General features: G+C 47.7%; 81 protein-coding genes and 1 pseudogene. 77 read left to right on the forward strand and 5 right to left on the reverse strand.

Annotated features, from left to right (window positions below; all coding sequences use genetic code 11):
* Together FKP33_RS27455 and FKP33_RS14010 are read right to left on the reverse strand one after the other, a co-directional pair.
* A pseudogene (locus FKP33_RS27455) lies at positions 1-181 on the reverse strand (hypothetical protein); the annotation flags it as partial.
* Positions 182-224: 43 nt separating this feature from the next.
* A complete protein-coding gene (locus tag FKP33_RS14010) occupies positions 225-2,120 on the reverse strand; it encodes a XylR N-terminal domain-containing protein (protein ID WP_141335502.1) in 1,896 nt (631 codons plus the stop codon).
* A gap of 378 nt (positions 2,121-2,498) precedes the next feature.
* Here FKP33_RS14010 and FKP33_RS14015 point away from each other — a divergent pair, with 378 nt between their 5' ends.
* From FKP33_RS14015 to FKP33_RS27195, 45 genes are all read left to right on the forward strand, one after another.
* Entirely contained in the window at positions 2,499-3,770 is a 1,272-nt protein-coding gene (locus FKP33_RS14015) for an MFS transporter (protein ID WP_141335503.1), read from the forward strand.
* Positions 3,771-3,819: 49 nt separating this feature from the next.
* Entirely contained in the window at positions 3,820-4,887 is a 1,068-nt protein-coding gene (locus FKP33_RS14020) for a 2,3-butanediol dehydrogenase (RefSeq protein ID WP_141335504.1), read from the forward strand.
* Positions 4,888-4,923: 36 nt separating this feature from the next.
* A complete protein-coding gene (locus FKP33_RS14025; protein WP_127610637.1) occupies positions 4,924-5,667 on the forward strand; it encodes a glucose 1-dehydrogenase in 744 nt (247 codons plus the stop codon).
* Positions 5,668-5,760: 93 nt separating this feature from the next.
* The gene (locus FKP33_RS14030; protein ID WP_127610639.1) at positions 5,761-6,387 is read left to right on the forward strand and encodes a hypothetical protein; all 627 of its coding nucleotides are present in this window, start codon (positions 5,761-5,763) and stop codon (positions 6,385-6,387) included.
* Between the two features lie 91 nt (positions 6,388-6,478).
* Positions 6,479-7,018 carry a 2,4'-dihydroxyacetophenone dioxygenase family protein gene (locus tag FKP33_RS14035; RefSeq protein ID WP_218029667.1) on the forward strand — a complete coding sequence of 180 codons (540 nt, stop codon included), beginning with the start codon at positions 6,479-6,481 and terminating at the stop codon, positions 7,016-7,018.
* Positions 7,019-7,173: 155 nt separating this feature from the next.
* The gene (locus tag FKP33_RS14040; RefSeq protein ID WP_181410145.1) at positions 7,174-9,318 is read left to right on the forward strand and encodes a tannase/feruloyl esterase family alpha/beta hydrolase; all 2,145 of its coding nucleotides are present in this window, start codon (positions 7,174-7,176) and stop codon (positions 9,316-9,318) included.
* Positions 9,319-9,493: 175 nt separating this feature from the next.
* Positions 9,494-10,453: a catechol 2,3-dioxygenase gene (locus FKP33_RS14045; RefSeq protein WP_127610835.1), complete on the forward strand. Its 960-nt coding sequence runs from the start codon at positions 9,494-9,496 to the stop codon at positions 10,451-10,453.
* Positions 10,454-10,551: 98 nt separating this feature from the next.
* Positions 10,552-11,799: an ABC transporter substrate-binding protein gene (locus tag FKP33_RS14050; protein ID WP_181410146.1), complete on the forward strand. Its 1,248-nt coding sequence runs from the start codon at positions 10,552-10,554 to the stop codon at positions 11,797-11,799.
* A gap of 35 nt (positions 11,800-11,834) precedes the next feature.
* A complete protein-coding gene (locus FKP33_RS14055) occupies positions 11,835-13,199 on the forward strand; it encodes an aromatic ring-hydroxylating oxygenase subunit alpha (RefSeq protein ID WP_155615113.1) in 1,365 nt (454 codons plus the stop codon).
* A gap of 21 nt (positions 13,200-13,220) precedes the next feature.
* Positions 13,221-13,721, forward strand: a complete 501-nt coding sequence (locus tag FKP33_RS14060) for a 3-phenylpropionate/cinnamic acid dioxygenase subunit beta (protein ID WP_141335507.1) — start codon at positions 13,221-13,223, stop codon at positions 13,719-13,721.
* Between the two features lie 86 nt (positions 13,722-13,807).
* Positions 13,808-14,677 carry a branched-chain amino acid ABC transporter permease gene (locus FKP33_RS14065; RefSeq protein WP_236595957.1) on the forward strand — a complete coding sequence of 290 codons (870 nt, stop codon included), beginning with the start codon at positions 13,808-13,810 and terminating at the stop codon, positions 14,675-14,677.
* Positions 14,674-15,657, forward strand: coding sequence for a branched-chain amino acid ABC transporter permease (locus FKP33_RS14070; RefSeq protein WP_244933053.1), 984 nt, complete (start codon positions 14,674-14,676; stop codon positions 15,655-15,657). Before FKP33_RS14065 ends, FKP33_RS14070 begins: the two co-directional genes overlap by 4 nt.
* Positions 15,617-16,378 carry an ABC transporter ATP-binding protein gene (locus tag FKP33_RS14075; protein WP_127610772.1) on the forward strand — a complete coding sequence of 254 codons (762 nt, stop codon included), beginning with the start codon at positions 15,617-15,619 and terminating at the stop codon, positions 16,376-16,378. Before FKP33_RS14070 ends, FKP33_RS14075 begins: the two co-directional genes overlap by 41 nt.
* Entirely contained in the window at positions 16,365-17,069 is a 705-nt protein-coding gene (locus FKP33_RS14080; RefSeq protein WP_127610770.1) for an ABC transporter ATP-binding protein, read from the forward strand. Before FKP33_RS14075 ends, FKP33_RS14080 begins: the two co-directional genes overlap by 14 nt.
* A gap of 40 nt (positions 17,070-17,109) precedes the next feature.
* Positions 17,110-18,000, forward strand: coding sequence for a DUF6282 family protein (locus tag FKP33_RS14085; protein ID WP_127610583.1), 891 nt, complete (start codon positions 17,110-17,112; stop codon positions 17,998-18,000).
* Positions 18,001-18,085: 85 nt separating this feature from the next.
* Positions 18,086-19,516, forward strand: coding sequence for an NAD-dependent malic enzyme (locus FKP33_RS14090; protein WP_141335508.1), 1,431 nt, complete (start codon positions 18,086-18,088; stop codon positions 19,514-19,516).
* Between the two features lie 330 nt (positions 19,517-19,846).
* Positions 19,847-21,730 carry a XylR N-terminal domain-containing protein gene (locus tag FKP33_RS14095; protein WP_181410147.1) on the forward strand — a complete coding sequence of 628 codons (1,884 nt, stop codon included), beginning with the start codon at positions 19,847-19,849 and terminating at the stop codon, positions 21,728-21,730.
* A gap of 114 nt (positions 21,731-21,844) precedes the next feature.
* Positions 21,845-23,176: an aromatic ring-hydroxylating oxygenase subunit alpha gene (locus tag FKP33_RS14100; RefSeq protein ID WP_141335510.1), complete on the forward strand. Its 1,332-nt coding sequence runs from the start codon at positions 21,845-21,847 to the stop codon at positions 23,174-23,176.
* A 37-nt stretch (positions 23,177-23,213) separates the two neighbouring features.
* Positions 23,214-23,750 (forward strand): aromatic-ring-hydroxylating dioxygenase subunit beta, encoded by a 537-nt coding sequence (locus FKP33_RS14105; RefSeq protein ID WP_230876217.1) that lies wholly within the window; start codon positions 23,214-23,216, stop codon positions 23,748-23,750.
* A 131-nt stretch (positions 23,751-23,881) separates the two neighbouring features.
* Entirely contained in the window at positions 23,882-24,556 is a 675-nt protein-coding gene (locus tag FKP33_RS14110; RefSeq protein WP_127610576.1) for an alpha/beta hydrolase, read from the forward strand.
* Between the two features lie 13 nt (positions 24,557-24,569).
* Positions 24,570-25,394 carry an alpha/beta fold hydrolase gene (locus FKP33_RS14115; protein WP_141335511.1) on the forward strand — a complete coding sequence of 275 codons (825 nt, stop codon included), beginning with the start codon at positions 24,570-24,572 and terminating at the stop codon, positions 25,392-25,394.
* 43 nt (positions 25,395-25,437) lie between these two features.
* A complete protein-coding gene (locus FKP33_RS14120) occupies positions 25,438-26,421 on the forward strand; it encodes a catechol 2,3-dioxygenase (protein WP_127610578.1) in 984 nt (327 codons plus the stop codon).
* A 291-nt stretch (positions 26,422-26,712) separates the two neighbouring features.
* On the forward strand, positions 26,713-28,191 hold the full coding sequence (locus FKP33_RS14125) for an aldehyde dehydrogenase family protein (RefSeq protein WP_127610581.1): 1,479 nt from the start codon (positions 26,713-26,715) through the stop codon (positions 28,189-28,191).
* A gap of 304 nt (positions 28,192-28,495) precedes the next feature.
* The gene (locus FKP33_RS14130) at positions 28,496-29,455 is read left to right on the forward strand and encodes a catechol 2,3-dioxygenase (protein WP_127610835.1); all 960 of its coding nucleotides are present in this window, start codon (positions 28,496-28,498) and stop codon (positions 29,453-29,455) included.
* Positions 29,456-29,495: 40 nt separating this feature from the next.
* Positions 29,496-30,227 (forward strand): PIG-L deacetylase family protein, encoded by a 732-nt coding sequence (locus FKP33_RS14135; RefSeq protein ID WP_174817587.1) that lies wholly within the window; start codon positions 29,496-29,498, stop codon positions 30,225-30,227.
* The gene (locus tag FKP33_RS14140; RefSeq protein WP_141335550.1) at positions 30,227-30,925 is read left to right on the forward strand and encodes a 4-carboxy-4-hydroxy-2-oxoadipate aldolase/oxaloacetate decarboxylase; all 699 of its coding nucleotides are present in this window, start codon (positions 30,227-30,229) and stop codon (positions 30,923-30,925) included. Before FKP33_RS14135 ends, FKP33_RS14140 begins: the two co-directional genes overlap by 1 nt.
* A 426-nt stretch (positions 30,926-31,351) precedes the next feature.
* The gene (locus tag FKP33_RS14145) at positions 31,352-31,993 is read left to right on the forward strand and encodes a GntR family transcriptional regulator (RefSeq protein WP_127608333.1); all 642 of its coding nucleotides are present in this window, start codon (positions 31,352-31,354) and stop codon (positions 31,991-31,993) included.
* 276 nt (positions 31,994-32,269) lie between these two features.
* On the forward strand, positions 32,270-33,169 hold the full coding sequence (locus FKP33_RS14150) for an NAD(P)-dependent oxidoreductase (RefSeq protein ID WP_141335512.1): 900 nt from the start codon (positions 32,270-32,272) through the stop codon (positions 33,167-33,169).
* Between the two features lie 211 nt (positions 33,170-33,380).
* Positions 33,381-33,944 carry an alkyl hydroperoxide reductase subunit C gene (gene ahpC / locus FKP33_RS14155; RefSeq protein ID WP_054799352.1) on the forward strand — a complete coding sequence of 188 codons (564 nt, stop codon included), beginning with the start codon at positions 33,381-33,383 and terminating at the stop codon, positions 33,942-33,944.
* A gap of 12 nt (positions 33,945-33,956) precedes the next feature.
* Positions 33,957-35,486: an alkyl hydroperoxide reductase subunit F gene (gene ahpF, locus FKP33_RS14160; protein ID WP_141335513.1), complete on the forward strand. Its 1,530-nt coding sequence runs from the start codon at positions 33,957-33,959 to the stop codon at positions 35,484-35,486.
* 252 nt (positions 35,487-35,738) lie between these two features.
* Entirely contained in the window at positions 35,739-37,013 is a 1,275-nt protein-coding gene (locus tag FKP33_RS14165; RefSeq protein ID WP_141335514.1) for a hypothetical protein, read from the forward strand.
* A gap of 63 nt (positions 37,014-37,076) precedes the next feature.
* On the forward strand, positions 37,077-37,814 hold the full coding sequence (locus FKP33_RS14170; protein WP_127608337.1) for an ABC transporter ATP-binding protein: 738 nt from the start codon (positions 37,077-37,079) through the stop codon (positions 37,812-37,814).
* Positions 37,801-38,553, forward strand: a complete 753-nt coding sequence (locus tag FKP33_RS14175; RefSeq protein ID WP_127608338.1) for an ABC transporter permease — start codon at positions 37,801-37,803, stop codon at positions 38,551-38,553. The genes FKP33_RS14170 and FKP33_RS14175 overlap by 14 nt, the downstream gene beginning before the upstream one ends.
* Positions 38,554-38,566: 13 nt before the next feature.
* Positions 38,567-40,000, forward strand: coding sequence for a sensor histidine kinase (locus FKP33_RS14180; RefSeq protein WP_141335515.1), 1,434 nt, complete (start codon positions 38,567-38,569; stop codon positions 39,998-40,000).
* Between the two features lie 17 nt (positions 40,001-40,017).
* Positions 40,018-40,713 carry a response regulator transcription factor gene (locus tag FKP33_RS14185; protein WP_054798517.1) on the forward strand — a complete coding sequence of 232 codons (696 nt, stop codon included), beginning with the start codon at positions 40,018-40,020 and terminating at the stop codon, positions 40,711-40,713.
* A 154-nt stretch (positions 40,714-40,867) separates the two neighbouring features.
* A complete protein-coding gene (locus FKP33_RS14190) occupies positions 40,868-41,896 on the forward strand; it encodes a LacI family DNA-binding transcriptional regulator (protein WP_141335516.1) in 1,029 nt (342 codons plus the stop codon).
* 401 nt (positions 41,897-42,297) lie between these two features.
* Entirely contained in the window at positions 42,298-43,614 is a 1,317-nt protein-coding gene (locus FKP33_RS14195) for an ABC transporter substrate-binding protein (protein ID WP_141335517.1), read from the forward strand.
* A 71-nt stretch (positions 43,615-43,685) separates the two neighbouring features.
* Positions 43,686-44,552, forward strand: coding sequence for a carbohydrate ABC transporter permease (locus FKP33_RS14200; protein ID WP_181410148.1), 867 nt, complete (start codon positions 43,686-43,688; stop codon positions 44,550-44,552).
* 13 nt (positions 44,553-44,565) lie between these two features.
* Positions 44,566-45,390 (forward strand): carbohydrate ABC transporter permease, encoded by an 825-nt coding sequence (locus FKP33_RS14205; protein ID WP_141335519.1) that lies wholly within the window; start codon positions 44,566-44,568, stop codon positions 45,388-45,390.
* Between the two features lie 42 nt (positions 45,391-45,432).
* Positions 45,433-46,521: a Gfo/Idh/MocA family protein gene (locus FKP33_RS14210; RefSeq protein ID WP_141335520.1), complete on the forward strand. Its 1,089-nt coding sequence runs from the start codon at positions 45,433-45,435 to the stop codon at positions 46,519-46,521.
* A 56-nt stretch (positions 46,522-46,577) separates the two neighbouring features.
* Positions 46,578-47,738, forward strand: a complete 1,161-nt coding sequence (locus FKP33_RS14215; RefSeq protein ID WP_141335521.1) for a Gfo/Idh/MocA family protein — start codon at positions 46,578-46,580, stop codon at positions 47,736-47,738.
* Between the two features lie 60 nt (positions 47,739-47,798).
* Positions 47,799-48,563, forward strand: coding sequence for a sugar phosphate isomerase/epimerase family protein (locus tag FKP33_RS14220; RefSeq protein ID WP_141335522.1), 765 nt, complete (start codon positions 47,799-47,801; stop codon positions 48,561-48,563).
* 244 nt (positions 48,564-48,807) lie between these two features.
* The gene (locus FKP33_RS27460; protein ID WP_141335523.1) at positions 48,808-49,203 is read left to right on the forward strand and encodes a hypothetical protein; all 396 of its coding nucleotides are present in this window, start codon (positions 48,808-48,810) and stop codon (positions 49,201-49,203) included.
* Positions 49,200-49,886 carry a Rho GTPase-activating protein gene (locus FKP33_RS14230; RefSeq protein WP_181410149.1) on the forward strand — a complete coding sequence of 229 codons (687 nt, stop codon included), beginning with the start codon at positions 49,200-49,202 and terminating at the stop codon, positions 49,884-49,886. The genes FKP33_RS27460 and FKP33_RS14230 overlap by 4 nt, the downstream gene beginning before the upstream one ends.
* Positions 49,887-50,096: 210 nt before the next feature.
* The gene (locus FKP33_RS27195) at positions 50,097-50,234 is read left to right on the forward strand and encodes a hypothetical protein (protein ID WP_155615124.1); all 138 of its coding nucleotides are present in this window, start codon (positions 50,097-50,099) and stop codon (positions 50,232-50,234) included.
* Between the two features lie 16 nt (positions 50,235-50,250).
* Here the strand turns inward: FKP33_RS27195 and FKP33_RS14235 are convergent, their stop codons facing one another.
* Positions 50,251-50,445: a hypothetical protein gene (locus FKP33_RS14235; RefSeq protein WP_054796608.1), complete on the reverse strand. Its 195-nt coding sequence runs from the start codon at positions 50,443-50,445 to the stop codon at positions 50,251-50,253.
* Positions 50,446-50,781: 336 nt separating this feature from the next.
* Here FKP33_RS14235 and FKP33_RS14240 point away from each other — a divergent pair, with 336 nt between their 5' ends.
* The 3 genes from FKP33_RS14240 to FKP33_RS14250 all read left to right on the forward strand — a co-directional run bounded on the left by FKP33_RS14240 (position 50,782) and on the right by FKP33_RS14250 (position 54,599).
* Positions 50,782-52,434 carry a flavin-containing monooxygenase gene (locus FKP33_RS14240; RefSeq protein WP_141335525.1) on the forward strand — a complete coding sequence of 551 codons (1,653 nt, stop codon included), beginning with the start codon at positions 50,782-50,784 and terminating at the stop codon, positions 52,432-52,434.
* Between the two features lie 38 nt (positions 52,435-52,472).
* Complete coding sequence (locus tag FKP33_RS14245; RefSeq protein WP_141335526.1) at positions 52,473-53,405, forward strand: alpha/beta hydrolase; 933 nt, start codon at positions 52,473-52,475, stop codon at positions 53,403-53,405.
* A 102-nt stretch (positions 53,406-53,507) separates the two neighbouring features.
* Positions 53,508-54,599 carry an NAD(P)-dependent alcohol dehydrogenase gene (locus FKP33_RS14250; RefSeq protein WP_127608386.1) on the forward strand — a complete coding sequence of 364 codons (1,092 nt, stop codon included), beginning with the start codon at positions 53,508-53,510 and terminating at the stop codon, positions 54,597-54,599.
* An 89-nt stretch (positions 54,600-54,688) separates the two neighbouring features.
* On the opposite strand, the gene FKP33_RS14255 is transcribed toward FKP33_RS14250, so the two are convergent.
* Positions 54,689-55,381: a helix-turn-helix transcriptional regulator gene (locus FKP33_RS14255; protein WP_164751850.1), complete on the reverse strand. Its 693-nt coding sequence runs from the start codon at positions 55,379-55,381 to the stop codon at positions 54,689-54,691.
* Between the two features lie 124 nt (positions 55,382-55,505).
* Between FKP33_RS14255 and FKP33_RS14260 the strand changes: the two genes are divergently transcribed.
* The 7 genes from FKP33_RS14260 to FKP33_RS14290 all read left to right on the forward strand — a co-directional run bounded on the left by FKP33_RS14260 (position 55,506) and on the right by FKP33_RS14290 (position 62,726).
* Positions 55,506-56,282, forward strand: coding sequence for a hypothetical protein (locus FKP33_RS14260; RefSeq protein ID WP_141335527.1), 777 nt, complete (start codon positions 55,506-55,508; stop codon positions 56,280-56,282).
* Positions 56,279-56,920 carry an S-layer homology domain-containing protein gene (locus FKP33_RS14265; RefSeq protein ID WP_054796611.1) on the forward strand — a complete coding sequence of 214 codons (642 nt, stop codon included), beginning with the start codon at positions 56,279-56,281 and terminating at the stop codon, positions 56,918-56,920. The genes FKP33_RS14260 and FKP33_RS14265 overlap by 4 nt, the downstream gene beginning before the upstream one ends.
* Positions 56,921-57,092: 172 nt before the next feature.
* The gene (locus FKP33_RS14270) at positions 57,093-57,770 is read left to right on the forward strand and encodes a response regulator transcription factor (protein ID WP_141335528.1); all 678 of its coding nucleotides are present in this window, start codon (positions 57,093-57,095) and stop codon (positions 57,768-57,770) included.
* Complete coding sequence (locus tag FKP33_RS14275) at positions 57,767-59,188, forward strand: sensor histidine kinase (protein WP_141335529.1); 1,422 nt, start codon at positions 57,767-57,769, stop codon at positions 59,186-59,188. Before FKP33_RS14270 ends, FKP33_RS14275 begins: the two co-directional genes overlap by 4 nt.
* Positions 59,189-59,311: 123 nt before the next feature.
* Entirely contained in the window at positions 59,312-60,415 is a 1,104-nt protein-coding gene (locus FKP33_RS14280; protein ID WP_141335530.1) for a Fe(3+) ABC transporter substrate-binding protein, read from the forward strand.
* Between the two features lie 2 nt (positions 60,416-60,417).
* On the forward strand, positions 60,418-62,070 hold the full coding sequence (locus FKP33_RS14285; protein ID WP_141335531.1) for an ABC transporter permease: 1,653 nt from the start codon (positions 60,418-60,420) through the stop codon (positions 62,068-62,070).
* Complete coding sequence (locus tag FKP33_RS14290) at positions 62,067-62,726, forward strand: ABC transporter ATP-binding protein (protein ID WP_141335532.1); 660 nt, start codon at positions 62,067-62,069, stop codon at positions 62,724-62,726. Before FKP33_RS14285 ends, FKP33_RS14290 begins: the two co-directional genes overlap by 4 nt.
* Before the next feature lie 124 nt (positions 62,727-62,850).
* Here the strand turns inward: FKP33_RS14290 and FKP33_RS14295 are convergent, their stop codons facing one another.
* Positions 62,851-63,456, reverse strand: coding sequence for a TetR/AcrR family transcriptional regulator (locus FKP33_RS14295; RefSeq protein WP_141335533.1), 606 nt, complete (start codon positions 63,454-63,456; stop codon positions 62,851-62,853).
* Positions 63,457-63,639: 183 nt separating this feature from the next.
* Between FKP33_RS14295 and cyoE the strand changes: the two genes are divergently transcribed.
* From cyoE to FKP33_RS14400, 22 genes are all read left to right on the forward strand, one after another.
* On the forward strand, positions 63,640-64,557 hold the full coding sequence (gene cyoE / locus FKP33_RS14300; protein WP_141335534.1) for a heme o synthase: 918 nt from the start codon (positions 63,640-63,642) through the stop codon (positions 64,555-64,557).
* A 112-nt stretch (positions 64,558-64,669) separates the two neighbouring features.
* Positions 64,670-65,203 carry an RDD family protein gene (locus tag FKP33_RS14305; protein WP_141335535.1) on the forward strand — a complete coding sequence of 178 codons (534 nt, stop codon included), beginning with the start codon at positions 64,670-64,672 and terminating at the stop codon, positions 65,201-65,203.
* Positions 65,204-65,438: 235 nt separating this feature from the next.
* Positions 65,439-67,241, forward strand: a complete 1,803-nt coding sequence (locus FKP33_RS14310; protein WP_141335536.1) for a cache domain-containing sensor histidine kinase — start codon at positions 65,439-65,441, stop codon at positions 67,239-67,241.
* A 2-nt stretch (positions 67,242-67,243) separates the two neighbouring features.
* Positions 67,244-68,596 carry an ABC transporter substrate-binding protein gene (locus FKP33_RS14315; protein ID WP_141335537.1) on the forward strand — a complete coding sequence of 451 codons (1,353 nt, stop codon included), beginning with the start codon at positions 67,244-67,246 and terminating at the stop codon, positions 68,594-68,596.
* The gene (locus tag FKP33_RS14320) at positions 68,593-69,372 is read left to right on the forward strand and encodes a response regulator transcription factor (RefSeq protein ID WP_127608356.1); all 780 of its coding nucleotides are present in this window, start codon (positions 68,593-68,595) and stop codon (positions 69,370-69,372) included. Before FKP33_RS14315 ends, FKP33_RS14320 begins: the two co-directional genes overlap by 4 nt.
* 136 nt (positions 69,373-69,508) lie before the next feature.
* Positions 69,509-70,852 carry an ABC transporter substrate-binding protein gene (locus FKP33_RS14325; RefSeq protein WP_141335538.1) on the forward strand — a complete coding sequence of 448 codons (1,344 nt, stop codon included), beginning with the start codon at positions 69,509-69,511 and terminating at the stop codon, positions 70,850-70,852.
* Between the two features lie 64 nt (positions 70,853-70,916).
* Positions 70,917-71,900 carry a carbohydrate ABC transporter permease gene (locus FKP33_RS14330; protein ID WP_127608358.1) on the forward strand — a complete coding sequence of 328 codons (984 nt, stop codon included), beginning with the start codon at positions 70,917-70,919 and terminating at the stop codon, positions 71,898-71,900.
* A gap of 1 nt (position 71,901) precedes the next feature.
* Positions 71,902-72,723, forward strand: a complete 822-nt coding sequence (locus FKP33_RS14335) for a carbohydrate ABC transporter permease (protein WP_141335539.1) — start codon at positions 71,902-71,904, stop codon at positions 72,721-72,723.
* 387 nt (positions 72,724-73,110) lie between these two features.
* Positions 73,111-75,921 (forward strand): glycoside hydrolase family 3 N-terminal domain-containing protein, encoded by a 2,811-nt coding sequence (locus FKP33_RS14340; RefSeq protein ID WP_181410150.1) that lies wholly within the window; start codon positions 73,111-73,113, stop codon positions 75,919-75,921.
* Between the two features lie 293 nt (positions 75,922-76,214).
* The gene (locus FKP33_RS14345) at positions 76,215-77,234 is read left to right on the forward strand and encodes an S-layer homology domain-containing protein (protein WP_141335541.1); all 1,020 of its coding nucleotides are present in this window, start codon (positions 76,215-76,217) and stop codon (positions 77,232-77,234) included.
* A gap of 52 nt (positions 77,235-77,286) precedes the next feature.
* Entirely contained in the window at positions 77,287-79,320 is a 2,034-nt protein-coding gene (locus tag FKP33_RS14350; protein ID WP_141335542.1) for a cohesin domain-containing protein, read from the forward strand.
* Positions 79,321-79,466: 146 nt separating this feature from the next.
* Positions 79,467-85,364, forward strand: a complete 5,898-nt coding sequence (locus FKP33_RS14355; protein ID WP_141335543.1) for a GH92 family glycosyl hydrolase — start codon at positions 79,467-79,469, stop codon at positions 85,362-85,364.
* Between the two features lie 81 nt (positions 85,365-85,445).
* Complete coding sequence (locus FKP33_RS14360; protein ID WP_141335544.1) at positions 85,446-88,526, forward strand: GH92 family glycosyl hydrolase; 3,081 nt, start codon at positions 85,446-85,448, stop codon at positions 88,524-88,526.
* A 102-nt stretch (positions 88,527-88,628) separates the two neighbouring features.
* Positions 88,629-92,264: an immunoglobulin-like domain-containing protein gene (locus tag FKP33_RS14365; RefSeq protein ID WP_141335545.1), complete on the forward strand. Its 3,636-nt coding sequence runs from the start codon at positions 88,629-88,631 to the stop codon at positions 92,262-92,264.
* A 314-nt stretch (positions 92,265-92,578) separates the two neighbouring features.
* A complete protein-coding gene (locus tag FKP33_RS27200) occupies positions 92,579-92,755 on the forward strand; it encodes a hypothetical protein (protein ID WP_155615143.1) in 177 nt (58 codons plus the stop codon).
* Entirely contained in the window at positions 92,752-92,976 is a 225-nt protein-coding gene (locus FKP33_RS14370; protein WP_127608365.1) for a hypothetical protein, read from the forward strand. The genes FKP33_RS27200 and FKP33_RS14370 overlap by 4 nt, the downstream gene beginning before the upstream one ends.
* 140 nt (positions 92,977-93,116) lie before the next feature.
* Positions 93,117-94,646 carry an argininosuccinate lyase gene (argH, locus tag FKP33_RS14375; protein WP_373423894.1) on the forward strand — a complete coding sequence of 510 codons (1,530 nt, stop codon included), beginning with the start codon at positions 93,117-93,119 and terminating at the stop codon, positions 94,644-94,646.
* Positions 94,647-94,648: 2 nt separating this feature from the next.
* Complete coding sequence (locus FKP33_RS14380; protein WP_141335547.1) at positions 94,649-95,557, forward strand: amidohydrolase family protein; 909 nt, start codon at positions 94,649-94,651, stop codon at positions 95,555-95,557.
* A gap of 54 nt (positions 95,558-95,611) precedes the next feature.
* Positions 95,612-96,997: a sugar ABC transporter substrate-binding protein gene (locus FKP33_RS14385; RefSeq protein WP_258313447.1), complete on the forward strand. Its 1,386-nt coding sequence runs from the start codon at positions 95,612-95,614 to the stop codon at positions 96,995-96,997.
* 23 nt (positions 96,998-97,020) lie between these two features.
* Positions 97,021-97,950: a carbohydrate ABC transporter permease gene (locus FKP33_RS14390; protein WP_141335548.1), complete on the forward strand. Its 930-nt coding sequence runs from the start codon at positions 97,021-97,023 to the stop codon at positions 97,948-97,950.
* Between the two features lie 15 nt (positions 97,951-97,965).
* Complete coding sequence (locus tag FKP33_RS14395) at positions 97,966-98,826, forward strand: carbohydrate ABC transporter permease (RefSeq protein WP_141335549.1); 861 nt, start codon at positions 97,966-97,968, stop codon at positions 98,824-98,826.
* 252 nt (positions 98,827-99,078) lie between these two features.
* Positions 99,079-99,756 (forward strand): HAD family hydrolase, encoded by a 678-nt coding sequence (locus FKP33_RS14400; protein ID WP_164751853.1) that lies wholly within the window; start codon positions 99,079-99,081, stop codon positions 99,754-99,756.
* Positions 99,757-99,825 lie beyond the last annotated feature (69 nt).

A 99,825-nucleotide genomic window follows, 5' to 3' on the forward strand; every position in this document is an offset into this window, starting at 1 on the left:
GGATGCGTTCTAGATTGTAGACAACCTTAAATTGCCCCTCCAGTGTCATCTTGATGGAACGGGCCCCTTTTTTGCGTCTTTTGAAATGGAAGGCTTTTAGGATTATTTCTTTTACCTGTTCATCTTTCTGAACCCTCATTTCTGTTAAAGAAGTCCAGGAGGAGATGCCTGCTGGCTCCAAACCATGCCTTTTCTCTATATCGAAGATGCTGACGGAACTACCGTCAGTAAATATCGATGTCATCCAAAAAGATAAGAATTTGCAAGGCGAGATGCGCTTCATAGAAATCTTTGGAACTCGTCAGGTCCAGATGACTTATTTCTTGAATCCTTTTTAGTCTATACCTTGTTGCGCCAATAGAAATATGCAGATCCTGCGATGTGTTTTGGATGTTGCCCTGGTTCTCTAAATAATAAAACAACGTTTTTAACAATTCGTTGTTATTTTTTTCGTCATATAGCCTAATGCCTTGAAGTAAAAGTTCGGCAAATTTTTTTAATTGATCCATATTTTCGGGGTTAATAATTTTGGAAAAGGTGCTGAGATCCTCAGAAGAAACAATGCTTGAATGTTTCTTCCGAACCGTCAGCAATTGGACGGCTTTTTGCGCTTCTTCGTATCCCCTGCGGTAATCTTCTATTTTTTTACAAATCGAACTAATTCCAAACGTTATTATCATATCTTTATATTTACTTTCGAGCGTTTTTAATAGCAATTGAGCCAACGGTTTTACTCCGATGCCTGTCTTCTCAAGTAACTCCAGCGGGATTATAGCGATAATATGATCGGATTTACTTGTCAACAGGCATTGCGTATGTGAGCCTAAGCTTTTTATTTGAGTATGAAGAGTGTCGATGATCTGAACTTGTAAATCTTTAGCCGGGTCCGCGTTCGGATCAAGGGAAGCGAAATGAACGATAAAGAGATAATGCGGCAGCTCTAAATTATATCCCATTAATTTTGATCTGTAGGTTAATTCATCTGCATTGCAATTCTTCTTTAAAAGCTCAATGAACAACTCGTTTTTTAAACGATGCTCCACTTCAATTCTAGTGATGGTATGCAGCAATTGGATGGAACAAAATTTCGAAGCTGCTTCCAAAGCAGAAAACTCCGTTTCATCAAACTCTCCGGAATCTTTAATTAAGGAAATATAACCAAACAGGCCATTTTTGGTATGAATGGGGCATATTAGACGTTCATGCGTCCAACCGCTTCCTTCTGCGAACGTATAATGGACCGGCTGCTTGATATCTTTTAATAGATTGGAAAAAAGAATATGATTTTTAAATTTAATAATATCCAGCATGCTGTATTTAAATAAGCCAAATGATTCTATGAGTCTGAAATCTTTATCTTCCAGGGTGACGCCAAGATTAAGGGTTTCGCCTAAAAATTTTATGATGGAGGACAGCTCCTGCCCTTGAATTAAAATTTCGGATAATTTTTCATTAAATTTCAGCAATTTTTTATAAGCATCCCGTTGTTTTTCTATTTTAAGAAAGGGGCTGTTTATTTCTATCATTTCCTGACTATCCTGATCCAGTTGATCAAGCAAATCCTTCTCATCCCATTCCTTTGCAGGCTTGGCGATCATAAGGCAATGTTCGTCGCCCTTCCCAACGCATTTTATCTCTTTAACGATAATATCCCTGCCATAATGTTCAGACGCATACCCCCCAATAAACCCGGTTAATGTATGACAAACAGGTTCATTATGTACGCCAAAATGCTTCAAATGCTGTTCGGCCTCGTAAGAGTAATGCCAGTACCCCTCGGCAAAATATTCCCCCGTAGTGTGATTGTATATAATCTTAGCATTTTGAGAAAAAAAAGCTCCCGTAATTTTAGACATTTGCGGGCCTGCATGGAACCATTCAAACGGTGATTCAAGAGAAAAAAGCGCTTTCAAATTTTTGGCGAACTCTACACCGTAATTTCTGCCGTACCGCAACAAAATCTTTTTGGCTTGATCCATGCCTACCGACCTGATCAGATCCCGACGCAGTAGGCCGATTGCATCCGTTCCAACCAAAATCATCCGCTGATCTTTAAGGTGAATTTTTCCGGTAGCCGCATCGAACGTAATATACGAATGTAAGTCAGATTTATTGAACATGAATGATCATCACTCCTAAGTAACAATAAACTAATTGTACAAATAATATAGCATCATTTTATACAAAAATGTTAAACAAAATTGATAAATTCATCAGTTGATTTTGAATTTTATGAATATTGAGTTTTTTTAGGTTCCTGATAAAATCAATTACAACGATGAGGTAATAAATGGAATTGAAATTGAGCGAAGTGTACATGTTGCGTAATTTTGTATCCGTTTACATTTACGAACAAGACAAACCAAAGCCAATCGCTAATCAAGGGAATAAAAAAACCAAGTTGATGCTTAGACTAAAATAAGGAGGTGAGGACAGCCCCGCTATCATGAGAGCTTTTCCATCCGATTTGCTATTACCTATTTGAGAGGGTGAAGCGCATGGCAAACAGGAAGTTTTGGGTTTATGAAAATAAGCTACTACTTATTCTATCATTGGGCTGGGGATTTTTATTTTTCGATCGACTGGCAGTTAATTTTTTGATGCCGTTTATTATTAAGGATGTTCCAATGAGCAATACCCAAATCAGTTTGATCGTTGCAGGATTTTCTTTAACTTGGGCACTCGGAGGCTATTTTGGAGGCTATTTCGCGGATCGTTTAGGAAAGAGAAAAGTTTTTTTAGCCATTTCGGTTTTGTTTTTTTCTCTTTGTTCGTTTATGACAGGCGTGGTAACAGGTTTCCTCTTCTTGCTCTTTATACGCATGCTCATGGGATTGGTTGAAGGGCCGTTCTTTCCTACAGGTGCATCCATTCTAGCTGTGGAATCATCAGAATCACGGCGTGGCTTCAATCTGGGATTTCTACAAAACTTTTCATCTAATTTCCTGGGTGGAGTTTTAGGACCGATCGTTCTTGTAGCGGTTGCCATAGCCATCGGTTGGAGAAACACGTTCTTACTCACATTAATTCCCGGTCTGATTGTAGCCTTCTTGATATGGAGATATGTCCGGGAACCGAAAACTTCTAATGAATCCGAATCGATTTCAACTGATGGTAATAAAAAAGACGAAAACGTCCGTGTGCGGGATCTGTTTAAATACAGAAATATCGTATTATGCATCATTATCGGTATTTTCTTCATCCCTTGGTATACGCTGGTTTTTACTTTTGCTCCTCTTTATCTGGTTCAAGCTAAAGGAGTTTCGCCCGATATCATGAGTTATGTCATGTCAGCAGTCGGTATAAGCGCGGCCGTATGGGGATTTGTTGTACCGGCGCTGTCTGATCGCTGGGGAAGAAAGCCGGCAATGATTACATTCTCCTTCATTTCCATGTTAGGTCCCTTATCGATCCTGTTTTTCAACGGACCATTCTGGATGTTGATGATACTTGTTATTATCGGATGCGCAGGGCCGGGACCCATGGCTCTCTTCATGTCGATCATTCCGGCTGAAACCATTCCCCGCAAATATATTGGAGCCGCCGTAGGCTTGACAATGGGCGTCGGTGAATTGATAGGCGGCGTTGGAATCGTAACATTAAGCGGTGTCGCTGCCGACCATTACGGGATCATGGTTCCACTGTTGATGTCAGCGGCATTTGCCCTTATCAGTGCTTTGGTCTCGTTGTTTTTAATCGAAACGTCACCGATTAAGGTTAAGGCGAAAAGAGAAGCAGAGCTGCGATCTTCTACGGTATCAAACATTTGACCCGGCTCATCTATACATTGATGATCTGCCTGCGGAGGAGAGGATAAGGTTGAGAGCTGCAATCTGGTACGGATTAGAAGATGTCCGGGTCGTTGAGGTGGAAGAACCCGTCACCGGGGAAGGAATGGTTAAAATAGAGGTCGAGTGGTGCGGTATTTGTGGCAGCGATCTTCATGAATACGTATCGGGACCTATGACAATCCCCGTTTCGGAGCCTCATCCATTGACAGGGCAGGTAGCTCCGGTGATTCTGGGTCATGAGTTTGCCGGCAGAGTGGTTGAAATAGGAGATCGCGTGACAAATGTAACGATGGGTGACCGTGTAACGGTGGAACCGATTTTAACTTGTGGTACTTGTATTCATTGCCAAAGCGGTCGTTATAACCTGTGTCCCAAACGCGGATTTCATGGACTTACGTCAAATGGGGGAGGATTTTCGGAATATACAACGGTTCAGGCTCACTTGGTACATAAACTGCCCGATACCATCTCATTTGAAGAAGGTGCGGTCATTGAACCGGCAGCGGTGGCTGTTTATGCCGTTCGTTCAAGCGGATTAAAGGTGGGGGATGCATGTGCCGTATTTGGAGCCGGCCCCATTGGGCTGCTTCTGATCCAGGCTGCCAAAGCCGCGGGTGCCAGTAAAATTATTGCCGTGGAAGTATCCGAGAGCCGTTTGGCTAAAGCTCAAGAATTGGGTGCCACCGATTTCATTAACCCTCTAAAAGAGAAAACGGTGGAGGCTATTCATAAAATCACCGGCACCAAGGGTGTGGACGTTAGTTATGAAGCTGCAGGCGTAGAAACCTCTTTTTTGGAAGCGCTTGACAGCGTTAAGCCGGATGGGGAAATGGTGATCGTAAGTTTATGGGAAAAGGCGGTAACATTTAATCCTAATCTACTTGTGTTAAACGAACGGAGGATCCGATCTTCCTGTGCTTATCGGCATGTTTTCCCGGAGGTGATTTCGTTAATAGCTAACGGAAAAATAAATGCAAAGGGATTGATTTCCAAAAAAATTTCATTAGATCAAATTGTAGAAGAAGGTTTTACGACCCTTTTGACCGATAAATCTCATTCAAAGATTCTGGTTACGCCTAAAAAGATAAATCTTTAATTAAATGGAGCTTACACTGAAATGAGGGAATAAAGAATGAGATTGCTGGAAAAGGTTGCCTTGATTACAGGTGCAGCATCGGGTATCGGGAAGGAGACAGCCCTATTATTTGCTAAAGAAGGGGCAAAGGTTGTATTAACGGATATTCATCAAGAGAATGGCTTAAAAGCGGTTGAATGGATCCATTCAGCCGGCGGTCACGCTACTTTTATAAAGCATGATGTTTCCATGGAGGATGAGTGGAAGTCTGTCATCCAAACGGTCCTGCAAACCTATGAACGGCTTGATGTCGTCGTAAACTCCGCCGGGATTGGAAAATTTGCTGCGATCGAAGATACAACATTTGAACTATGGCATCAAATTCTGAGCGTCAATCTCGACGGCCCTTTTTTAGGTACCAAATATGGTATAGAAGCGATGAAACGGACGGGCGGAGGATCCATCATTAACGTTTCATCCATCGTTTCAATCGTTGGTGACCCTGGACTAGTGGCTTATAGCGCAAGCAAGGGAGGCGTAGATTTATTATCTAAATCTGCAGCTCTGTATTGCGCGAAGTCAGGCACAGGAATCAGAGTAAATACGGTTCATCCGGCATATATTCAAACACCGATGATGTCCAATATTGAAGATGTGGACTACGTCAAGTCGTTACTTCCAATGGGTCATTTTGGTGAGCCAATCGATGTCGCAAATGGAATTCTATACTTGGCATCGGATGAATCCAAGTTTACAACAGGCAGTCAATTAGTGATTGATGGCGGGTATTGCGCCCAATAGAAATTTATTGGATTCGGCAGCTTGTACGATATTCATCATACATTTCAACCAGAACATACGGCTGTAAAACAAAAATAATGGGAGGAATCTTGAATGAACAGATTTGAATATCAAATACGTCACTGTATGGATGCGGTGGAGGAGCTGTTGACAAAGACGGAAAATCCACTGCACAGAGCCATTCTTAATAATTACCGAAGACACGTACATCTTGAGGCATCCGGTCAATTTGAAAAGATTGTCGCGGACGATATGATGGCAGACCATCCTGTTTATCGAGTGACATGGGGTGATAATCCTGTTGTTATCGAAGAGAAGGAAGGGGTGATTGACTTTTACAACAGCGTAAAAGAAGCCGTACTCTGGAATTCAGACGATCGAATTGCTGTTGCTGACTGGGGGATTGCAGATGAGCTGACCTTTCATCAGATAACCAAGGGAAAAGACCTGGCCAATATGGGCTTTCAGGTCGATGATTTGGAAGCTTATTACCATTTAAGCAGCCGACAAGTGTTCTTATGGCCCTATGATGAGCAAGGAAGGCTGAAGGGTGAGCATCTATATGAAGACAAAACCAGCGTACAAATAGAAAAAGTGGATCCAGAGGAATTAATTACTCCACAACAAGTAAAAGAAATTCATTTAGAGATCCTTGACCAATTAGAGAAAGAAAAGGGCGAAAATTACTGGGTATATCATGAAGGGACAGTTGTCAAATGAAGAAGCCTATTTTTTCAGAGGTGCCTGGATTACATCATGCTGCTGCTGATTCACAATAGGATTATAACGAAAACCAAGGAGGAAAATAAATATGTCTGAAACGGCCGATAAGAAGATGACGGCGCCGCCGTCCGCTTACAAGATTGTCGATATCCCCGAGCCCTATGCCGATGTGATCAAGCGCCATGGCGTCGAGGGTAAGTTCGTAGAGGGGGAGGAGAGCCCATGGGTGCCGTTCGGCGATAACGCTGCAATTCGCCATCTAGCCTTCGATGTCCGCAACAACATCTACAGCAACATTCTTTGGATCAAGTCACCGGGCGTGATCGGCACGCACAGGCACAGGGGGACGGTGGTCATGCTCTGCCTGGAAGGCAGCGTCCGCTATCTCGAATATGACTGGGTAGCGGGTCCCGGAGACTTCATCTACGAAACACCGGGAGAGACGCATACGCTCGTGACTGACCACCCGGATGGTGTCAAGCTGTTCGGCTGGCTTCAAGGACCGATCGAGTTTTACGACGAGAATGCCAATTTCCTCGAGACACTCGATGTCTGGTGGTACATCAACCACTATGAAAGCTACTGCCGGGAGCACAACATCCCGATCAACAAGCAGCTGTATCTCTGATTCGTTTACAAGAAAGCCGGATTCCTGCACGCCAAGAGGTTCCGGCTTTCCTTGTTAAGTATTCAACGGCCTTAACCTTTCACCAGACATGAAAGCAGTTGCAGTAACTGTGCTGAAGATGGATGATTTATATAGTATGGAGAGGAGCTTTTAGTTTGAAAACAAAGAAACGATGTACCTTGCTTTTAACCATGGCACTCCTGGTCTCGTCCGTATCTCCTATGTTTTCCTCTGTCGGTTTTGCCGAGGCACCTGCAGGAGACGACCCAGCATCGACGGTTAAGCTTGAGAGTGATGGCGCTCCTGTCCAAAGGGGAGAAGCGGCAAAGTTGGCGGTACGGTTATATGAACGCATAAGCGGAAAAACAATCCATCCGAATCACAACCCTTTTACCGATACGGATGACGTTGAAATTAATAAGGCTCACTCTGCGGGGATTGTTATGGGGATCGAAGACGGAAAATTCGGGCCCGACGCAGTCGTCAGCAAGCAGGAACTTTCAACGATGCTGTATCGGGTTATGGAGAACGCGATTGATGGATTCAATGGTGACCAAGCGAATCAAGGAATATTCGCGGATAAAGAAGAAATTGCCGGCTGGGCGGAGCTTCCGGTCCGCTATCTACATACACTGGGAGTAATAAAAGCGGATTCTTCGGAAAAAGTTAATCCTCATGCCAAGCTGGATCTTCAAGAGGCAAATGATCTGGCTGAGCGTATATACGGGTTCACGGTTGCGCGGAATGCCTGTTCAAAACTGGATGGAAGGATACTCCCGGCATCCGACATTCGTTTGCCGACAAGCGGGGCCACGATTCAATCGGCCTCTCTGGTGCTGGAAAATGAAGAGAGCAATGTGAACGGCGAGTTTTGCAAGGTGCTCGGCGCCATTCACCCGGTGGATCAGAACGCGCCGGATATCCTTTTTGAAATCAACCTGCCGACCCAATGGAACCACAAAACCTTGCAGCTGGGCGGAGGCGGTTTCAACGGCACGCTGATTACAGGTTTGGGCGGTACTCCCGGTCAAATGTCGAGCGTTCCGATGCCTCTAAAGCAGGGTTATGTCACATTCGGAAGTGATTCCGGACATCAGAGCACGGTTGCTTTCGATGCTTCCTTCGGCCTTAATAAGGAAGCTTTGAATAATTTCGCCGGCGATCAGCTGAAAAAGACTTATGATGTGGCTATAACTTTAGTCAAAAACCACTACGGAAAAGCTCCGGAGCAAAAATACTTTGCGGGAAGTTCGGAAGGCGGCCGGGAAGCATTGACGGTTGTCCAGAGGTGGCCGGGTGATTATGATGGTGTCATTGCCTTCTATCCAGTTGTTCATTTGATGCTGTTGCATCTCACGGACAACCAATATGCACAAGCCCTTTATGCAAATGATGGCGCCGGATGGTTGAATCCGGAAAAGTATAAGCTTCTGAACGATGCTGTATATCAGGCCTGCGACGGTCTGGACGGTGTGGTGGACGGTATCATCGGTGATGTGAAAACATGCAGCGAAACGTTTACCATAAAAACGGTGGAAAATACCCTGCGTTGTCCGGACGGCGCCGATACCGGGAATGACTGTCTGTCGGATGCCCAGATTCATACCGTAAGGGTAATGAGTTCGCCAATGCCTTATGATTTCACCTTTAATAACGGTGTTGATTCATTCCCTCAATCCACAATTCTGCTGGGCGGTGATAAATCTGCATTCCATTTGGGTACAAGACCGGTACCGGCAAAGCCGCCTATGTGGACTCCTGTCGGAGGGGATGCTTTTCACGCAGCTTCCGGTGATACGAATGTCAGATACCTTGTCACACAAGATCCGTCTTTTGATTCGTTGACATTTGATCCGAATACATATAAAGAGCGGATTATGGAGTTATCCGAGCTTCTAAACTCTAACAGCACGAAGATCGAAAGCTTCAAAGAGCAGGGCGGTAAGATTATTCTTGTAGGGGCCCTTGCCGATGGAGGTGTCAGTCCTTTCAATACGATCAACTATTACGAAGGGCTTGAGAAGGAATTCGGAAAAACCAGCCTGGATCCATTTGTTCGTTTCTACGCAATTCCCGGTTACGGTCACGGCACCGGTCCGTTCACTGCAACAATGGATACGCTAGGTGCTTTGGATAAGTGGGTCGTAACAAATGAAGCTCCCGATCAATTGGTTGCGACAGATGCCAATAAGAACACGGTAGGACGCACAAGGCCCGCATGCCGTTATCCTGAATGGCCGAAATACAACGGATCCGGAGACGTAAATGCAGCGGAAAGCTATACGTGCACAAAGCCTTAAATGGTTAAGGAAGTAGATGAAGAGGCGGGTATGATGTCAATACTCGTCTTTTTTTCCTGTTATTGACCGGTTACTTTAAACATTCATGTTGACACATGATGAAAAACAAACTAAACTAAACTTGCATACATAATTGTAAAACAATCTTGCATTCATTTTTGGGAGGAGAAATCTGATGGATACTTTTAACGAACAGGTCAGAGATATTGCGCATCTGGGGCATGTTGAACTGCTGACGCCGAAGCCGAATGAAAGCGTTGCCTTTTTCACGAATATTCTGGGTATGCAGGAAGTGGCACGTGAGGGGCAATCTGTATTTCTTCGCGGATTCGGGAATTATGAGTCTTATTGTATGAAATTGACCGAGTCCAAGGAACCGGGGATCGGACATACCGCGATACGCACGACATCGCCGCAAGCGCTGGAACGGCGTGCGGCAGCCATCGACAAAAGCGGTTATGGCATCGGTTGGAGTGAAGGCGACTTCGGTCATGGGAAGTCCTACCAATTTCGCGATCCCGACGGGCATGCTATGGAGCTTTACTTTGAAACGGAAAAGTATAAAGCGCCTGAACATTTACGCCCCATCCTGAAGAACCAGCCGCAAAAATATACCGGCAACGGGGTAGGCGTCCGCCAGCTGGATCACATCAATTATCTGGCACAGAAAGTCGAGCCGACGAGCAAGTTCCTGCAGGATCATTTGGGTATGAAAGTAAGCGAGCAGATTGTGCTCGACAGCGGGGAGCATGCCGGTTCATGGCTGTATTCGGGGCAGAAATCTTATGAGCTGGTTTACACGGTTGATTCCACGAACAGCCGGGGAAGACTCCACCATCTTGCCTTTCTCGTTGATACGCGGGAAGAAATCTTACGGGCCGCAGACATTTATATCGACAATGACATCTATATCGAAGGCGGACCCGCAAAGCATGCGATTCAGCAAACCTTCTTCCTGTACTGCTATGAGCCGGGCGGAAACCGAATTGAGGTCTGTACTGGAGGCTATTTCATTTATGCGCCGGATGCGGAGACCATCACCTGGAGCCAGGCAGAACGCGCCAGAGGGCAGGCTTGGCTGACGCCTACGATCTCCACATTCCATACATACGGCACACCGGTAGTGGACAAATAGTACGGACCCAACCATGTATTATGTGTCTCCAATTTTATAATCTGATAAAGACCTGTACATGCAACCGAATTCATGTTGTTTTGGGGGAGGATTTTAAGATGAAAAAGAGACTGACGGCAATGATGACAGTTATGTTGGCTATACTCCTCACAGCCTGCAGCGGCGGTTCCGCTGCGACGACGCAAAATTCAGAAAGCCCCTCTTCACCAGGAGCCTCAACCGCGGCCGCGGATGAAAGCAAAGACCCTATTATCGTGGGTGCACTCCTCAGTCAATCAGGCCCTCAAGCACAACCCGGAGAAAGTGCCAAAAAAGGAATCGAGCTTTATTTCTCGCAGCATAATTACATGATCGGAGACCGCAAGGTCGAAATCAAGTACGAGGATGATGAAGGGAATCCTCAGACGGGGTTACGGAAGTACCGCCAGCTTATTAACAGCAGCAAGGCGGATGTCGTGCTCGGTCCCCTTCTAAGCAATGTTGTGTATGCGCTTACAGACGAGGTGCAAAAGGTCAAGAAACCCATGATTATCGTCACCGCCGCCGCCAATGATATTTCCTGGTCCAAGAAAAGCGACTATATGATCCGTACCTCCCTCTCTAACTGGCAAAGCGGAACGCCCGGCGGCAAGTACTTTGCCGACAAAGTCGGCAAAACGGCATACATCGTAGCGTCCGACTATCCTGCAGGACACGAAGTGGCTGCCGGGTTTAAAGAGGCGTTTATCCAGGCCGGCGGCAAAGTCATCGAGGAAGCCTACCCTCCGCTCGGGGCAAACGATTATGCGACAAATCTGAATCAAATCAAGCAGGCTAAACCGGAATTGGTATTTGCATTCTTGCCTGGGGCAGACGGAATCCGATTCATTAAGCAATATAAAGAGTTTGGCCTGAAGGGGAACATCCCGCTGACTTCTTCCGGCGAATTCGGAGACGTCCTCATCACGGAACCGACCGGTGCCGATTCAGAAGGAATTTATAGCACCTTCCACTATTACCCTGCACTCGAGAATGAGACGAACAAAAAGTTTGTCGAAGAATTTAAAGCGAAGTATGGCAAAATACCGGATTTCTACTCCGTATATGGATATGATGCCGCTCAGGCCTTCGCGGAAGCGGTGAAGAAGACAGGCGGAAGCGTAAAAAGCGACGATCTTTTGAAAGCGCTTAAAGGAATTACGATCAATAGCCCGCGCGGCAGCATTACCATCGATCCCCAAACGAATAATCCGATTCAAACGTTTTATGCCGGCAGAAATGTAATGAAAGACGGCAGAATCGTCTTCGAACCATTGGCGAATCTTGGAGAAATGGTTATGCCGGAAAAGGATCCCGCGGCAAAGTAATTTCTAATTAATTCACATGAGGAGGCAGGAGAATTATGAGTACTGTTTTGGACGAAGACAGATTGCGGAAGATAAAAGAAAAAATCTCGCAGGGGATGATGCCGCAGTGGATTTTGAACGACCCCGCTATATTCGACGAGGAGATCGAGAAAGTATTCGCTCATGCGTGGCAGCTTCTCGGCCATGAGAGCGAGCTGAAGGAACCGGGAAGCTATATCACCAGATGGCTGGTTCATGATCCGATCTTGGTTGTCCGGACGAAAAAAGGAGAAATCAAAGCATTTCTTAATTCCTGTCCGCACAGAGGCATGCAGCTGTGTACAGCCGATTTCGGCAAAAAGAACACGTTTCAATGCCCGTATCACGGCTGGAGCTTTAATAATGATGGCAAGCTGATCGGCGTCGTCGCAGGGGATAAGGTTTACGGCGAAGGCATGGACAAAGAGCAATGGGGTCTTAAGCCGGTGCCGCAGGTCGCCACCTACAACGGTTTGATATTCGGCTGTCTGGATGCAAATACCATGCCGCTGGAAGAGTACCTCGGAGGAATGAAATGGTATTTTGATATTCTTCTGAACCGCAGCGATGGCGGCATGGAGGTCAGAGGCGTTCCGCAGCGCTGGATTCTTAACGCCAACTGGAAGCTGACATCGGAAAACTTCGGAGGGGATCCGTACCATGTGGCGACCGTACACCGCTCGACGGTGGAACTTGGCATCAGCCCGCAGGATCCGCTGTTCTCGGGCTATGGTTATCAAGTGGTGCTCGACCATGGACACAACGTTAACATCAATACCGGCGTTCCGGGTTTAGACATACCGCCGTATCAGGGAATGCCCGAAGAGATGTGGCCGATGTTCCAAAAGAACCTGACGGCCGAGCAGCATGATATTTTATCGAAATGTACCGTTATCGTAGGCAACTGTTTCCCTAACTTGTCCTTCCTGAGTCCGCTTCACGGAAGCGAAGGTCATCTGCACAATTACTTGAACATGCGTGTGTGGCGTCCGATCTCAGCCGACAAAATCGAAGTGTGGTCCTGGTTTATGATCGACAAGGCGGCGCCGGAAGCATACAAGCAAGCCTCGTACAAAGGCTACATCGCATCCTTCGGCCCGTCGGGCACGTTGGAGCAGGACGATGCCGAAATTTGGGCGCGCGTGACGCAGGCGAGCAAAGGCATACTTGCCCGTGACAAGGATTTGAGCTACAACAATGTGCTGAACTATATGATGGGCGAGGGAAAAGTAGAGCCGCTGGACCATTGGGACGGACCGGGCGTAGCTTATCCGACTTGTTACGTCGACTATGCGTCAAGGAACATGCATGAATTCTGGCTGTCTCTGCTCACCGGTGACGTCAATCTGCGGCAGTCCGCGGTGCATTCGGAAATAAAATAATTGAGGAAAGGAGCCATCATTATGAACTATGAACTTCACTATGAGATCACGAATTTCCTTCAGCGCGAAGCGTACATATTGGACAGCTTGCAATTCCAGGAATGGCTGGGCCTGCTGACGGAAGACATTATTTACCGCATGCCGCTAAGGGTCACCCGCGAGAAAAAAGACGGCTCCAACATTGTGGATGAGATGACTTACTTTGAAGAAACGAAGAAATCGCTCATCACACGGGTAAGCCGTATGGCAACGACCTCGGCATGGGCCTGGGATCCGGTACCGCGTACGCGGCATTTCATCAACAATATTCTGATTGAGCGGGAACCGCGCAAAGATGAGCTTGAGGTCAGAAGCGCATTTCTGTTTATGCGGAGTAGAGCGAAGGACGAAGTCTCCGACCAGGTTTATGGAGAACGGCTGGACATACTCAGACGAGTGGATGGACAGTGGAAAATAGCTGCGCGAACGATTTACCCGGATCAAACGGTACTGACGTCCATTAATCTTAGCTCATTCTTTTAAGAATAGACCGAAACCTCCGAAACAGAAGTCGGTTTTGTTGCACTTATTAATCACTCCATGTTCACTTTCGGTAGGGAGGAAATGTCTTGAATGCATCCATTCTGTTTTCACATATTTTAACCGGTTTGGCTTACGGGATGCTGCTGTTTATGATTGCGGCGGGGTTATCAATCATTATGGGGTTTATGAATGTTGTTAACCTTGCCCATGGTTCCTTTTTCATGATCGCAGCCTATGTCGCATTTGCGTTAATGAAGCAGGGGATGGGCTTTTGGGTCGCGCTTATGGTGACGATTATCCTCGTCGGTCTATTCGGATGGTTTATGGAAAAGGTTTTCCTGGCCCGCGTGTACGGGAAGGAATTGGACCAGGTACTGCTCACCTTCGGTTTGACATTTATTTTTTCCGATCTGGTGAAGTGGGCATGGGGCACGAGCCCGCAAAGTATCCCGGTTCCCGGGGAACTTAGCCAATCGATTCATTTGGGAGAAACCGTATTTCCCGTCTTTCGTCTGTTTGTAATTATGGTCGGTGTGCTGGTTGCCGTGCTTCTCTGGTACTTCGAAAGCCGCACGCGTGTCGGGTCGGTCATCAGAGCCGGGGTAGACGATCGCCAGATGGTATCGGCGCTCGGAATAAATGTAGGCTTGGCCTTTTCCGGCGTTTTCGCTTTCGGTGCTCTGCTTGCCGGCTTCAGCGGCGTTCTTGGCGGTGCGGTAACGGGAATCTATCTGGGAATGGATGCGGAAGTCCTCATTTCTTCCTTGGTTGTCGTCGTTATCGGCGGACTCGGAACATGGAAAGGCGCCTTTGCAGGAGCGATCCTGGTCGGGATGATCGATACGTTAGGAAAAGTCTGGTTCCCCTCGGTTTCCATGGCCTTGGTGTTTATCTTAATGGTTATCGTGCTGCTGGTTCGTCCGACCGGGTTGTTCGGAAGAGGGGTGCAGCTGTGAGGAAACATGCCTACTTCTTTTTAGCCATGATTATTATGGTTCTCGTGCTGCCGTTGATATTAAGCAGCTTCGGCACGAATCTCGCAACGGAAATTTTCTTTATGGCTGTGTTCGCGCTCAGTCTGGGACTTATTATGGGATATACCGGACTCGTTTCACTAGGTCACGCGGCCTTCTTCGGAACCGGGGCGTATACGGTGGCGCTGCTCGGCGAGCATATCGGCAATACTTATGTGCTGCTGCTCGCTGCGCTTGTCTTCTCCGGATTGTTGGCGCTTATTTCCGGCGCATTGTTCATCCGTACGACGGGCGGCTACTTTCTGATGATTACGCTTGCCTTCGGCCAGATGCTGTTCGCTTTCGCGTTTAAAATGAAATCATGGACCGGCGGTGCAGACGGCATGCAGATAAGCGTGTCTCCCGATTTCGGTTTCGGTCCGATCACGAGCACGCATGGCTTGTATTATTTGGCCGGGGTTGGCTTTTTACTTTGCTATCTTCTTCTGCTGCTCTTTGTGAATTCGCCGATCGGGAAAATCGTCAAAGGCATCATGGAAAACGAAACACGCATGAAAGCTCTCGGCTATCAAACCCGCAATTACAAATTAATCGCTTATTCGCTTTCCGGTACGCTCGCCGGTTTCGGAGGCGCGCTCTACGCCTTTATTAATTCATTCGTCAGCCCTGACCTCATGTTTTGGATTTTTTCCGGGCAGGCGCTCATTATGGTCATCGTCGGCGGAGCGGGAACGCTGCTGGGGCCTGTAGTCGGCGTCGTCTTCTTTATCATTTTGCAAAACTACGTCAGCTCTTACACCGAACGCTGGCAGCTTATAATGGGGATTATTTTTGTGGCATTTGTGCTTTACGGGCGCGGGGGCATCGTGCAGCTTGTTTCTTCTCTCTGGGAGAAAAGGCCGGGAAAGGGGGAAGACGCAAATGTCGCTGTTGAAAACGCAAAAAATAAGCAAATCGTTTAAGGCGCTGCAGGTGCTAAAAGACGTTTCTCTCGAAGTGCAGGAGAATGAACGCCACGTTATTATCGGTCCGAACGGTGCCGGAAAAACGACCCTGTTTAACTGTTTAACCGGATTCCTGCCGATCAGCAGCGGGAAAATATTTCTCCAGAATCAAGATATAAGTACGATGGAAACCCATAAACGGGTCGGTCTCGGGATGTCGAGAACGTACCAGAAAAACAATCTGTTCTGGAACCTTACGGTAAAAGAAAATGTTTATCTTGCCATTACATCCAACAAGCCTTATAAATACCGTTTTTTTAAACCGCTTGACAGCTATGCGGATATCCGGGCCGAGGCCGACGAACTGATTGAACAATGGAACCTTCTGGAGCGAAAAGACAGAATAGTAAGTGAATTGTCATACGGTGAACAGCGGGTGCTGGAAGTGATGCTGGCTGTTGCGCTGAAACCGAAAGTTTTGCTGCTGGATGAACCGACGTCAGGCATGTCACCTGCGGAAACAGCGCATACGACCAAGTTGATTCAGCAGCTGCCGCGCTCGATGACCATGGTGATTATCGAACATGATATGGACGTCGTCTTTTCCATCGCGGACCGCATTACGGTGCTGCATCACGGGGAGCTGCTATTAAGCGGAAGCCCGGACGAGATTCGCAATAACAGCCAAGTGCAAGATGTGTATTTCGGCGGGGGGGCTTTATCGCATGCTGACGATTGAAGGCGTACATACCTATTACGGCAACAGCCATGTGCTTCAAGGCGTAACATTCAACGTTCCGGCGGGCAAAAGTGTAGCGCTTCTGGGCCGAAACGGAGTGGGAAAGACAACGACCATCCATTCCATTTCGGGACTTACGCCGGCGAAAAGAGGGGAGATCCGGTTTCTTGGCAAGACCATCACGGGCAAAACGCCCCATGAAATCGCACGGACAGGCATCGGATTGGTGCCCCAAGGCAGACGTGTATTTCCTTCCCTGACCATCCGTGAAAACCTGACGATGGCGGCGCGTTCGCAAACGCAGGACGCTCTGCCGGATTGGGATTTGGACAAAGTGTATACGTTATTCCCCGTTCTCAAAGAGCGGGAAAAAAACATGGGCAACCAGCTGTCCGGCGGCCAGCAGCAGATGCTTGCGATCGGCAGGGCGCTAATGACCAATCCCCAGCTTATTTTGATGGATGAGCCTTCGGAGGGACTGGCTCCATCCGTGGTTTCACAGGTAGGCGATATCATTCACGGTTTAAAAAAGTCCGGGCTTTCCATTCTTCTTGTCGAGCAAAATTTCCATTTGGCCTGCGGGGTTGCCGACGAGGTGCTGATTATGAGCAAGGGGCAAATTGTTTGGTCGGGCTCGCCAAAAGAGCTTCTCGATAACAATGAAATCCAGCATCAATATCTTGGCATATAGAAAAGATAGTCACAATAACATAAAAAGGGAGAGAAATACCATGGATGCAGAGCAATTGTTAGCAGGAGCTTATGACCTCCACATTCACACAGGACCTGATGTAATCGGCAGGAAGCTGGATGATTTTGAAATGGCGGAGCGTATGCAAAAGGCCGGCATGAAGGGATTCGGCATTAAGTCGCACTATTTCTGCACGGCGGAAAGAGCCGCTTTGACCAAGAAACTGTACCCCGATGTCAATGTCGTCGGCGCCATTTGTCTGAACAATACGGTCGGGGGCCTGAACCCGATGGCCGTAGAAATCGCCGCACGGGATGGCGCGAAAATCGTCTGGATGCCGACATTTGACTCCTTGAATGAGCAGGAGCATTTCAAAACCGCGAAGCACGACAAGCTTCCGTTTTGGGCGAAGATGAAGATGGAACTTGAAGAACAAGGGAAAACGATGCCGAATATCTCGCTGTTGGATGAGTCCGGTACGCTTAAGCGTCAGGTGCTGGACATTATGGACATTGCGGCTCATCACAGCCTTGTGCTTGCAACAGGCCATATCAGCGTTAAAGAAATCTATGCCTTAGTTGAAGAATCGGCCAAACGGAAAATGAAAAAAACGGTTATCACCCATCCGAATTTTCCTTCATCCGATCTTTCCAAGGAGCAGATCAAAGAACTGGCGGATAAAGGGGCGATTATGGAGTTTTGCTTTACGACTCCATACACCGATAAAGTGACTTGGGAATCGGTATATGAACAAATTCGCTACGTAGGCCCTGAAAATTGCATTCTGTCCACCGATTTGGGCCAACCGCAATATGTTTATCCGGACGAAGGGATGAAGATGTTTATTTCGAATCTTCTGCAGAACGGTTTCAGCGCGGAAGAAGTCAGGATCATGACGAACGAGAATCCCACTTTCCTTGCGGAAATTTAAACCGATAGATCAACTAAGATCATTTCGGTAATGAAGATGGTCCGCAATGTGTTTATGAAGGGATTTGCGGGAAGGGGACCAGAATATGAGTACAGGCAGCAATCAGGAATTAGGAGGAAAAAGTATTATCATTCGTCTTGATATCGACACGGAGAAGATGAACTTCGGTATGGTGACCAACGCTATATCGCTTACGGGCGGAGATATTATCGCCATCGATACCATTCATATCGGGCCTAACTCGACCACCCGTGACATTACAATCAACGTGAAGGACGCGGAGGATAACCGTAAAATTACCGAAGCCATCGAAAGATTGCAAGGGGTAAGATTGGTGCATGTTTCGGATCGCACCTTTCTGATGCACCTGGGCGGAAAAATCGGCATCCATCCGAAGGTAAAGATTCAGAACCGCGACGATCTTTCCCGCGTCTATACGCCGGATGTTGCGCGAGTATGCATGGCCATTCATGAAGACGAACAAAAAGCGTTCTCGCTGACAATCAGAAGAAATACGGTAGCCGTTGTATCGGATGGAACCGCCGTTTTGGGGCTGGGGGACATCGGACCGAAAGCGGCAATGCCGGTGATGGAAGGCAAAGCGATGCTGTTTAAGCAGTTTGCGGATGTTGACGCATACCCAATCTGTCTGGATACGAAGGATACGGAGGACATCATCAAAATCATTAAAGCGATCTCGCCATCTTTCGGGGGAATTAATCTGGAGGATATTTCTTCGCCACGCTGCTTTGAAATAGAGGAACGCCTTCGCCGGGAACTCGATATTCCCGTCTTCCATGATGATCAGCATGGAACGGCAGTCGTCATGTATGCAGGACTGATTAACGCGCTGAAAATTGCCGGCAAGTCCATCCGTGACATTAAAGTGGTTGTCTGCGGCGTCGGGGCGGCCGGAATCGCCTGCACGAAAATTTTGCTGGCTGCTGGAGTGAAAGATATCATCGGTTTGGACAGAAACGGAATTCTGGTGAAAGGAAACGAATATTCCAATCCGATGAAACGGTGGTTTGCCGAGAATACCAATACGGCTGGTGTTTCGGGCACGCTTCAGGATGCCATGCGGGGAGCCGATGTGTTCATCGGACTTTCTTCAAGCGGTTTGTTGAAACGGGAGGATGTGCTTACTATGGCCTCCAAACCGATCGTGTTTGCGATGGCTAATCCGACACCCGAAATCCTTCCGGAAGAAGTCGATGATATTGTCGCCGTTATGGCGACCGGGAGGTCTGACTACCCGAATCAAATTAACAATGTACTCTGTTTTCCCGGGATTTTCCGTGGGGCGCTGGACTGCAGGGCGACTGAAATCAATGAAGAAATGAAACTTGCTGCTGCTGAGGCTATTGCTTCCGTCATAACAGAGGATAAATTGGATAGGTTATATATTATTCCAAGTGTTTTCGATCAAAAAGTGGTAGATTTGATACGACAACGAGTGATAGAGGCTGCGATTCGAACGAAGGTGGCCCGCCGCATTCCGAAAGAGTATCGATAAAATTGAATATTTGTTGGTTACACTCCCCCAAGTTCGATAGTGCTTTAGAGCGCTGTCAACTATGAATGGGGGATTTTTTTGGTTTTCGGGTTTAATAAAACCGGCCACAATCAAACTTGACTTACCATGAAAAGACGATTTTAATGCAAATAACCGTTATACAGAACGGGCATGGTAAAAATGGACGGAATTATCTGAAAAGTATATCTTTTTTTGCTATTGCGGCAAGAAATATCGGAGCGTACACTTAAATCAAGGTTACGAATCAGTCGCACAAATGTAATGAACTCCCGTATTTTCTTATGGCTTTCGAAAGGGGATAAGGACCTCATGCAGAGCAAGAGTTATTTGATGTCGCATGGTCGAGGAGTAAAGGCGAGCCGATTGTTATTTGAAAATATTATTGACATTGATCGTAGAACCGGAATTTTGACTTTGGATTCGAAACGAATGCTGTTGATCTCAGCTGAAGCCATGGGAATATTGCGCCGGGACTTAGTCAGTACGTTGGGGATGGAGCGTGCAAAAGGCTTCTTAATGCGCTATGGATGGGCGTATGGCTACAACGATGGCGATGCAGTCGGTAAAATGTTTCGGTGGGATTCTTTAAAAGAATATATTCTTTCAGGACCGGTGCTTGCTACGATGGAAGGCATTGTAACGGTGGAGATTGAAGCCTTGGATATTATTGAAGGAGAGTTCTATTCACACGGTTATTGGAAGCATTCATACGAAGCGGAAGAGCATATTCGCCATTTCGGCCGGAGCGATGAAGCGGTATGCTACTCGATTGTCGGATATGCCAGCGGTTTTCTGACTAAGGTTTTGGGTAAAAGTGTTTTGGTAAAGGAAAGCCGCTGTAAGGCTAAAGGGGACGATTGCTGCTATTTTATTGCCAAAACGGTTGACGAAAACGATCCCGACTACCAGGAAGATCTCCGTTATTATCAGGCGGAATCCCTTGCTTCCGAGCTGGACGCCTACAATAAAGAGATACAGGAGCTAAACCGTATCATGGTTCACTCCGAGGAAATCAGCAATAAACTGACGGATTTCATGCTGGAAGGGAAGAATTTGTACCATCTTATCGATTTCTTATCGAAAGCCATAAACCGGAGTATTGTTATCGAAAAAGTAAAGAGAAACGGAATAAACGAAGCTGTCTGGAAAGCGGAAACTGATCTTCAGTTATATGAAAGGTGGAAGGAAGCAGGTTCCAGCACAGGCCAATTTACAGAATCGTTTACATGCGATTCATTCGATCTTCAGGCGAATCATAGTTTGCTTGGAACCATGGTTGTCGTGGGAGCGAATGAATTAACCAAGCAGGAAAGAATGGTTATACGCAGGGTTGTAAGCGTTATCACCACGCACTTATACCATCAGCGATCAATTAACAAGTGGAATTGGAAAATGAAAGCCGATTTATTTGAAGAGATATTACGGGGAAATTATGATGAGCAGGAGTTGAGAAGGAGGATTTCGGATTCAGGCATAGATTTCAGCTCGGCCGTAAAAGTAGTTTGCATAAAGCTGAAGTCCGCGGATGAGCTGGAACATGTCATGAGCTATATCAATTTGAAATTTCCCCTTCTGGAGGCTTTCATAAGTAAAGACAGGATCGTGCTCATCGTATCCAGGGAATGGGAAAATTCCGTTCGGCGCAGCGAAAATCCGGAGATGGAAGAGCATAATTTTGAGACGCGTTTAAAAAATATGCTGCAGAGAAAATTTTCACAAACCAACATTTACGTAGGTTCCGGTCGGGTCGCTAATTCCATCGTAAGTCTCGGAAAAAGTTATCAGGACGCCTATTTGATTACCGACTTTGTGCAGGTATCGTTTCTTCAAGAAAATGCCGTGGCCAGTTTTGAGCAGTTAGAACATATCATGCTGTTTATTAAAAGTTTAGATCACGATGAATTTATCAGCTTCTGCCATAATGTGTTAGGCAAATTAATAGACAATGATCTCGTTTACCAAAGCGACTTGCTTTTATCTTTAAAGGCGTATCTGGATAACAGCGGCAATTTGGCTAATACCGCACGTGAGCTCCATTTATCCATCACCGGGCTGCGTTATCGGATTCGCCGAATTGAAGAGCTTTGCGGAATCAATTTGAACGACGGAATGAGCCGTCTCAAGTACCACTTGGCCGTGCAAATTTACTTTACGCTGCGATTAATCAATAAAAATCCTTTCACTAAAAGTTAAAGATAGGTTCGGCATTAAAGGGGGTGATTGCCAAACCTTATTGAAGGCGCTTAAAGTCTCTTGGTTCATGTTGTTGGACATGTTTCTCATTAAATCAATGAGGAGGCAGACAAGGTGAAGAACAGCACAGTTGAAAATAAAACGCTGAATTTAATTCAAGAAAAGCTATCCGCCGGCCGATTACCCCAATGGGTTAAGTATGATCCGGAAATTTTTGAGTTGGAAATTGAAAAGATATTTTCGAAGACATGGTGTTTTCTGGCTCATGAATCGGAATTAAAAGAGCACGGAAGTTACGTGACAAGGTATATCGGCAATGATCCGATCTTGGTTACCCGAACCAGGACAGGGGAAATCAAGGCCTTTCTCAACTCCTGCACCCATCGCGGCGCTAAGCTTTGTACGGCTGATTACGGGAACAGCAAAAACCTGACCTGTCCCTACCATGGGTGGACATTTAATCCGGATGGAGAACTGATCGGCGTTACGGCCGGCAACAGAATTTACGGGGAGGAGATGGTGAAGGATGAGTGGGCGCTTCGGCCGGTTCCGAAGCTTGATAGGTATGCGGGACTCATCTTCGGCAACCTCGATTCCAATGCCTCTTCTCTGGATGAATATCTGGGCGAATTAAAATGGTATCTGGACATTTTGGTCAGCCGTACCGATGGAGGCATGGAGGTGTTAGGCGCACCCCAGAGATGGGTGGTGAATACGAACTGGAAAGTCACGGCGGAGAATTTCTGTGCTGATTCCTATCATGCGCTTACTTCCCATCGCTCGACGGTAGAAATGGGGATTAGTCCGGATTTCGTGTCGCAAGCCGGATTTGGCTATCAGCTTTCATTAAACAACGGACACGGGCTCAATTTGGTTCTTACGCCGCCAGAGGTAGAGGGACCTAAATATCAAGGGCTTCCGGAAGAGCTATGGCCGATGTTTGAACGTAATTTGAATCCGGATCAGCTGCAGTTCCTGGAAAACCTGCAAGTGCACGTCGGGAATTGCTTCCCGAATCTATCCTGGGTCAGCATCCCGCAAAGTACCGGCGGCGATTCGATCACCACCTTTTTAAATATGAGGGTGTGGCGGCCTATCGGTCCCGACAGCATCGAAATTTGCTCTTGGGTGATGATTGATAAAGAAGCAAATGAGGAATACAAAAAAGAGGCGAGCAGAGCTTATATCATCTCTTTTGGCCCCGGAGGTACGCTGGAGGAAGATGACACCGAGATATGGACCCGGATTACGGAAAGCAGCAAAGCGGTGATGGCACGTAATAAGGATTTAAGTTACGATAATGTGCTCAATTATTTGATGGGGATTGATCGCGTCATGCCGATTGAAAACTTCCCGGGTCCGGGAAAAGCTTATCCGACGTGGCTTCTGGATACAGCGATCCGGAATTTTTGGGAGCAGTGGCTGAAGATGCTGCAAGAAAATTGAGCGAGCATGTATTCATTTATAGAGGGAGGTACCGACGATGAATGCCCAGATTCCAAGTGAGACTGCCGGGTTATTCTTGAGCAGCGATACGCAAAATGAAATCACCCGTTTCCTGTATCATGAAGCATTTTTGCTGGATCGCAGACTATATAAGGAATGGTTGGCTCTACTCACGGATGATATCGTGTACCGTATGCCGCAGCGTTCTACGCGGGAACGAAAAGACGGCTCCAATATGACCGACGATACGGCTTTTTATGAAGAGGATATGAAATCATTAAGGCTTCGTATCGAAAGGCTCGGGACCAAATCGGCTTGGGTAGAGGATCCTCCTACGCGTAACCGGCATTTTATTTCGAATATATTCATACAAGCCGGTTCCGAAGACACAGAGGTCCATGTGCGCAGTAATTTTCTGTTACTGCGAAGCAGAAGCGACAGCACGGTGAACTATGAGATGTTTGGCGAAAGATTTGACACGCTGCGCAAAGTCAATCAAGAATGGAAAGTTTGTGCGCGCACGATTTATCCGGATCAGGCGGTTCTGGGCGTCTTGAATTTAACTTTTGTGTAATACCGGTATGCCACGTGAAGAGAACTGCTTTTTATGCGGATATCCAAGCGGGTTGAGACGATTCGAAACAAATGATTATGAAAACGTTTTCATATTCACGGTGAAGGAAGTAAACAAGGGGAGGAGAGTTCATGCAAAGTCCGTTTGCCTATAGCATTCATATACCACCGGCAATCGCCCCCGATCAGCGTTATCCTGTCATTTTCGCTTTGCACGGCATCGGGTACAGCGAACAAGACATCCTTTCTGTTGTGGCCGATTTAGAAGAAGAATTTATTCTGATTGCTGTGCGCGGGCATCTTTCTTATAACCAGGGCTATGCCTATTATACGCTCAAAGAATATGGAAAACCGGACAGGGATACATTCGATGAAAGCCTGGAAATGCTTCAAGTATTCATGGAGTATGCCACAAACAAATATCCCGTCTCTGCTGATAACCGATATTTGTTGGGCTTTAGTCAGGGAGCCATTCTCAGCATGTCACTAGCCTTATTATTAGGTAACTCGATAAAAGGGATTGTGGCGATGAATGGATATATTCCGGCGTTTGTAAAAGATGAGTTTGAAGTAAAATCCATCGATCGGCTGTCCATCTTTCTGTCGGACGGGGAATTTGACGACATTTTCCCGGTGAGCATAGGTAAAGAAAATTACGTATATTTAAACAGCCGTGCAAAGTCGGTCTGCTACAAGACTTATCCGGCGGGACATGAAATATGTGAAGAAAATGGGCGGGATATCGTGGCATGGTTGCGAAATGATTCGGCATATTTACAGCAGCGGTCAAAATCAATATACGGATAGGGAGATAACGCACATGGCAGAGACCGGTTTAACCGAAAAAATCGGTAATTATGATGTCCACTACCACGAAGCCGGGCACGGCGAGCCGCTTCTTTTCATTCACGGATCAGGACCGGGTGTATCCGCATGGGCAAATTGGCGGCAGGTGTTTCCCGTTTTATCGGATAAATACCGTCTGTATGCACCTGACCTTCTCGGCTTCGGCGAGTCGGAAAAACCGAAATTGATGCCATACGGTGTTGGTGTTTGGGTTCAGCAGCTTATAGCATTTATCGAAACAAAAGAGATCGGGCCATTATCGATCATTGGCAATTCGCTTGGTGGTGCAATCGCCCTGCATTTGGCGGTGCAGAGACCTGATTTGGTCAAAAAGCTCGTGTTAATGGGAAGCGCGGGCATTCATTTCCCGTTAACCGAAGGGCTTGATCAGGTCTGGGGCTATGTACCAAGTTTCGATAACATGAAAAAGCTTGTTGAGTTATTTGCCTTCGATCCTCATTTTTCCAATAATGAAGATCTCGTTCAAATGCGCTACCAGGCGACATTAAACAAAGAGAATCAAGCGGCTTTCGCCTCGATGTTTCCGGCTCCGCGGCAGCGTCATGTGGACGCACTTGCCTTAAGCGAGCAGCAATTGAGGAGTATCGACATTCCTGTGCTGCTGCTCCACGGGCGTGAAGACCGGATAATCCCGATCCGGGAAACAAGCTGGAAGTTGTTTCATCTGCTGCCGAAGGCAGAGCTTCATACGTTTTCGAATTGCGGACATTGGACTCAAATCGAAAAGAAAGAGCAGTTCTGCGACGTTGTTCACTATTTTTTAGCAAGCAAATCCTAGATGTTACCCATGTTTTTCATACCATATTCAGGAGGTTATACCCATGGAAAAAGAACCGATTTTTGATGTGGCGCAGCTGGCGCACGTAGAAATTTTCACACCGAAGCCGGATGAAACGCTGTGGTTTTTTAAAGACCTGCTGGGGATGCAGGAGTCCGGCCGACAAGGTCAGTCGGTTTATTTGAGAGCGTATGAAGATTTCTATCATCATACGTTGAAGGTCACCGAGGCGAAGGAACCGGGACTGGGCCATGTCGCTTGGCGGACGACTTCCCCGCAGGCCTTGGATCGGCGTGTAAAAGCGATTAAGGATACGGGACTTGGCACCGGGTGGTTTGAAGGGGAAAACGGCCACGGCGCGGCTTACCAGTTCCGGACGCCGGACGGCCACCGCATGGAGCTGCTTTGGGAAGTGGACTATTATCAGGCGCCGGAGGATCAGCGTACGCCTTTGCTGAACCGTCCGCAGAAGCGTCCGACGACCGGTGTCCCGGTCCGCCGGCTGGACCACGTCAATTTGATGGCAAGCGATTTGAAGCCGAATGTCGATTTCATGATGAACAACCTCGGGTTCAATCTGCGCGAGCATATCAGGCTGAAGAACGGAAACGATGCCGCCGCATGGATGAGCGTCAGCCCGCTTGTGCATGAAATTGCGATGATGGGCGATCCGCTCGGCGGAAAGGCGCGCATGCATCATATTTGCTACTGGTACGGATACCCGCAGCACCTTTCCGACATTTCCGATATTTTGGTGGAGAACAACATTCGAATCGATGCGGGGCCCGGCAAGCATGGCGTGAGCCAAGCGTACTTCCTGTATGTTTTCGAGCCCGGGGGCAACCGCGTAGAGCTGTTCGGGGACGCCGGATATCTTATTTTTGACCCGGCCTGGAAGCCAATCATGTGGCAGGAAGAGGATTTGGAGAAGGGGATTATCTGGTACGGCTCTCAACTTCCTCAAGAATTTTTTATGTACGGTACGCCTATCATCGATACTATTCAAACAACTGCCAAGACAGGCTGAGGCCATTTATTGATGAGTGTGGATTTATAGGAATACTTCATCATTGTTAGCGGAATTCGTAGGATGAATAAAAAGTCAAAAAGCGGCTCTCAACGTTGATCATAAGTTGAGAGCTGCTTTGCGCTGCTGCAGGTTCTGCTTTACGCCCTTCTCCCCTGGTTCAATAATTTTGTTCTCATAAAAATTAAACAAAATTGTTTGACAATATTTCGCATTTTCGGTAAGATATTGAATATACATCTTGAAAGCGCTATCAATTTATCATTCCATAAGGAAAGAGGGTAACTTGCTATGGCAAATGAGCCTGTTGTTGTTCATGCCCTAATCAATGGCCGGCAGCTAGTAACGGAAAAGCGGTATGGACGCGAGAATCCGGCAAATCCGAGTGAGATCGTCGGCTACGGCCCGGTCAACACACGGGAAGACGCCGTGCTTGCGATAGATGCTGCGGCAGCGGCATTCCCGGCCTGGGCAGCGACGCCTATTGATGAGCGTATCCAGCGGATGCAGCGAGCGATCGAGAAACTGAAAGCTGCCGCACCCGAATTAACGGAGCTGCTCTCCCGTGAGCATGGTAAGCCGCTTTATGATGCGCAGGGCGAGATTGTAGTTTCAACGATGTGGATGGAGTATGCATGCAGCCGTGTTAAGGATGTCATTCAAGATGAAGTACAAGAGCATGATCACGGCAGGACGATTATTTCCCATGATCCGATGGGGGTGGTGACGGCGATTTTTCCCTGGAATTACCCGATCTCGCTTTCTACCATCAAAATTGCTCCGGCCGTACTTACCGGCAACACCATGGTGCTAAAGCCGAGTCCATATGCTCCGCTTGCGGTGAGCAAGGCCATTGAATTAATCGCGGCCGAATTCCCGCCTGGCGTAATCAACATGGTTCATGGCGAGGCGGATGTAGGCGTCGAACTAACTTCCAATCCTAAGATCGCTAAAATCGCCTTCACGGGAGGCACGAATACAGCGAAGCACATCATGAAATCGGCTGCGGATACGATTAAGCATTTGACATTGGAACTGGGAGGCAACGATGCCGCCATCTTCCTTCCTGAATTCGATGTGAACGATGAAAGGGCAATGCGCCGTCTCGTTATCTCTAATTTTCTCAACGGCGGCCAGATTTGCATGATTGCGAAACGCGTGTATGTTCATCGTTCGATTTACGACAAATTTGTTGAGAAGTATATCGAAGCCGCTAATAAATGGATTCGGGTAGGAAGTCCCTTTAATCCGGAGGTTACAATCGGTCCTGTGAACAACGCTGCTCAGCTGAAGTATGTAAAAGAGCTGATCGAGGATGCGAAGAGCCGTGGCGCCAAAGTCATCCCACTAGGACGGGTGCTGGAGCCGGAGTTGTTTGAACAGGGCTATTTCATGCAGCCCACATTGGTGCTGGATGTGGATGATAACGCTCCGATTGTGGCGGAAGAACAGTTCGGACCGGCGGTGCCCATTATGCCGTACGATGATGAAGAACAGGTTATCTCGCTCGTGAATAACAGTATTTATGGTTTAACCAGCTCCGTTTGGGGAGAGGAAGAGCACGCGGTACGCGTGGCGCGCCGTATTGAAGCCGGTACTACCATGATTAACACGGCGGCCATCATGGGGCTTGATGTACGTTTCCCGTTCGGCGGCGTGAAACAATCCGGGGTAGGCCGGGAATATGGAATCGATGGGCTTCTCGCTTATGTGGAAAAGCATGTCATCAACGTACCGACATTTCTCGATCTGCCGTATATTCCGGAGTGAACGCGGCTGCGCAAATATTTCCGTGGGACTACCGAACAACCAATGGTATGAAAATTACATAGCCGGTTTGCGTGCATGAAATCGCTAACTTGGCACCCATAGGAAATATAGAACAGTCTAAAACGGTTCATCGTTTTAGACTGTTTTGCATGTACTGAGGATAGAGCGGATTAATTTAATTTCCCTGTGCTGTGAAGGTTACTTTAAACATTCATGTTGACACATGATGAAAAACAAACTAAACTAAACTTGCACACATAATTGTAAAACAATCTTGCATTCATTTTTTGGGAGGAGAAATCTAATGGATACTTTTAACGAACAGGTCAGAGATATTGCGCATCTGGGGCATGTTGAACTGCTGACGCCGAAGCCGAATGAAAGCGTTGCCTTTTTCACGAATATTCTGGGTATGCAGGAAGTGGCACGTGAGGGGCAATCTGTATTTCTTCGCGGATTCGGGAATTATGAGTCTTATTGTATGAAATTGACCGAGTCCAAGGAACCGGGGATCGGACATACCGCGATACGCACGACATCGCCGCAAGCGCTGGAACGGCGTGCGGCAGCCATCGACAAAAGCGGTTATGGCATCGGTTGGAGTGAAGGCGACTTCGGTCATGGGAAGTCCTACCAATTTCGCGATCCCGACGGGCATGCTATGGAGCTTTACTTTGAAACGGAAAAGTATAAAGCGCCTGAACATTTACGCCCCATCCTGAAGAACCAGCCGCAAAAATATACCGGCAACGGGGTAGGCGTCCGCCAGCTGGATCACATCAATTATCTGGCACAGAAAGTCGAGCCGACGAGCAAGTTCCTGCAGGATCATTTGGGTATGAAAGTAAGCGAGCAGATTGTGCTCGACAGCGGGGAGCATGCCGGTTCATGGCTGTATTCGGGGCAGAAATCTTATGAGCTGGTTTACACGGTTGATTCCACGAACAGCCGGGGAAGACTCCACCATCTTGCCTTTCTCGTCGATACGCGGGAAGAAATCTTACGGGCCGCAGACATTTATATCGACAATGACATCTATATCGAAGGCGGACCCGCAAAGCATGCGATTCAGCAAACCTTCTTCCTGTACTGCTATGAGCCGGGCGGAAACCGAATTGAGGTCTGTACCGGAGGCTATTTCATTTATGCGCCGGATGCGGAGACCATCACCTGGAGCCAGGCAGAACGCGCCAGAGGGCAGGCTTGGCTGACGCCTACGATCTCCACATTCCATACATACGGCACACCGGTAGTGGACAAATAGTACGGACCCAACCATGTAATCAGCCAAGGAGGGATAGACTATGATTGACAGCAATACGAATTTATTAGTTGTAAGCGCTCACGCCGCCGACTTTGTATGGCGGGGAGGCGGCACCATTGCGAAGTACGTCAAGCATGGCGCCCATGTATCCCTCGTCATTTTGAGTTATGGGATCCGGGGGGAATCCAACGATCTTTGGAACATCGAAGGGCAAACCTATGACAATGTGAAGAAAATACGCAGAAGCGAGATTGAGGAAGCCGCACAGGCTTTGGGAATAACCGATATGGAGTACTGGGACTATCAGGATTACCATATGCAATTGGGCGAAGAGCGGATGGAGCGGCTCGTACGCAAGATTAGGGAAGTGAGGCCGCACGACATTCTGACGCACGGATTCAAAGACGCCTTCAATCCGGATCATGAAACGGTGGGTAAATTCGTTTTTGATGCGAGCGTATTGTCAACCTCAAACGGCGTTAGAATCGACGGAACGGCAACGGCTAAACAATCACGTATATTCGGCTTCGAGCCGCATCAATCGGAAATTAGTGACTTTAAACCTGAACTTATCCTTGATATTACGGAAACCTATGAACAAAAATTAGCTGCGATGGAAGCTTTTAAAGCGCAAAAACATTTGCATGATTACTATGATGCAAAAGCCAGGCTGAGAGGCAACCATGCACGCCGGGTATCGGGAAACAACCAGTATAAATATGCCGAGGCTTTCAGCCGGTTCTTTCCTTATGTGGGAGGAGAATTTGTGTGATGAACAAGTACGTCGTCAAAAATATCAAGCGGCCGGATGAGCAAATTATAGCAGAATATTCGAAGCTGGATGTTTCTACCGTTCACGAAGCTCAGGGGAAGACAGGCCTTTTGAGCCGGGAGATCAAGTCGATATCAAGCGGGGCCGCAATTTGCGGCCCGGCGGTAACGGCTGTTTGCTATGCTGGGGACAACTTGATGATTCACGCCGCCATTGAAGTGTGCAGGCCCGGCGATATTCTTGTCATCAGCACCATTGGTGAAAATGCCATCGGAATGATCGGTGAGCTGATCGTCATGGCGTTAATGAAACGCGGCGTAAAAGGCGTCATCACAGAATCCGGAATTCGCGATGCGGCTCAAATCAGGGAGCTCGGGTTTCCGATCTGGACGAAAGCGATTCACTCACAGGGCGCGGTGAAAACCCGGGGCGGATGGGTAAATGCTCCGGCGGTATGTGGCGGCGCCGCGGTGAATCCGGGGGATCTTATGATGGCGGATGATGACGGTATCGTGGTTGTGAAGCGTGATGACATACGATCTACGCTGGAAGCGTCTAAACAGAGAATGCGGAAAGAGGAAGGCACGAAAGAAAAAATTGCAAGAGGAGAGCTTAGCCTCGATTTTTATCAGCTGCGGGAAGTTTTGCAGCGGGAGAATGTCCATTATTATGAGGACGAAGATCAAGTGAAGGCATAAGCGCATACAGCACCGGAATTGTAACGGGAATCGGTCTTCATTCGAATGTGAATAAGATGATAAGGGTGAATAAAACAATGTCGACTTATGTGTTGATTCATGGTGCTTGGCATGGAATCGCCATGTAAAAAAGTTTTCACAATAGACACCGATCATTCTCCATTTTATTCGGCACCTGAGGAGCTGGCCTCCATTCTGCTGTCCGTCCAAGAATAGTTAGCCGCAGAGAAGGAAGTGGTTGTGGAAATAGTTCGAAATATAAAGGATTTTCGACTGTTTCCACAAATCATTGAAAGGTATTTATTCTTTTTTTATGCATGAAAGGAACTACATTTGTTGACTTTTTTCAACAAAACCAGTATATTTTTTGTAAATCAAAATTGTAGTACGATTTTGATTTAATACTTTTGTATCGTGGGGTTAATTATGAGCGCACAAATGGAAACCGCATATGTATATATAAAAGAAAGAATTTTAAACAATACCTATAAACCTTCTCAAAAGCTGACTGAAATTCAACTTGCTGATGAAATAGGCGTGAGCAGAAATACAATAAAAAAAGCGTTGTTAAAACTCGAACAGGAAAATTTGGTGGAGATGGAGGAAAATAAAGGGGCAACCATTAAATCCTTCACATTGGAGGAAATTTTAAATTATCTGGAAATTAGAGAAGCTTTGGAAGTTCTCACTATAAAATCGGCCATCCATCAGATGAGCGATGCGGATATCAAGGAACTGGGTCAAATTTTGAAGGATATGGAAATACAAGTTCAAAACGGCAACTTTACTCAATACTCGGCCCTGAATAAACAGTTTCACAATATTATTTATAAGTCCTCAAAAAACATACAGTCAGTAGAACTGATTAATCTGATCAAAACTCAATTGTCAAGAGTGGATATTCGTTCCGTTTTGGTCCCAGGAAGAAATCAACAGTCGCTCGAAGAGCATACAAGAATATTTCAAGCACTAAAAAATCGCGATGAGAAAGAAGCGGAAGAAGCGATGAGGGCACATATCTCGAATGTACGTCGTACCATACGGGACAATCATTTGATTTTATTGTGAAAGGCCCTCCCTATTTTCGGTATTAATCCATTCCGCGGGAATGTGAATAAGGAACTTCTTTCAGAAAACAAATAAGACGTGAAAATGAAATTTGGTCTGGGTAGGCGAAACTTTCAGTCACGTCTGTTTTTGTTTGTTTTTTTACGCTCTGACGGTAAGCCGTTGGTTACGGGTGAAAATGGAAGCGCTAATTTAGTAGATTTTGAACGGGAAAAAAACATGGGCAATCAACTGATAACGACCGTCTATATACTAAACAACGAGGTGTAATGAATCATGGGTGTGCCGAGAATTGGCTTTATCGGTTTCGGAGAAGCGGCGTTTCATATCAGCAGCGGACTATGGTCGGAAGGAATTGAACAAATAGTTGCCTTTGATGCGATGTTGGAGGATTTAGCCTACGGTCCGCTCATCAAAGAACGCGCACAAGCTGCGCATGTATCGTTAGTTTCATCGCTGCAGCAGCTTATAGAAAGCAGTGATGTCATCCTTTGTGCAACGAGTGCGAAATATGCGGTAAAAATTGCTGAAGATGCCGTTAAATTTGTGAAGGATAACCAACTGTATGCGGATTTGAATTCGGCATCACCGACGGTTAAAAAGGAGATAGCCACGATAATAGGTGCTTCGGGCGCACTACTTGTGGATGCGGCAGTAATGGAAGCGGTGCCGCCCTATCGGCACAAAGTTCCGATTTCCGTGAGCGGCAACGGAGCTTCGCGGTTTGCGGATCTGATGGGCGCATACGGAATGAACATAACTGTCATTAATGACAAGGCGGGAAGTTCTTCCGCAATGAAGATGGTCCGTAGTGTGTTTATGAAGGGGTTTACGGCATTGTTGCTCGAAACACTTTCGGCGGCCCATAAATCCGGTGTTGAGCGGGAAATTATCCAATCCATCGGGGGGACTTTGAGTGATCGCTCCATAGTGGAGTTGGCTAACCTGCTCATAACTCGTACTGCCGTTCATGCGGAACGGAGAGTAGCGGAAATGGAGGAGGTCACGAACACTTTAAGGGAGCTGAATCTTGATTTTGCTATTTCCGCAGCGACCAAAATCAAGCTCCAGCATCTGGTGGATCTGGACTTAAAGCTGTACTTTAATGGGAATGCGCCTGAGCGGTATGAGCAGGTTCTTGAAGCGATAAATGAAATCTCACAAGTATCGAATTAATGGCGACGTCTGTATACGCTTAAAGAATTTACGAGAATCATGTGAGAGTTAGGGGGACGATTATATCGTATTTCTGATTCATCCATCATCTTCATGAAGGTTTCATTTTATTTTCATGGTTCCTTCATGAACATAATGGCTGACAGTGATATTATCTCTATAGCACTAAATACAACTAAAGATTTGATGTACATTTAGGAGGAAAAGGATTATGTCTCTAATTGGAACCGAAGTAAAACCGTTTAAAGCATCAGCGTATCAAAATGGTAAGTTTATCGAAGTTACAGAAGCCGATCTAAAAGGGAAGTGGAGTGTAGTTTGCTTTTATCCTGCAGACTTTACATTCGTTTGCCCAACCGAGCTGGAGGATCTTCAAAACCAATACGAGACCCTAAAGGGACTCGGGGTTGAAGTGTATTCCGTTTCAACCGATACCCATTTTACACATAAGGCATGGCACGACAGCTCAGAAACGATTGGTAAAATTACCTACGTTATGATCGGAGATCCTTCACATACGATTTCCCGCAACTTCGATGTGCTGATCGAGTCAGAGGGTCTGGCTGATCGCGGGACTTTTATCATCGATCCGGACGGTATCATCCAAACCGTTGAAATCAACGCTGGCGGCATCGGTCGCGATGCAAGCATTCTTGTTAGCAAGGTCAAGGCAGCACAGTATGTTCGAAACAACCCGGGCGAAGTTTGCCCAGCTAAATGGCAGGAAGGTGCTGAAACACTTAAGCCAAGCCTTGAACTCGTAGGAAAGATTTAAGGGGCTCAAAATATGATACTAGACGCGGATATCAAGGCACAATTAAACCAATACCTTCAGCTCATGGAAGGCGACGTGCTAATCAAAGTTAGCGCAGAGTCCGATGCGGTATCTACTAACATGCTGGCCTTAGTGGATGAAATATCCAACATGTCGTCCAGAATTACGGTAGAAAAAACAAAATTACCGAGAACGCCGAGCTTTAGTGTGAATCGTGTGGGCGAAGATACTGGGGTAACTTTTGCCGGTATTCCTCTGGGACACGAATTTACTTCATTGGTGTTAGCTCTGCTGCAGGTTAGTGGACGAGCTCCGAAGGTTGAACAGAACGTAATTGACCAGATTAAAAACATCAGCGGTGAATATCATTTTGAATCTTATATCAGCCTGAGCTGCCACAACTGTCCCGATGTTGTTCAGGCACTGAACTTGATGAGCATCCTCAATCCAGGCATTACGCATACCATGATTGACGGGGCGGCGTTTAAAGCGGAGGCAGAAAGCAAGAACATCATGGCCGTGCCATCTGTTTACCTCAATGGTGAATTCTTCGGTAGTGGTCGTATGACACTTGAGGAAATTCTTGCCAAGATGGGGAATGCTCCGGATGCTTCAGATTTTGATAACAAGGATCCATACGATGTGCTTGTTGTCGGGGGCGGCCCAGCTGGTGCAAGTGCAGCGATCTATGCGGCACGTAAAGGCATTCGCACAGGCATTGTTGCGGAACGCTTCGGCGGTCAGGTCATGGATACCGTAGGTATAGAGAACTTTATTAGCGTTAAATACACCGAAGGTCCTAAGCTCGCAGCGAGTCTTGAAGAGCATGTGAAAGAGTACGGCATTGATGTAATGAAATTACAGCGCGCCAAGCGTTTGGAAAAAAGGGACTTCATCGAAGTTGAACTCGAAAACGGTGCTGTTCTAAAGAGCAAGACCGTCATCCTTTCAACAGGTGCCCGTTGGCGCAATGTTGGCGTACCCGGCGAAGCGGAGTTCAAGAACAAAGGTGTAGCCTATTGCCCTCATTGTGATGGTCCTTTGTTTACAGGAAAACGCGTAGCGGTTATTGGCGGCGGTAACTCCGGTATTGAGGCGGCCATTGATCTTGCAGGCATTGTGGGCCATGTCACCGTTCTTGAGTTTATGCCGGAGCTGAAAGCTGATGCTGTATTACAAGATCGTCTTTACAGTCTGCCTAACGTAACGGTTCTAAAGAACGTTCAAACCAAAGAAATTACCGGTACTGACAAGGTAAACGGTATCTCCTACATTGAGCGCGATACAGGAGCGGTTCAGCATATTGAATTGGAGGGCGTGTTTGTTCAGATCGGTCTTGTACCCAATACCGATTGGTTAGGCGATACGGTCGAACGCAATCGCATCGGGGAGATCGTTGTAAATAGCCATGGCGCTACGAACGTACCTGGAGTGTTTGCAGCAGGTGACTGTACAAACAGTCCGTATAAGCAGATTATTATTTCTATGGGATCGGGTGCTAATGCAGCCTTAGGCGCATTCGATTATCTAATCCGTAATTAACCAGATTATTATATTACGTTAATATTATCCCCTTTAAGTAGACAGTAAAAGGAATGACATTTACTGTTGATCTTGGAGGGGATATTTATTATGGCTAGAATACGACAAAGTTATGCAAGCACAGCCCTCGTTATTTTTGCACCGGCTTGAGTTTATAATTTGTTAATAGTTTATTTAGATAGATTCAATAAGCCCTGATTATAATGAAAGGGAAGGAAACGTTTCCCCAATATGAAATAAAGGAGATCCGAAATGAAACTCAGTAAAAAATCGATTAGCGTCCTCTCATTTACGATCGGAGCGTGTGTCTTTGTATCCACAGCCTTTGCCGATATGGCGCTTGGCTCAGGCTATGACCGGTTAAAGAATTCCGTAAAAAATACCTCCGCGCAGATGGAGAAGGGATTGAACAACTACACGGTCGAGGCGCTGTTCACGCTGAAGGATAACGATCAAACCTTCCTTCAGGCCTCCACCTTCAATAAAATTGATAATGAAAAGCAGGCATCTGAAAATTCTACTAAGACTCAATATTCAAATGGCGAAACGACAACCAATTACTCGTATTCCGATCAAAAGCTTTCGATTTGGAAAAGCGGAACGGACGACAAATATTATGTGACGGAATACCCCGACGATATAGACAGGGGGAGCGGGAACAGATTTGATAGCCCTTTTAACGAGAAGGGGGCGCCAGAGGTCGAGAAGATCGTTGACGCATTGGTTGGCAATCTGAAAGACTATGTGCAGGTTGAAGAAAGGCCTGAGGGCGGACGAGTTTACTCGGGAAGCTTGTCTGAGGCGCAAGTGCCTGCCGTAGTAAATGCTGTCTCTTCCTTCGGTATAAAGCAGATGATTAGCGACCAAAGACGCATGGATAGAAATTCGAAGCTGCCGGAAATTGATAGTGATATTTTTGTTAAAAAGGTATCGGGCACAGCCGTTGAAAACAAAGCGGGATTATTGGAAAATTTGACGGGTGATGTGATTCTCTCCGGGAAAGATAAAAGCGGAGTACAGCATGATTTATCGCTGAATGTGGTTCTCAAGCTTTCCGACATTGGAAATACGAAGATTACAAAGCCTGACCTGACAGGCGCAAACGTCGAGAAGGTAAGCCAGTCCGGCGGCTTTAGCAGTAAGTATGCGGGGAAATATAAAAATAACATCATTATCGAGAAAGACGGGAAATTCGTGAAAATCGGTGAGAGAATCCTTGAAATCACGAGCGTGGAAAATAATAAAGTGACCGGCAAGTATTACGAAACCGTGAAGCCCGGATTCGAAGCCGAATATCCTGACAAGTATAACTTTACTTTTGAATATAATCCGAGCAATTCAAAGCCTATGTCTTTCTTTACTTATACAAATGCTAAAGGCGAGCAAGAAAACGGGCAGCTTCATCCGAGCGGCTCCGGAAAAATTTATCTCGACCTGAACATCGAGATCTTGGACAATAACTCGTATAGATCCAACACCAGTCACCAACATTTCGATGGGGAATTTAGCCGCGTATTTGAAGAGTAATCGAAAGGCTGTCCCTAAAGTGAACCTTCACTTTAGGGACAGCCATGTCATATTTATTGGGGGATGTTATCATTGACGAATAAAGCTATTGAAATCACCGGTTTAACCAAAGTATATAAAAACGGCCGGGGAATCAGCGATTTGAATTTGGAAGTCGATCAAGGCGATATATTCGGTTTTTTGGGGCCAAATGGCGCAGGAAAGACGACCGCTATGAAAATGATGACGGGACTCCTGAAACCGGACCGCGGCGATGTGAAGATTTTTGGCGCCAGCATTTTAGAGGACTATGTTAATGCTATGAAGCATGTGGGCTGTATTATCGAGACAGCGGAGTCGTATCCTTATTTAACGGCAAACGAAAACCTGAAGCTGTTTGCCAGGTTTTATCCGCAGGTTGACCAGCAAAGAATTGACGAATGTCTTGAAATCACCGGCATGTTAAAATATAAACATGAAAAATCAAGAAAGTTCTCGCTTGGTATGAAACAAAGGCTTGGGGTAGCGGCAGCGATCCTGTCGAAGCCAAAGCTGTTAATATTGGACGAGCCATTGAACGGACTTGATGTCGAGGGTATGCTGGATATGCGGAAGATGATTAAACGGCTTGCCAAGGAAGAAGGCACGACGTTCTTTATTTCCAGTCACCTGATTCATGATGTGGAGCTTACCTGCACCAGAATCGGAGTGGTTTACGGCGGAAAGCTTGTCAATGTGGATTATACCCAAAATATCCTATCCAATTATTCTTCGCTTGAAAATTATTTTGTTAGTGAGGTGGACCGGAATGGCAGGGTTTAAGGCTGCATTTATCAATGAAATCGTCAAGCTGTTGAAAAAGAAAAAAATGATAGCGGCCGCCATTTTGTCCATTCTTGCCGTTGTGATTGGACAAATTGCCGTAACGGCGATTAAGCATGGCCTTGGATTAAGAGTTGTAGGCAGCAACGAATTTCCTTTAGTGGTTCTATCGATGTTTACTTACACGATCCTGCCTCTATTTGCAACCTTTGTAGCCATCGATATGTTTAACGGCGAATTTTCGTCAAATACAATGAAAATAACGCTCACAAGGCCTGTTTCCAGATTCGGCGTATTTAGCGCGAAGGTTTTAAATTTAGCCTTGTTCATTATTGCAAACCTGCTGTTTGTCATGATTCTTTCTTTACTGGCCGGGCTCATATTTAATCCTTCGTCCGCCAGCCTGATCGGTATCGTAAGGGTCGTTTTGTCATATGCCGCAACGTTTTTTCCTGTTTTTGTGTTTGCCCTTCTCGTTGTATTGCTATCCAATATACTTCGGGGAGGACTGGCGGTTTTTTTTCTCTCGATTATTGTTTTTATCGGGTTTAACTTTTTAGGCATCGTTTTTTCCAATTATTCGAGTTTTTTTATCACATCCATGTTTGACTGGTACACGCTCTGGATTTCGGAAACGGTCAATGGTTTTAAAATTTTCCGCCAGATCTTAATCATGTCGGGCTGTGGTATAATGTTATTTACAGCGGGTTATTATTTGTTTGACCGCAAGGATATATAGAAAGGTAATTCCAATGCAATTAACCAAACGCTTTTTTACGATGAATGCGCTCGCTGTGCTGGTTTCCATTGCATTAACCGTTTTGGCTGTCATTATATTTGTTGCCGCTTATACGAAAGTGGTTGGCCCGGAAGCGGATATCAACGATTTGAAAAGGATCTTTGAAGTCAGGTCGGGGATCGGTGAGATCAAGAGGGCAGCGCAGACACTCGAGTTCGAACAGCTGCTTGATAAACCCTATCAGCAGGAGCTGTCCGATCGGGTTAAGGCTTTGGGGGCTAATGCCGTTATTTTGAAAAACAGAGAAGTATTATATTCCACAAAAAAGTTTAATGAAATCGATATTGAAAAAAGCTTGATGCTATCCGACAATGCGCCTAATCTTGATACTTTAGAGCTGGATGGCAGAACCTTTATGTTTGCCAGAGCGGACTATAGCCTTCATTCGGGAGATGAGGGCGTTTTGCTGCTGCTTGCGCCGATCAAGCTGAAAACGGGCTTTTACCTGTTTCTTGGCATTTTTACGGTCAGCTTTTTTATCCTTTCTTTTTTGATCATGAACTTTTGGGTTTCCTACCGGTTCTCCCGCGGCATCATTACACCTATTTCCAGGCTGAGGGATGCCGCTGTTAAAATTAGTGAAGGCGATTTAAGCTGCGGGATTGCGGAGGAAGGCGAAGGAGAGGTCAGGGAACTGTGCAGGACGCTGGAGTTCATGAGGATTAAGCTGAAGGAGTCTATTTATCTGCAGCAGAAATACGATGAAAACAGAAAGTTTCTGGTATCCAGCATCTCTCACGACTTAAAGACCCCTGTTACTTCCATTAAAGGATATATCGAAGGCATTATCGACGGGGTAGCCAAAACACCGGAAAAAATGGAGGAATACCTGGAAACGGCACGATCAAAGGCGATTCTGGTGAACGCCATGATTGATGATCTTCTGTTGTACTCCAAGCTGGATTTGAACCAAATCCCTTATCATTTTGAAAAAACGAATCTGGAGCCATACTTCGAGGATTGCGTTTCTGACCATCACTATGAATATGAAAAGGCGAATATAAAACTGGCGCTTATCAGTGAATTGAAGGAGACCGTCTATGTCTTAATCGATAGAGAAAGGTTAAAACGGGTCATTCAAAACATTCTTGACAACGCCAAGAAGTACATGGAAAAGGCTGACGGACAGGTTCATATTATATTAAGGGAAACCCGGACATCCGCTATAATAGAAATCAGGGACAATGGAAAAGGAATACCCGAGAACGACCTTCCCCATATTTTTGAAAGATTTTATCGTGCGGATCCGTCAAGAAAGAGTGCGGACGGCAGCGGCCTTGGGCTGGCTATTGCTCAACAAATTGTGGAAGGTCACGAAGGAAAAATTTGGGTCAGAAGTTCAGTAGGGGAAGGAACCCGCATGATGATATCTCTGAAAAAGTTTTAGCATTTTTGGAGGTTAGGATGAAAAGGATACTGATTATTGAGGACGATCAAAGTATAGCAAATCTGCAAAAGGATTATCTTGAGCTGAGCGGCTTTTCAGTTAAGATCGTGAATAGCGGAACGGACGGTTTGAAAGTCCTTGAGGAGGAAGCGTTTGACCTTATTATTCTGGACATTATGCTGCCGGGGATGGACGGATTTGAGGTTTTGAAAACGATCCGCGAGAAGGAGGACATTCCCGTGCTTCTTGTATCGGCCAGGGCGGAGGAAATTTATAAAATTAACGGTTTCGGTCTCGGCGCGGATGACTATATTACAAAGCCTTTCAGCTCCGGTGAACTGGTGGCCCGGGTTAACGCTCATCTGAACAAGTTTGAGAGGATGAAAGAACGGTTTGGTAAGGTTGATGAGGTCAGCAAGATCCAGGTCAGGGGACTAGAGGTCCAAAAAGATTCCAGAAGGGTTTTTGTGAACGGGAAAGAGGTAACGATGGCTCATAAGGAATTTGACCTGCTTCTGTTTCTCTTGCAAAATGCCAATCGGGTATTCGGCAAGGAAGAGCTTTTTGAACGGATTTGGGGGATGGATGCGCTTGGTGATGCGTCTACGGTTACGGTACACATCGCCCGGATCAGGGAGAAAATCGAGGAGAACCCGTCCAAGCCTCAATATATAGGTACGGTCTGGGGATCCGGGTACAGGTTTATGGTTTGACAACGAATCTAAAGAGAGCCTGTCAGGTACGGTTTTCGCCTTGACAGGCGGCAGTGATTCTGAAATGTGAAAGAATAATAATGTGTATCTATTGACTTTTAATATTCGTTGTGTAAATATTGATGTAAACGTTTATATCCAGGGAGTAAAATAGATGAATACGATCAAGGATGTCGCAAAAGAGGCCAATGTGTCAATCGCAACAGTATCCCGAGTGATAAATGGAAAAGATAAAGTAAAGAAAGAAACAAGAGAGAAAATTCAAAGAGCTATTGAAAAGTTAAATTATGTGCCTGATCAGGCAGCAAGAACAATGAAAATTAATCGGACAAGAACAATTGGTATGGTAGTTCCATTACTTTCAAACGAATACTGGGCCAAACTAGCGGAAATCATTCAAAGAGCGCTTATAAAAAAAGGATATACACTGATTATTAGTACAACAAATTACGAAAGAGAATCAGATAATCCGTGCTTGACTACTTTGTTAGAGCGTAAAGTAGACGGATTAATAATCGGAACTTTATTTAAAGGTGAAGAAGCAGAAAAAGAAAAGTATATACAGATGTTTATTGATCAAAGGATTCCTTTGGTCTCTTTTTCCCATATTAATAATAATATCACCTCCATATCAGGGGATAATCTAAGAAGTTCAATGGAAGCAGTTGAATATTTAATCCGTTTGGGACATCAGAAAATCGCATTTATTGGATCCATATCCACCGGAATGGACAGAGAATTAGGATATAGAAATGCATTGATGCTTAATGATATTGCCGTAGATGAAACCTTAATCTTAAGCGATAAACACGAGCATGTTTATTTCTTCAGTCAATACGGATATCAATGCGCCAAAGAACTCGTCTTAAGCAATAAAGAGTTTGATGCCATATTTTGTTCGAACGATTTAATCGCCATCGGGGCCATCAAGGCTTTAGAGGAAATGGGATTAGACGTACCGTCAGATAAGGTTGTGGTCGGCTTCGATGATATCGATATGGCTGGTTTATATCGACCTGCTCTGACTACTGTGAAGCAGCCTATCGAGGAGATGGCTAATGCCGCCATCGATGTTTTAATAGAGCAGATTGAAAATCCAGTGGAGAATTACGTGCAAAAGAAGATTATATTTCCCATGCAACTCATGATCCGGGAGAGTTGCGGAGGCCAAAAAAAAACTTGACAGTTTATATCCTAAGCGTTTATTCTTTGAATATAAACGTTTACACTAATTTGCTCGTTATTAACGGTTGGAATGAGGCCAAGTCATAAGGCCGGTTATTAATGAGATCATAAATACGTTAAACAAATGGGAAAATAACTTGTTCAGGTTCGACGAAAAGTGCTTAAAGTATTTTACGTAAGAATTGGTAGCGGTTTCATTATTAACATATTGTTGTAAGCGTTGCCTTACCGTTTGGTGATATACAGAAGTACAAGGAAATATGACGCGCCTTTTTATCTAAACGTTTACATTTAGTTAGCGATACTCCGGTTGGAGGTGAGTGAATGAAGTAGAGGAGCAAGGTTGTATGATACTATAAAGCCAAAAAAGTTCTTAAATTAAATTAGGGGTGATTTGGAATGATAAAGAAAACTATAGGTATTCTATTAGCAGCTTCTCTCAGTGTATCTCTTGTAGCTTGTGCTGGTGGTAATGATCATAAAGCAGGCACTGAGACTTCCAAAGCTGGAGATAATACCAAACCTGTAGAGATTGCTTTTTGGGACATGGCCTGGTGGGGACCTGCTTCCTATATGGAAACGGGAAAGAAACTGGTAGAAAAGTTCAACAGTGAACACCCTAATATTAAAGTTACATATCAATCCGTACCTGCGGCTAACTGGTATCAAACATTCGCAAATGCGATTGCTTCAGGCTCTGGTCCAGACATTAGTACAGGTGCAGGCTATCAAGCTTTTCAGTTTACAGAAGCGGGTGAAATTTTACCAGTCGATGATGTTATAGAAGATTTGAAGAAGTCAGGGAAGCTTGATGATTTTAATCCGGGCAGTGTGGAAGCTCTTAAATACAAAGATCACTACGTTGCTGTTCCGTGGCAGATTGATGTACGCGTCCCGTGGTATCGTAAAGACCTTTTCGAAAAAGCTGGAATCACCTCGCAGCCCAAAACTTGGGATGAGCTAAGAGTTGCTTTAAAGAAGCTCTCTAATAATGGGAACTACGGCCTCGTTGTACCAGGTGGAGACGCAATGGGTATCCATGCCATGTTGACTCTAATTCAAAACAATGGCGGCGGATTATTTACTTCTGATAAAAAAGTAGACTTCATGAATGAGCGTAATATCGAAGCACTGCAATATTTGTCCGACTTACTTAAGGACGGCTCCATTAATCCGGCAATGGCGGGGATGAATAGAGAGGATGCTTTGAAAGAATTCGGTACGGGTCGAGGCGCCGTGTATTTCAACACCCCGGGTCTGCCTGGTAGTCTTCCGGATATTAAAGACCAGTTAGCGGTTCTGGAGCCTATTGCAGGGCCCCATGGTGAGAAGAATACCGTTGGTTGGGTTAACAATATGATGATCTACAAGCAAAGCAAGCATCCGGATGAAGCAAAGGTATTCCTGAAATGGTGGCTTGATAACAATAAAACATTGTGGACTGAAGGAAAAGCTTCCGGGTTCCCGGCAAGAAAATCGTTTACACAGGACCCATATTGGCAAAATGATCCAAACCTGAAGTTGATTACTGAAAAGTACTTACCTCTTGTGAAAACAACCGGAAATAAGTATCCTAGCGGGTTCCCAGAACTTAACACCATTGAGGGCGATGGCTCAATGACACAATTGCTGCAAAAAATACTAACTGGAAGACCGGTGAAGGAATCCGTGCAAGATGCGGATAAGAAAATCAAGGAAATTATGAAAGAGAAATAGTTATCAATTAGGTAGCACTGGGAGAATGTTTGCAAATGTTCTCCCAGCTGCTTCAAGGAAGCAGGTGTACTATGAACAACGAGCAAGGAGTTAAATGGCTTCAAATCCGTTTCTTGTTCCCGGCTATTTTGTTTATTGCGCTAGTCAACATATACCCTTTTATCATTGGGATACTGTATAGCTTTAAAGACGGTACGCTCATTAAACCAGGTGCATTCGTAGGCTTTGCAAATTATTTAAAAGTGCTCAATATGGAAGAGCTTTGGAATGCTTTTACATTTAGCTTCTGGTTTACGATCTTCTCCGTGTTCGGTAGTTATATTGTAGGGCTCTTTTTGGCTTTGCTTTTAAATATGGATATTCCCGGAAAAGGGATTTTCAGAGTGGCGTTGTTAGTGCCTTGGGTACTCTCATCTGTCGTATCGATGGTCGGTTGGCGCTGGATGATCGGTAGTCAAACGGGTATCGTAAATACGTTTATCCAATCGCTAGGGTTTGATCCCATTTTATTTCTAAGTAATGAAAACTGGGCTGTTTTTTCAGTCATCATGGTCAAAATTTGGAGAAGCTATCCTTTTATGATGATTTCTCTTTTGGCAGCACTTCAGACAATCAATAACGACTTGTATGAAGCGGCAAGTATTGATGGAGCAGGAAAATGGCGTTCATTTATAAGCATTACGCTGCCGCAATTAAAGACCGTTACTTTTGTATGCTGGATTTTAATGAGCATCTGGAGCTTTAATGACTTCGATGTATTGTGGCTGCTGACGGCCGGAGGCCCTATTGACGCTACACAAAACTTGATCATTATGAGTTACAAATACGCATTTGTAAAAGACTCACTTGGAATTGCTTCCGTTTTAGCTATCTTCAGCTTAGTTGTGTTAATGGCCCTCGCTTTCATCTTATTAAGAGTTCAAAAGAAGGGCGAATAGAGGGGGAATCGATATGGCCAGTAATTTCATTCGTAGTATAGTTTTTTTATTCCTTTTGGTAGCTGCGCTTATTGCAAATCTCCCCATCCTTACCATGTTTTTTAATTCATTTAAATCAAATACGGAAATCATGACTTCGCAAAAATTGCTACCAGAAAAGTGGATTATAGATAATTATATTTTCGTCAATGAAAAGTCCGCTTTTTGGCAGCAGTTCAGCAATAGCGTCATTGTGACACTCGTATCGCTGGTCTTGACCATTATTATCGGTGCGTTAGCAGGATATGCGATTTCAAGGTTCCGTACCTTAATTTCCGGTTCCTTCTCTGTTCTGCTTTTGTTACTTCAAATGTTTCCGATCATTTTGGTTTTGCTGCCGCTCTTTATGACATTTCGTTCTTTGGGGCTAATTAATACACTTACTTCCGTCATTCTTATTCAGACTGCTGCGCATTTGCCATTTGCTGTTTTGATGTTTAAAGGATTTTTTGACACGATTCCAAAAGAAATTGAAGAAGCGGCTTGGATTGATGGTTGTAATCGTTGGAGTACATTCTCCAAAATTATTCTTCCTATTTCGGGCGCTGGTATTGCTGCAGTATCTATATTTTCAATCCTCTTCTCATGGAACGATTACTTAATCGCAAGTGTGTTTATCAAGAAAGAAGCTTTGATGACAGTACCTATTGGTTTGCATTTGTTTATGCAGCAAAATTCCACCGAGTGGGGTAACTTGACTGCTGCGGCATCTTTATCGACATTTCCAGTCCTCATCTTCCTGTTCTTTGTTCAAAAGTATATGGCTCATGGTTCCGCAGCGGGCTCCGTAAAAGGATAATTAGGCTAAGCAAAATTCATACAATTAAAAGGAGAACGAACGATGGAACATAAAATTTTGAATGTGGGTATTATTGGTCTTGGCGAAGTGGCACAAGTGATTCATCTTCCCGTCTTAGAGTCGCTTCCTAAGCAGTTCCGCATCGCTGCATTATGTGATATTTCTCCCAAGCTTGTATCGTATTTGGGCGAGAAGTATCGAATTAATCAACTGTATACAGACGCTTCAGAACTAGTAAAGCAACCCGATCTGGATGTTGTCTTTGTGTTAAATAGTGACGAATATCATGCGGAATGTGCCATTGCGGCAGCAAATAATAAAAAGCATGTATTGATCGAAAAGCCGATGTGCCTGACCGAGGCGGAAGCGGATGCCATTATAGAGGCGAAGAAAAGAAATAATGTAAAGATTATGGTTGGTTATATGAGGCGTTATGCGGCCTCATTCGTTGAAGCGGTGAAAGAGATCGGAGGTTTTGATAAAATCCAATATGCGAGAGTCAGGGATATTATCGGTCCTAACAGTTATTTTGTAAAGCAGACAAGTCATGTGGTTTCGTTTGATGATATTCCTAATGATTTAAAAACGGACAAACAAACGAGAGCAGAGAAATTGGTGCGAGAAGCAACGGGTTTAGATGTAAATTCTCCTTATTTCCGTATTTATCGGCTTCTATGCGGGTTATCCAGCCATGATCTTTCTGCGATGAGGGAAATTATCGGCATGCCGAAGGGTGTTGTCGGAGCTAAAATGACAAATAATGGAAGTCTTTTTTTGAGTGCCATTTTAGACTACGATCAGTTCGCAGTCACGTTTGAAACCGGCATTGATCAGCAGGGGCGATTCGATGCGCATATCGAAGTGTTCTCGAATAACAAATCTGTAAAAATTCAGTACGATACACCGTATATTCGACATCTCCCTTCTACACTACATATTAGTGAAACGGTTGGAGAGAAGAACATTGAATCGGTCATTCGGCCTACCTTAACAGACCCTTATACCTTAGAGCTCAAAAACCTTTACGATGTGATTACGCAAGACTTAGAAGTGAAGACTACGCCCGAGGATTACAAAAATGATTTGCTTATTTTCAAAATGATTATCGATGCTCTAAAGCAAAACGGATAAATTAAAGAGAAATTCTAAACGTTTAGACAAGTGTTTAGGTTCGTGGAGGGAAGCGAATGGAAAAAATAAAGGCGGGTATTATTGGTAACGGTTTTATCGGACCCACTCATATTGAAGCGATTCGACGATTAGGTTTTGTCGAAGTTGTAGCACTAGCGGAATCCGACAAGGCATCCGCCGAGAAGAAAGCAGCCGCTTTATGTATCCCGAAAGCGTACGGCGATTATAAGGAATTGCTTCAGGACCCGGAAGTTCAAGTGGTTCATAACTGCACGCCGAATCATCTGCATTTTAAGATTAACAAGGATATTATTTTATCAGGAAAGCATGTGCTATCCGAGAAGCCGTTGGCAGTGTCTAGTGAAGAGTCAGCGGAATTACTGAAGCTAGCTAAAGAACGCGGAGTTGTACATGGGGTCAACTTTAACTATAGACAATTCCCTATTTTGAGGCAACTGGCATCTATGATCCGGCGCGAGGAAATGGGTAAAATAAATCTTATTCACGGCAGCTATTTGCAGGATTGGCTTCTTTATGAAACTGACTTTAACTGGCGTTTGGCTCCAGAGATTGGCGGGAAATCGCGGGCTGTTGCAGACATTGGATCCCATTGGTGCGATACCGTACAATATGTGACTGGGAAAAAAATTGTAGAATTATTCGCGGATTTGGCAACAGTGATCCCCGTCAGGAAGAAACCTAAGCATCATGCAGCTACTTACGAAAGCCAAAGTCAAGTGGATGCTGGTTATGAAGATGTGCCAATCCATACGGAAGATTACGCCTCCGTCCTCCTTCGATTCGGCGACGGCTCCAAAGGGGTATTCACGGTATCGCAAGTGAGTGCGGGCCGCAAAAATAGACTTAGCTTTGAACTGAATGGCAGTAAGAAATCGGCTTATTGGAATCAGGAGGAGCCGGAAAAACTGTGGATTGGTCACCGAGATCAAGCGAATGAAGTGCTTTTGGCGGACCCTGCTTTGTTTTCGCCTGATGCGCGTTCTTCGATTCATCACCCAGGCGGCCATAACGAAGGCTGGCCGGATGCCTTAAAGAATATGATGTTAAATTTCTATTCTTATATTAGGGATGGAAAAGATCCGCTAACGGATAAGGCCAATTTTGCAACCTTCGAGGAAGGGCATCTGTCCATGTGCATTACTGACGCCATTCTGGAAAGCCACGAGACGGGAAAATGGGCGAAAGTGAATACGTAAAGGCGTCTGGATATGACCATGTAGACGTAACAATAAATAAAGCTGAGGAGAAAGCTTACAATGAAACGAATGGGCATTGGCTTACAGATGTTTACGCTTCGTGAAGAATTAGCTAAGGATTTCAAAGGTGTACTAAGAGAAGTAGCTGCCATGGGGTATGAAGGCGTGGAATTTGCCGGTTATGGCGGGTTGTCTGCCGAAGAATTGAGAGATTTGCTTCAAGAACTGAACTTGAAAGCCATCGGAAGCCACGTAAATTATCAGAAATTAAAGGATCATCTGGATGAAGAGATTTCATATTTACAAACCATTGGCGGCCAGTATATCATTTGCCCGTATCTTGTCCCGGAGGAACGAAAGGATTGGGAGCGTCACTTTGCTTTCTTTGAAGCTGTTGCCAAGCAAGTTGCTAATCAGGGATTGACATTTGCTTATCACAACCACGATTTCGAATTTCAAGACAAGGTTGGAGGGCTTGAAGTATTCGATGCTTTGTATCAAACCATCGCTCCAGAGCTTCTTAAGGTAGAGATGGATATTGGCTGGGTTCAATTTGTAGGCAAGGACCCGCTGGAATACATGAAGAAATATTCGGGGAGACTTCCGCTCCTTCATTTGAAAGATTTCCGCCGCGGTGAAGATGGTCTTATTGACACCCTAGAGCTTGGTAGAGGATTAATTAATCTGCCCGAGGTCATTCGAGCCGCATCAGAAGCTGGAACGGAATGGTTGATTGTCGAGCAAGACAAGTGTCAAAACCCGCCGCTTGAATGTGTATCGACAAGTATGAAGTGGCTGCACGAACATTATTTATCTAAGTTGTAGGGGGGCGTGCCAAACGAGGCTAAGTTAGTTAAGCTACCTGAGGATACGCTGAGTGAGGAAACTAGAATCATGAAAAGAATAAAGAATTGATGGAAAAAGCCATAAAGAACCTTTAAACCCAAGCGGTGCGCTAGTGCGCCGCTTGGGTTTTATGCTAATAGTAGAATAGAGGTCATCTCAGCGACCTATTCTTTTTTGATAACGGGTATTTTATGTTTGCTCTACGAAAGAACGCCCACCGATCATGGAGATGCTGAATGAGGGATTGCATACGAAACTGACTTTCGTGACGGCCCCTGGGGGGTACGGAAAGACAACAGCTTTGAGTCAGTGGTTACAGCAAAGCGATATACCTGCCGCATGGGTTTCCCTGGATTCGCAAGATAATGATCTGTATCAGTTTTGGAGCTATATCATCGCGGCTTTTGACAGCAAGACTCCTTCTTTTGCTACGGAATGCATGCGGTGTACATTGTCTGAACATGATATCTCTACATTTGTCCATCGTACGGAGGGGTGGATTAGCGGTTTGCATCTTGCAGCGATATCGCTGCAAGATGCAAACCGCATCATCATTTGTTTTCCGATTATTTGCGGAGGCAATTCAGGCAGAAGTATCCGGAACGTTTCAAGCAATTGAATTTACATGCGGCTCATTGGTTGGAGGAGCAAGGCTTTTTTGAAGAGGCCGTGGAGCACTTTCTTATGGGGCAGCACTACGCCGAAACGGTTGCTTTAATCGAAAAGCATCTGCATGATCTGGATTTGAAGCGCGGAGTATTGAAACGATGGTTTCGTTTGCTGCCGGAGTCTTCTTTTCTAAGCAAGCCGAACATTCAATTTCTTTATGTGAAAGTGCTGTCTGAATCGGGGGAATTGGAGCAAGCTTGTGAGAGACTGCGGAGGATGGAGAACCATATGTCGGACCCGGAATGGAGAACCTTCTTGGGTACATTTTTTTATTTATCCGCCGTTGTTTCCTTTTACAGGAGAGACTTTCGCCAATCGTCTGAGTATTTGGAACTGTTTGAGTTTTTGTCACTCAATAAAGGTTCCCTGGAAGACGTGGACGCTTGGCTGCAAACTTGCGGCTACAAGCACACGGATACAGTTTCACTGCATCATGTCATAGAATATCTTCAGCTAGCCAAGGTGCTTACGGAATATGGGGCATATCCGGAAGCTTTGCAACAGCAGGCTGCAAGCCCTGCAGCGGGGGAAGGAACTGAACTTGCTATAGAAGCATGTGTTCATCTCCCTCGGAGCACGGAAATTCCCCCCTCCTTCTCCCCCGCTTTGGGGATTTTTTTATGGGTAGAATAAGTCTATAGTATGAGTATGATAACCTGGTGTTCGGTCACTGGTGAAGATGAACAAAAGCGACCAGAGTGCGGATTCTTCAGAAAGACCATGATGACCGCGGAGGAATGGGAGGCCAACGGGGATCTGCGGAGTCCTTCCATAAAGGCAGTACGTAACAAGCTCGCTGAGCTGGTTACAACACCTCAAAAAATACTGAATAGGGGATAAATCATGAAGACATCTATCGATGTAACGAAAATTCTCTCTCAGCTGATAACGAACAGCAGCATGAAACAAGAAGCAGTCGATCAAATTGTGGATCGATTGAACCTTGGAAAAAAGCCCATGACAGCAAAGGATGGGGAGTGAACCCCCTGAAGGTGAATCATCGTATCTCACCGCTTGTTTTACTACATAGTAATTGGCGGCAGATCGTGTTGACGATCTGTTCTTTGTGGTTCAACTGCTCCACTTGGTGCTCCCCGTGGGTGATGAAGAGGAAATCGCCGATTACGAAACTCACCGGGCCGAATATGGTAGTTACCCAGTATGCGATCATCTTCTTTGTTTCGTTTTTCATTGTCTAATCTCCTATGGAAAAATGGCTTTGGGTTTACTGGAAGTTAAAATCATACAAATAATTGATGCTGCCGACTGGCAGCTTTTTTTGTTCAGCTGCAAAGGGCCTGCTACGAGAGCTTAAGGAAATCAAGTATTGGATGCACCCCTGTTTCGGGGGAGGGCTATGCCCAATATCAGGAAAACATGTAGATTTTAAGGTGTGAAAATTAAAGAATTTTGGGAATTTTCCTATCGGGAGCTAAGCTCTAAAATGAAACATGTAAGCGCTTAACTTCAAGGTAAGACAACTGCCTCGGCGAACATAGGAGTCTACTTAGGTAAGGGAGGAACAAGAATGAACGCTGCTCAACAGAAACACCAGAAAACAGAAACGAAGGAGGTTGCCAACTTCGACGCGGTCGTTGTCGGGGCAGGATTTTCGGGCTTGTATATGGTTTATCGCCTACGTGAGGCAGGTTTCTCCACCCGTGCTTACGAGGCAGGCGATGGGGTTGGAGGTGTTTGGTATTGGAATCGTTATCCCGGAGCGCGCTGCGACATTGAAAGCATCTATTATAACTACACTTTCTCTGATGAGCTTCTTCAGGAATGGACATGGTCTTCCAGATACGCCGAACAGCCTGAAATCCTAAGCTATCTCAACTACGTGGCAGACAAGTTCGACCTGCGTCGGGACATCCAATTCAAGACGCGCATCACTGCTGCTCATTACAACGAGACGACGAATAGATGGCAAATCAACATGGACGATGGCACTAGCGTATCGGCTAAGTACTTCATCACGGGAGTAGGTTGTCTTTCTGCCGCCAGTATTCCTGGATTTAAGGGCTTAGATAGCTTCGAGGGTGACTGGTACCACGCCGGACATTGGCCGCACGACAAGGTGGATTTCCAGGGTAAACGGGTCGGTGTCATCGGTACCGGCTGTACGGGCGTTCAGGTCATACCGGCCATTGCACAAGAGGCAGACCGCCTAATGGTCTTTCAGCGGACCCCACAGTATAGCACGCCAGCGCAAAACCATCCGTTGGACCCGGAATTCATACGTCAAACGAAAGACAACTACAGTGCGATTAAACGACAAATACGCGAATCGTTCATGGGCACTCCGTATATGCCCCGTGATCGGTCGGTGCTCGATGATACACCGGAAGAACGCCAGCGGGTATTCGAGGAGGCCTGGGAGCAAGGCGGGCAAGCACTTCCGTTTACCTATAAGGACTTGGTCTTTGACGAAGCAGCCAACGAGACTATCGCCGATTTCGTCCGCTCCAAGATACGGGAGATCGTAGTTGACCCCGAGGTGGCCGAGAAGTTGATGCCAAAGTACTATTTCGCCACCAAACGTCCAGTGATAGACACCAATTATTTCGAGACCTATAACCGCGAGAACGTTACCTTAGTAGATGTAAGGCAAGCGGCTATTCAGGAGATCACGCCCAAGGGGCTGCGAACATCGGATATGGAGTATGAACTGGACATCCTCGTTTTTGCTACCGGCTACGACGCGATGACTGGACCGTTGTTCAAAATCGATATCCGTGGTAGAGACGGGGCGGCGTTAAAGGAAAAATGGGCGGAGGGAGCGCAGACAAGGACGTACCTCGGAATAGCTACCGCTGGTTTCCCGAATTTTTTCATGATTACAGGTCCTGAGAGTCCTTCCGTCGTGACCAACATGCTTGTATCTATTGAGCAGCACGTGGAATGGATTGCGGATTGTATCCAATATATGCGCGAGCATGGTGTGGAGACGATTGAGGCCAAGGCGGAGGCAGAAGAGGCATGGAGCAAGCATTGCAGAGAGGTGGCCGACTCCACGCTCTATACCAAGACCGACTCCTGGTACACGGGTGCGAATATCGCAGATAAGCCGCTTGGATTCCCGATTTATCTGGGGGGTGTTGGACCCTACCGCCAGATATGCAACGAAGTTGCGGATAAGGGTTACGAGGGATTCTCTTTGATATCCTTTTCCATCCACTAAGCATATAATCAGAGATTGGCAAAGGAGGTTTTATTATCATGACTTTGGATCCTCAAGCAGCGGCATTCTTGGATTTAATCAAATCGGGTGGCACACCGCCTTTGAAGATGATGACACCTGAAGAAAGTCGGGCCTTATTCGCCCAGATGCACGCTCTGGGTGGAGAAATTGAAGCGGTTGCCCAGGTGGAAGACCGCCATATTTCTGTTCCCGATGGTCAAATTAAAGTCCGAATTTATAGACCCGAGGGGGAAGGCCCCTTTCCCATTCTCGTCTTTTTTCACGGTGGAGGCTATGTGTTCGGTGATTTGGAAACCGTGGATAGACCGTGCCGAAATCTTACCAATGCTGCGCGTTCGGTTGTCGTTTCCGTAGATTACAGGCTCTCTCCCGAATATAAATTTCCGGTACCTGTTGAGGATGGATACGCTGCCCTTGAATGGGTAAGCAATCAGGCATCCACCTTTCAAGGAGATGCTTCCCGAATAGCTGTCGGCGGAGACAGTGCGGGGGGAAACCTGGCAGCCGTTGTTGCAATCCTGGCACAGGAGCGGGGAGGACCTGCAATTGTTTCTCAAGTATTGCTCTATCCGGTGACTGACTTTTCCTGCAATAGCAACTCGTACAAAGAAAATGGCCAAGGATATAATCTAACCGAAGATGACATGCTTTGGTTCCGGAAGCACTATCTGGGATCCGAAGATGACATTCAGAACGTATATGTTTCCCCGTTGCTCGCCAATAGTTTAAGCGGGCTGCCTCCCGCACTAATCCTTACAGCTCAATATGATCCGCTTCGCGATGAGGGAGCTCAATATGCAGCCCGTCTGAAAGATTCCGGGGTTTCCGTGGAATACGAGTGCTATGAAGGAATGATTCACGGATTCTTTTGGTTTGCAGGGATATTGGATCAAGGGAAGCATGCGATTGATCGAGTGGCTAATTATTTGAGAACGGTCTCTGGCAGATGAATACCAGACAGGATTAACAAATATATTTATGGAGATGGCGAAAGGATTGGCCCACTGGTCATCGAACCACAAATTTAATCCATGGAAAAGGGAGGTCTTCCTATGTTAATCAAAGCTGCCGTAACCCATCATAAGGGCTCGGCTTTTAAAATAGAAACGGTGATTCTGTCGGAACCCAAAGAGAATGAAGTCTTAATCAAAGTTGTGGCATCGGGTGTTTGCCACACGGATGCCATAGTCAGAGACCAAATCGCTCCTGTACCGTTGCCGGCTGTTCTAGGGCATGAGGGCTCCGGGATTGTAGAAAAAATTGGATTCAATGTAAGGACTGTGCGTCCAGGGGATCATGTTGTCCTATCTTTTTCTTCCTGCGGCCAATGCGAGGAATGTTTAACTGGGCATCCAACAACGTGCAACGAGTTAAACCCATTGAATTTTGGCGGAAGGATGAGCGATCACACCCACAGGATCTTCTATAAGGAGCAGGAAGTTTCCACTTTTTTCGGACAATCTTCATTTAGCACCTATGTCGTGGCCAACGAGAAAAACCTCGTAAAAGTAGACAAAGATGTAGATCTGGCTCTGCTTGGACCACTAGGCTGCGGAATCCAAACCGGAAGCGGGACGGTATTGAATAAATTAAAGCCTGAATTCGGTTCTACGATTGCCATATATGGATGCGGCGCGGTTGGGCTTAGTGCAGTCATGGCTGCGAAAATTGCCGGATGTTCTAAAATTATAGCCATTGATGTACATGATCATCGTTTAGAGTTAGCCATGGAGCTGGGTGCCACCCATGCATTAAATGGAAAAGAAGTGGTAGACGTGGTAGCACAAATCAAAGAGATGACGAATGGGGGGGCCCACTATGCCATCGAAACGACGGGAGTTCCTGTGGTCGTGCGCCAATCCGTACAAGCGTTAAAAAACAGAGGGACAGTCGCCATTGTCGGGGCAACGGGAGAAGTAACGTTCAATATCCACCAAGATCTGATGGCGGATGGAAAAACAATGGTTGGGGTGGTTGAAGGCGACGCTGTTCCGCAGGTATTTATTCCGAAGTTAATTGAGTATTACAAACGTGGTCAATTCCCGTTCAATAAACTGATTAAGTTTTATAATTTTGATGAGATCAATGAGGCTTTTGAGGATTCGCATACGGGGAAAACGGTTAAGCCGGTCTTGAAAATGTAGGTATTCCGAAGTATTTCTTGCAGAGAATCAAGCTCCAGCGAAGTTGTCTGGAGCTTGATTTTCATTTAGATGGCCTCGCTTTTTACATGTTATTTTATGATTCCCTGCCGTATCGCTTCTGCGACAGCTTGAACCCGATTGTGCGCAGTCATTTTCTTGGTCACGGATTTAACATAATCCTGAACGGTGAATTGACTAATCCCCATAAACTCCGACATCTCTTTCACACTCTCTCCAAAAGACATTCTTTGTAAAACTGCGATCTCACGGTCGCTCAGTTTACTAGGGTTATCAATAGGATTCATAGATCGAATGGCTTTACCTGCCAGCTGCCCGTATAAAGTGAGTGCCTGAAGAAGATCGTCGCCTATCGGTTTTGAGCCTGTATATTGCCCGGGACAAGCATATCCAACTACTGTTGTATTACAAGGAATAGGAACGGCTAAGACAAAAGACTTGTAAAATTCCATTTTCAAATACTTCTCAGGCGAAAGCCGAATTAATTCTGATCCTTCGGCATACACCGCTTGTTGTATTCGAATTGCTTTACGAAGAAGGGGGAGGTTGCGCACATCGTCTCGAATTTTCAAGGGGCTGGTTCCCTGGTCGGTAATTTGCAAAATGCCTTCGATAATCTCGCTTAACGGCGAATAACTGTATAAATGAACACCTGAAAAAGGGAAGAGTTCCGTGAATCCTCTTGCAGTGAGGACGATCTTGTCTTCATGATATGCGGCCGTGTAAATCATCTGGAGATAATCTTTCATCACAGTATCGAGCAACCAATCACTTCCCTTTTGGAAAGTCATTCTCAGATGAACTCAAGCGGTTGAAAAAATTATAAAGCATAAATAAATATTTTACAACCGCTTACATTGTGATATTTAACTGCTGCCCAGCGGACAAGTGCTGGGTGTAAAAAGTGGCGCCGTAACGTTTCAGGTTTATCATGACTACCAGCCGTTCAATATTCCGGTTAATGTCGATAAGATGATGCTGACGGATACTTGGCGGATGTATTCCGTCCTGATAACGATTACGGTGATGGGAGAAGAGACGGAATCTCCGCAGCAACCGGAACAACCTGAATTGAAGGCTGTCGCAATCAGAGGTCTTCCGGCATCCATGTATGCGGGCGATACGGTTTCGCTGGCTGTCTATGCCGATTATAGGAATGGCCCCAGCCTGGGCGTCACGGCCTTTGCTGAAGTTACAAGCAGTCATCCGGATACGATAGCTGTGCGGCCGGGCTCCATTGTGGCGTTGGCGGCGGGAACCAGCGTGATCACTGCCGTTTATGGCAACGCCAAGTACGAGGCGGCCATTCAAGTGCTGCCAAACCGTAATAATACCAACACGGATACCGACACCTCAGTCGGTTCAACCCCTTCATCCGTCAATACCGATCCGAAGAAGTATGAACCTTCAGCAGAAGAGCTCAAATCCGCCCAAGGTTCATTCAAGCTTAAGGGCGAACAGCAGCAGCTCGTGCTGCCTGCCAATGTTGATGATTGGCTGGTTTCCAAGTTGCTTGAAGTGCAGGCTTCGGGAATACAGATAACCCTGCCTGCATCGGTGTTGAAAAACGCGGTAAGCCAGTCGAACGGGAATGTGCAGCAAAACGCGCAGACACGAATCCGAGGCTTGCAGGCTTATACCATATTAGCGATAACGGGGACTTGACATTCGTCAGCGGTCGGGTAAAAGACGAATTCGTAGAAGGACAAACATATCATTTTAGCAAATATGGCGTGCTGGAGTTCGAGAAAACGTTCTCCGACGTTCCGAACGATCACTGGGCTGCGCCGGTCATTAAGCAGTTTGCGGCTAAACATATTGTGGAAGGGACAAGCCAGACTCTCTTTTCCCCGGAGCAGCCGGTCACCCGTGCGGAGTTTACGGCACTTCTGGTACGCCTGCTTGGCTTGAATCCCGAGCCTTCGGCATCATTCCGCGATGTGTCGGCCGACAAGTGGTATGCGTCCCCGATCGCCACAGCCTCCCAGGCGGGCCTCGTCCAAGGGGTAGAGCCGGATTTGTTCGCGCCTGACCGGACCATAACCCGTGAGCAAATGGCGGTCCTTCTGGTACGGGCTTATGAACTTCAGACGAAACGGCGAGCAACGGGCAATGCGATCAGCGCCTTCAGCGACTCTAAAGATATGAGTGCGTGGGCGCAAGAAGGAGTTAATGCGGCTTATCAATTCGACCTAATCTCCGGCCGAAGCGAGGGACTGATGGTACCTCAAGGTCAAGCCAACCGTGCCGAAAGCGTGCAAGCCGTTTACAATTTGATGAACAAGCTTCAACTTTTCCCGTAAACATGATTTAGGATATAGAGGATCTTCCAGCATGTCATTGCCGAGGCCCGCATTAGCTGAATCTCAAGCTAATCGGGCCTCATCTGTTAATTCTCATGATTGACGTTGAGAAATATTATCATTTACAATGAAGATCAATAGAGAATATAGATGCGATTAGGGCGGGCGAAGGATGAAACGGATATTGCTAATTGAGGATGAGAAGAATCTATCGCGGTTCCTCGAACTGGAGCTGCGCCATGAAGCGTTCGAGATTGCGCTCGCAGCGGACGGCAAGAGCGGTCTTGAACTGGCAATCCGGGAGAGCTGGGATCTTATTCTGCTCGATCTGATGCTCCCGGCAATGGACGGACTTGAGGTATGCAGGCAGATCAGAGCCGCCAAGAAGGTGCCGATCATCATGATTACGGCCAGAGACAGCGTGACGGATCGCGTATCCGGTCTGGATAACGGCGCTGACGATTATATTCCAAAGCCGTTCGCAATCGAGGAACTGCTTGCGCGCATACGTGTCGTATTCCGCAGGCAGGAGGAGGCGGAGGAACAGCAGCGGCAGCTGCTTGCGTTCCATGATCTTGTTCTCGATGTGGATGCCAGAGTTGTAACCAAGGACTCCAGAACGATTGAGCTGACGAAACGGGAATATGCCTTGCTGGAGACGTTCATGAAAAATCTGAACCGCGTGCTGCCGAGGGAGACGCTGCTTGATATGGTGTGGGGCTTCGATGCGGTAGTCGATACGAATGTCGTTGACGTCTATGTGCGTTATCTCCGCAACAAGATCGATACCGAAGGAGAAGCCAGCTATATCCAGACGGTTCGTGGCATTGGCTATGTGATGCGCAAATGAAGGCGGAACGTTACCGATTTCCTATATGCTATCACGCTCTACCGATCAAATGGAAGCTGACCCTATGGTCAGCTCTCTTGCTGTTCCTGCTGTTCGGAGCTTATAACATCGTCCAATATGTATTCGTCGAGCGGTGGATGATTAAGGAGGAGCAGGCAAGCACACAGCAGGATATGAGGGAAATACTGAATGTGCTGCTGGAGAAGGAGTTTCGCTTCGAGGAGTCTGAGTACTCGCGCATACGCAGCTATCTGGAGAAGGTGAATCAATCTTCCCAGCTTATCCGCGTGTTCGATGAGAAGGGCTTGCCGATCATTGCGGTATCGGATGATTTTCCGAATGAGTGGATAGCGGACAATGACGCTGTACTGAGGGCTAACGATAACCATTCGTTCAGTCTGGATAACATGCTGGTCATGCGAAGCCCGTTTACGATCTTCGAATTCCATGGCACCGTTGAAATCGTGAAGAGCATGGAAGACTTCGAGAAGCTGATCAACGCTTTCCTGCAAGTGATGCTTCTATGCGGACTGGGGGCGGTCATGGTCAGTGCCTTCGGCGGCAGACTGTTGGCGCGCCAACTGCTGCGGCCGCTTCAGGCGATGAACGAAACGATGCGGCGCGTCAAGCAGAATGGGCTTCAAGAGCGGATCCAGCTTACCGGATCGAAGGACGAGATCCATTCGCTGATGAACCTATTCAACGAAATGATGGACCAGGTCGAGCGCTCCTTCGCACAGCAGCGGCAATTTGTCGAGGACGCGTCGCATGAGCTGCGGACACCGATCGCGATATTGGAGGGTCATCTGGCCATGCTGCGGCGCTGGGGCAAGCAGGACCCGGCCGTTCTTGAGGAGTCGCTGGACATCTCCCTTCACGAGCTGGCCCGCTTGAAGGGGTTGGTGCAAGAGCTGCTTCGTCTGTCGAGGGCGGAGCGGTCTGTCAGCGGCGACGAAGCAAGGGAAGCAGACCCGACGCCGATTCTGTCGCGGCTGATCAAGCATGCAGCCGCCCTGTACCCGTCGTTCCGATTCGAAGCGGAGCTCGAAGACTTGGGGGGCATCAGGCTTGCGATTTCCGAACAGCATCTGGAGCAGATTTTTATTATCCTCATGGACAATGCGGTCAAATATTCAGGCGACAGCCGCACCGTTCGAATCCGTGGAGCGGCTTCGGACGGGCAAGCCACCCTTGCGGTGATCGACTGCGGCATCGGGATTTCGGAGGAAAGCTTGCCTTACGTCTGGGACCGCTTCTACCGCGCGGATAAGTCGCGAAGCGGAGAGCAGGGCGGCTATGGGCTCGGTTTGTCCATTGCCAAGCGGCTGGCCGAGGGCTGCGGCGGAACGATTCAAATAGACAGCCGTCTGAATGAAGGTACAACCGTAACGGTTACGTTTCCTGAGAAGATCAAGTGAGTGCGGCTCGAATAGAAAACTTTTTTCGTTTTCACAGCATTTTCTCATTTTCGTTCGTTACAATGAGTTGGTAATGATATTCATTATCACAAATAAACTATCAGAATGAGAGGTCGGACCGAAATGAGAAAGAAATACTTCGTGGGCATGATCGTACTAACGCTAATGATGGCCATAGCGCTGGCAGGCTGCGGCGCTGGAAATACAGGGAATCAAGAAGCGGGCAATGCTCCGGCAAAGGAGGCGCCTGCTAGCACTGAAGCGCCGAAGAAGGAGCAGGTCGTTAATATATTCACGGCACGCCATTACGATATCGACTTCCAAATTTTCGACGAATTCGAGAAGCGGACAGGCATTAAGATCAATGAGATCAAAGGTACGGCCGAGGAGCTGGTGGAGCGCCTGAAACGGGAAGGCGAGAGCTCCGAGGCGGATTTGTTCATCACCGTTGATGGCGGCGTATTAAACTACGCGAAGCAGAACGGCGTACTTCAGCCCGTCCAGTCCGATGTCGTGAATGCCAACGTACCGGCGAATCTTCGCGATAAGGATAATAACTGGATCGGCTATGCTACCCGCGCACGCGTCATTGTTTATGCCAAGGACCGGGTAACGCCGGATCAGTTGTCCACTTACGAGGATCTGACAAACGAGAAATGGAAGGGCAAAGTGCTCGTGCGCTCGTCTTCCAACCTGTACAATCAATCGCTTCTCGCATCGCTGATCGAGCTGAATGGCGAAGAGCAAGCCGAACAGTGGGCGAAGGGGCTGGTGAACAACCTGGCTCAAAAACCGGATGGAGGAGACCGCGACCAAGCGAAGGCGATCGCCGCCAAGGTTGGCGACGTGGCCATCATGAATACGTATTATGTTGGACAGATGCTGCATTCGAAGGAAGCGGAGGAGGTCAAGGTAGCCGAGCAGATCGGCGTCTTCTTCCCGAACCAGAACACGACCGGCACGCATCTTAACATTAGCGGCGTCGGACTGACTGCGCATGCGAAGAACAAGGAGAACGCCGTCAAACTGATCGAGTATCTGACAAGCAAGGAGACACAGACGACGCTTGCAGCCGGAAGCTTCGAATTCCCGGTCAATGTCGAAGCCGAGAAGCCGGCGCTGCTGAAGGAGTGGGGCGAATTCAAGGTGCAGCAGCTCGACTTCTCGAAGCTGGGCGAGCATAACAAGAAGGCTATAGAGATCATGAACAAGGTGAACTGGAAATAAATATGATGGCTTCCACCTTGTTGAGGGACTTGAAACGAAAGTTGAATGGATGGGTAATCCTTAGTGGAATTGGGGCCATGGCGGCCCTTCTTCCGTCTTTTTATATTCTGATCGGCCTATTCCGCAAGCCGAATGAGAATTGGCAGCATATCAGGGAGTATATGCTTGTCGATTACGCGCTGGAGTCGCTGCGGCTCGTGGGCGGCACGGTTGCGTTTGCCGTCATGATCGGCGTTGCGCTAGCCTGGCTCGTAGCGGCATACGATTTCCCGCTGCGGCGCTTTTTTGCCTGGACATTCGTACTGCCTCTGGCTATGCCTCCGTATATCGCGGCCTACACGTACGGCTCCATGCTCAGTTATACGGGCAGCGTGCAGACCTTTATGCGCAATAAGCTTGGATGGACCGTCAATCAGAGTTACTTCGATATCATGTCCATGAAGGGCGCTATTTTTATTTTCACCCTGTTCTTGTTCCCGTACATCTATCTGATTACGAAGTCGTTCCTCGAGAAGCAGAGCGCCGCCTTCATTGACAATGCAAGACTGCTGGGGAAGGGGCCCGTCTATATTTTCCTTCGAGTGGTGCTGCCGCTGTCGCAAGGGGCGATCGTCGGGGGGGCAAGCCTGGTTGCCTTCGAGGTGCTGAACGATTACGGCGTGTCCAAGCACTTCGGCATTCAATCATTCTCGACCGCCATTTTCAAGACTTGGTTCGGCATGAGCGACATCGATTCGGCGCTGCGTTTGTCCGCCTTGCTCATGATGGTCATCATAGGGCTGTTCGTCATCGAACGCCTGCTACGCGGACGGAAGAAATACCATTCGACCGTCAGCCGTTCGACCCCGCTGCGCCGGAGGAAGCTGCGCGGTATTCAGGCTGCCGCAGCCGTCGTCTTCAGTACGATCGTGCTTTCATTGTCATTCATCATTCCGGTACTCCAGATGATCGTCTGGGCCGGGTGGACGTACCATGACGTGCTGGACATGAGGTTCGCAGGCATGCTGAATAATTCGCTCGTCCTATCAGGTGTCTCGATCGCGCTTATTATGCTTCTGGCCGTCATCGTGGCGAATGTGAACCGCTACGGGCGAACCTTCTTCTCAAGGATGATGAGCCGTGTAATTGCGATGGGTTATTCCATCCCGGGAGCGGTCCTGTCCATCGGCGTGCTCGCCGTATTCCTGTCGCTTGACCGGCAGCTTGCCGGCGTCTATGAGCAGCTAGGCCTGGGAGCGGGCAAGCTCGTGCTGAGCATGTCGCTTGTTATGCTTGTATTTGCGTATACCGTTCGTTTTCTGGCGGTGGGTTATAATGCGGTAGAGGCTGGTTTTGACAAAATCGGCAATCGATACAGCGAGGCGTCGCGCATGCTCGGTCTCGGAATGACGCGCACGTTCTTCAAGGTAGACCTGCCGATGATACGCGGATCGGTGTTGGCCGGGCTAGTGCTTGTGTTCATGGAGATCGTGAAGGAGCTTCCGCTGACGCTGCTGCTCAGGCCATTCAACTTCGATACGCTGGCGACCAAGGCCTATCAATATGCGAGCGATGAGCAGATCCATCAGGCATCCGTGCCTTCGCTCATGATTATCGCGGTCGGGATTTTGTCCGTCGTATTCTATCATTGGTTAGGGGAGAGGAATGCGAGATGAGCTTCATAGAGCTTCAGGATATATCGTATCATTATTCGAAGGCCGGCGGGAGCGTGCTGAGCGGCTTTTCGCTTCAATTAAAGCAAGGGGAGATTGTGGGAATATTGGGACAGAGCGGCTGCGGCAAGAGCACGCTGCTTCGGTTGATCGCCGGCCTTGAGCAGCCGAGCTCGGGGCATATCACCATTAACGGCGTGACAATGGTTTCTCCGAATGTATTCGTGCAGCCGGAGGCGCGCGGCGTCGGCATGGTGTTCCAGGATTATGCCTTGTTCCCGCACCTGACGGTCGCGCAGAACATCCTGTTCGGCCTGCATCGGCTGCCGAGCTCGGAGCGTGCGGCGCGATTGGCGGATATGCTGGAGCTTGTCCAGCTGAGCGGCTTCGCCAAGCGGTATCCGAATGAGCTGAGCGGCGGCCAGCAGCAGCGCGTCGCTTTCGCGAGGGCACTCGCGCCGCGGCCGCAGCTGCTGCTCATGGATGAGCCATTCAGCAGCCTGGATGCGGATCTGAAGAGCCAGATCCGAGGGGAGCTGCAAGCGCTGCTCCGGGCGGCAGGCATTACCTCGATCCTTGTCACCCATGACCGGGAAGATGCCGATGCGATCTGCGATCGGATTGTCGAGATGGAAGCCAGACAGCTGGTGTTCCAATAAACGTAAGGGGGCTTTCCCATAAGGTCATAAATAGACCTTCCGGGAAAGGCCCTCTTTTTTATGAAGCATTTTAAAGGATGCGGTGAGAAGGCATACCAAGCGGCCAATATCCGGCAGACTCGAACTAACGTGGGGACAGGAGCATATTTTGTAGTGCTTTTCCATATAGATGAAGGGGCACACGGTCTTCACTAATATAATAAAAGATAGCTAAACCATTTTCTAACGAAAGAATAGTCCATGCCATTTCATTCGTAGACAGAGTAGACTCATGATTCTCTTTCGACATCAATTTCTCAATGGCCTTGGAAATTTGTTCTACCGATTCTGTTATCATGGTAGACCATTTATGGCGTACCGATTCTTCACGCATCGCATAAAGAAGAAATTCCATGTTCAGCATGCTCCATGTTCGATTTTCCTGCCTAACGGAAAGGAAATATTCATCCATTGTTTCGATAAAATGTGAAAGTGAATGCTGTTGGTCTATGACTTGATGGATGTTCTCCACATGTAATAGCATTTGTTGTTCCAATATGGCTAGAAAGAGATCTTCTTTGGAATTAAAATGAGCATAAACCGCCCCTTTGCTAAATCCGGCATATTCTGCAATTTTATCAACAGAAGCTCCGTGAAAGCCTAATTGAGCAAAGGTCTCAACAGCTGATTCTAAAAGTAATTGCCGTGTTTCCTTTTTTCGCTCCTCTTGGGTTAATCTTCGTCTGGCCATTCTTCTTCTCCCCTCTCGCTTGACAATCATACCATGCAGCATTAACATACCATATAGTATATAAATTCCGAAAGGTATGCAAATTATCATTTATCATTATGGTGGAAGTAACCATCAACAATGTCATTCTGGATTGACGTACGATCATTATAGATAATCCAGTAAAAGGGGAAGAGGGTCATCATGAGAAGGGAAGAAAGCCTTACTACGCAGAAACAGTCTTTGTCAAAAATTTTGGCACAAACGATTAAAACAGGAATTATTAAATCAAACCTGATTCCGATGTTTGCCGGATTAACCTTGGCATTATATACCTATCAAATCAGTCCTATTGAGAAATTTCCGGAAATGTTATTTGCTTTGATTGGTTCGATTTTAGTCATGGGTGCAGCCGGAGCTTTTAATAACCTATATGACCGAGATATAGATTCTATTATGGAGAGAACTAAAAACAGACCGACTGTAACAGGAGAAATAAAGCCTAAAGCGGTATTAGGGCTTGGTATCTTCATGTCTATTCTCGGCATAGCAACTCTTGCATTAACAACTCCCCTGGCAGCATTCCTAGGGTTTCTGGGTTTGTTTTTTTATATGGTCCCCTATACGATGTGGAGTAAAAGAAGAACCATTTATAATACGGAGATTGGAAGTATTTCTGGAGCAATGCCGCCTCTTATAGGATGGGCTGCTATTTATCCGGACATAACACATCCAGCCATTCTTGGTCTGTTTGCGATTACAGTTATTTGGCAAATGCCGCATTTCTATGCTATAGCTATCCGGAAGCACGATGAGTATAAGGCTGCGAAGGTTCCTATGCTTCCAGTAGTCAAAGGTGTTAAAAGAACCTATATACAAACTAATATTTATTTAATTGTTTTAATTGCAATAAGTTTTCTTTTTGGGTCTTTAAGCCTTGGTCTTATGTTAGTCGCGCTTCTTTTAAGTGTTCTATGGCTTATTTTAAGTATTTTCGGTTATAAAAAGATGGATTCAGAGAAATGGGCAAAATCAATGTTTGTTTATTCCCTGCTTCATATGACGATCTTGTTTTCAACTGTAATTATCTATTCTCTGATGGGAATTTTTTTAAATTTATGACTCTCTGTTACATCTCACTGTTGTTTTGACAACTAACGTGCAGGATAATTGGTTATAAAATCCGAATACTTAACTTTGTTATGTTCTTATGGGCGTCAGGAGGGCTGGATTTATGCAAAGTTATGGTAATCTAAAAAGCGTATCGTTTGGCACCCGAATCATTTCTTTTTTGTGGGATTATATTATTATATTAGGTTACATCATCCTGTTGATCGGAGTATTTTATATTGCAAAACCTATACTGATTCCACTGTTTACAGCAAGTGCTTTGTCCGCGGAGATCACTGGTTTTTTATTAATTACGCTTCCTGTTTATCTTTATTTTGCTTTATGTGAGGGGTCGAAATCGCACGCGACATGGGGAAAGCAAAGAATGGGGATCGTGGTGGTTGACGTGCACGGTCAACCATGCGGTCTTGGCCGCTCTCTTTTCCGTTCTGCCCTTAAATTCATCCCTTGGGAGCTGTCCCATTTCACCATATGGCACATGGTCATTCCGTCAGGGTATCCCGATTATATAATTTATATTTTATTGGCCACGGTCTACGGATGGGTATTCATTTACTTGCTATGCGCCTTTATCAGCAAAAATAAACAAACTCTTTATGATTTTATTGCGGGAACCGTTGTAAGATATAAGGATTAAGCGTTCATTGAGCTCCATCCTTAGAAGGAGTTAAACCACCTTTTTAATGGGTGGTTTTTCTTATATCCGAAAATCTACAATCAAGTTGAACAGAGCCAAATTTATAAAAATTAAAACAATGACGATTGATTAAGTTTTTATATATTGCAAGAAACTCCTTCTCTCGCAACTCGTTTCGACAAACATTTCATTCCATATATGTTAATTTAAACCTAATGCGGATATCTAAGAAAGGGTGGGTGCTTTCATTTCCTTCAGCAAACCGATTTCCATTCGGACTATTTTGCTGTCCGTCTTTCTTCTGCTCATGATTTTTCCTCTGGTGGTCATCACGTATATTACCTACAAGAAGGAAAATGAAATCTTTCAAAAGCAGATGAGCCAATATTTGCTGCAAACCGTTGAACAGACTCATCGGGCTCTGGACGCCAATCTATCAGAAATCGACCGGCTCACATGGACTTTACTATATGAGCAGTCGCTTGATTTTTTAAAGGGTCCGTTAGATTCTCCATACCGGTTGTTTGATGCCAATCAAAGGTTTAAAGAATTGGTTTATTCCAACTTGTTTCGCGGCAGGCTGGAGTACATACGCGCCATCTCTTTTATCACTTCGGATCGTACGGTTCTATCGACGGAGAATTCATTTTATGCCTACGAGCAGGTCGATCATGCGAACTATCAATTTGTCATCGATCAGGTAGAGGACAAGTCCTTAAAAATGAACTGGTTCAGTGAAAAGAGGGCGATATATAGCCCGAAGGACGGCTTCCAAACCCCGGTTCGCGCTTCCGTGACGGCAGCAAGGCGCCTTATTGACAGCAATACGGGGGTGCTTCGCGGGTATCTGTTTGTTCAATTTAACGATTCGTTTATCAGTGAGTATCTCCGTAAGGTTCAAATCGGCTCAACAGGATCATTGTTGGTTTCGGACGCAGCGGGAGATGTTATTTACCAGCAGGATCCCCAGTTGTTTCAGAACAATAAAATAAATGAAGCGATAAGGTCTTTGCCTCTCCAGGGACAAGGGCTGAGGATTGTTGACGGGAAATGGCTGCTTGCCTCCGACATCTCGAAACTCAGCGGATGGAAAATGACGGCAGTTGTTCCTTTAGGAGAATTGATTGGTCCGAATCAAAAAATATTGCAATATCTGCTGATCATTGCCGCTTGCGGAGCCGTTGTCTCCGTCATCGTCTCGATCCTGCTGGCTACCGCGATTTCCAAGCCGGTCATTAATTTGGCCCGCTTAATGTCCATTGCTTCGAAAGACAGTCTTCATGTGCGGGAAACTCAAGGTTCGATTCAGGAAATCAGTATTTTACAATTCAACTTCAATCGTATGATGGACCGGATTCAGGATCTGATTCAGGAGAACGAAAGGCAGCAGAAAGAAAAGCGGGAGGCGCTGCTGCAGGCGCTGCAAATGCAGATTCATCCGCATTTTTTATATAATACGCTCGACATGATTTACTGGATGGCCAAGAAACATAAAGCGGAATCCATAAGCAAGCTGGTAACGGCTTTGGGCAGGTTTTTCCGGTTCACCTTATCTGCGGGACAGGAATGGACAACACTGAGAAAAGAGGTGGAGCACATCGAGAACTATTTGCAAATTCAATCTTTTCGCTACAGGGATAAGCTGCAATATGAGATTCATCTGGAGCCCTCTGTTTCAGAAGTACGTGTAATGCCGCTTATTCTTCAGCCTTTAATTGAAAACGCTTTAGAACATGGTGTATCTAAAAATCCGGCGGGCGGTAAAGTGACGATAAGTGCCCGAAAAATGGAAAACCGGGTTTGTATCTTAATATCCAACACGGGTTCGCCTATCGATCTGGAACATGTGAACCGTTTACTGCAGGACGCTTCCCCAAGCGTGCATGTCGGTCTGCGAAATGTCCAGCAAAGAATCCAGTTGGCATTCGGTCAGAGGTACGGCATACAGCTAACGGAAAGCGAGCAACTCGAAACGCTGGTCAAGATAACCATACCTTATGGTTTGTCTCCGTCAAACCCGTTATTTGAGGAGGCATAGCTTTGAAGCGCTTTAAATACAATGGACTGATGTTTATTGCGTTCGTGCTCCTTCTGATTTGGGCACTGAGCAGTTTGGTTTTGCTGGATCAAGTAACCATCGAGATGGCGAAAGTTCCACCAGAAACCAAAAAAATCAAGGTGCTTATTCGTACGGGGACGGAATCTGCGGCGATGCGTCAGATTTCACAGGCTTTTGAAGCGGAGACGGGTATCCAGGTGGAATATATTGAATTGGGCAGAGATGTGTATTTTACATCGGTTGGTACGCAGCTGCTGGCGGGTACAGATTCGTTTGACATCGTCTCCGTACCGAACACGTCCATTGCCCAATTTGCCTCCGCCCATGCGATTCTTCCACTGGATTCCTTTATCAGGAATCCCCATTTGACGGATTTGCCGTCGTTCGATGTCGATGATTTTCTTTCCGTCTACCGTTACCAGGGAGCGACTTATGCGCTGCCGACGGACATTAGCACCCATTTTCTTTATTATCGCAGTGATTTAATTTCAAGCGTTCCTGAAACCTGGGATGATTTGTTCAAGGAGGCCCGGAAATATACCAAAAGCCATAACCCGGAATCCCCTACGACATGGGGGTTAGCGATGCCTGCCGTTGTACCGGAGGAACGCTCCAAAATATTCGCCTCTCTATTATGGTCGTTTGGCGGAGATATTTTGAAGGAGAACGACGGGGAGGTACTGCTGGATCAACAGGAGTCCATTCAAGCCGGTGAATACCTTGAACAACTGGTGAAAGAGAAGCTCGTGCCGCAGGATATGCTGAGCTGGGATTTTTCCAGAACGCGCGATGCCTTGATTTCAGGGGAAGTGGCCATGGCGGCGCCGTATTGGAATTCCGCATATCCGATGATCAAGCAAGCCGCTAGTCCTTATACAGATTCGATTCAAATCTCTTTAATTCCCGGCACCAAGGACCAGAACGGTAATCTCCGCCGTATCCCGTTTCAGCATGGTTGGACGCTCGCGATCAATGCCAGTTCCACGAATCCGTTGGATGCATGGAAGTTTCTCGAGTTTGCGACCGGTAAACGCGGAGGGATGATCTATGCTCAGCGAGGGGGGATTCCAGCCAGACGTTCCATTTTGAGTGATCCGTCCTTTAAAGTGTCGCGACCCGATTTTTCATTAATTCTGGAGAGCATCGATATTGCGAAAGCAGAACCTTCAATTACTTATTATCCGGCTATGGTTGATATCGAAGATAAGGCGCTGGCCAAAATCGTTACCTTATATGCCAACCCGAGAGAAACCTTTATGGAGGCGGCGCATGAACTTCGTCAGCTTTCCGGGCATATCAAAAAGAATCTGAATAGGACGGAGGGAAATCGATGAGCGCTGCTGCATGCCGGGCTGTTATTATCGATGACGAAGCCTGGATTCGGGAAGGGTTAAGCGAACATATCCATTGGGAGCTTCTCGGTATTGATCTGGTGCAAGTATTTCAGGACGGCTTTGAGGCTGTGAATTATATCGAAGGCCATCCTGTCGACATCCTTGTGTCGGATATACGCATGCCCAATATGACCGGCCTGGAGCTCGTCGCAAGATTACGCCTATTGGAAGATAACCATCGCTTGCCATCGAAAATTCAAGTTATTTTCCTGACCGGCCATGGCGATTTTAAATACGCCCAGGAAGCGATCCGTCTCGGCGCTATGGATTATCTGCTTAAGCCCACGGATGTCGAAGAGATCGAAGCAGTCTTACAGAAAGCCAAGCAGCTGTGCGGCAAAGAAGAGAAGCCTGCCAAGCGGCAGCCCGCACAACCAAAGGCGCCGGAGGAGCCCGTTTCGTACCTGATTAAAAAGGCGCTTCAGATGATGAGCTCAAGATTCACGGAAGATCTCCATCTCACCCAAATTGCTGAAGAGTTGTTTGTCACGTCCAATTATTTAAGCCGGTTATTCCGTCAGGAAACAGGAAAATCGTTCAGCGACTATTTATCGCATATGAGAATTGAAAAAGCCTGTGAGCTGCTAAGCTGTACCAATCTTAAAATTTACCAGGTTGGCGAGGCGGTGGGCTATCCCAATCCCCGATATTTCAGCGAATGGTTTCAAAAGCAGACGGGGATGTCGCCGGGCGACTATCGCGCACGTCATGCATAAAGGAGGGGAATGTCAAATTTTGTGCAAGAAAACAGAATAAAAGATAGATTTACCTCATTCAAAGAGGTTCTCCAATTGAGTAAGATTATTTTGTAAAGCGCTTTCATAAAAAGCAATCTTGAAAGGGGTAGTAACTGTGAAACGAAAATTGTCTCTTACGCTTTCGGCTGTAACCCTGGCGGGCACGCTCTTAACGGCTTGCGGCGCAGACACTGACGCCAACACGACTGAGGTAAAAGAAAGCCCGGCTCCGTCAGCGGGGGCAAATACGCCCGCCCCAAAGGCGAATGCGGAAAAAAAACAGGTTGAAATCTTCAGCTGGTGGACGGGAGCAGGTGAAGAAGCGGGACTTCAAGGACTTATAAAGCTGTTTAAAGAAAAGCACCCGGATATCGAGGTCATTAACGCCGCGGTAGCGGGCGGAGCAGGAACAAATGCGAAGGCCGTTCTGGCAAGCCGTATGCAGGGCGGAGATCCTCCATCTTCATTCCAGGTGCATGGCGGTGCGGAGCTGAACACCGGATGGGTTGCCGCGGATAAAGTAAGTCCTTTGAACGATCTGTATGATAGCGAAGGCTGGAAGGCCAAGTTTCCGAAGGACCTGATCGACATGGTCAGCAAGGACGGCAATATTTATTCGGTTCCGGTCAATATTCACCGTGGAAATGTGATATTCTACAACAAGAAAATTTTTGACGATAACGGACTGAAAGCACCAACAACATTTGATGAGTTTTTCAAGGTGGCGGATGCGTTAAAAGCAAAAGGGATTACTCCGCTTGCGCTCGGCGACAAAGAGCCTTGGACGGCAACGATGCTGTTTGAGAATGTACTGCTCGGCGAGTTCGGTCCTGACGATTACAAGAAACTGTGGACCGGCGAAATTCCTTTTGACGATGCACGGGTGAAAAAATCGCTGGAAACCTTTAAAAAGATGCTGACTTACATCAATAAAGATCATGCTGCCCGTAACTGGCAGGATGCCGCCCAACTGGTCGCCAAAGGGGAAGCAGCCATGAACAACATGGGGGACTGGGCCAAAGGGTATTTTACAACGGATCTGAAATTAAAAGCTAATGAAGATTTCGGGTGGGTCGCATCGCCGAATTCAGACGGCAGCTTTATGGTCATAACGGATACTTTTGCACTGCCTAAAGCTTCCAAAGATCAAGCAACTGCCAAAGAATTCTTAAAGGTTCTCGGTTCTGTAGAAGGTCAGGATGTATTCAATCCGTTGAAGGGATCGATTCCGGCTCGTATTGATGCAGATGCATCCAAATACGACATTTATGGTAAAACGACGATTGAAGACTTTAAGAAGAGCAAGCTGACCCCAAGTATGGCACACGGCTCCGCTGCACCGGAAGGCTTTACGACCCAAGCTAATCAAGCCATCAATATTTTCGTAACGCAGGGCGACGTCGAGCAGGCGGCGAAAGCGCTCAAACAGGCACAGGATGCTAACGGTATGAAGAAGTAGGGAAAAATCGACGGGGCCAGATGGCAGACCAGACATCTGGCCCTTTGTCTTGGAGTGTGATCAGATGAACGCTACCCGTTCAACCAGACCATTGAATACCAAACAACCCGTTCCCGCGTCAGGCCGGCGAAGCGTCTGGAAGTCGGAGAAGCTCGTGCCCATCCTCATGCTTCTGCCTTCATTAGCGGCGATCGCCATTTTTGTTTATGGATTTATTGCGTGGACAGGTTTTGTCTCATTCACGGAATGGAACACATTAGTCAAAAATTTTGCTTTTGCGGGCTTTAGCAATTATCAATTCCTGTTTCAGGATTTTCGTTTTCAGTCGGATTTAAGAAACACACTGACATTTACGATTCTTTTCATTGCGGGCGGGATGCTCATCGGACTGTTTCTGGCGATTATGGTTGACCGGAAAATTCGCGGCGAAGCTTTTTTTCGCAATGTGTTTGTGTTTCCGATGGCGCTTTCGTTTGTCGTGACCGGGGTAGTGTGGCAGTGGATTCTAAACCCGACGACAGGAATCAATTTACTTCTCAAGTCACTAGGGATGACGAATGTCCCGTCTTGGTTTGTAAGTACGGAGATTGTTCCCAAAATTCATCTGGGGCAGATTGATTTCGGACTGCCGCTAGCGATTATTGCTGTAGCGATCGCTGCGATCTGGCAAATGTCCGGTTTTGCGATGGCCATGTATCTGGCCGGGTTACGGGGAATCTCTGAAGACCTGCGGGAAGCGGCACGGGTGGATGGAGCGACGGAATGGCAGGTGCTGTTGAAGGTCATATTGCCGCAATTGAAGCCCATTACGATGAGCTTGATTATTATTTTAGCGCATATTTCGTTGAAAATTTTCGATTTGGTCTATGCGATGACAGGACCAGGCGCCATGTTTGTGACGGATGTTCCCGGTGTCTATATGTTTGAAACGACCTTCCGCGGCAATCATTATGCCCAAGGTGCGGGTATCGCCATGATTATGCTGCTTCTTGTCTCCTTACTTATTGTTCCTTACTTGATTTTCAACATGCGCAAGGGGGAAGAGTAACATGTCGCTGGAGCGCTTCAACCGTTCGCTGTTGTATGGGGTACTGATCGTACTTGCGATCTTATATCTGGTTCCGATTTATGTCATGCTGATCACCAGTGTGAAGGGCTTGCAAGAAATTACGTTAGATCAAATGTGGGCGCTGCCGAAGCATTTTAACTTGGGCGGTTATCAGGAGGCTTTTAAGAAGCTGATCCCCAATTTGGCGAACAGCTTCTTGCTTGCCATCCCGGCTACGCTGCTATCGGCCCTGCTCGGATCGCTCAATGGGTATATTTTATCCAAATGGAAGTTTAAAGGCGCGGACGTCCTGTTTACGCTGATGCTGTTCGGGATGTTCATTCCGTACCAAAGCATACTTATTCCATTGATACAATTTTTGCAAATGATCAAGCTGTACAATTCGATTCCCGGATTAATACTCGTTCATGTTGTGTACGGCCTGCCTATTTGTACCTTGATGTTCCGCAATTTTTATGTCGGCGTTCCCAATGAAGTGCTTGAATCGGCCAAAATCGATGGAAACGGCTTCTTCGGTATTTATCGGTATATGATGATTCCCTTATCGTTAACCGGATTTGTGGTCGTAGGTATTTGGCAGTTCACCAGCGTCTGGAACGAATTCTTGTTTGCCGTTACGCTCACGACACAGAAGCAGCAGCCCATCATGGTCGCCCTTCAAAACCTGTCCGGAAGTCAGATTGTGCAGTGGAACGTGCAGATGGCCGGAGCTATTTTGGCCGCACTCCCTACACTGCTGGTTTATATGTTCCTGAGCCGGTATTTTATCAGGGGGCTGCTTGCAGGTTCAATCAAGGGATAAAGGTTATCCGTAAGTTGAAAAAAATGGCCAGGGTTGTCCCGCAAGTCATCATTCATGACAAGGGACAACCCTTTCGTTTTCAATAAATCCATCCCATGATATCAGGTATGAAAAGGATGTTTAAACGGAAGAAAAGATAGTTTTACCTCATAGTTAAAGCGAGCCCGCTTATGTAAGATATTTAAAAGGAAGCGCTTACAGACCTGGCATAAAACCTCTGTACGTGGTCTTCTATCGTTGAAGTGACCCCGATGGAGGTTTTTCTCACGGTAGAAATGCTGCTATTCAAGGAGGCGTTTATGAATTGAATCGTTGCATTGGCGGATGTCGTAGTCCACCGAAATTTACAGGAGAGTGCCTTAGTAAACTATGAGGAGGTTAGGGTACGTGAAAAAATGGAAACGTAAATTTGCCGTTAATTTAACTTTATCTACAATGCTTTTTGGCGCTGTTTTCAGCAATCTGGCCGGTATAGCTTTGGCGGAAGAGGCAGTTCCGGTTTATAAGGACCCGGCCCGGCCGATCGAAGAGCGGGTTAGTGATTTGATTGGCACCATGACACTTGATGAAAAAATCGGCCAGATGGTTCAAGCGGAACGTGCTTCGTTAGGCACGATCTCAGACGTAAAAACCTACTTCATCGGCTCCATACTGAGCGGAGGCGGCTCCGTACCCGCAGGGAACACGCCTGCTGCATGGAACACGATGTATGATAATTTTCAAAATCAAGCCTTGGGAACCCGCCTTGGCATTCCGGTTATTTACGGCGTGGATGCCGTTCATGGCCATAACAATCTGCTAAATGCTACGATGTTCCCGCATAATGTCGGCTTGGGTGCAGCGAACGACGCTGATCTGGTAAGGAGAATCGGGGCGGCTACAGCTGCTGAAGTTCGGGCAACCGGAGTGACCTGGACCTTTGCCCCCGTTATTTCCGCCGTACAGAATATTCGCTGGGGCAGAACGTACGAGGGCTTCAGCGAAGACCCGCAAATCGTCGCTAAGCTTGGTGCTGCTGCGGTGGAGGGCTTGCAGGGCGATCCTGCAGATTCCGGATTTTTGCAAGGCAACAAAATTGCCGCCTCCATCAAGCATTATATCGGGGACGGTTTAACGGAGAACGGTAAAGATCAGGGCAACATCACGATACCGGTGCCGGAAGGTAAAACGTTGAATCAGGCAAAAGATGAATATCTGGCTCCCTATATCGAAATGTACAAAAAATCCATTCAGGCGGGCGCACGTACGGTCATGATCACGTACAGCAGCATCAACGGTTTGAAAACGCACGCGGATACTTATTTGATCACAGATGTGTTGAAAGGGCGGCTTGGATTTACCGGCCTGGTTGTTTCCGACTATAACGCCATTCAACAGATTCAAGTGGACGATCAAGGCAACCCCGTAGTCGGTTACAGGAATCAAGTGAAAGCAAGCGTCAATGCGGGAGTCGATATGTTTATGCTCTCCGCCAAAGGCAATACGACAGCCGGGGGCGGACAGGGCAGCGGTTGGATAGGTTTTATCCATAATTTAAAAATTCTTGTCGGCAACGGCGAAGTTTCTATGGACCGAATCAATGATGCCGTATCGAGAATTTTAAGAGTCAAGATCGAGCAAGGGCTGCTGGAGCATCCTTTATCGGACAGTGTGTTGAATCCCGAAAGTGTCATCTACAGCGCGGAGCATGCGGCGCTCGCAAGGGAAGCTGCCAGGAAATCACTGGTGCTCTTGAAGAACGACAATCAAGCCTTGCCGCTTAAGAAAGACGGTTCACAGAAAATACTTGTCGTCGGCGATAAGTCGAACCATATCGGCTATCTGAACGGAGGTTGGACGATTTCATGGCAGGGCGGCGGAAACACAGTCACCAAGGGCGTTAATGTGCTGGATGGATTGAAGCAGGTCGGGGGTCCGAATGTCACCGTCGACTGGCATCAAAACGGGGCCGACGTGCTCGGTTACGATACTGTAATTGCCGTTATCGGCGAAGACCCTTATGCGGAAGGCCAAGGCGACAGAAATACCGCCGCAGCCTTATCGTACGGCACTTTGGGAGGAGCTAGCAGCGATGAAAGTATCGTGGAGAATCTGAAATCAGCCAAAGCCGCCAACCCTAATTTGAAAGTAGTGGTCGTTCTCGTATCCGGAAGGCCGTTACTCCTCACAGACAAAATCAACAGCCATGATTGGGATGCCGTTGTGGAAGCATGGCTGCCTGGATCGGAAGGCGGCACGGGCATCGCCGATGTACTTTACGGGGATTATAACTTCTCAGGAAAGCTGCCTTACACCTGGCCCAAAGCTTTTGATCAGCTGCAGCCGGGGGTAACTCCTGCCGATCCGACACCGTTGTTTCCGAGAGGGTATGGTTTGGCTTATCCATCCGCCGTATTAACCGGTGCGGCGGCTGTCGATGCCGGCCAATCGTTCGATCTGACCTTCGGCCTAACAGGCGTGAACCAAAGCGTCTATGCGCAGGATCTCACATTCACCTATAATCCGGATCAGCTGGAGTTCATCTCTGCGCACTCCGTGAAGGATGGATTCTTGCTCGTCGATAAATCGGCAGCACAGGGCCAAATCCGTATCCTTGGGGCAAATGTGGGGGCGGATTCCGCTAATCTCAACGTCGATTTGCTGAAGCTGAACTATAAAGTCAAGGAGCTGTCCCAGACCACTTCCTCGACGGTAACCTTGGCCAACGTCGTTGTCGCTGACGGGGAAGGTGTAGAAACATCGATAATCGGTGCGTCCCACACGGTACGAATTGCGGCTGCAGATAAAGGGGCTTTGAATGCCTTGATCGCCGACGCCCAAGCCAAGCATGATGCGGCTGTGGAAGGAACAAGAGCCGGGGAGTATCGGGCTGGTTCGAAAGCAGCGCTGCAAGCCGCCATCGATAAAGCCCGAGAAGTAGCCGATAATCCGAATTCCACACAGCAGCAGGTAGAGCAAGCAACGGCTGAGCTGGGTACGGCTTTACAAGTGTTCTATTCATCCGTGATTATGAAACAGCCGGAAGACTTGAACGGAGACGATAAATTCAGTATCGGCGATTTGGGCATCATGGCCTCCTATTACGGCAAATCTTCTGCTGATGCGGATTGGGATCAAGTCAAACACGCAGATATCAACAATGATGGTAAGATCGACATTATCGACCTTGCGGCTGTAGCCAAAATGATTTTCGGATAATGTAATCGAAAGAAGAGAAGAAGATCCAGAGCTTCTCCCGTCAGCTGGTCGGTAAACCCCTGTTTGTTCTTTGGAAGAATCAGGGGTTTACCCACAACAGGATATTTTAATGGAATAAAAGATAGATTTACCGCATAGTTAAAGCTAATTTGTTTAAGTATCATGTGATTTAAAGAAGTGTTCCAGTTCGAACTGGGGAAGGGAGGCCGGATAGGTTTTTGATGGTTCACAATTGAAAACGCTTACTAATAGTGATGATGATTCGAAAAGTGTTGATGAAAGGAAGAACCTGCATGAAACGAAAACTTTTATCCATTCATTTGGCCTTATTGCTGTGCATGCTCCTGATCCCGCTAACCTCATTGGCGGCAGACCCTGCTTCCTTCACGTTAACCATTACGAATGATAAACCCGAGATCGGCCAAGAGGTTCAAGTCACCGTTAAAGGGCAAAATCTTCAGGACTTATACGCTTACGAAGTCAATTTTGCTTATAACGAAGATCAACTGCGTCTTAAAGGGGCTAAAAGCGCCATCGAGGGATTTTCCGTACCCCCCATGTTGAAAAAAAACGTTATCCAATTTGCAGCCACCAAAATCGGCAGCATATCCGGGGAGAGCGGAGATGTCACCTTGTGTACGCTCACGTTTGAAGTTATCGGTGAAGGGAAAGCTGCAGTGGAGCTTACCGATGTGAAGCTCGTTACCAGCCAATTGGTTTCCAATGTTCAAAAAGCGGGCGTACAGACGGCAGCCGAGATCCAAATGAACAAATCGGCGACAGCGTTTAGCGATATTTCCGGCCACTGGGCCAGAGAAGCGATAGAAAAAGCGGCAAAACTCGGATTTGTGAACGGATACGAAGACGGCACCTTCCAACCGCAGGGACTCGTTAACCGATCGGAGTTCGCCGTGATGCTGGCACGAGCCCTTCAATTACCGGAAAACGGCAGTGCGCAGCTATCCTTTGCGGATCTGGACAGCATTCCGCAATGGGCAAGACCAAGCATATCGAAAGCTGTTGCAGCGGGCATTGTGACAGGGTATGAAGACGACACGTTCCGCCCGGAAAACATGATTACCCGTGCTGAAATTACAGCTATGATTGTCAGAGCTTCGGATATTGCAGTGGATACCGCAAAGAAACCGGCATTTGCCGACGTGGATCAAATTCCCGAGTGGGCCGTTCCTTTCGTTGCGGAAGCGAAAGAAGCGGGCTTGATCCAAGGCAGGGAGGGTAACCTTTTTGCACCTAATGATCATGCAACCCGGGCGGAAGCTGTTACTTTGATCTTGTCTATGCTTGCTTTGTAAAAGCTGATTTTTCTTACATACCTACTTAATATTCAGAAAGGGAATACAGGCGATGAGAAAAGGTAAAAGGATATTCATGGTATGGGTGCTCCTCTTGCTTTTGTCGATGAACTGGATGGGTGTGCTGCAAAATGCGCATGCCGAGGAATCCTTCCAAGCGAACTTAACCGGCAAGGACAAGATACAAGCCGGTGAATCGTTAGACCTGACCTTTGGAATGACCGGTGTGACCGAAAATGTCTATGCCCAGGATCTGAGCTTAACGTTTGATCCGGAACAGTTCGACTTCATCCGTGCGGATTCATTGAAAGAAGGATTCTCCGTAGTCGGTCAATCTGAATCGCAGGGCCGGGTCCGGATTATTATGGCAAGCGAAGGGGCGGGTCATGCGGTCCATGAGGATGGCGAATTGCTGATTTTGCGCTTGAGGGCTAAGGCGCTCGTCTCGACCGTTACCGGGGAGGTTACGACGACAGACATTGCCATCTCCAACGGCGAAGGTGTGGAAATGAGGGTGGGCTCTGCTTCGCACAGCGTTCAAATTTCCGTGGTGGATAAAGCGGGGCTGCTGGCTTTAATCGCCAGCGCACAAACGAAACATGACATAGCAGTTGAAGGAACGGGCGTCGGGCAGTACCCTGCAGGCTCTAAAGCGCCTCTTCAAGCGGCTATTGACCGTGCTCAAGCAGTGGCCGACAATCAGGCTGCTACGGATGAGCAGGTGCAGCAGGCGTCGAATGAGCTGAATGCAGCGCTGCAGACCTTCATCGCTTCGGTCCATACACCTTTTCCGGGAGATTTAAACGGCGACAGCAAGTATACGATAGGAGATTTGGCCATTGTGTCGGCCGCTTACGGCCGGACGTCCGCCGATCCGGATTGGACGCGATATGTGAAGATGGATCTTAATTATGACGGTAAGGTCGACATCGATGACCTTTCCATGATAGCCAGAGAGATACTCAAGGGAGTGCCTAATCCTCCGCGTGCGCCTGAATGGTCGGCAGATAAGCAGTTGAGCGTATCCGATGTCACGCTGACCGGACTGATGCTGACATGGTCGGGAGCTTCCGATCCGGCTGGTGTGACCGGCTATAAAATTTATCAGGATGGCGACGAATTGGCTGCTGTTACCGGCAGTGTATACCAGGTTACCGGTCTCACGCCCAACAAGCAGTATACCTTTAAGGTGGAAGCGGGTAATGCATCCGGTCTCTGGAGTACCGATGGTCCGAGCGCTTCCGTGACGACGCAGCCCATTGCTCTTCCCTCGGTCGTATTAAGCGGTCCCGCAGTCGTTGCGTCCGGTCAATCCTTCGACCTGACCTATGGGCTGAGCCGTGTATCCCAAAGTGTCTATGCTCAGGATCTGACCTTCATGTTTAATCCGGAGCAGTTGGATTTTATCGATGCGGAATCGTTAAAAGAAGGGATCTCGGTCGTTATTCAATCGGATACGCCGGGCCGGGTCCGGATCAGTACGGTGAGTCAAGGAGCGGATCATGCCATTCATGAGGACGGGGAGCTGCTGGTCGTTCACTTGAGGTCAAAACCACTTTCCGAGCCCGCCTCCGCTACGGTTACGATGACAGACATCGTAGTCTCCAACGGTGAAGGCGTGGAAATGGAGCTAAACGACACATCGTATCACGTACAAATCACCCTAGTGGATAAAGCAGGGCTGCTGGCTTTAATCGCCAATGCCCAAACACAGCATGATGCTGCGATAGAAGGTACCAAGTACGGGCAGTATCCGGCAGAGGCTAAAGCTGCTCTGCAGGCGGTGATTGACCGTGCAGCAGCGGTGGCTGACAATCCCGCTGCAGACGATCAGCAGGTGCAGGAAGCGGCGGGTGATCTGGAGGCGGCGCTGCAAACCTTTATCGACTCGGTCATTAAGTCTGAACCGGGGGATTTAAATGGCGACAGCAAGTACTCGGTAGGAGATTTGGCTATTGTGGCTGCGGCTTACGGCAGAACACCGGCCGATCCGGATTGGTCGAAGGTGGCGAAAGCGGATGTCAACCTTGACGGTAAGGTAGATGTCAAGGATCTTGCATGGATCGCAAGATTAATTCTCGATTAGTGGCGCCGTCGGTTAAAACTGATTATTTTTTCGGAAGAAAAGATAGATTTAGCGCGTAGTTAAAGCCAAATGATTGAAGTAAGATGGTTTATAGTAAGCGCTTTCATTGATTTACCAATAACAAAATTACAGGGAGGTTTGTTGAAATGGGTAACCGAAGAGCCGGGAAATTCCTGGCTGCAGCTATGAGCGTCGCTCTGCTGACGGGGGGGTTATACAACCCATCGAATCAGCAGGCGTTTGCGGCTAATGAAGTAAGCGATTTTCTCTCATCCTTTGAAGCCGGTGATCCGCCAGTGACATGGCAAAACACCGTGGATACGGACCATGAGGGCAATCGTTTGACAGCCGGAATAGACGGTAACACCCCGTTTGCAGGCATTCCGGGGAGTGTCACGAACAAGGTCGTGGAAGTAACGGCAAGAGGAGAATATGCTTCATCCGGCGAAGTGGCAGCCAATCTGATTGATTCGAGCTCGAATTCAAAATGGCTGGATACGAGCTCGACCAGTTGGGTGAAATTCAAGCTTTCCGAACCGATCGCCATCGTGAGATATGCGCTGACCTCGGCGAACGATTCTCCGGGAAGGGATCCCAAAAACTGGCAATTTGAAGGTTCGAATGATGGCAGCACCTGGACTACTGTGGATACAAGAACAAATGAAACGTTCAGCAATCGTTTCCAGACTAAAGTATATGATTTCCCGAACGACACCCCGTACTTGTATTATCGGATTAACATCACGGCTAACAGCGGGGATTCTTACATCCAGCTGGCAGAGTTTCAGCTCTCCGACGGAATCGTACTGCCTCCACCGCCCCCGGCTGATATGAAATCGTTTATTTCGAATGGTCCTTCGGGTCTCTATGCCGCGAAATCTAATGCCGGCTGGAGCGGTTTGAAGGCCCTCACTTATTCCGGAATCCATTTGGCGGATGGAAGGGCGTATTCGTACAATAAACTTTATGATGTTGACATTACCGTGACACCGAATACCGAGCTTTCCTACTACATAGCTCCGGAGTTTACCGACAACGCCCAAATGGATTATTCCAGCACGTACGCTGCGGTTGATCTTGCTTTTTCCGACGGGACTTATCTTCATAGTCTAGGCGCGGTAGACCAGCACGGTGTTAAAGTGAATCCTCAGGATCAAGGGAATTCGAAAACACTCTATAACAATCAATGGAATTTCAAAACATCCCGAATCGGTGCCGTTGCGGCCGGAAAAACGATCAAGCGCATCCTGATTGCGTATGATAACCCGGCGGCTGTTCAAGGCACAGGATTCAAAGGGACGATTGACGATGTCAAAATCGAAGGGAATCCCGTTTCCCAAACCTACAACAGGCTTTCTGAATATGTCAACATCCTCAGAGGCACACAATCGAACGGCACATTCTCCAGGGGCAATAATATTCCGGCCGTTGCCGTACCGCACGGATTCAACTTCTGGATACCCAAAACAAATGCAGGTTCGGATTGGACTTATTACTACAATCAAAGCAATAACGCGAACAATCTCCCCACCATTCAGGCCTTTGCCTTAAGCCATGAGCCAAGTCCCTGGATGGGAGACCGCCAAACGTTTCATGTCATGCCGTCAGACACGGCGGGGACGCCAAGTATCAGCCGTACAACCCGGGCATTGCCTTTCCAGCATGCCAACGAGATTGCGAAGCCTTACTATTACGGCGTAACCTTTGAGAACGGCATCAAAACGGAGTTCACTCCTACGGATCATGCCGCCATTTTCAGATTTACGTTCACCGGCGATTCCTCCAACCTTATTTTTGATAACCAGAGCAACAACGGCAGTATTGCGCTTGATCCAGTCAACCAAACCATTTCGGGCTACACGGATCAACGAAGCGGCCTTTCCACCGGCGCGACGCGCATGTTCATCTACGCGGCATTCGATAAGCCGGTAACGGCCGGTACAAAGCTGACCGGAAGCGGAGGCGGCGGGTCGAATGTGCAGGCGTATTACAAATTCGATACCACGGCGGATAAAGTGGTTACAATGAAAATCGCCACATCCTTGATCAGTTTAGATCAGGCGAAGAAGAACCTGGAGTTGGAAATCGGTCCAAGCGATACGTTTGAAACGATCAAAGAGAAGGCTCAGACGCAGTGGGATCAGCTCCTGGGAATTATTCAAGTTGAAGGGGCGACAGAAGATCAGTTAGTCACTCTTTACTCGAATATGTACCGTTTATACTTGTATCCAAACTCGACATTTGAAAATGTCGGCACTAACGAAGCACCGGTTTATAAGCATGCCGACCAAACACCGATTACAACCTGCACGACGAGTACCGCAACCCAGACCTGCGCTAGCATCGCAGACGGCAAAACTTATGCCAACAACGGCTTTTGGGATACGTACCGGACGACATGGCCGGCCTATGCTTTACTGACGCCGACCAAAGCCGGCGAAATGATTGACGGATTCGTCCAACATTACCGGGATGGCGGCTGGATTTCCAGATGGTCTTCACCGGGTTATGCCAACCTGATGGTAGGAACAAGCGCGAATGTCGCTTTTGCTGACGCTTACCTGAAAGGGATCACGAATTTTGACGTGCAAAGCTTTTACAAATCGGCGTTGAAAGACGCTGCCGTGACTCCGCCTAATGCCAATGTCGGCAGAAAAGGGATGGCCACATCTATTTTCGACGGCTATACAAACACCGGCACAGGTGAAGGCTTGTCATGGGCTATGGATGGATACATCAACGATTACGGCATTGCGAACTTGTCCCAAGCGCTAGCCGTGAAGAACGATCCGAGCGATCCATATAACGCTCATTACGGGGAAGATTACCAATATTACATCAACAGAGCGCAAAATTATGTCAACATGTTTAATCCCAATGTGCAATTTTTCAACGGTAGAACCTCAAGCGGTGCTTGGCGCTCGACACCCGAGAACTTCAATCCGATTGATTGGGGTAACGATTATACGGAGACAAACGCCTGGAATATGGCATTCCATGTCCCTCAAGATGGGCAGGGGCTGGCCAATCTTTACGGCGGAAGAGAACAGCTGGCCGACAAGCTGGATCAATTCTTCAGCATACCGGAACCTGCTTCTACGGCCAATGCGGGCTCTTACGGAGGCGTGATTCACGAAATGAGAGAAGCCAAGGATGTGCGTATGGGACAATACGGACACAGCAATCAACCGTCCCATCATATCATTTACATGTATAATTACGCCGGCCAGCCTTGGAAAACGCAAGAAAAGGTTCGGGAAGCATTAAGCAGACTTTACATCGGCAGTGAAATCGGCCAAGGATATGCAGGCGATGAAGATAACGGCGAAATGTCCGCCTGGTATATCTTCGGCGCGTTGGGCTTCTATCCGCTCAAAATGGGAAGCCCGGAATATGCCATCGGGTCGCCGTTATTCAAGAAAGCGACGATCAACCTCGAGAACGGGAAGAAAGTCATCGTCAATGCTCCGAATAACAGCATGGAGAACAAGTACATCCAATCCTTCAGATTGAACGGCGAGGAGCATACGAAAACCTCCCTGCTGCATGCTGACATCGCAAACGGAGCAACGTTGGATTTCGATATGGGACCGGCACCATCCGCATGGGGCAGCGGTGAAAGCGATGTGCCTTCATCCATTACCGAAGGCCCGGCAGCTCCGGCTCCACTCAAAGATTCGACCGATAAGCTGATAACCCAAGGCGCAGCTAAAGCGACCGACAGCCAAAACAGCTCTGCAATAGGAAGCTTGTTCGACAATAACTCGAATACACGTGTAACCTTCAACAGCCAGACGCCATGGATCCAATTTCAGTTCCTCGGCGTGCAGAAGCAGGTGACGATGTATACGCTGACTTCGGGCAATACGGAAGGCGACGCGAAAAGCTGGGTTCTGAAAGGTTCCAATGACGGTCAACACTGGACGGTATTGGATCAAAGAAGCAACGAAGCGTTTGCGTGGCGCTTATATACCCGTCCTTTCAGCGTTCAAAATCCTGGGAAATACGGATTCTACAAATTGGAGATTACCGAAAACAGCGGCACTGCCACGACTTCTTTGGCTGAAATCGAGCTCCTGGCAAATCCGCCGGCTTCCTTAAACGATGAAGCAGCGGTAGCAGAGACCATCCAAGGACTGGATTTGGGCGATACCCATGCGATTACCGGAAAACTAGCCTTACCGGGCGGCAATTTTGACTACGGAACGACGATCACCTGGGTAAGCTCGAATCCGTCGGTCATCAATCACGAGGGAAAAATCGTAAAACGTCCGGGTATCGGACAGCCAAATGCGCAGCTTACGCTGACCGCAACGGTGAAGAGAGGCAGCGCAAGCGGGACGAAGTCATTTACTGTCACGGTGCTTGCTTTAACCGCGGCTGACCTTGAATATGGCGAAGGTGTCGATTTTAAGACGGGCCTGGAGGCGGGCGACGTGATCCCGACTTGGGAAAACGACACCATCGAGTCGAAAAACATCGGGGGATTCTGCTGCGGTCTCACCGGATTCGAGACGAAGGCCGGAGTAACCGGCCACAACAGCACCAATTCCATTTTGTATTCGGTCCAGGCAACAAGCGCGGAGGAGAACTACGCGTACAATAAAATGTTTGAGGCTCATTTCGATATTAAACCTTCTACGGTGTTGTCTTATTGGATCTATCCGGAAGGAAGCGGCGCGACCGTACTGCCGGAAAACACAAGAACGACAAGTCAATATGTATCCGTTGACCTTCAGTTCACGGACGGCACCTATTTGCGTAATTTGGGCGCCACCGATCAAAACGGTGTAGGTCTTCATCCAAATGCGCAGGGGAGCGGCGGAAAGCTGACAGGGGATCAGTGGAACCTTGTTACGTCCAATATCGGAGCGGTAGCGGCAGGGAAAACGGTTGATAAGATTCTCATCTCTTATAACGGGACCGGAAAAACCGGATACGCACGCGGCTTCTTCGATGATATCACCATCGAGCATGCGAAGAGTCAGCCTGGCGCGCTCTTAGCGGGTACAGACGCCGTTTCGCCCGGCGAGACTTTCGATCTGACCTATGGATTGAGCAGTGTGAGCCAAAGCGTATACGCCCAAGACGTGACCGTCACCTATGATCCGGAGAAGTTCGAGTGGATCTCCGGGGAATCCTTGATCGATAATGAATTCTTGATCGTGGATAAACAAGAAACGCCGGGTCAAATCCGGTTTATCGCGGTCCATGTCGGAACCAAGGCGTCGAATCCGAACGGCGCTCTGCTGACGCTTCGCTTCAAAGCCAAGACATCCGTACTTCCGGCAAACGGTACGATGAGGATAACCGGTCTGACCGTTGCTAACGGCGAAGGAATGGAAACCGAATTGACCGGCGCTTCACATACGGTACAAATCAAGCATGTCGACAAAGCGGCGCTCAGCTCCTTGATCGTCGAGGCCCAGGCGGCGCATGATGCAGCCGTGGAAGGCACCAAATTCGGAGAGTATCCGGCAGGCTCGAAAGCGATACTGCAAACGGCGATTAACGCAGCCCAGGCTGTAGCCGCTGACGCGCAGGCCACACAGGAAGCGGTTGATCTGGCCCTGTCTCAGCTGCGAACAGCGCTGCAAACGTTCAAGAATTCGGTCATCAGCACGGTGGATAAAGCGGCGCTGAACGCTTCGATCAGCGAGGCCCAAGCGGCTCACGATGCAGCTGTGGAAGGCCCAAGAACGGGCGAATATCCGGCAGGCACGAAAGCGATTCTGCAGGCTGCCATTCATGCCGCCAGCGAGATCGCGGGCGATGCAGCAGCCACCCAATCGCAAGTGGATCAAGCCGCGGCACAGCTGATTACGGCACTGCAAGTGTTCCGGGCATCCGTGAATACGCAGCTTCCGGAGGATCTGAACGGAGACGACAAATTCAGTGTCGGTGACCTGGGTATTATGGCGGCATTATACGGTAAAGCATCGGATGATCCCAATTGGAATTTGTATAAAAAAGCGGATCTGAACAACGATGGAAAAATCGATATTGAAGACCTTGCAGCATTAGCAAGAAAGATTTTGCAATAATTGCTCAGTTGGGGAGGGTGGCGTTTACGCCTTCCTCCCCAAGCTTTGGTCGCAAGGAGAAAAAATGTGGAGGTCATCGGGATGAGCACAACGGCCATGAAGAAATCGATAAGTCAGCTGCTTTGTTTGATGTTGATGTGGGGAATGCTTTCTATTCCGCCGGCGTTCGTTCAGACTGCCGATGCTGCGGTGCCAAGCTTCTATTCGGGTTTTGAGAATAAAGATACTTGGAAACCGACTTGGGAGAATGAGGCGGAAGCCGGCAGCAATGTGATTCAACCGGAATCCAAAGTAAGCAGCGAGAAAAGCCAATCGGGAAAAGGGGCATTATTATTTTCCGGTAAAGCTGCGAGTACCGGCAGCTCTTACACCTACAATAAAGTGTTTGATGTGAACATTCCTGTAAAACCGAATACCACAATATCCTATTGGATATACCCGCAAAGCAAATCGGCCCTAGACGGCATGAGCATAAACCATGGGAAAAACAGCACGTTTGTCGCCGTTGATCTCGCCTTTGAAGACGGAACCTACTTGCACGGATCCCATGCAGTGGACCAGCATGGGATCCTCATGCATCCCGAACAGCAGGGCAAGGGCGGGCATTTAGGACTCGACACCTGGAACTTCATTTCATCTGATATCGGCGGCGTCGCGAATGGAAGAACGATTAAGCGGATTCTCGTTTCCTATGAACAAACGGGGAAAATCGGTACGTTCCGCAGCTTTATCGATGAAATTCAAATCAGGAACTCGGAATTCGACCCGACTCCCTATGCAGACCCGTTACTCGGATCGCAAAATAACAAGCTGGACATTGTCGGCTTCGGCGGCAACAGGGGCAATACGTTCCCGGGTGCGGTAGTGCCGTTCGGCATGATTCAGTGGAGTCCGGATACCGGCTACAACGACCTAGGCACCGGTAAAGCGCCTCTGGGCTCGGGATATGATTACGACCGCAAATCCATTGCCGGGTTCAGCTTGACACACATTGACGGACCCGGCTGCGACATCGCTCAGAACATCCCGTTTCTTCCGATTGTAGGTAACTTACGCAAGTCTCCTGCAACCAATTTTGAGGACTATTCCTCTCCTTTTCAACGTGAGAATGAAACAGCGGTTCCTGGTTATTACAGTGTTGTGTTGGATAAATACAACATAAAGACTGAATTTTCTGCAACGGAACGTACCAGTATCGGTAAATTTACCTACCCTTCCTCCACGCAATCCATGATGCTGATCAATACCGGTATTAATGGTACGGGCGTTAGAGATGCAACCGTGAATATTGAAACCAATGACAGGGTCGTAACCGGTTCTGTGAATGCCGGCGGCTTTTGCGGCAGCAAGGGAAGCGGAACCTTGGCGGAAAATACGAACAACTATACCGTTTACTTCGCCGCAGAGTTCAGTCAGCCCTTCACTGAAGTCGGCACCTATAAGGGCGCTCAAATTATGAAGGATCAGGTTTCTGAAAGATCGGATATTCCTAACAACCGTAAAGTAGGCGCTTTCGTCAAGTTTGATACGACCGACAATAAAGAAGTGTACGTGAAGGTTGGGATCTCTTATACCGATATCGAGCATGCCAAGCTGAATTTGAAGACCGAGAACCCGGGATGGAACTTTGAGGCTGTCAAGCAATCGGCTCAGGCAAAATGGAAAAAGGCGCTGAGTACGATTGAAGTATCGGGGGGAACGGAGAAGCATAAACGGATGTTCTACTCTTTCTTGTATCATTCGTTGATCCACCCCAATGTGTACAGCGATGTGAACGGCGATTACAGAGGCTTCGATCAAAAGATCTATAACACGGAAGGCAAATATACGCATTATTCGACCTTCTCCGGATGGGACGTCTACCGGACGCAGATGCAGCTGATCGCCGTTCTTTTCCCGGATATCGGAGCGGATATCGCACAGTCCTTTGTCGATGACGCCAAGAGCAGAAACGGATTTTTACCAAAATGGAGTATAGCTAATTCCGAAACGAATGTCATGAACGGCGATCCTGCATCGATTACGATCTCCAATATGTATGCATTCGGGGCCAGAAGCTTTAATTTGCAAGAAGCTTTGAAGGTCATGGACTTCCATGCGTCGACTCCTTCAAGCCTGAACGGCCGGTTTAACCTGGCCGACTATCTGTCCCTGGGCTATATTCCGATCGAAAGAGGCGGATGGGTGACCGGTTATATCGTGGAATATAATAATGCGGACTTTGCCATCGCCCAGTTTGCCAAAGCGCTCGGCGATGAGGAAAAATACAATATCTATATGAACCGTTCGCAGAGCTGGATGCAATCGTTCAAAGACGGATACATTCAACCCCGGCTTGCCAACGGGAATTTTGAGGCCGGCTTCGATCCTGCAAGCGAGCACGGCTTCCAGGAAGCCAATTCCGCTCAGTATACCTGGGTGCTTCCTTTTAACTACAAAGGATTGTTTGAGAAAATGGGCGGCTTGGAAGCAGCCAGGGCTCGTCTCGATTTCTTCTTCCAAAAATTAAATGCCGGATCCAGAGAACCGCATTCGTTCTTGGGCAATCAGCCGAGTTACGGGATCCCGTGGGCTTACAACTTTGCCGGGCAGCCTTGGAAAACTCAAGAAATCGTGCGCAAGGGCATGGTTGAGCTGTTTCATGACGGTCCGTCAGGATTGATCGGCAATAATGATTTGGGTGCAGGTTCAGCATGGTATGTATTAACAGCTTTAGGATTGTATCCGTCCATTCCGGGTGTCGGCGGCTTTTCGCTGAATGCTCCGCTGTTCGATGAAGCGACCATCAAGCTGGGAGACTGTAAGCAGCTCAAGATTATCGGTAACGGTGCTTCGGAACAAGCGAAATATATCCATAGCCTAAAGCTGAACGGACATGATTATGACAGCACATGGCTGCCTTACGGGTTGATTGAGAACGGAGGCGTACTGGACTTTACACTGGGCACAACGCCTGATACAAGCTGGGCAACCCATCCGCCGGAGCCGTTAGCGCCGCCGTCCAACGGTTACCTCGGAGCGCAAACGGCCGGAAGGGGCCTTGATGTTCCGGCAGGGGAAATCCCGGTCTCCGATGGCACAAGGGTCCGGACAGGAACGGATCATGAAGGGGATTATCAGAAGTGGGCGGTGACCGGACCTTCTTGTGCACCTAACCTATAGTTTGATATCGCTTAATTGCGGGTGTTTAACGAGATCCCGGAGTAAAGCCTTTTTAGGGGTGAGCCCAGTCTGTTATTCATTGTACAAGGAGGTTCCAAGAGAATGAGCAAAAGGCTTTTGAGAATGTTGAATGTCATGTTCTGTACCGCTCTCCTGTCCATCCTGCTTCCGGCTCTAACGGTGCAGGCAGCTCCGGGCGATTTGATCAACGTCGCACTGGCCAACAACCTGAACGTTACCTTTAGCAGAGAAAACCCGCCAAGTGAAACAGCCGTGAAATTGTTTGATAACAGTTCGGGTACAAAGTGGTTAGCCGCACAGACGACGAATGTATGGGTTCAGCTCCAATTCAAATTTGGCGACACACAGGCGGTCCCCAAGTACGCCATGGTGTCAGCCAATGATGCGCCGACACGGGACCCTAGAAACTGGAGAGTCGAGGGCTCCAATGACGGATTGAATTGGGATGTGCTGGATGAGCGAAGCAATCAAACCTTCAACGCCCGTTTCCAAACGAAGGAATATATGATTGCGGAAGATAAGGTGAAGGACTACGCCTATTACCGGTTATTTATTCTGAATAACAACGGGGAGTCTACCAATACGCAGTTAGCGGATTGGAAATTGTATGCCGTGGAGCTCGACGATGACGCTTCGGTTGATTCCGCGGTGGCGGCACTTCAGTTGGGAGATACGACAGCTTTGACCCAGGGCTTGGCGCTGCCTGTGAATTTCCGGAAAGGCACGTCGGTCACTTGGGTAAGCTCGAATCCTTCCGTGATGAATAACAACGGGAAAATAGTGAAGCGTCCGGAGCTCGGCCAGCCGAACGCGCAGCTGACGCTGACGGCAACGGTGAATAAAGGCGCCGCCGTCCAGACCAAGCCGTTTAACGTTACGGTGCTTGCGCTCAGCGCAGCCGATTTTCAATATGAAGCGGGTATCGATTTTGAATCCGGTTTCGAATCGGGCGATATCGCTCCCACCGATACGACCGGACCGGACAATACTTACCGGCTGCTGTCGATGACGCGAAATGTCGGACAGTTTTGCTGCTCGATCGGCGGAATGGAATCCAAAAAGGGCAACGGGGCTCATAACGGAGCGGGCGCCTTACAGTTTTCGGGAAGTGCTTTGAATAGGGATGAGTCTTATGCTTACAACCAGATATTCGATCATGAAATCGTAGTAAGACCGTCTACTACGCTGTCATATTGGCTCTTCCCGGAAAAAGAAACGGATGTTCTGCCGACTCTGGTGAGAACGACCAGCAAATATACAGCACTCGATATCCTCTTTACCGATGGCACCTATTTGCATGATTTGGGTGCGAAAGATCAACATGAGGTTACGCTTCATCCGAATGCCCAAGGCAATGGCGGTTTCGTGATCGAAGATCAATGGAATTTCATTTCTTCGAACATCGGCGCTGTTGCGAACGGGAAAATCATCGATAAAATCCTGTTCGGATTTGACTCCAGCGGCGCTGATACCGGGTATTTCCGTGGAACTGTCGATGATATCACGATCGAGCATGATTCAACAGCCGGGGAAGCAAATACTCAGTCCGTAAACGCTGCGAAAGCCGCGTTAAGTTTAGGCGATACCTCCGCGGTATCCGGCGACATGAATTTGCCCGCGGCAGGCGAGCTGCAAACGACAATCTCGTGGATGAGCTCGAATCCGCTTATGGTTAGCCATGCAGGCAAACTTGGAGCGAGGCCGATTCCGGGTGAGCCGAGTGCAGAGGTCATACTGACTGCGACGATCAGAAAAGGAGACTCGATTGCGGCGAAGACGTTTGCCGTTCATGTGCTGCCGATCACCCATGCAGATGCGGCAGCCCTTGCTGAAGCGGAGCTTCATCTGGGAGACACAAGCGCGGCAGCTGATGATCTGGCATTGCCTGCTGCTGGTAAATATGGCACAACGATCACATGGGCAAGTTCGCATCCGGCAATCATTGACGGCACGGGTGATGTGAACCGTCCGGCTGCGGGTCAACCGGACGCGATAGTCACATTGACGGCAACGATTATCAGCGGTGCAGAATTCCTAACCAAGCCGTTTACGGTGATTGTGGTTGCAGAGGGAGATAAAGGAGATGTAGCGGCAGACCGAGCGCAGCTTGATCTTGGTGAGATCAGTCAGGTGACAAGCAGCTTGTACTTGCCGGATTTCGGACAGCACGGTTCGAGGATAGCATGGGCAAGTTCAAATCCGGCTGTAATTAGTGTGACGGGGGATGTGTATCGTCCCGGCACAGGGCAGCTTGATGCTGCGGTGCAGCTGACAGCGTCGCTAACCAAGGGAGCCGAAAGCGATACGAAGTCGTTTACAGTGAACGTCAAAGCGAAAAGCGTGGATGAGGAAATGGTGTTATCGGCTGCGGAGGCTCTTGATTTGGGGAACACCCGAGCTGTTACGAATCATTTGGCATTGCCTATAAGCATTGCAGGTATGCCGAACGTTGTATTGACGTGGGCAAGCTCAGATCCGATGGTCGTTGATTTCCAGGGTCGGGTAGAGCGGCCATGCTTAGGTGAACCGAATGTAACGGTAGCGTTAACGGCGAAGATCAGCAGCGGCACTGCCAGCGTGACGAGAACCTTTAACGTGACGGTCATTGCTCTCGGAGAAAGCGAAGAGCCTCTTGGCGATGACGCGACATTAAGCGGAATCACGATAGACGGCAATCCGTTGTCCGGATTCGATAAGGACACGTTGAACTACACGGTCGAGCTTCCGGAAGACGCAGCTCAAGTACCGGTTGTCCGTGCGGAGGCTGCCGATTCGAATGCAGACGTTGAGATTACACCGGCGGCGAACCTTCCCGGCAATACGGTGATTGTAGTTACGGCAGAGGACCAAATGACGCAGCAAACGTATACCGTTCATTTTACTTTAGCGGGTGCACCCATTAAAAACACGGCGAAATTAGAAGGCGCAGCACGTGTTACAACGGGCGCTTCCTTCGACCTTACTTACGGTTTGAGCAGCGTGAGCCAAAGCGTCTATGCTCAGGATATAAGCTTCACGTATGATCCGGATAAGGTTGAGTTTATTTCTGTAGATTCTCTGCGGGACGATTTTGTGATTGCTGATAAAAAGCTGACATCAGGCCAAATCCGAATCCTGGCCGTAAGCATCGGAAGCGGACTTAACGCCGGCAGTGATTTGCTGCGGCTGCAGTGGAACGCCAAGCTTCTTGCTGAATCATCGGCCGCAACGATAACTATATCCAATCTGGTTATCTCTGACGGCGAGGGAACGGAAACGGAAGTTGAAGGGACTTCCCACCATATTCAAATTAACGCCGTAGACAAAGCGGCACTCCAAGCTTTGATCGCCGAGGCGCAAGAGGTTCATGACGCGGCCGTAGAAGGCACACAAAGCGGCCAATATCCGGCAGGTACGAAAGCTCTTTTGCAAACCGCTATACAGGCTGCGGGCCAGATCGCCGGCAGCCCGACAGCTACCCAAACACAGGTGGATCAAGGCGCTGCACAGTTGAGTGCTGCACTGCAAGCGTTCCGGGCATCCGTCATTACCAGGCTTCCGGATGATTTGAACGGAGACGATAAATACAGTATCGGCGACTTGGGTATGATGGCTGCTTATTACGGCAAAACATCAGAAGACCCGAATTGGGATCTGTACAAAAAAGCAGATCTGGTTCAGGATGGAATCATCGACATTGCGGATCTTGCGGCATTGGCAAGAAAGATTCTCAGTTAGTGTCTAATCGTTGAGAACTATGATATAACGAAGCAGTCCCCGGTCATTCATAATGACTGGGGATTGCCCGTTTAGAAACTTGTTCAGTGACTCCCTCTACTCTAGAACGGGTGATTGGTGATTACGATGCTTTACACTCGACGGCGGCATTGCATCCCATTAAAATGTATTGACATATGAGGAATAAAATGGTACTTTTAGTAAAACATATTATACCTATTAATTAACTTGGATATAGCAGCGGACCGGAAAACCGGAGGCATGGAGATTTCGTTCCATGCTTTTTTTGTATAATCCTTTAGGAGGTGCAGCACATGGCCATTTTATTGGAATCGGTAAAGCTTTTAAAAACGGTAAAGTCGAAACGACAATCCTCTGTTGAAAATCGTAAGGATCATTTGGGTTATCTTCGTTCGTTTAAAGATTCATCCAGGTTAATGACGAACAATAAAAGCATAATCAAAGAATTGGAAATGAGGGTATTAGAATGATGAATCATACGAGGATCCTTTACAATAACGATCAAGCTCCTGTACAGGTTAATTTAGTCGGTACCGATGAAAAGCTTATTCCAGCATTGCTATCTGCTTTGAAAAATAACAAGATCACTCTATCCTCTATTCAAGAAGCTCCGGTACGGATTGATTTATTTAGCTCGGAAGCTTTTTTATATTCCTCAGGCGGAGATAAGTATCGTATACCTATCTTTTGACTATCGTTCAGATCACTGGAGATGTTTTCACTCAACCGGAGATAGCATCTCTTTTCTTTTAAGGCCTCGTCATTCGAACGGAATACCGGAAGGAGTTGTGTCTTTCATTGTTTCCCAGGGTTGGAGAAGAGAGGGCCATGATGGCTGAAGCAAAAGAATGGCGATTGGACGGAAGTGAGCGTTTTCCTGGAACAACCTATGCCGAGGTCGTGCTTGGACCGGCCTTTGAGCAAGCAAAAGCGGAGTTGCTGGAGCCCATGCTGGCTGTCAATAAAGCTCACCTGATTATGCTGCGCGAGGAAGGGTTGCTCGGAGAGGATGAGGCGAATCGCATCGCAGCGGCATTAACGGTCGTACCTGTTGCCAGAATCCGCGCTGAAGCATATACGGGCGCGTTCGAGGATTTGTTTTTCCGGGTTGAGCACGAGCTGACCGAGCTTGCCGGGGAAGCTGCGGGAAATCTTCATTTGGGGCGGAGCCGCAACGATATGGGGATTGCCATCTATCGCTTGGCGCTGCGGGAAAAGCTGCTGAAGACGATCTCCTCTGCGCTGTTTCTGCGGCAGGAACTGCTGCGCTTTGCCGAATCGCATGCCGATACGTTGATGATCGGCTACACCCACACACAGCAAGCGCAGCCGACGACGCTTGGGCATTACATTGCAGCGGTGGCCGATTCGCTGGACCGTGACATTAAGCGGCTGCAGGCTGCTTATTCCGGCTGCAACCGCAGCAGCATGGGTGCGGCTGCGCTGACCACATCCGGCTTCACGATCAATCGGCAGCGGATGGCAGAGCTGCTTGGCTTCGACGGCGTCATCGTCAACGCCTACGATGCGGTCAGCGGTGCCGACTATATCGGCGAAGCCGCATCCGCTGTGCAGCTTGCGGCGGTCAACACCGGCCGCTTTGTCCAGGAGCTGCTGCTGTGGAGCACGCAGGAATTTGCCGTGCTGCGGGTGGCTGCACCTTACGTGCAAATAAGCTCCATCATGCCGCAGAAGCGCAATCCCGTCTCGATCGAGCATATGCGGTCGCTGCTGTCTTCCGCTTTCGGGGACGCACAAACCGTGCTGACGATGACGCATAACACGCCGTTCGGGGACATTGTCGACACAGAGGACGATATGCAGCCTTACGCCTGGAAAGCGCTGGCGACGCTTGGATCGGTCTACAAGCTGCTCGCCAACGTTATCGCTACGCTTGAGATCAACAAAGACGTGCTGCGCATAAGGGCGGAGGAAAGCTTCGCCACCGTAACCGAGCTGGCGGATACCCTGGTCCGCGAAGAGCGGTTGTCCTTCCGCACAGCGCACAACATTGTAAGCCGAACGGTCAGGAATGTGCTCGAATTTGGCGGAACGGTCCGCCATATCTCACTCAGGCTGCTCGATGAAGCGGCTTTGGCGGTAATCGGGCGGCAGCTGACGCTTGGCGAGGAAAAGCTAAGGCGCGCACTCGATCCGCAGCACTTCATCGAGGTGCGAGCGCTTCAGGGAGGCCCGAATCCGGACGAAGTCCGGCGCGCTATCGGAGAGCAGCGCCAAACGCTTCACGAGCGGCAGGAGTGGCTCGAAGCAGCGTACAGCTCAGCCCGCTCTGCGCAGCAGCTGGTGGAGCGTACCGTCGAGGGATGGGCCCATCAATTCGTTCAAACGGAAGGAGCTTAGCTATGTTCACGAATGGATTCCGAGTCTATGACATCCACGGACACCTGCCCTATCCTTTCGGGTTTATGACGCGTAACCCGGTAGTAACGGCTTTTAACAAGCAGCGAGCCGAGAACATGCGCCTGGCCTGGGACTTCCCGGCCGTCGATAGCGAGCCTGCGACACCCGACAAGCCGATCATCGAACGCTGGGTCGAATCGCTCGACCGCTACGGGATCGGCGGATTGAATTTTTTAACCGCAGCCGACAATGACGATTTGGCCGCACAAATCAGCAGATATCCCGACAGGTTTACAGGCTTTGCCCACCATTCAATCGAATCGCCCGACGCCGCCGAGGAGCTGGAACGGGCAGTCGACGTGCTGGGGTTAAAGGGCTACAAGCTGTTCGGACCGCTGGTGCAAATTCCGTTTCACGACCCCTCTTTGACGCCTGTTTGGAGATTCCTTGCGGAAAGGCGGCTGCCCGTACTCATCCACTTTGGACTTCTGGGTCACACGGGAGGCATTGTGCACCACATGAATATTAACCCGCTCTCCATTTTCAACGTAGCCCGGGAGTATCCCGATATCCTGTTCATCATTCCGCACTTTGGGGCCGGTTATTTTCAGGAGCTGCTTCATCTGTGCTGGGGTTGCCCGAACATTTACATCGATACTTCCGGCTCCAACCAATGGATGCGCTGGACGCCATACGAGCTGACTCTGGAAACGCTCTTCCGCAAAACGTACGAATTAATCGGACCCAAACGTATTGTATTCGGAACGGATTCCGGCAGCTTTCCGAGAGGCTACGTTTACCGGTATTTGCAGGATCAGGTCCGCGTCTGCCGGGAGCTCAGGTTTAGTGAAGAGGACATCGAAAGCATATTCGGCAACAACGCCAGGAGGCTTTTGAACTTATTGTCATGAAGGCATTTCAAGATACTTGTAAGGTAAATCGTACAAATGTAGGGGAGAGGGACTATGATGAGAAAGCATTCCAGGCAAGAGGTTCAAAAGATTACGGGAAAAGCGGCACTGCTTTCTGCGCTCTCCCTGAGCGCCCTGACGGTATTGTCCGGCTGCTCCGGCTCGGGGGCTGCGCAAGCGGACAACGCGAAGCCCGTCGCCGAAGCTCCGAAAGGAGCCCAGCCCACAGCTTCCGACGAGAAAATCACGATTGAATATTGGCAGTACGAATTTCCGGCAAAAGTCGAGCTGGTGAATAAATTGATCCAGGATTTTCAAAAAACGCATCCGAATATTACTATCAAGCATACGAATTTTCCTTATGATCAATACAACGAAAAGGTAGCTACGCTCGTTCCGGCAGGAAAGGGGCCGGATGTGATCAACCTTTACTATGGTTGGCTGCCTAAATATGTGTCTTCCGGTTATTTGCAGCCGCTGCCGGAGAGCGAGTTTTCGGAAGCGAAGGTCAAAGCGGAGTTTTTTCCTTTTGTCGATGCGGCTAAGCTGAACGGTAAATATTACGCTATTCCCACGGCAGTACGGACGCTGGGTCTCTTTTACAACAAGGACCTGTTTACGAAAGCGGGTCTGGATCCGAGCAAGCCTCCGGCTACCTGGGAGGAGCTGATTACTTATGCAAAAAAGCTGACGGAGACCGATAAAAACGGCCAGTTCGTTGTGGAAGGACTTGCCTGGCAGCCGGGCGCCCAGCTTCATCATTGGTTCCGCGATGCCCTGATTTATCAGGCGGGAGGCAAGGATATCAGCGAGGATCGCCGCAAGCTGCTGTGGAACGACTCACTGGCAGGACTCGAGGCGTTCAGTTATCTTGTCGATCTGGCGGTTAAGCATAAGGTCGGCATCAACGGTTTTTATAACGATGATATTACCGCATTCAAAGGCGGCCACGCAGCGATGAATGTAGACGGTTCCTTCCAGCTCGGAAGCATCAAGCGGGATGCGCCGAACTTGAACTATGCTATCGCGCCGCTCCCTTCCTACAAATCGAAGGCGACGCAAGCGTCCTTCTGGGCGAATGCGATTCCGAAAAATGTGGAGGGCAAGAAGCTGGAGGCGGCGACCGAATTCCTGAAGTTTCTGACAAGCAAGGAGGTTCAGGAGCAGTGGGTGGAAAAAATCGGCGAGCTGCCTGCGAAGAAGGAAGTTGCCTTGCAGGAAAAATATACGAAGGATGAAAAGCTTGGGCCGTTCATCGAACAGCTTTCCGTCGCCAACTCCCACTTCTTTGTAGATGAAAAGCTGGAAAGAGACTACTTCACGCAAGCGGTTGATCAAATACTCCTGAATAAAACAGACTACAAGACAGCCTTCGATGAGCTGGTGGCCAAAACCCAGAAGCTGTATGACGATTACTGGGCGAAGCAGGACAAGAAGTAAGGTTCGGGGAGAGGTGAATTCCAATGGAAAAAGCCGAATCGCTGCCTGCAGTAAAACCGGAGGTTGCAGCGCCGAAGGGACTTAGCGTGAAACAGCAGAGGTACCTGTTTATTTACGGATGCCTGATCGTGCCGCTTATTTTCTTTATTACGATCCGCATTGCGCCGATTCTGTACTCATTTAATATCAGCTTGCGGGAATGGGATATGCTTTCCGAGGATAAGCCGTTTGTCGGCCTAGCCAATTTCGTGACGCTGTTTCAAGACGAAGTATTTTTGTCCGCTTTGCGGAACACGTTCGTGTATGTGCTTGTAGGCGTTCCGGGGCAGTTGATCGCCGGGCTTTCGATAGCACTGCTGCTGCAGAGCATTACCCGCTTTCGCGGGTTGTACCGCGTCGTTTATTTCATTCCCTATGTGACCAGTATTGTGGCGGTCAGCTGGATATTCCGGTGGATATTGATGAGAAACGGGATTGCCAACGCGCTGTTTCTGGAGCTTGGGTTATCACCGCAGCTGTTTCTCGGTTCTCCCTCTCAAGCGATTTATTTGATCATTTTGGTTATCATTTGGCAGGCGGTCGGATTTCAGATGCTGATTTTCCTGGCTGGGCTGCAACATATTCCGACCTTGTACTATGATGCTGCTGCTATCGATGGAGCGGGGGCTTGGCAGAGGTTCCGTCATATTACGCTGCCGCTGCTAAACCCGGTCATCGTATTTTCAGTCGTCATCGGCAGCATCGGCTTTCTGCAAACCTTTACACAGGTGTTGAGCATGACGGACGGCGGGCCGCTGAATTCCACTTTATCTTTAGTGCTGCACATTTACAATCTTGCCTTCAAGCATTTTAAAATGGGGGAAGCCGCCGCCGCTACGGTTGTATTGTTCGCCTTCATCCTGGCTTTATCTTTGTTGCAATTAAAACTGCTGAATAAAAAAATCGAATATTAATAAGGAGCGTTCGTTATGAGCCTATCCCTCAAGAGGACGTCCGCTGCCGCAGGCATCCATCCGGTTTATTGGCTTCGCGCCGCACCTTACGTGATTCTTGCCGCCGGTGCCATTATGATGCTGTTCCCGTTCTTGTGGATGCTTGCGACCTCTCTCAGAGAGCCTAAAGACTTGTTCACGCTCAACCTTATTCCCAGTCCGGCCACCTTGAGCAATTATGCGCAGGTATTCGTGAAGGCACCCTTCGCGAAGTGGATGCTGAACAGCTTCATTATAGCTGGGCTGACCACCGTTAGCGTTTGCTTTTTTGACACTGTGATCGGTTACATTATGGCTAAATTTTCTTTTCATGGGAAAAAGATCATTTTTATAGCCATCTTAAGCACATTAATGGTGCCGACGGAGATGCTGATCATTCCTTGGTATCTTCTATCGGTCAAGTTGAACTTGGTCGATACGTATTCGGGAATTTTGTTCCCGGGTCTCATTTCCGCTTTCGGCATTTTCCTGATGAAGCAGTTTATGGAGTCCGTGCCTAATGACCTGCTGGATGCGGCGAGAATCGACGGCATGAGCGAATGGGGAATTCTGGTGCGGATTGCAGTCCCGCTGATCAAGCCTGCCTTGGCGACGCTTTGCATTTTATCCTTTCTGGGCAATTGGAATTCTTTTATCTGGCCTCTTATTGTGACCCAAACGAAGGAAAATCTGACGGTGCCTGTCGGCCTCGCCCTATTTTCCAGTGAACTTAAGGACAGCAGCGGGTGGGTACTGATCATGACGGGCGCCTGCATATCGATTACTCCGTTGATTCTTATTTTTCTTGTCTTTCAAAAACAAATTATTCGCGGAGTCGCACTGACCGGTCTGAAGTAAAAATAAGGGAATTCGTTGTGCATGAAAAAAGTATTGAAATGCGTATTAATCCTAGTATAATACCTGATATAAGTCGATTTACACAGCTAGTCTACCGGACAACTGGGGACGGATCATTCTTAAGAACACTTTTCTTGGGATGCTCTGTCTCTTTTTTGTAGTGCAGCAATGAATAGAAGGGCTTTTATTCATGGGGATCGGTAAGAAGCCGGAGGAGATCAGAAAGCAGAAGGGATGCATGGACAAGCGGAGATGATAGATAGAAACAAGCTTCAATGGATTTTTTTTGATGTGGGTGATACCCTGGTGGATGAATCGCTGCCGTTTCAGAGCAGCATCGAACAATTTGTGCGCTATGCGGGCCTATTGGGTTATACGGTATCCGAGAAAGCTGTAAAAGATGGATTGACGGAGGCTTACACGTCGTTCAGTACCAGGCCGATGTGGCAGGTCATGGAAGCGTTGATTCCTTCCGAAGAAGCACGCATTCAAATACGGGGTCAAATGAAATATGAGAAGCACCTGGAGCAGCCTTTTCCCGAAGCAAAAGAGGTGCTGTTCCGCTTGGCCGAGCATTATAAAATCGGGATTATTGCCAATCAAAGCATAGGCACCTCCGATCGTCTGGAGAACTACGGCTTGCTCCCCTACATTTCCGTCGTATGCTCTTCCGCAGAGGCGGGGCTGTCCAAGCCCGATCCGAAGTTTTTCCATATGGCATTGGAGGAAGCGAAATGTTCACCGGAGCAGGCGGTTATGGTAGGCGATCGGATTGACAACGATATTCTGCCGGCGCAAGCGCTGGGGATGGGCACGGTTTGGGTGAGACAGGGTTATGCCAGGGAACAGCGTATACCTTTATCGGGCATGGCGCCGGATATTATTATAAACCGGCTGTCTGAAATTGTAGGAGCCTTGATAAGGCGTTAATATCCGGACGGAAGCTCGAAAGCGGGCTTAAATAAAGCGGGGCTGTCCCGGAAGTCATGATCATGACTT

It is taken from the genome of Paenibacillus sp. tmac-D7, from assembly GCF_006519665.1.
In the GTDB taxonomy this organism is placed as follows: domain Bacteria; phylum Bacillota; class Bacilli; order Paenibacillales; family NBRC-103111; genus Paenibacillus_G; species Paenibacillus_G validus.

What these genes read in the sequence shown, in the direction of transcription:
- FKP33_RS14290 (WP_141335532.1), top strand. Translation starts at nt 62,067, where the DNA reads ATGAGCTTCATAGAGCTTCAGGATATATCGTATCATTATTCGAAGGCC.
- FKP33_RS14165 (WP_141335514.1), top strand. Translation starts at nt 35,739, where the DNA reads ATGAAACTCAGTAAAAAATCGATTAGCGTCCTCTCATTTACGATCGGA.
- FKP33_RS14115 (WP_141335511.1), top strand. Translation starts at nt 24,570, where the DNA reads ATGGCAGAGACCGGTTTAACCGAAAAAATCGGTAATTATGATGTCCAC.
- FKP33_RS14345 (WP_141335541.1), top strand. Translation starts at nt 76,215, where the DNA reads ATGAAACGAAAACTTTTATCCATTCATTTGGCCTTATTGCTGTGCATG.
- FKP33_RS14330 (WP_127608358.1), top strand. Translation starts at nt 70,917, where the DNA reads ATGAACGCTACCCGTTCAACCAGACCATTGAATACCAAACAACCCGTT.
- FKP33_RS14045 (WP_127610835.1), top strand. Translation starts at nt 9,494, where the DNA reads ATGGATACTTTTAACGAACAGGTCAGAGATATTGCGCATCTGGGGCAT.
- ahpC (WP_054799352.1), top strand. Translation starts at nt 33,381, where the DNA reads ATGTCTCTAATTGGAACCGAAGTAAAACCGTTTAAAGCATCAGCGTAT.
- FKP33_RS27195 (WP_155615124.1), top strand. Translation starts at nt 50,097, where the DNA reads ATGAAGACATCTATCGATGTAACGAAAATTCTCTCTCAGCTGATAACG.
- cyoE (WP_141335534.1), top strand. Translation starts at nt 63,640, where the DNA reads ATGAGAAGGGAAGAAAGCCTTACTACGCAGAAACAGTCTTTGTCAAAA.
- FKP33_RS14085 (WP_127610583.1), top strand. Translation starts at nt 17,110, where the DNA reads ATGGATGCAGAGCAATTGTTAGCAGGAGCTTATGACCTCCACATTCAC.
- FKP33_RS14250 (WP_127608386.1), top strand. Translation starts at nt 53,508, where the DNA reads ATGTTAATCAAAGCTGCCGTAACCCATCATAAGGGCTCGGCTTTTAAA.
- FKP33_RS14055 (WP_155615113.1), top strand. Translation starts at nt 11,835, where the DNA reads ATGAGTACTGTTTTGGACGAAGACAGATTGCGGAAGATAAAAGAAAAA.
- FKP33_RS14095 (WP_181410147.1), top strand. Translation starts at nt 19,847, where the DNA reads ATGCAGAGCAAGAGTTATTTGATGTCGCATGGTCGAGGAGTAAAGGCG.
- FKP33_RS14195 (WP_141335517.1), top strand. Translation starts at nt 42,298, where the DNA reads ATGATAAAGAAAACTATAGGTATTCTATTAGCAGCTTCTCTCAGTGTA.
- FKP33_RS14175 (WP_127608338.1), top strand. Translation starts at nt 37,801, where the DNA reads ATGGCAGGGTTTAAGGCTGCATTTATCAATGAAATCGTCAAGCTGTTG.
- FKP33_RS14180 (WP_141335515.1), top strand. Translation starts at nt 38,567, where the DNA reads ATGCAATTAACCAAACGCTTTTTTACGATGAATGCGCTCGCTGTGCTG.
- FKP33_RS14385 (WP_258313447.1), top strand. Translation starts at nt 95,612, where the DNA reads ATGATGAGAAAGCATTCCAGGCAAGAGGTTCAAAAGATTACGGGAAAA.
- FKP33_RS14365 (WP_141335545.1), top strand. Translation starts at nt 88,629, where the DNA reads ATGAGCAAAAGGCTTTTGAGAATGTTGAATGTCATGTTCTGTACCGCT.
- FKP33_RS14135 (WP_174817587.1), top strand. Translation starts at nt 29,496, where the DNA reads ATGATTGACAGCAATACGAATTTATTAGTTGTAAGCGCTCACGCCGCC.
- FKP33_RS14270 (WP_141335528.1), top strand. Translation starts at nt 57,093, where the DNA reads ATGAAACGGATATTGCTAATTGAGGATGAGAAGAATCTATCGCGGTTC.
- FKP33_RS14215 (WP_141335521.1), top strand. Translation starts at nt 46,578, where the DNA reads ATGGAAAAAATAAAGGCGGGTATTATTGGTAACGGTTTTATCGGACCC.
- FKP33_RS14395 (WP_141335549.1), top strand. Translation starts at nt 97,966, where the DNA reads ATGAGCCTATCCCTCAAGAGGACGTCCGCTGCCGCAGGCATCCATCCG.
- FKP33_RS14015 (WP_141335503.1), top strand. Translation starts at nt 2,499, where the DNA reads ATGGCAAACAGGAAGTTTTGGGTTTATGAAAATAAGCTACTACTTATT.
- FKP33_RS14320 (WP_127608356.1), top strand. Translation starts at nt 68,593, where the DNA reads ATGAGCGCTGCTGCATGCCGGGCTGTTATTATCGATGACGAAGCCTGG.
- FKP33_RS14185 (WP_054798517.1), top strand. Translation starts at nt 40,018, where the DNA reads ATGAAAAGGATACTGATTATTGAGGACGATCAAAGTATAGCAAATCTG.
- FKP33_RS14080 (WP_127610770.1), top strand. Translation starts at nt 16,365, where the DNA reads ATGCTGACGATTGAAGGCGTACATACCTATTACGGCAACAGCCATGTG.
- FKP33_RS27460 (WP_141335523.1), top strand. Translation starts at nt 48,808, where the DNA reads ATGGAGATGCTGAATGAGGGATTGCATACGAAACTGACTTTCGTGACG.
- FKP33_RS14210 (WP_141335520.1), top strand. Translation starts at nt 45,433, where the DNA reads ATGGAACATAAAATTTTGAATGTGGGTATTATTGGTCTTGGCGAAGTG.
- FKP33_RS14350 (WP_141335542.1), top strand. Translation starts at nt 77,287, where the DNA reads ATGAGAAAAGGTAAAAGGATATTCATGGTATGGGTGCTCCTCTTGCTT.
- FKP33_RS14060 (WP_141335507.1), top strand. Translation starts at nt 13,221, where the DNA reads ATGAACTATGAACTTCACTATGAGATCACGAATTTCCTTCAGCGCGAA.
- FKP33_RS14190 (WP_141335516.1), top strand. Translation starts at nt 40,868, where the DNA reads ATGAATACGATCAAGGATGTCGCAAAAGAGGCCAATGTGTCAATCGCA.
- FKP33_RS14280 (WP_141335530.1), top strand. Translation starts at nt 59,312, where the DNA reads ATGAGAAAGAAATACTTCGTGGGCATGATCGTACTAACGCTAATGATG.
- FKP33_RS14205 (WP_141335519.1), top strand. Translation starts at nt 44,566, where the DNA reads ATGGCCAGTAATTTCATTCGTAGTATAGTTTTTTTATTCCTTTTGGTA.
- FKP33_RS14130 (WP_127610835.1), top strand. Translation starts at nt 28,496, where the DNA reads ATGGATACTTTTAACGAACAGGTCAGAGATATTGCGCATCTGGGGCAT.
- FKP33_RS14360 (WP_141335544.1), top strand. Translation starts at nt 85,446, where the DNA reads ATGAGCACAACGGCCATGAAGAAATCGATAAGTCAGCTGCTTTGTTTG.
- FKP33_RS14390 (WP_141335548.1), top strand. Translation starts at nt 97,021, where the DNA reads ATGGAAAAAGCCGAATCGCTGCCTGCAGTAAAACCGGAGGTTGCAGCG.
- FKP33_RS14295 (WP_141335533.1), bottom strand. Translation starts at nt 63,456, where the DNA reads ATGGCCAGACGAAGATTAACCCAAGAGGAGCGAAAAAAGGAAACACGG.
- FKP33_RS14380 (WP_141335547.1), top strand. Translation starts at nt 94,649, where the DNA reads ATGTTCACGAATGGATTCCGAGTCTATGACATCCACGGACACCTGCCC.
- FKP33_RS14335 (WP_141335539.1), top strand. Translation starts at nt 71,902, where the DNA reads ATGTCGCTGGAGCGCTTCAACCGTTCGCTGTTGTATGGGGTACTGATC.
- FKP33_RS14245 (WP_141335526.1), top strand. Translation starts at nt 52,473, where the DNA reads ATGACTTTGGATCCTCAAGCAGCGGCATTCTTGGATTTAATCAAATCG.
- FKP33_RS14110 (WP_127610576.1), top strand. Translation starts at nt 23,882, where the DNA reads ATGCAAAGTCCGTTTGCCTATAGCATTCATATACCACCGGCAATCGCC.
- FKP33_RS14150 (WP_141335512.1), top strand. Translation starts at nt 32,270, where the DNA reads ATGGGTGTGCCGAGAATTGGCTTTATCGGTTTCGGAGAAGCGGCGTTT.
- FKP33_RS14370 (WP_127608365.1), top strand. Translation starts at nt 92,752, where the DNA reads ATGATGAATCATACGAGGATCCTTTACAATAACGATCAAGCTCCTGTA.
- FKP33_RS14170 (WP_127608337.1), top strand. Translation starts at nt 37,077, where the DNA reads ATGTTATCATTGACGAATAAAGCTATTGAAATCACCGGTTTAACCAAA.
- FKP33_RS14200 (WP_181410148.1), top strand. Translation starts at nt 43,686, where the DNA reads ATGAACAACGAGCAAGGAGTTAAATGGCTTCAAATCCGTTTCTTGTTC.
- FKP33_RS14285 (WP_141335531.1), top strand. Translation starts at nt 60,418, where the DNA reads ATGATGGCTTCCACCTTGTTGAGGGACTTGAAACGAAAGTTGAATGGA.
- FKP33_RS14140 (WP_141335550.1), top strand. Translation starts at nt 30,227, where the DNA reads ATGAACAAGTACGTCGTCAAAAATATCAAGCGGCCGGATGAGCAAATT.
- FKP33_RS14075 (WP_127610772.1), top strand. Translation starts at nt 15,617, where the DNA reads ATGTCGCTGTTGAAAACGCAAAAAATAAGCAAATCGTTTAAGGCGCTG.
- FKP33_RS14145 (WP_127608333.1), top strand. Translation starts at nt 31,352, where the DNA reads ATGAGCGCACAAATGGAAACCGCATATGTATATATAAAAGAAAGAATT.
- FKP33_RS14035 (WP_218029667.1), top strand. Translation starts at nt 6,479, where the DNA reads ATGTCTGAAACGGCCGATAAGAAGATGACGGCGCCGCCGTCCGCTTAC.
- FKP33_RS14120 (WP_127610578.1), top strand. Translation starts at nt 25,438, where the DNA reads ATGGAAAAAGAACCGATTTTTGATGTGGCGCAGCTGGCGCACGTAGAA.
- FKP33_RS14125 (WP_127610581.1), top strand. Translation starts at nt 26,713, where the DNA reads ATGGCAAATGAGCCTGTTGTTGTTCATGCCCTAATCAATGGCCGGCAG.
- FKP33_RS14220 (WP_141335522.1), top strand. Translation starts at nt 47,799, where the DNA reads ATGAAACGAATGGGCATTGGCTTACAGATGTTTACGCTTCGTGAAGAA.
- FKP33_RS27200 (WP_155615143.1), top strand. Translation starts at nt 92,579, where the DNA reads ATGGCCATTTTATTGGAATCGGTAAAGCTTTTAAAAACGGTAAAGTCG.
- FKP33_RS14025 (WP_127610637.1), top strand. Translation starts at nt 4,924, where the DNA reads ATGAGATTGCTGGAAAAGGTTGCCTTGATTACAGGTGCAGCATCGGGT.
- FKP33_RS14235 (WP_054796608.1), bottom strand. Translation starts at nt 50,445, where the DNA reads ATGAAAAACGAAACAAAGAAGATGATCGCATACTGGGTAACTACCATA.
- ahpF (WP_141335513.1), top strand. Translation starts at nt 33,957, where the DNA reads ATGATACTAGACGCGGATATCAAGGCACAATTAAACCAATACCTTCAG.
- FKP33_RS14050 (WP_181410146.1), top strand. Translation starts at nt 10,552, where the DNA reads ATGAAAAAGAGACTGACGGCAATGATGACAGTTATGTTGGCTATACTC.
- FKP33_RS14090 (WP_141335508.1), top strand. Translation starts at nt 18,086, where the DNA reads ATGAGTACAGGCAGCAATCAGGAATTAGGAGGAAAAAGTATTATCATT.
- FKP33_RS14240 (WP_141335525.1), top strand. Translation starts at nt 50,782, where the DNA reads ATGAACGCTGCTCAACAGAAACACCAGAAAACAGAAACGAAGGAGGTT.
- FKP33_RS14400 (WP_164751853.1), top strand. Translation starts at nt 99,079, where the DNA reads ATGATAGATAGAAACAAGCTTCAATGGATTTTTTTTGATGTGGGTGAT.
- FKP33_RS14355 (WP_141335543.1), top strand. Translation starts at nt 79,467, where the DNA reads ATGGGTAACCGAAGAGCCGGGAAATTCCTGGCTGCAGCTATGAGCGTC.
- FKP33_RS14305 (WP_141335535.1), top strand. Translation starts at nt 64,670, where the DNA reads ATGCAAAGTTATGGTAATCTAAAAAGCGTATCGTTTGGCACCCGAATC.
- FKP33_RS14030 (WP_127610639.1), top strand. Translation starts at nt 5,761, where the DNA reads ATGAACAGATTTGAATATCAAATACGTCACTGTATGGATGCGGTGGAG.
- FKP33_RS14010 (WP_141335502.1), bottom strand. Translation starts at nt 2,120, where the DNA reads ATGTTCAATAAATCTGACTTACATTCGTATATTACGTTCGATGCGGCT.
- argH (WP_373423894.1), top strand. Translation starts at nt 93,117, where the DNA reads ATGGCTGAAGCAAAAGAATGGCGATTGGACGGAAGTGAGCGTTTTCCT.
- FKP33_RS14275 (WP_141335529.1), top strand. Translation starts at nt 57,767, where the DNA reads ATGAAGGCGGAACGTTACCGATTTCCTATATGCTATCACGCTCTACCG.
- FKP33_RS14105 (WP_230876217.1), top strand. Translation starts at nt 23,214, where the DNA reads ATGAATGCCCAGATTCCAAGTGAGACTGCCGGGTTATTCTTGAGCAGC.